93 protein-coding genes, 16 tRNA genes, 5 rRNA genes and 1 riboswitch (2 of these 115 cut by a window edge) are annotated in these 115,343 nt (G+C 39.3%); of the genes, 79 read left to right on the forward strand and 35 right to left on the reverse strand.

Going from position 1 to position 115,343, the window contains the following annotated elements:
• Both O7776_RS00605 and rrf (O7776_RS00610) read left to right on the forward strand, forming a co-directional pair.
• Window positions 1-1,721: ribosomal RNA gene (locus O7776_RS00605) — 23S ribosomal RNA — on the forward strand; it begins 1,207 nt to the left of the window's first position.
• A 64-nt stretch (window positions 1,722-1,785) separates the two neighbouring features.
• Window positions 1,786-1,901 (forward strand): 5S ribosomal RNA (gene rrf, locus O7776_RS00610).
• A 54-nt stretch (window positions 1,902-1,955) separates the two neighbouring features.
• On the opposite strand, the gene O7776_RS00615 is transcribed toward rrf (O7776_RS00610), so the two are convergent.
• Entirely contained in the window at window positions 1,956-2,627 is a 672-nt protein-coding gene (locus tag O7776_RS00615; protein WP_274308749.1) for a LytTR family DNA-binding domain-containing protein, read from the reverse strand.
• 216 nt (window positions 2,628-2,843) lie between these two features.
• Between O7776_RS00615 and aceA the strand changes: the two genes are divergently transcribed.
• Complete coding sequence (aceA, locus tag O7776_RS00620) at window positions 2,844-4,127, forward strand: isocitrate lyase (RefSeq protein ID WP_274308750.1); 1,284 nt, start codon at window positions 2,844-2,846, stop codon at window positions 4,125-4,127.
• Between the two features lie 397 nt (window positions 4,128-4,524).
• Here the strand turns inward: aceA and O7776_RS00625 are convergent, their stop codons facing one another.
• Window positions 4,525-6,444 carry an SEL1-like repeat protein gene (locus O7776_RS00625; protein WP_274308751.1) on the reverse strand — a complete coding sequence of 640 codons (1,920 nt, stop codon included), beginning with the start codon at window positions 6,442-6,444 and terminating at the stop codon, window positions 4,525-4,527.
• 183 nt (window positions 6,445-6,627) lie between these two features.
• Here O7776_RS00625 and O7776_RS00630 point away from each other — a divergent pair, with 183 nt between their 5' ends.
• The 6 genes from O7776_RS00630 (at window position 6,628) to O7776_RS00655 (ending at window position 11,245) form a co-directional block, all read left to right on the forward strand.
• On the forward strand, window positions 6,628-7,365 hold the full coding sequence (locus tag O7776_RS00630; RefSeq protein ID WP_274308752.1) for a glycosyltransferase family 2 protein: 738 nt from the start codon (window positions 6,628-6,630) through the stop codon (window positions 7,363-7,365).
• A 43-nt stretch (window positions 7,366-7,408) separates the two neighbouring features.
• On the forward strand, window positions 7,409-7,786 hold the full coding sequence (locus tag O7776_RS00635; RefSeq protein WP_274308753.1) for a YkvA family protein: 378 nt from the start codon (window positions 7,409-7,411) through the stop codon (window positions 7,784-7,786).
• A 173-nt stretch (window positions 7,787-7,959) separates the two neighbouring features.
• Window positions 7,960-8,949 (forward strand): ABC transporter substrate-binding protein, encoded by a 990-nt coding sequence (locus tag O7776_RS00640; protein ID WP_274308754.1) that lies wholly within the window; start codon window positions 7,960-7,962, stop codon window positions 8,947-8,949.
• A gap of 16 nt (window positions 8,950-8,965) precedes the next feature.
• A complete protein-coding gene (locus tag O7776_RS00645) occupies window positions 8,966-9,958 on the forward strand; it encodes a FecCD family ABC transporter permease (protein WP_274308755.1) in 993 nt (330 codons plus the stop codon).
• Window positions 9,958-10,740, forward strand: a complete 783-nt coding sequence (locus O7776_RS00650) for an ABC transporter ATP-binding protein (protein WP_274308756.1) — start codon at window positions 9,958-9,960, stop codon at window positions 10,738-10,740. Before O7776_RS00645 ends, O7776_RS00650 begins: the two co-directional genes overlap by 1 nt.
• A 10-nt stretch (window positions 10,741-10,750) precedes the next feature.
• The gene (locus O7776_RS00655) at window positions 10,751-11,245 is read left to right on the forward strand and encodes a HugZ family pyridoxamine 5'-phosphate oxidase (RefSeq protein ID WP_274308757.1); all 495 of its coding nucleotides are present in this window, start codon (window positions 10,751-10,753) and stop codon (window positions 11,243-11,245) included.
• Window positions 11,246-11,295: 50 nt separating this feature from the next.
• Here the strand turns inward: O7776_RS00655 and O7776_RS00660 are convergent, their stop codons facing one another.
• The 4 genes from O7776_RS00660 to O7776_RS00675 form a co-directional block, all read right to left on the reverse strand.
• Window positions 11,296-12,240, reverse strand: coding sequence for an N-acetylglucosamine kinase (locus O7776_RS00660; protein ID WP_274308758.1), 945 nt, complete (start codon window positions 12,238-12,240; stop codon window positions 11,296-11,298).
• The gene (gene argH, locus O7776_RS00665) at window positions 12,233-13,756 is read right to left on the reverse strand and encodes an argininosuccinate lyase (protein WP_274308759.1); all 1,524 of its coding nucleotides are present in this window, start codon (window positions 13,754-13,756) and stop codon (window positions 12,233-12,235) included. The genes O7776_RS00660 and argH overlap by 8 nt, the downstream gene beginning before the upstream one ends.
• Before the next feature lie 127 nt (window positions 13,757-13,883).
• On the reverse strand, window positions 13,884-14,774 hold the full coding sequence (locus O7776_RS00670; protein WP_274308760.1) for an EamA family transporter: 891 nt from the start codon (window positions 14,772-14,774) through the stop codon (window positions 13,884-13,886).
• Between the two features lie 20 nt (window positions 14,775-14,794).
• Window positions 14,795-15,355 (reverse strand): GNAT family N-acetyltransferase, encoded by a 561-nt coding sequence (locus O7776_RS00675; protein ID WP_274308761.1) that lies wholly within the window; start codon window positions 15,353-15,355, stop codon window positions 14,795-14,797.
• A gap of 146 nt (window positions 15,356-15,501) precedes the next feature.
• Here O7776_RS00675 and O7776_RS00680 point away from each other — a divergent pair, with 146 nt between their 5' ends.
• The 6 genes from O7776_RS00680 (at window position 15,502) to O7776_RS00705 (ending at window position 20,552) form a co-directional block, all read left to right on the forward strand.
• Window positions 15,502-16,452: a carbohydrate kinase family protein gene (locus tag O7776_RS00680; protein ID WP_274308762.1), complete on the forward strand. Its 951-nt coding sequence runs from the start codon at window positions 15,502-15,504 to the stop codon at window positions 16,450-16,452.
• Between the two features lie 237 nt (window positions 16,453-16,689).
• Entirely contained in the window at window positions 16,690-17,802 is a 1,113-nt protein-coding gene (locus O7776_RS00685; RefSeq protein ID WP_274308763.1) for a helix-turn-helix domain-containing protein, read from the forward strand.
• 3 nt (window positions 17,803-17,805) lie between these two features.
• Window positions 17,806-18,006: a PLD nuclease N-terminal domain-containing protein gene (locus O7776_RS00690; protein ID WP_274308764.1), complete on the forward strand. Its 201-nt coding sequence runs from the start codon at window positions 17,806-17,808 to the stop codon at window positions 18,004-18,006.
• Entirely contained in the window at window positions 18,003-18,905 is a 903-nt protein-coding gene (locus O7776_RS00695; RefSeq protein WP_274308765.1) for an ABC transporter ATP-binding protein, read from the forward strand. The genes O7776_RS00690 and O7776_RS00695 overlap by 4 nt, the downstream gene beginning before the upstream one ends.
• Window positions 18,892-19,674 carry an ABC transporter permease gene (locus O7776_RS00700; protein WP_274308766.1) on the forward strand — a complete coding sequence of 261 codons (783 nt, stop codon included), beginning with the start codon at window positions 18,892-18,894 and terminating at the stop codon, window positions 19,672-19,674. The genes O7776_RS00695 and O7776_RS00700 overlap by 14 nt, the downstream gene beginning before the upstream one ends.
• A 170-nt stretch (window positions 19,675-19,844) precedes the next feature.
• Entirely contained in the window at window positions 19,845-20,552 is a 708-nt protein-coding gene (locus tag O7776_RS00705; RefSeq protein WP_274308767.1) for a CBS domain-containing protein, read from the forward strand.
• Here O7776_RS00705 and O7776_RS00710 read toward each other — a convergent pair.
• Complete coding sequence (locus O7776_RS00710; RefSeq protein ID WP_274308768.1) at window positions 20,536-21,237, reverse strand: DUF421 domain-containing protein; 702 nt, start codon at window positions 21,235-21,237, stop codon at window positions 20,536-20,538. The two genes, O7776_RS00705 and O7776_RS00710, sit on opposite strands and share 17 nt — an antisense overlap.
• A gap of 81 nt (window positions 21,238-21,318) precedes the next feature.
• Here O7776_RS00710 and O7776_RS00715 point away from each other — a divergent pair, with 81 nt between their 5' ends.
• Window positions 21,319-22,518, forward strand: coding sequence for an MFS transporter (locus tag O7776_RS00715; protein ID WP_274308769.1), 1,200 nt, complete (start codon window positions 21,319-21,321; stop codon window positions 22,516-22,518).
• Between the two features lie 269 nt (window positions 22,519-22,787).
• Here the strand turns inward: O7776_RS00715 and O7776_RS00720 are convergent, their stop codons facing one another.
• On the reverse strand, window positions 22,788-23,471 hold the full coding sequence (locus O7776_RS00720; protein WP_241370943.1) for an adenine nucleotide alpha hydrolase family protein: 684 nt from the start codon (window positions 23,469-23,471) through the stop codon (window positions 22,788-22,790).
• 340 nt (window positions 23,472-23,811) lie between these two features.
• Here O7776_RS00720 and O7776_RS00725 point away from each other — a divergent pair, with 340 nt between their 5' ends.
• The 14 genes from O7776_RS00725 (at window position 23,812) to O7776_RS00790 (ending at window position 36,548) form a co-directional block, all read left to right on the forward strand.
• Complete coding sequence (locus O7776_RS00725; RefSeq protein WP_274308770.1) at window positions 23,812-26,220, forward strand: Na+/H+ antiporter subunit A; 2,409 nt, start codon at window positions 23,812-23,814, stop codon at window positions 26,218-26,220.
• Window positions 26,210-26,632, forward strand: coding sequence for a Na(+)/H(+) antiporter subunit B (locus tag O7776_RS00730; protein WP_241370945.1), 423 nt, complete (start codon window positions 26,210-26,212; stop codon window positions 26,630-26,632). The genes O7776_RS00725 and O7776_RS00730 overlap by 11 nt, the downstream gene beginning before the upstream one ends.
• 1 nt (window position 26,633) lies before the next feature.
• The gene (locus tag O7776_RS00735) at window positions 26,634-26,972 is read left to right on the forward strand and encodes a Na(+)/H(+) antiporter subunit C (RefSeq protein WP_274308771.1); all 339 of its coding nucleotides are present in this window, start codon (window positions 26,634-26,636) and stop codon (window positions 26,970-26,972) included.
• Complete coding sequence (locus O7776_RS00740; RefSeq protein ID WP_274308772.1) at window positions 26,965-28,449, forward strand: Na+/H+ antiporter subunit D; 1,485 nt, start codon at window positions 26,965-26,967, stop codon at window positions 28,447-28,449. The genes O7776_RS00735 and O7776_RS00740 overlap by 8 nt, the downstream gene beginning before the upstream one ends.
• A gap of 14 nt (window positions 28,450-28,463) precedes the next feature.
• Window positions 28,464-28,946, forward strand: a complete 483-nt coding sequence (locus O7776_RS00745; protein ID WP_241370948.1) for a Na+/H+ antiporter subunit E — start codon at window positions 28,464-28,466, stop codon at window positions 28,944-28,946.
• Complete coding sequence (locus O7776_RS00750) at window positions 28,943-29,227, forward strand: Na(+)/H(+) antiporter subunit F1 (RefSeq protein WP_274308773.1); 285 nt, start codon at window positions 28,943-28,945, stop codon at window positions 29,225-29,227. Before O7776_RS00745 ends, O7776_RS00750 begins: the two co-directional genes overlap by 4 nt.
• On the forward strand, window positions 29,205-29,597 hold the full coding sequence (locus O7776_RS00755; protein WP_274308774.1) for a Na+/H+ antiporter subunit G: 393 nt from the start codon (window positions 29,205-29,207) through the stop codon (window positions 29,595-29,597). The genes O7776_RS00750 and O7776_RS00755 overlap by 23 nt, the downstream gene beginning before the upstream one ends.
• An 806-nt stretch (window positions 29,598-30,403) precedes the next feature.
• Window positions 30,404-30,775, forward strand: a complete 372-nt coding sequence (locus tag O7776_RS00760; RefSeq protein ID WP_274308775.1) for a GntR family transcriptional regulator — start codon at window positions 30,404-30,406, stop codon at window positions 30,773-30,775.
• Between the two features lie 3 nt (window positions 30,776-30,778).
• On the forward strand, window positions 30,779-31,666 hold the full coding sequence (locus O7776_RS00765; RefSeq protein WP_274308776.1) for an ATP-binding cassette domain-containing protein: 888 nt from the start codon (window positions 30,779-30,781) through the stop codon (window positions 31,664-31,666).
• Entirely contained in the window at window positions 31,632-32,345 is a 714-nt protein-coding gene (locus tag O7776_RS00770; protein WP_274308778.1) for a hypothetical protein, read from the forward strand. Before O7776_RS00765 ends, O7776_RS00770 begins: the two co-directional genes overlap by 35 nt.
• Window positions 32,342-33,019: a hypothetical protein gene (locus tag O7776_RS00775; RefSeq protein WP_274308779.1), complete on the forward strand. Its 678-nt coding sequence runs from the start codon at window positions 32,342-32,344 to the stop codon at window positions 33,017-33,019. Before O7776_RS00770 ends, O7776_RS00775 begins: the two co-directional genes overlap by 4 nt.
• Before the next feature lie 33 nt (window positions 33,020-33,052).
• Window positions 33,053-33,868, forward strand: coding sequence for a metallophosphoesterase (locus O7776_RS00780; protein ID WP_274308780.1), 816 nt, complete (start codon window positions 33,053-33,055; stop codon window positions 33,866-33,868).
• A 179-nt stretch (window positions 33,869-34,047) separates the two neighbouring features.
• A complete protein-coding gene (locus O7776_RS00785) occupies window positions 34,048-36,045 on the forward strand; it encodes a methyl-accepting chemotaxis protein (RefSeq protein WP_274308781.1) in 1,998 nt (665 codons plus the stop codon).
• A 116-nt stretch (window positions 36,046-36,161) separates the two neighbouring features.
• Window positions 36,162-36,548: a rhodanese-like domain-containing protein gene (locus O7776_RS00790; RefSeq protein WP_274308782.1), complete on the forward strand. Its 387-nt coding sequence runs from the start codon at window positions 36,162-36,164 to the stop codon at window positions 36,546-36,548.
• 219 nt (window positions 36,549-36,767) lie between these two features.
• Here O7776_RS00790 and O7776_RS00795 read toward each other — a convergent pair whose 3' ends face one another.
• Window positions 36,768-37,940 (reverse strand): alanyl-tRNA editing protein, encoded by a 1,173-nt coding sequence (locus O7776_RS00795; protein ID WP_274308783.1) that lies wholly within the window; start codon window positions 37,938-37,940, stop codon window positions 36,768-36,770.
• Between the two features lie 134 nt (window positions 37,941-38,074).
• On the opposite strand from O7776_RS00795, the gene O7776_RS00800 reads away from it, so the two are divergent.
• On the forward strand, window positions 38,075-38,383 hold the full coding sequence (locus O7776_RS00800) for a DUF6509 family protein (protein ID WP_274308784.1): 309 nt from the start codon (window positions 38,075-38,077) through the stop codon (window positions 38,381-38,383).
• Between the two features lie 390 nt (window positions 38,384-38,773).
• Here the strand turns inward: O7776_RS00800 and O7776_RS00805 are convergent, their stop codons facing one another.
• Genes O7776_RS00805 through O7776_RS00820 form a run of 4 tightly spaced genes read right to left on the reverse strand, consistent with a single transcriptional unit; the run spans window position 38,774 to window position 42,210 of the window.
• Window positions 38,774-39,661 carry a metal ABC transporter permease gene (locus tag O7776_RS00805; RefSeq protein WP_274308785.1) on the reverse strand — a complete coding sequence of 296 codons (888 nt, stop codon included), beginning with the start codon at window positions 39,659-39,661 and terminating at the stop codon, window positions 38,774-38,776.
• Window positions 39,658-40,533, reverse strand: coding sequence for a metal ABC transporter permease (locus O7776_RS00810; RefSeq protein ID WP_274308786.1), 876 nt, complete (start codon window positions 40,531-40,533; stop codon window positions 39,658-39,660). Before O7776_RS00810 ends, O7776_RS00805 begins: the two co-directional genes overlap by 4 nt.
• 12 nt (window positions 40,534-40,545) lie before the next feature.
• Window positions 40,546-41,274 (reverse strand): metal ABC transporter ATP-binding protein, encoded by a 729-nt coding sequence (locus O7776_RS00815; RefSeq protein WP_274308787.1) that lies wholly within the window; start codon window positions 41,272-41,274, stop codon window positions 40,546-40,548.
• 9 nt (window positions 41,275-41,283) lie between these two features.
• Window positions 41,284-42,210, reverse strand: coding sequence for a metal ABC transporter solute-binding protein, Zn/Mn family (locus O7776_RS00820; protein ID WP_274308788.1), 927 nt, complete (start codon window positions 42,208-42,210; stop codon window positions 41,284-41,286).
• A 273-nt stretch (window positions 42,211-42,483) separates the two neighbouring features.
• Between O7776_RS00820 and O7776_RS20295 the strand changes: the two genes are divergently transcribed.
• Complete coding sequence (locus O7776_RS20295) at window positions 42,484-42,654, forward strand: diguanylate cyclase domain-containing protein (protein ID WP_420802142.1); 171 nt, start codon at window positions 42,484-42,486, stop codon at window positions 42,652-42,654.
• Window positions 42,655-42,703: 49 nt separating this feature from the next.
• On the opposite strand, the gene O7776_RS00825 is transcribed toward O7776_RS20295, so the two are convergent.
• On the reverse strand, window positions 42,704-44,311 hold the full coding sequence (locus O7776_RS00825; protein ID WP_274310424.1) for a gamma-glutamyltransferase family protein: 1,608 nt from the start codon (window positions 44,309-44,311) through the stop codon (window positions 42,704-42,706).
• 30 nt (window positions 44,312-44,341) lie between these two features.
• Window positions 44,342-45,277 (reverse strand): Gfo/Idh/MocA family protein, encoded by a 936-nt coding sequence (locus O7776_RS00830; protein ID WP_274308790.1) that lies wholly within the window; start codon window positions 45,275-45,277, stop codon window positions 44,342-44,344.
• A 281-nt stretch (window positions 45,278-45,558) separates the two neighbouring features.
• Here O7776_RS00830 and O7776_RS00835 point away from each other — a divergent pair, with 281 nt between their 5' ends.
• From O7776_RS00835 to O7776_RS00850, 4 genes are all read left to right on the forward strand, one after another.
• Window positions 45,559-46,887: an FAD-dependent oxidoreductase gene (locus O7776_RS00835; protein WP_274308791.1), complete on the forward strand. Its 1,329-nt coding sequence runs from the start codon at window positions 45,559-45,561 to the stop codon at window positions 46,885-46,887.
• 479 nt (window positions 46,888-47,366) lie between these two features.
• Window positions 47,367-48,134, forward strand: coding sequence for an ABC transporter ATP-binding protein (locus tag O7776_RS00840; RefSeq protein WP_274308792.1), 768 nt, complete (start codon window positions 47,367-47,369; stop codon window positions 48,132-48,134).
• Window positions 48,121-49,968, forward strand: a complete 1,848-nt coding sequence (locus O7776_RS00845) for an FtsX-like permease family protein (RefSeq protein WP_274308793.1) — start codon at window positions 48,121-48,123, stop codon at window positions 49,966-49,968. The genes O7776_RS00840 and O7776_RS00845 overlap by 14 nt, the downstream gene beginning before the upstream one ends.
• A 15-nt stretch (window positions 49,969-49,983) precedes the next feature.
• Window positions 49,984-50,343: a YxeA family protein gene (locus O7776_RS00850; protein WP_274308794.1), complete on the forward strand. Its 360-nt coding sequence runs from the start codon at window positions 49,984-49,986 to the stop codon at window positions 50,341-50,343.
• Between the two features lie 169 nt (window positions 50,344-50,512).
• On the opposite strand, the gene O7776_RS00855 is transcribed toward O7776_RS00850, so the two are convergent.
• Window positions 50,513-51,277: a class I SAM-dependent methyltransferase gene (locus tag O7776_RS00855; RefSeq protein WP_274308795.1), complete on the reverse strand. Its 765-nt coding sequence runs from the start codon at window positions 51,275-51,277 to the stop codon at window positions 50,513-50,515.
• A 378-nt stretch (window positions 51,278-51,655) separates the two neighbouring features.
• On the opposite strand from O7776_RS00855, the gene O7776_RS00860 reads away from it, so the two are divergent.
• The 8 genes from O7776_RS00860 to O7776_RS00895 all read left to right on the forward strand — a co-directional run bounded on the left by O7776_RS00860 (window position 51,656) and on the right by O7776_RS00895 (window position 57,346).
• Window positions 51,656-52,102, forward strand: a complete 447-nt coding sequence (locus O7776_RS00860) for an ATP-binding protein (protein WP_274308796.1) — start codon at window positions 51,656-51,658, stop codon at window positions 52,100-52,102.
• Window positions 52,103-52,368: 266 nt separating this feature from the next.
• Window positions 52,369-53,145, forward strand: coding sequence for an isocitrate lyase/PEP mutase family protein (locus O7776_RS00865; RefSeq protein ID WP_274308797.1), 777 nt, complete (start codon window positions 52,369-52,371; stop codon window positions 53,143-53,145).
• Between the two features lie 21 nt (window positions 53,146-53,166).
• The gene (locus tag O7776_RS00870) at window positions 53,167-53,724 is read left to right on the forward strand and encodes a bifunctional transcriptional activator/DNA repair enzyme AdaA (protein WP_274308798.1); all 558 of its coding nucleotides are present in this window, start codon (window positions 53,167-53,169) and stop codon (window positions 53,722-53,724) included.
• A complete protein-coding gene (locus tag O7776_RS00875) occupies window positions 53,725-54,642 on the forward strand; it encodes a DNA-3-methyladenine glycosylase family protein (protein ID WP_274308799.1) in 918 nt (305 codons plus the stop codon). It abuts the gene before it with no gap.
• Window positions 54,626-55,114 carry a methylated-DNA--[protein]-cysteine S-methyltransferase gene (locus O7776_RS00880; protein ID WP_274308800.1) on the forward strand — a complete coding sequence of 163 codons (489 nt, stop codon included), beginning with the start codon at window positions 54,626-54,628 and terminating at the stop codon, window positions 55,112-55,114. The genes O7776_RS00875 and O7776_RS00880 overlap by 17 nt, the downstream gene beginning before the upstream one ends.
• Window positions 55,115-55,270: 156 nt before the next feature.
• A riboswitch (PreQ1 riboswitch) is annotated at window positions 55,271-55,317 on the forward strand.
• A 124-nt stretch (window positions 55,318-55,441) separates the two neighbouring features.
• A complete protein-coding gene (gene queF / locus O7776_RS00885; RefSeq protein ID WP_099425661.1) occupies window positions 55,442-55,942 on the forward strand; it encodes a preQ(1) synthase in 501 nt (166 codons plus the stop codon).
• A gap of 144 nt (window positions 55,943-56,086) precedes the next feature.
• Entirely contained in the window at window positions 56,087-56,758 is a 672-nt protein-coding gene (gene queC, locus O7776_RS00890; RefSeq protein ID WP_274308801.1) for a 7-cyano-7-deazaguanine synthase QueC, read from the forward strand.
• Between the two features lie 48 nt (window positions 56,759-56,806).
• Entirely contained in the window at window positions 56,807-57,346 is a 540-nt protein-coding gene (locus O7776_RS00895) for a VUT family protein (RefSeq protein WP_274308802.1), read from the forward strand.
• Window positions 57,347-57,659: 313 nt separating this feature from the next.
• Here the strand turns inward: O7776_RS00895 and O7776_RS00900 are convergent, their stop codons facing one another.
• Window positions 57,660-59,045, reverse strand: coding sequence for a YcdB/YcdC domain-containing protein (locus O7776_RS00900; protein WP_274308803.1), 1,386 nt, complete (start codon window positions 59,043-59,045; stop codon window positions 57,660-57,662).
• A 250-nt stretch (window positions 59,046-59,295) separates the two neighbouring features.
• Between O7776_RS00900 and O7776_RS00905 the strand changes: the two genes are divergently transcribed.
• Entirely contained in the window at window positions 59,296-59,946 is a 651-nt protein-coding gene (locus O7776_RS00905; RefSeq protein ID WP_274308804.1) for an SIMPL domain-containing protein, read from the forward strand.
• 188 nt (window positions 59,947-60,134) lie between these two features.
• Window positions 60,135-60,329 carry a hypothetical protein gene (locus O7776_RS00910; protein WP_274308805.1) on the forward strand — a complete coding sequence of 65 codons (195 nt, stop codon included), beginning with the start codon at window positions 60,135-60,137 and terminating at the stop codon, window positions 60,327-60,329.
• A gap of 119 nt (window positions 60,330-60,448) precedes the next feature.
• On the opposite strand, the gene O7776_RS00915 is transcribed toward O7776_RS00910, so the two are convergent.
• Entirely contained in the window at window positions 60,449-61,834 is a 1,386-nt protein-coding gene (locus O7776_RS00915; protein ID WP_274308806.1) for a sensor histidine kinase, read from the reverse strand.
• A gap of 21 nt (window positions 61,835-61,855) precedes the next feature.
• Window positions 61,856-62,557 carry a response regulator transcription factor gene (locus O7776_RS00920; RefSeq protein ID WP_274308807.1) on the reverse strand — a complete coding sequence of 234 codons (702 nt, stop codon included), beginning with the start codon at window positions 62,555-62,557 and terminating at the stop codon, window positions 61,856-61,858.
• Window positions 62,558-62,785: 228 nt separating this feature from the next.
• On the opposite strand from O7776_RS00920, the gene O7776_RS00925 reads away from it, so the two are divergent.
• The 3 genes from O7776_RS00925 to O7776_RS00935 all read left to right on the forward strand — a co-directional run bounded on the left by O7776_RS00925 (window position 62,786) and on the right by O7776_RS00935 (window position 66,412).
• Window positions 62,786-64,123, forward strand: coding sequence for an acetamidase/formamidase family protein (locus O7776_RS00925; RefSeq protein ID WP_274310425.1), 1,338 nt, complete (start codon window positions 62,786-62,788; stop codon window positions 64,121-64,123).
• Window positions 64,124-64,188: 65 nt separating this feature from the next.
• The gene (locus O7776_RS00930) at window positions 64,189-64,707 is read left to right on the forward strand and encodes a hypothetical protein (RefSeq protein ID WP_274308808.1); all 519 of its coding nucleotides are present in this window, start codon (window positions 64,189-64,191) and stop codon (window positions 64,705-64,707) included.
• A gap of 256 nt (window positions 64,708-64,963) precedes the next feature.
• The gene (locus tag O7776_RS00935; protein ID WP_274308809.1) at window positions 64,964-66,412 is read left to right on the forward strand and encodes a Fe-S-cluster redox enzyme; all 1,449 of its coding nucleotides are present in this window, start codon (window positions 64,964-64,966) and stop codon (window positions 66,410-66,412) included.
• A 369-nt stretch (window positions 66,413-66,781) separates the two neighbouring features.
• Here O7776_RS00935 and O7776_RS00940 read toward each other — a convergent pair whose 3' ends face one another.
• Complete coding sequence (locus O7776_RS00940) at window positions 66,782-67,966, reverse strand: CaiB/BaiF CoA transferase family protein (RefSeq protein WP_274308810.1); 1,185 nt, start codon at window positions 67,964-67,966, stop codon at window positions 66,782-66,784.
• Window positions 67,967-68,250: 284 nt separating this feature from the next.
• Window positions 68,251-69,429 carry a CAP-associated domain-containing protein gene (locus O7776_RS00945; RefSeq protein WP_274308811.1) on the reverse strand — a complete coding sequence of 393 codons (1,179 nt, stop codon included), beginning with the start codon at window positions 69,427-69,429 and terminating at the stop codon, window positions 68,251-68,253.
• A 600-nt stretch (window positions 69,430-70,029) separates the two neighbouring features.
• Here O7776_RS00945 and O7776_RS00950 point away from each other — a divergent pair.
• Both O7776_RS00950 and O7776_RS00955 read left to right on the forward strand, forming a co-directional pair.
• Entirely contained in the window at window positions 70,030-74,394 is a 4,365-nt protein-coding gene (locus O7776_RS00950) for an S-layer homology domain-containing protein (protein WP_274308812.1), read from the forward strand.
• A gap of 679 nt (window positions 74,395-75,073) precedes the next feature.
• Complete coding sequence (locus O7776_RS00955) at window positions 75,074-75,271, forward strand: WYL domain-containing protein (RefSeq protein WP_274308813.1); 198 nt, start codon at window positions 75,074-75,076, stop codon at window positions 75,269-75,271.
• A 67-nt stretch (window positions 75,272-75,338) separates the two neighbouring features.
• Here the strand turns inward: O7776_RS00955 and O7776_RS00960 are convergent, their stop codons facing one another.
• Window positions 75,339-76,508, reverse strand: a complete 1,170-nt coding sequence (locus tag O7776_RS00960) for an endonuclease Q family protein (RefSeq protein WP_274308814.1) — start codon at window positions 76,506-76,508, stop codon at window positions 75,339-75,341.
• 172 nt (window positions 76,509-76,680) lie between these two features.
• On the opposite strand from O7776_RS00960, the gene O7776_RS00965 reads away from it, so the two are divergent.
• Complete coding sequence (locus O7776_RS00965; protein WP_274308815.1) at window positions 76,681-77,406, forward strand: 3-ketoacyl-ACP reductase; 726 nt, start codon at window positions 76,681-76,683, stop codon at window positions 77,404-77,406.
• Between the two features lie 161 nt (window positions 77,407-77,567).
• Here O7776_RS00965 and O7776_RS00970 read toward each other — a convergent pair whose 3' ends face one another.
• Entirely contained in the window at window positions 77,568-78,818 is a 1,251-nt protein-coding gene (locus O7776_RS00970; protein WP_274308816.1) for a glutathionylspermidine synthase family protein, read from the reverse strand.
• A gap of 12 nt (window positions 78,819-78,830) precedes the next feature.
• Entirely contained in the window at window positions 78,831-79,430 is a 600-nt protein-coding gene (locus tag O7776_RS00975) for a hypothetical protein (RefSeq protein WP_274308817.1), read from the reverse strand.
• 415 nt (window positions 79,431-79,845) lie between these two features.
• On the opposite strand from O7776_RS00975, the gene O7776_RS00980 reads away from it, so the two are divergent.
• Together O7776_RS00980 and O7776_RS00985 are read left to right on the forward strand one after the other, a co-directional pair.
• A complete protein-coding gene (locus tag O7776_RS00980) occupies window positions 79,846-80,538 on the forward strand; it encodes a response regulator transcription factor (RefSeq protein ID WP_274308818.1) in 693 nt (230 codons plus the stop codon).
• Window positions 80,525-82,576, forward strand: coding sequence for a HAMP domain-containing sensor histidine kinase (locus O7776_RS00985; RefSeq protein WP_274308819.1), 2,052 nt, complete (start codon window positions 80,525-80,527; stop codon window positions 82,574-82,576). The genes O7776_RS00980 and O7776_RS00985 overlap by 14 nt, the downstream gene beginning before the upstream one ends.
• A gap of 125 nt (window positions 82,577-82,701) precedes the next feature.
• Here the strand turns inward: O7776_RS00985 and O7776_RS00990 are convergent, their stop codons facing one another.
• Window positions 82,702-84,891, reverse strand: coding sequence for a YhgE/Pip domain-containing protein (locus O7776_RS00990; protein WP_274308820.1), 2,190 nt, complete (start codon window positions 84,889-84,891; stop codon window positions 82,702-82,704).
• 257 nt (window positions 84,892-85,148) lie between these two features.
• On the opposite strand from O7776_RS00990, the gene dacB reads away from it, so the two are divergent.
• Window positions 85,149-86,543, forward strand: a complete 1,395-nt coding sequence (gene dacB, locus O7776_RS00995) for a D-alanyl-D-alanine carboxypeptidase/D-alanyl-D-alanine endopeptidase (protein ID WP_274308821.1) — start codon at window positions 85,149-85,151, stop codon at window positions 86,541-86,543.
• Window positions 86,544-86,610: 67 nt separating this feature from the next.
• Window positions 86,611-87,750 carry a DUF418 domain-containing protein gene (locus O7776_RS01000; protein WP_274308822.1) on the forward strand — a complete coding sequence of 380 codons (1,140 nt, stop codon included), beginning with the start codon at window positions 86,611-86,613 and terminating at the stop codon, window positions 87,748-87,750.
• Window positions 87,751-87,922: 172 nt separating this feature from the next.
• Here O7776_RS01000 and O7776_RS01005 read toward each other — a convergent pair whose 3' ends face one another.
• Window positions 87,923-88,234 (reverse strand): monooxygenase, encoded by a 312-nt coding sequence (locus O7776_RS01005; protein ID WP_274308823.1) that lies wholly within the window; start codon window positions 88,232-88,234, stop codon window positions 87,923-87,925.
• Between the two features lie 17 nt (window positions 88,235-88,251).
• Window positions 88,252-89,196: a DsbA family protein gene (locus tag O7776_RS01010; RefSeq protein WP_274308824.1), complete on the reverse strand. Its 945-nt coding sequence runs from the start codon at window positions 89,194-89,196 to the stop codon at window positions 88,252-88,254.
• A gap of 153 nt (window positions 89,197-89,349) precedes the next feature.
• Here O7776_RS01010 and O7776_RS01015 point away from each other — a divergent pair, with 153 nt between their 5' ends.
• Window positions 89,350-89,913 (forward strand): TetR/AcrR family transcriptional regulator, encoded by a 564-nt coding sequence (locus O7776_RS01015; RefSeq protein WP_274308825.1) that lies wholly within the window; start codon window positions 89,350-89,352, stop codon window positions 89,911-89,913.
• Window positions 89,914-90,148: 235 nt separating this feature from the next.
• Here O7776_RS01015 and O7776_RS01020 read toward each other — a convergent pair whose 3' ends face one another.
• The 3 genes from O7776_RS01020 to O7776_RS01030 are packed head-to-tail and all read right to left on the reverse strand — an operon-like array spanning window position 90,149 to window position 92,654.
• Window positions 90,149-90,940, reverse strand: coding sequence for an ABC transporter permease (locus tag O7776_RS01020; RefSeq protein ID WP_274308826.1), 792 nt, complete (start codon window positions 90,938-90,940; stop codon window positions 90,149-90,151).
• The gene (locus tag O7776_RS01025; protein WP_274308827.1) at window positions 90,930-91,673 is read right to left on the reverse strand and encodes an ABC transporter ATP-binding protein; all 744 of its coding nucleotides are present in this window, start codon (window positions 91,671-91,673) and stop codon (window positions 90,930-90,932) included. The genes O7776_RS01020 and O7776_RS01025 overlap by 11 nt, the downstream gene beginning before the upstream one ends.
• A complete protein-coding gene (locus O7776_RS01030) occupies window positions 91,674-92,654 on the reverse strand; it encodes an ABC transporter substrate-binding protein (protein WP_274308829.1) in 981 nt (326 codons plus the stop codon).
• 144 nt (window positions 92,655-92,798) lie between these two features.
• Between O7776_RS01030 and O7776_RS01035 the strand changes: the two genes are divergently transcribed.
• The gene (locus O7776_RS01035; protein WP_274308830.1) at window positions 92,799-93,413 is read left to right on the forward strand and encodes an NUDIX hydrolase; all 615 of its coding nucleotides are present in this window, start codon (window positions 92,799-92,801) and stop codon (window positions 93,411-93,413) included.
• 61 nt (window positions 93,414-93,474) lie between these two features.
• Here O7776_RS01035 and O7776_RS01040 read toward each other — a convergent pair whose 3' ends face one another.
• The 3 genes from O7776_RS01040 to O7776_RS01050 form a co-directional block, all read right to left on the reverse strand.
• Window positions 93,475-95,469, reverse strand: a complete 1,995-nt coding sequence (locus tag O7776_RS01040) for a methyl-accepting chemotaxis protein (RefSeq protein ID WP_274308831.1) — start codon at window positions 95,467-95,469, stop codon at window positions 93,475-93,477.
• A gap of 504 nt (window positions 95,470-95,973) precedes the next feature.
• The gene (locus tag O7776_RS01045) at window positions 95,974-97,668 is read right to left on the reverse strand and encodes a methyl-accepting chemotaxis protein (protein ID WP_274308832.1); all 1,695 of its coding nucleotides are present in this window, start codon (window positions 97,666-97,668) and stop codon (window positions 95,974-95,976) included.
• Window positions 97,669-98,246: 578 nt separating this feature from the next.
• Window positions 98,247-99,740 carry a carboxypeptidase M32 gene (locus O7776_RS01050; protein ID WP_420802143.1) on the reverse strand — a complete coding sequence of 498 codons (1,494 nt, stop codon included), beginning with the start codon at window positions 99,738-99,740 and terminating at the stop codon, window positions 98,247-98,249.
• Window positions 99,741-100,116: 376 nt separating this feature from the next.
• On the opposite strand from O7776_RS01050, the gene O7776_RS01055 reads away from it, so the two are divergent.
• From O7776_RS01055 to O7776_RS01145, 19 genes are all read left to right on the forward strand, one after another.
• A 16S ribosomal RNA gene (locus O7776_RS01055) occupies window positions 100,117-101,667 on the forward strand.
• 97 nt (window positions 101,668-101,764) lie between these two features.
• A tRNA-Ile gene (locus tag O7776_RS01060) sits at window positions 101,765-101,841 on the forward strand.
• 37 nt (window positions 101,842-101,878) lie between these two features.
• Window positions 101,879-101,954, forward strand: a tRNA-Ala gene (locus O7776_RS01065).
• 122 nt (window positions 101,955-102,076) lie between these two features.
• Window positions 102,077-105,004, forward strand: a 23S ribosomal RNA gene (locus tag O7776_RS01070).
• 61 nt (window positions 105,005-105,065) lie between these two features.
• Window positions 105,066-105,181, forward strand: a 5S ribosomal RNA gene (rrf, locus tag O7776_RS01075).
• The 16S, 23S and 5S rRNA genes sit together here with 16 tRNA genes alongside, the layout of an rRNA operon.
• 9 nt (window positions 105,182-105,190) lie before the next feature.
• A tRNA-Val gene (locus O7776_RS01080) sits at window positions 105,191-105,266 on the forward strand.
• A 10-nt stretch (window positions 105,267-105,276) separates the two neighbouring features.
• A tRNA-Thr gene (locus O7776_RS01085) sits at window positions 105,277-105,352 on the forward strand.
• A 7-nt stretch (window positions 105,353-105,359) separates the two neighbouring features.
• Window positions 105,360-105,435 (forward strand) — tRNA-Lys (locus O7776_RS01090).
• Window positions 105,436-105,483: 48 nt separating this feature from the next.
• Window positions 105,484-105,558, forward strand: a tRNA-Gly gene (locus O7776_RS01095).
• A gap of 4 nt (window positions 105,559-105,562) precedes the next feature.
• Window positions 105,563-105,651: transfer RNA gene (locus O7776_RS01100), tRNA-Leu, on the forward strand.
• Between the two features lie 24 nt (window positions 105,652-105,675).
• A tRNA-Arg gene (locus tag O7776_RS01105) sits at window positions 105,676-105,752 on the forward strand.
• 23 nt (window positions 105,753-105,775) lie between these two features.
• A tRNA-Pro gene (locus tag O7776_RS01110) sits at window positions 105,776-105,852 on the forward strand.
• Between the two features lie 7 nt (window positions 105,853-105,859).
• Window positions 105,860-105,935: transfer RNA gene (locus O7776_RS01115), tRNA-Ala, on the forward strand.
• 19 nt (window positions 105,936-105,954) lie between these two features.
• A tRNA-Ser gene (locus tag O7776_RS01120) sits at window positions 105,955-106,047 on the forward strand.
• A 31-nt stretch (window positions 106,048-106,078) separates the two neighbouring features.
• A tRNA-Asp gene (locus O7776_RS01125) sits at window positions 106,079-106,154 on the forward strand.
• Between the two features lie 9 nt (window positions 106,155-106,163).
• Window positions 106,164-106,239: transfer RNA gene (locus O7776_RS01130), tRNA-Phe, on the forward strand.
• 6 nt (window positions 106,240-106,245) lie between these two features.
• Window positions 106,246-106,322 (forward strand) — tRNA-Ile (locus O7776_RS01135).
• A gap of 9 nt (window positions 106,323-106,331) precedes the next feature.
• Window positions 106,332-106,407: transfer RNA gene (locus tag O7776_RS01140), tRNA-Asn, on the forward strand.
• Between the two features lie 2 nt (window positions 106,408-106,409).
• A tRNA-Glu gene (locus O7776_RS01145) sits at window positions 106,410-106,481 on the forward strand.
• A gap of 52 nt (window positions 106,482-106,533) precedes the next feature.
• On the opposite strand, the gene O7776_RS01150 is transcribed toward O7776_RS01145, so the two are convergent.
• Complete coding sequence (locus O7776_RS01150; protein ID WP_274308834.1) at window positions 106,534-107,607, reverse strand: S-layer homology domain-containing protein; 1,074 nt, start codon at window positions 107,605-107,607, stop codon at window positions 106,534-106,536.
• A gap of 221 nt (window positions 107,608-107,828) precedes the next feature.
• On the opposite strand from O7776_RS01150, the gene O7776_RS01155 reads away from it, so the two are divergent.
• Window positions 107,829-112,502, forward strand: coding sequence for an S-layer homology domain-containing protein (locus tag O7776_RS01155; RefSeq protein WP_274308835.1), 4,674 nt, complete (start codon window positions 107,829-107,831; stop codon window positions 112,500-112,502).
• 272 nt (window positions 112,503-112,774) lie between these two features.
• The gene (locus O7776_RS01160) at window positions 112,775-113,704 is read left to right on the forward strand and encodes an AEC family transporter (protein WP_241367285.1); all 930 of its coding nucleotides are present in this window, start codon (window positions 112,775-112,777) and stop codon (window positions 113,702-113,704) included.
• Window positions 113,705-113,920: 216 nt separating this feature from the next.
• On the opposite strand, the gene O7776_RS01165 is transcribed toward O7776_RS01160, so the two are convergent.
• Window positions 113,921-115,343, reverse strand: the 3' portion of a protein-coding gene (locus O7776_RS01165; protein WP_274308836.1) for a catalase. Its footprint extends 68 nt past the window's final position; 1,423 of the gene's 1,491 nt are visible here — the last part of the coding sequence; its start codon lies beyond the right edge, outside the window; the stop codon is at window positions 113,921-113,923.

Genomic DNA, 115,343 nt, shown 5'->3' on the forward strand with positions numbered 1-115,343 from the left:
GATGCATACCGTTGGTATGCGTGGTAGGAGAGCGTTCTAAGGGCGTTGAAGTCAGACCGGAAGGACTGGTGGAGCGCTTAGAAGTGAGAATGCCGGTATGAGTAGCGAAACATGGGTGAGAATCCCATGCACCGTATGACTAAGGTTTCCTGAGGAAGGCTCGTCCGCTCAGGGTTAGTCGGGACCTAAGCCGAGGCCGATAGGCGTAGGCGATGGATAACAGGTTGATATTCCTGTACTACCTCCCCACCGTTTGAGAAATGGGGGGACGCAGTAGGGTAGGGTAAGCAGAGCGTTGGTTGTCTCTGTTCAAGCAGTAAGGTGTGTGCGTAGGCAAATCCGCGTACTTTAACATTGAGCTGTGATGACGACTCCGTATGGAGGAAGTTCCTGATCTCACACTGCCAAGAAAAGCCTCTATCGAGGTGGGAGGTACCCGTACCGCAAACCGACACAGGTAGTCGAGGAGAGAATCCTAAGGTGTGCGAGAGAACTCTCGTTAAGGAACTCGGCAAAATGACCCCGTAACTTCGGGAGAAGGGGTGCTCTGGTAGGGTGTATAGCCCGAGAGAGCCGCAGTGAATAGGCCCAGGCGACTGTTTAGCAAAAACACAGGTCTCTGCAAAACCGTAAGGTGACGTATAGGGGCTGACGCCTGCCCGGTGCTGGAAGGTTAAGAGGAGTGGTTAGCGCAAGCGAAGCTGCGAATTGAAGCCCCAGTAAACGGCGGCCGTAACTATAACGGTCCTAAGGTAGCGAAATTCCTTGTCGGGTAAGTTCCGACCCGCACGAAAGGCGTAACGATCTGGGCACTGTCTCAACGAGAGACTCGGTGAAATTATAGTACCTGTGAAGATGCAGGTTACCCGCGACAGGACGGAAAGACCCCGTGGAGCTTTACTGTAGCTTGATATTGAATTTTGGTACAACTTGTACAGGATAGGTAGGAGCCAGAGATCTCGGAGCGCCAGCTTCGAAGGAGGCGTCGGTGGGATACTACCCTGGTTGTATTGAACTTCTAACCCATGCCCCTTAGCGGGGTAGGAGACAGTGTCAGGCGGACAGTTTGACTGGGGCGGTCGCCTCCTAAAAGGTAACGGAGGCGCCCAAAGGTTCCCTCAGAATGGTTGGAAATCATTCGTAGAGTGTAAAGGCATAAGGGAGCTTGACTGCGAGACCTACAAGTCGAGCAGGGTCGAAAGACGGGCTTAGTGATCCGGTGGTTCCGCATGGAAGGGCCATCGCTCAACGGATAAAAGCTACCCCGGGGATAACAGGCTTATCTCCCCCAAGAGTCCACATCGACGGGGAGGTTTGGCACCTCGATGTCGGCTCATCGCATCCTGGGGCTGTAGTCGGTCCCAAGGGTTGGGCTGTTCGCCCATTAAAGCGGTACGCGAGCTGGGTTCAGAACGTCGTGAGACAGTTCGGTCCCTATCCGTCGTGGGCGTAGGAAATTTGAGAGGAGCTGTCCTTAGTACGAGAGGACCGGGATGGACACACCGCTGGTGTACCAGTTGTCTTGCCAAAGGCATCGCTGGGTAGCTATGTGTGGACGGGATAAGTGCTGAAAGCATCTAAGCATGAAGCCCCCTCAAGATGAGATTTCCCATTACGCAAGTAAGTAAGACCCCTGAAAGACGATCAGGTAGATAGGTTCGAGGTGGAAGTGTGGCGACACATGTAGCTGACGAATACTAATCGGTCGAGGACTTAACCACATGTTTATGAATATCAATGAAACGTTTATCCAGTTTTGAAAGAACAATCTTTCAATTGAATAAGTGAAGTGATGATGGCAAAGAGGTCACACCTGTTCCCATACCGAACACAGAAGTTAAGCTCTTTAGCGTCGATGGTAGTTGGGGGTTTCCCCCTGTGAGAGTAGAACGTCGCTTCGCACGAATGAAAACCACTGAGAAATCAGTGGTTTTTTTGTGGCTAAATTTGTAGTATTAAAACTTTAAAATACCTCGTAACTCATTAATATAAGATTGACTAATAGGTAACTCAGTACCATCTTTTAGATGAACAATAAAGTTTGAAGTTAAATCGCGTGTGATTTTCTTTATAAAGAAAATATTAATAATATAAGAACGATGGATACGAACAAAAGTGCTTGGAAGCCTTGTTTGTAGCTCTTTTAAAGTGACGGCAGTTTTATATTGCTGCTTATTTGAATAAAACCATGTACGTTTTTGGAGGCTTTCAATATAAGAAATTTGCTCAATTGGTACAGGGATCCAATCTTCGTGTTGTTTCCCTGTTAAAAATTGATATAGATTAGGTGCTTCAATTTTAAAGAGTGGAGGCAACACGACAACAAGTGCACCAAGTTGGCTATCTATTGTGATAGGATAGCCAATTGCATAGTATGGCGTATCGAATAAGCTAGTATCCATAACTGCATCAATTTTTTTCTTTTCATGTAGTACTTTAAAGGCAATGCTGTTTTCTGGTACAGGTGAACCAATTGATAATGAAAAGTTATGGTGACCTGAACGGAAGTAAATGAATGTATAATTCACTGCAATTGCGATTGAGGCATCACTTGGAATCCAATCTTCTAAAATAACTTTATACTGTTCTAAAACACTCTTCTCCACATCAACTTTGTTTAAATTCAAATTAATTCAACCCCTTCTGTATTATCCAACTTTTAGAAATTCATCCTTCAAATACAACATCCTATCTTTAAATTAACCTATTTTGTCAGAAAATAATGAAAAATTAAATTTTCTGTTATATATTATGTTACACGAGGAACGTCTGTTATGGAACAGTAAGTTTATTGTTTTTTTAGCAGAATTTTTATACACAAATGGGGAAGGTGGAAATTTCATATGACAACTCGTCAAGAAAGAATCGAAGCTTTACAAAAGGATTGGGCAGAAAACGCTCGTTGGAAAGGTATTGAGCGTGGTTACTCAGCTGAAGAGGTTGTGAAATTACAAGGATCGTTCATTCAAGAGCAAACGTTAGCAAAACGTGGTGCTGCACGTCTTTGGAACTCATTACACGAACAGCCATTTATCAACGCTTTAGGTGCTTTAACTGGTAATCAAGCAGTTCAACAAGTAAAAGCAGGTTTACAAGCAATCTACTTATCGGGGTGGCAAGTAGCAGCTGATGCAAACCTTTCTGGTCAAATGTATCCAGACCAATCTTTATACCCAGCAAACTCTGTGCCAGCAGTAGTGAAGCGTATTAACCAAGCGCTACAACGTGCTGATCAAATCGATCATTCAGAAGGTCGTGAAGATGGTTTTGACTGGTTCGCGCCGATCGTAGCTGATGCTGAAGCAGGCTTCGGTGGTCCGTTAAACGTATTCGAATTAGTAAAAGGTATGATTGAGGCTGGCGCTTCAGGCGTACATTTAGAAGATCAATTAGCTTCTGAGAAAAAATGCGGTCACTTAGGTGGTAAAGTATTGCTTCCTACACAAAATGCAGTACGTAACCTGATTGCTGCACGTTTAGCTGCTGACGTAATGGGTGTAGATACAGTGTTAATCGCACGTACGGATGCAGATGCTGCAGATATGGTAACTTCTGATATCGATCCACGTGATGCAGAATTCATCACTGGTGAACGTACTCCAGAAGGTTTCTACCGTACAAATGCAGGCATTAAGCAAGCAATCGCTCGTGGTTTAGCTTATGCGCCATATGCAGATTTAATTTGGTGTGAGACGTCTCACCCATCGTTAGAAGAAGCTCGTGAGTTTGCAACGGCAATCCACGCTGAATTCCCAGGAAAAATGTTAGCGTACAACTGCTCGCCTTCATTTAACTGGAAAGCTAAGTTATCAGATGAAGAAATCGCTGAGTACCAACGCGAATTAGGAAAGTTAGGATACAAGTTCCAATTCATTACGCTTGCTGGTTTCCACAGCTTAAACTACTCAATGTTCGAGCTTGCGCATGACTATAAAGACAATGGTATGGCTGCATACTCTAAATTACAACAAGCTGAATTTGCCGCAGAGTCTAAAGGTTACACTGCAACTCGTCACCAACGTGAAGTGGGTACAGGTTACTTTGACGAAGTATCACAAACAATTTCAGGTGGTACATCTTCAACAACTGCAATGTCTGGATCTACTGAGGCTGAGCAATTCGTATAAAATTTGCAAGGTTATATCAACGTTTCATAAACAGGGTATTGCAAAATAATAATTTTAATGTGTGAAAGTTTATTTTTGGGGCACTGTTGGGGAATAGTAGCCTAGTAAATCTTTGTTATGCCGAAGCAGAGATTGAAGAAAAGTTTACTGTGTAGCACATAAAAATTTTACTTTTATGGATACAAACTTCGAACATCTCTCAACTATAATATCAAAGTCGAATTGGAACGCGGCTTTGATATGGGATTGCCTCCCATTATATAAATGTTAAACTTAGGGGTATTTAATAAATGAAAATATGTCTTTCTAGTCAGGATGGGGCTAGGAAGGCATTTTTTTATTTGGGTAGTAGGGTGTTTAGCGGGAAGGGCCATTTTAAAAGGACCTTCCCTTTTGGTTATAAATTTTGTTCAATGGCTTCTTTTAACCATCTTGTTGCTTCGGTATAATCTTGTGCGACACCGAGCCCTTTTTTATAGAGCATGCCGAGTTGGAATTTTGCTTTGATATGCCCTTGTTGTGCAGCGCGTCGATACCACTTGGCTGCTTCTTGGTAGTCTTGAGCAGTCCCTTCACCGTTTGCATACATTTGAGCCAGTTGGAATTGAGCTTTTCCTAGCTCTTTCTTAGCTGCAAGAGTAATCCATTTAAAGGCCTCGTTAAAATCTCGTTTTGTGCCAAGTCCTTTATCGAAAATGTTACCGAGTTGATATTGTGCATTAACATGCCCCTGCTCTGCGGCTAAACGATAGCAATGACGGGCTTCATCGTAATTAACTTGTATGCCAAGCCCTTTTTCATATAAAAGGCCCAGCTGATATTCGGCCTCTGCATCATTTTGAGTTGTAGCCGCACGGAACCATTTAAAGGCTTCTTGGTAATTTGGAAAGCTTTGTTCATCGCCTAGAGCAAGAAACCCAAGCTGTAGCTGAGCTTGTACATGATTTTGTATGGCCGCACGTTTTAACCACTTAACACCAGTTTCATCATAGCCTGTTTCAATATAGAGCATGCCTAAATCAAAATTTGCGCTAACATGTTCATTGGCAGCTGCTTTTAAAAACCATTCAATCGCTTGAGCGTTTGCTACTTTCGTATGTTGCTGTTTATAAATAAGCCCGAGTGAATATTGTGCGTTTGTATGTCCATGATTGGCCGCAAGAGTGAGCCATTTGATAGCTTCTTCTTCATTTTGAGCAATACCTTGTCCTGCTTTATAGAGAAGGGAAAGCTGGAATTGCGCGCTTGTATGATGTTGCATTGCTGCTGATAAAAACCAGTAAGCCGCTTCTTCAAAAGATTGTGTGACACCTTGTCCTTTTGAATGCAAGTAGCCAAGGTTGTATTGAGCACTTGCATCACCAGCCTTCGCCGCCTGTAAAAATAATTCCGCAGATTTTGCGTAATTTTGAGTAACCCCTTGTCCATTGTGGTATAAAAAGCCAAGGTTGTTTAGCGCGCTCGTATTGCCTTGAGCAATTGCGAGTTCATACCACTTTGCCGCTTCTTTAAAGTTTAGGGGGACGCCTTTCCCTTGATTGTATAATGAGCCAAGGTTGTATTGAGCGTCTGGATTGCCAGCGGTAGCTGCTAATAGATACAGTTCCGCCGCTTTTTGCTCATCCTGCTCGACACCATTGCCAAGTTGATACAACACGCCTAATGCATATTGAGCGTTTGAATCCTGTTGATCAGCCGCCAGCGTATACCATTTTGCTGCCTCTATATAATTCCGCTTAACCCCCTTGCCGTGATTATACAAAACACCGAGATTGTATTGGGCACTGTTATTCCCTTTTTGAGCGGCGATTAAAAACCATTTAGCGGCATCCTCGTAATTGTGTGTTACCAAATCAAGCGTTTCATAATCGCTAGTTGTTGGGAGGTTTTCTACATCTAACAGAGCGGCTTTCGTTAATTTTTCGCCTTTTGATAAGTTTTGGATATACCAATCCGTTACATCAATTAAATAATCGAGCACCATTTGGGCTACTTTTGTATTAATTAATTCATTGGTGTTCGTTATGGTCATTTTTTGAATTAAATTCATCAACAAATACATACGACGTGGTTTTATTTTTTCAGTAAAGCTTTTGTTATTCAAGAGTGTACGTAATTCGTTTTTTGTACCATCCTTTTTCATATCTTTGGCATATAAATCGCGAACGATAATGCTTAAGGCGATATTAGCTTTCTTTAAAGACAGGCTTGGCTTTGAGATTGTATAGCGTGCAGAGCCTTGAAGAGCGTCAGTTAATGGACGATGTGTTGCTGGAATCCTATTGCAAAGTGTTGTGAGCAAGTCGCGATCTACCATAAACGTAGTCACTCCTTCCGATATTCGTTAAGTATCCTTTTTATCGGAAAGTTCTGAAGAAAGTGGAGTATTTCTGATGGGGGGACATTCTGAACGAATAGCTAGAGTAAAGTTGGACATTGTAATTTGCTAAAATAGTCGATAGAATTTAGTAAATATTTCTATTTCAAAGGAGCATGCAAAATGGAGCAAACAATTGTGTTAATTCCTGCGTTGAACCCATTACCAACCATTGTACACTTTGTAGAAAAATTAAAAACGCTTGCAATCGAAAAGATTATTATCATTAATGATGGTAGTGATGTGAAATATAATGAAATTTTTAAGCAATTGCTCAAGCAAGATTGTATTGTCTTAACGCATGAGCGAAACATTGGAAAAGGTCAGGCATTAAAAACAGGTATGAACTATATCGTGAAATCAACCTTGCACGCAAAAGGGGTCGTAACTGTTGGGGCGCATGGTCAGCACTCTATTTTAGATGTTGAACAAATTTTAGCAAGTACAAAAATTTTTTCAGACGGTATCGTATTAGGTATTCGTGATTTTAAAGGTTCGGATTATCCAATTATTAGTAAAATACACAACCGTGCGAGTTCAATGCTTTTTGAGCTATTTTTTCATAAGCGTTTATTAGATACACAGACTGGCTTACGCTATATTCCAAGAGAACATTTGTCTTGGCTATTAAAAGTGAGTGGCGAGTCTTTTCGCTATGATACGAATATGCTTGTTGAGGCCATTAAGCGAAAAGTCCCTTTATACGAAGTGCCAATTGGTCATGCCAAACTGCGGAAAAATTCTATTATTTACTACGATGAAGTAACGAATCATGCCCAAGTTTTACAGCAAATGTGGAATAATTTTTTCCATAAGGGCAATTCAGCGAATGAAACTTTCTCAAAGCGAAAACGTAAATAAAATGTATCTTTAATTTGCGAAGATGCTTGAAGGAGGAAGGGTTATGGAACAGGATTACAATTTTGATAAAATGATTGCAGGTCAGGAGAAACATTATTCTGATAAAAAGTTTTTAAATAAATTTAAATTTTTTGGTGGGGGCTTAGGACAAAAAGCGATGCTGGCAGCTGCTACATTGTATGTCACACTGCGTAGCCCAGAAATGCCAAAGATGAATAAAATGATTGTGCTTGCTGCGTTAGGTTATTTTATTTTACCGTTTGATTTAGTAGCAGATTTTTTACCACTTGCTGGTTTAACAGATGATGCATTTGTCATTTTAACGGCATTAGGGAAAGTATATTTATCCATAACTGATGAGATGAAGCTTGAGGCAAAGCAACTCGTTGAAACGAAATTTACTAAAAATCATCAAGAATAATGTTTGTATAAGCTTAGTCATTTACTAGGCTTATTTTTTTTTCTATTGATCAAATACTTTTACTTACAACAGAAAAAATATAATTTTAATTCTCAATTAACTATTGATATTCTCATTTATAGTTGGTAATATATGAAATTGAAAATCATTATCAATTAAGGAGGTTAAATTATATGAAAAAATTAGTAGGATTCGGTGCGTTATTTTTATCTGTTGCTTTATTTGGTTGTTCAGATGAGGAAGCACAAAAGCAACAACCGATTGAAGCTAATGCTCAGTCTGAAGGAACAACAACGGAGCCAGAAAAACAAGAGCAAGGCTTTAATGATGGCGTTGATGAAGCATCTTTCCAAGAAACATTAGCAACATTCCCTGAAACAGTCCCAGCAAATATTGTAACGACATCTGTTCCGATTACAGAAATGTTGCATTTATTAGATATTGAACCCGTTGGCGTCCCAACATCAACGAACCCAATCCCAGCTGATTACGATTCGATTGCACGTATTGGTTCACCAATGGCACCAGATTTAGAAGTGATTTCGAGTTTACAAACGGATTTAATTATTGGTTCAGAAGCGTTGAAGGATTCATTGGATAAAGCGTTAGAAGGCTTGAACCTACAAGCATCGTACTTACGAACAGATTCGTATGATGACTTAAAGTTAAGCTTTAAAGTGTTAGGAACTTACTTCGGTAAAGAAGATTTAATGAATGAAAAAATGCAAAATATCGTTGCCAAAGAAGAAGAATTAAAGACAAAAGCAGAGGGTAAGGAATTGCCATCTGTCATGCTTGTTATTGGTACAGCTGATTCATTTATGGTGATGAATGAGAAATCGTATTTAGGAAGTTTAGTTGAAAACTTAGGTGCAGAAAATATTGCGCAAACGGTATTAAAAGCAGAATCTACTTACTCAGCGATGAATTTAGAGGATGTTGTTGTTGCGGATCCAGATATGATTTTTGTTTTAGCATCAGGGGATCACGGGGCAAACAAAGATAAATTTAAGCAAGAAATTGAGCAAAATAGTGCCTGGACACAATTATCTGCGTACAAAAATGATGAAATCCATATGTTAGATTATAGTACGTTTGGTGTAACGTCGATTGCCAATGTCGAAACAGCGTTAACGACAATTTCAGAGTATTTCTTTAAGTAGTGTAGGGGAAGTAACAATGATTTCAACAAAGAGAAATAAAATGATTGTAAGCATCGCATTCGTTTTCGCGATAGTTGCAGGGGTTGTAGCCATTGGTATCGGCAGTGTGAAAATTGCCGTACCGGATATTTTAACAACACTTTTTAATGGACGAAATGTAGATGGTGTTTTTACAACAATTGTATGGGATATTCGGTTACCACGTGTACTATTAGCATTAATTATTGGTGCAAATATTGCTATTTCAGGTGCATTACTGCAAGGTGTAATGGGGAATCCGTTAGCAGATCCGGGACTTACTGGCGTTACGAGTGGCGCGGCTGCCTTTGTATTATTTATTATTTTGGTGAATCCAGAATGGACACATCTTATTCCGATTGCGGCTTTTATTGGTGGATTATTAGCAGCAGGGGTTGTATATGCACTCGCATGGCGTAAAACGGGCATTACTCCGATTACGATTATTTTATCGGGTGTGGCGGTGAACGCACTATGTGGTGGGATAATCGGCTTTTTATCAATTTTATATAGTGACCGATTACCCTCAGCGGTTCAGTGGATGAATGGAAGCTTGGCTGCAAAGGGACATTCGGCATTAAATATGATTTACATTTATGCAATTATCGGGTGGGTCTTATCGATTTTTACTATTCGAAAGGCAAACATTATTCGTCTTGGCGACCAGGTGGCAGTTAATTTAGGTGAAAATGTAACACGTATTCGCATTGTGCTATCGATTTTAGCTGTATTTTTAGCGGCCATTTCAGTAGCGGCAATTGGAATGGTTGGCTTTGTTGGTTTAATTGTTCCACATATGGCGCGTATGCTAGTAGGCTCGGATTATAAATACATGCTGCCGATGAGCATGGCATTAGGGGCCATTGTCCTATTAATTGCTGATACAGGGGGGCGTACATTATTTGCGCCACTCGATATTCCTGCGGGTATTTTAATGGCGGTTATAGGGGCTCCGTACTTTTTATACTTAATGAGAAAGAGGGCGTTTTAATGCTGAAAATTGAACAGTTAGCAGTTCGTTATGAGCAAAGGGAAGTTGTCCATAATTTTTCATTTGATGTAAAAAAGGGCGAAGTAGTTTCCATTATCGGTCCGAATGGTTCGGGTAAATCCACGATTTTAAAGGCGATTGCGCGAATGCAGCCTTATCATCAAGGGACGATTTGGTTAGAAAACCAAAATATGAAGCAGTTGAAGTCGAAGGATATTGCAAAAAAGCTTTGTATTTTAAGTCAAAAAAACCAAGCTCCGAGTGATATTACTGTACGCAATTTAGTAAGCTATGGTCGTTATCCCCATAAAAAGTGGTTTGAACGTTTGGACGAGTATGATTACGAAATTATCGATTGGGCTTTAGAAAAAACGCATTTACTTCATTATCGTGATCAATCGATTGCTGCTTTATCTGGTGGAGAATCACAACGTGCGTGGATTGCGATGGCTCTTGCGCAAAAACCAGAGATTTTATTATTAGATGAGCCTACAACCTATTTAGATATTGCCCACCAGCACGAAGTATTAGAATTAGTGCGAGAATTGAATCGTGATACAGGGTTAACGGTTGTCATGGTGCTTCATGATTTAAATCAGGCATCAAGCTATAGCGATAAAATTATTGTTGTGCAAGAGGGGCATCGTGCTGAAATTGGGACGTCACAAGAAGTCATTACAGAACAAATGATTCGTTCTATTTATAAAATGGAGGCTGAAATTCAGCAAGTAAATTGGGACCCAGCGCCACGCATTCAATTAAAAAATACGGTAAAAAGTTAGGAGAATTCGAATGCAAAAACCGATTGATATCGAAGAAATTCGTGTAAATTATAAAACGTTTAAAGAAAATAAAAAAAGTCTAATGCTTAGCTTGATAGACGAAGAAGGAAATCCTTTTAGTAGTACTGCTGCCTTTGTACAATTAGATGGAAAATTCTATATATACATTAGTAAAATTGCCGAGCATTATGCGTTATTAGAACGTGCACAATTCGCTGATGTATTATTTGTAGCAGATGAAAGTGTAACACAAAATCACTTTGCAACTGAGCGTGCGCGTTGGCAATGTAAACCAACTCTTTTAGGTAATGAAGGTCATGAAGAAATATTTGAGAAATTTAATGAAGTACACAATGCTAATATGATGAAATTATTGCGTACATTAGACTTTAGCCTATTTGAATTAGCTCCCATTAATGGACGTTATGTAGTGGGATTTGGTAAGGCATTTGATATCGATGTAGCGGAAGATTCATTAACGCATGTTGTCATTGATAAAAAATAAGGGTAAAGGCTTGTTTGCGCATGGCAATGATGTGTAAACAAGCCTTTATTTTAGTTGAATTGAATATGCTCGAAAGCATGTAAACCACGCTGAAAGATGGCTTCTAGCGGCTTATCTGCACAAAGCTCGATCTTCATTGCAGGATAGATTTGCTGAATGGTTTGTGTGACAGCTTCTAAGATAAACGGATTATGTTTTAGTACGCCTCCATTAAAAAATAATGTATGAGCTTCGTTTTGATAGCCGACATTTTTTAACGAAGTGATGATAAGTTGTATAAGCTCCTGAACAGCATCCTGTGCAATTTTTTGTGCAACGGTATCCTGTTGCTCAACGGCCTTCTGTAAAAATGAACCAAAATGAGCTAATCGGCTGTTCGTATAGTCCGATGAATAAATGTAATTATACAATTCATCTGTTGAATTCACTTGATGACCTTGTAAAATGAGTTTTGTTAATGCTGTCGTCTCGTTGCGTCCATCTGCGGCACGGAAGATTGCTTTGGCAATTTGTTTACCAATCCAATAGCCACTCCCTTCATCGCCAATCCGATGTCCCCAGCCTCCTGTACGGCTCATTTTATCATCAATTAGGCTGTAACAAATAGCACCTGTTCCCGAAATTAAAAGACTTACATTATTTTTTCCAAGCCCTTTAGTTGTTGCCTCAGCATCATTTTCTAAAATGATATGACCAAATGTAAATGGGCTACGCGCAATACTTTGCTGAATAATGTCCCCAACGATTTTTTCATCTTGTAGGGTATCCACTCCAGCAATAGCAAATACTGCGACATCAATATGCAGGCTTGGCAAATGCGCGGCGGCACTTCGTAAAAGTCCTGTAAAGACATGCTGTACATGTTCTATGCCAACTGCTTGATAATTCGAGCTTGTGGATGTGGCACTAAAAAGCTCTCGTCCATCTGTTGTACGAATGGTCATTACCGTATTTGTTGCACCACCATCTACTGCAAGTATGTAATGATTAGTCATGCTGCACCCACTCCTTTAAAATTTGATCAAGTTGTTCTTCGGCTCGGATAATATTTCCTGTTTTCTCACGCAACCAGTTTTCAAGATTAACGGTGGCATCCGTTGCCTGGACTAATGATTCACGCATCGTAGCCGGCGCAGGTCCACCTTTTAATGTACGAATATGAACGAAATATTCCGGCTGGAGAGTCTGATAAAAGGCGATTTCGTTAATTTGTAATGATTTTCCTGTTACTTGGAGGCATTTTTCATTTGCTAATTGCCATGTTAATGAGCTCAGTGATTCCTTATGATGTGCAAGTAATTCACGCACACAAAGACTGACGATTTTATGCGATTGGCGGAAAGAAATATTTTCCGAGCGTACGAGTGTATCGGCAAGCTCAGTGACATTGGCAAAGCTATTTTGTGCACGGCGTAGCAGGCTTTCTTTGTTAACATCCATTGTGACAATCAAGCTACCAAATAGTTTATAAATGCCGACTAATTTATCGATAGCACGCCATAAGTAAGGCTGCATGTCGTCCTCTGTATCGACAATATCTCCAAATGGCGTGTTATGTACCATTTGTAAAACGGTTGCGGCATCTCCGACGACAGAGGATAACAATGAGCGTGTATGTTCGATGGAAACAGGATTGCGTTTTTGCGGCATAATGGAACTGATCTGTACATACGGACTCGCGAGCTTAAAGGCATTGAATTCTTGCGTAGCCCATAGTAGAAAATCTTGTGAGGTGCGCCCTAAATTAAGTGCTGCTAGTTGGACAACACTTGCTGCTTCAGCAATATAGTCTGCACCTGCCACGGCATCCCATGCGTTTTCAATTAAATCGTCAAAAGCAAGAAGCTGTTGCATCCGTTCCCGACTAATTGGGAAACCTGTTGTTGTTAATGCCGCAGCCCCCATACTACTGCGATTAATTGTTTCATATGCAGATTGCATGCGTTGATAATCCCGTGTTAATTGATCAATTACTGCCTTTAAATAATGTGCAAATGTCGTTGGCTGGGCTTGCTGTGTATGCGTGTAGCCAATCATAATCGTTTCAACATGTTCTTCGGCAAAAGCAATGAGCGCACTACGTAAATTGAGTAGCTCTTGCATTAACGTAAGCAGTTTTTTACGCAGTGTCATGCGGTAAATGGCGATCCCCATATCATTCCTGCTACGCCCAATGTGTAAATTTCCAGAAATATCACCACCGAGCTCGATTAATTTATTTTCAATACGGAAAAATAAGTCCTCGAATTGCGGGTTATAATCATGGGTTTTATAATAGTCCAAATCTAATTGATGAATTGCTTGCCCGATTTGCCGAGCTTGCTGTGAGGTTACTAAATTTTGCTCTTCAAGCATTTTTAAATGGGCAATATGAATTTGGATCATCGAATTTAAAAAGTGTTTGCGCGCTTCGTCATAAGCCGGTTGTAACACCATTTGACGATAGCTATTGGAAGGAAAATGAACGCCCTCTTTTTCATTTACTTGATTGCGAAAATCTTGAAAAAACATTTGTTAATGGCCTCCAATCAAAGCATAAATCTTCTTGCCTTACCCTTTAATTTTACAATTGTTAGAATATTATATCAATTTGAAATAAAAAGAGCGAGCAGATGTAAAATCCGCTCGCTTTCTGTTTTTAAATGGTATGTTTTTTTGCAGCAAAATATGAAGGCAATGTCATGCCGATCAGCACGAGTAATATTCCGCTGATCTGCACAATCGTTAAACTTTCCTTTAAGACGATTACAGATACAATAATCGCTACGGGTAGCTCCATTGCACTTAAAATCGATACAAGACCACCGCCCACTTTTGGTGCAGCAATGGAAAATAATAAAATCGGGAAAATAATCCCGAATAATCCGAGTGCTAAGCCAAACTTCCAAAGCCCAGCTGATAATTGTCCATTCCATAATATTTCAGGTGATAAAATTAACAAAATGATGACAAGTGAAATAATGGATAATATAAAGGTGCGCCCAATTGTTGTAACGCCTTCAACAGGGCGAGAATTGACTTGTAAAAAGGCAGCAAAACTAAAGGCAGCAACTAATCCGAGGACCCAACCTTGCCAAGCGATTTGCGATAGGTCCACATCTAAAATACCAGCCGCTAAAATCGTACCTGCAAATAAGAAGGCGAGGGAAATGAGTTCAATACGACTTGGAAAACGCTTTTTAATCATGCAGTCCATGAAAAGCCCAATCCACGTAAATTGGAATAGCATGACAACTGCCAGTGAAGCTGGTAAATAATTCAAGCTTTGTCCATATACAGTTCCAGTAATAGCTGTAAGGGAACCCGCTAATAATAGGGTAAAAGCACCGGATTTTGATACTTTTGGTAATGTACGTTGGGTCGTAACAAAAAGTATAAGTGCTAAAAAGAAGCCAAATAAATACTGGCTTGTAACCGCTTCAGCTGATGTAAATCCGTGCTGCATGGCCACTTTGACAATGGTTGATAAAATCCCATAGCTACTAGAGGCAATAATAATTAATAATGGATAAATCCAACTTTGTTTCATTCGTGTTTCTTCCTATTCTATTAGAGCGACTTCACCATATGATGAAACGGTTCATTAATAATTGTCCACGGCTCAGTCACTACAAAGCCCATGCGTTTGTAAAGACGGCGTGCATCAAGTTTTTCTAGTTCTACATTTAACGATAATTTTTGATAGCCAAGTTCTTTCGCATGTTGTTCGGCAAAATGTAGCAATTTTGTACCGATACCTTGTCCACGGGCATTCTGTGCCACGCAAATTGTATCAATATAATATTCATCTGGGTGTGCTTCCACATCTAATGTAACATGAATATTTTTTTCAGCAAGCTGTTGTTCTAATTGACGATCGAGATCAACGCCCTGCTGTCCGTTATACAAAACGACGATTCCTAAAATATCGGTATCTTTTACGGCTACAAATGTATTTATATAGCTATGGCGATTCGTTGTTTCTACAACAAATTGTTCTAGGGAATTAATAACTTTCGATAACTCCTGCTCACCAGTTAAATTATTTGCAATGTCTCCAATAGCGTCATAAATTAAAGGAGCAACCATTTTTGCGTCCTGTGGTGTTGCTTGTCGAATAGAAATTGTCATATAAATCCTCTCCTTAAAGAACAAAGTATAACAGAAATGTGACATATACGCGAAAAGAGTTACTGTCAGAATAGTTTAAAGTTTTATGGATATATCATATTTGTGGTAAATTAAAAAGAACTACAATGTCGGAGGTTAGACAACTCATGAGTCAGATAGACAAAGAATTCGTTCTCATTTATGGAGACGCGTTCGTTGATTATATTGCAAATGACCAAACAAATACGTCATTTACGAAGTTTTTAGGTGGCGCAACCATTAATGTTGCGGCGGGAATTAGTCGAATTGGTGCCCCTTCTGCATTAATTACGATTACAGGTGATGACGAAACTTCAGAATTTTGTCGTCAAGAGATTGTTAAAGAAGGCGTGAATATGGATTATGCGGTATTTGACCCCGCAAAACGTGTCTGTGGTGTGTATGTACATTTAACAGAAAATTGCGAGCGCGAATTTAAAGATTATGTCGATGAGACACCGAATTTACAAGTAACACCAGAGCAATTACAAGAAGAAGCATTCAAACGAGCTTCGGTATTTAATATTTGCTCAGGGACAATGTTTGAAGCCACTGCGCTAAAAACAACGCGCGCAGCAGTAGATATGGCGAAGGAAAAAGGGACCATTATCGCGATTGATGCTAATATCCGACCATTACGATGGGAGTCTGAAGAAATTTGCCGCGAAACAATTGGTGCATTTTTTGACGATGCAGATATTTTAAAGCTGACAGATGAAGAACTATTCTTCTTAACAGAAACAACTACAATCGATGAAGGTTTAGCGAAGTTGGACGAGCTATTAGTGCCGATTATTTTAATTACAGTTGGTGGCGATGGTGCGTATGCTGTATTAAACGGAGAAATTATTCATGTCCCGGTAGAGCGTATCGTACCAGTGGATACAACAGGCGCTGGTGATGCCTTTATGGCGGGTATTTTACGTTACGTCCACTTCTATGGATTACCAACCATCAAAGAGGATTTAGTGAAATGTGTGGCGTTTGGAAATAAATTAGGTGCCCTTGCTGCAACAAAGGCAGGCGCATTAACTGCGTTGCCGAGCTATGAAGAAATTAAGCATTTAATTGAACAATAAAATGTTAAGGAAGCCCAAATGATAAATGGGCTTCCTTTTTTTTATCATTTCTTTCATACTAAATCGTTTGGTCACGAATTTACGCAGTCCAATGCAATCCAAAAGACGCTATAAAGTACAATAGTGCGCGCATATAAAAATGTAACCATTAGTTGACGAAAGCTTTAAAACGTAACGTATATTCGCTATAAATTTGGCGGGATTATTTTTATAATAAAGATAAAGAGGTGAAGGATGATGAGCAATTTTCGATTTGCGGCAATATTTATGCAAAAACGTAAGCAGCTTAATGTAACGCAAGAAGATATCGCCCGTTATGTCGGAATTTCAAGGGCAGCCGTTTCAAAGTGGGAAAAGGGGCAAAGTTATCCGGATATTTCGTTACTGCCTAAGCTTGCGGCGTATTTTAATGTGACGATTGATGATTTATTGGGCTACGAGCCACAAATGAATGAGCAACGTATTATGAAAACGTATGCGGATTTGGCAGCGAAGTTTACCAAGTTACCGTATGAAGAAGTAGATATGCAAATTGAGGAACTGGTGGAAGAATATTATTCATGTTTTCCATTTCTATTAAAAATGGCGCAGCTGTATGTGAATTACTTCAATTTAGCGCAAAATAAAGAAGAGGCAACGGAAAAAATTCAAAACCTTTGTATTCGTGTGAAAGAATTTAGCGGCGATTATAAGCTTGTAAATGAAGCAACGATAATTGAAGCATTAAGCTATATTTTACAAGGAGAGCCGCAAAAAGTATTGGCATTGCTTGGTGAGGATGCGAAAGTGCAACTCGGCGCGGAACAGCTTATAGCAACTGCACAAACGATGCTTGGGCAAACCGAAAAAGCAAAGGAAATTTATCAAGTTAATCAGTATCAGTACTTACTAGGCATGCTCTGTAATGCTAGTGAAATGTTGATGCTTGAAATGCCTAACACCGCTTATTTTGAACAAATTGTAACGCGTGTGGAAGTGATACTGGACACGTTTCAGATTGAAAAATTAAATGTTAATACGGCACTTGTCTTTTATTTGCGTGCGGCAAGTGGCTTTGCAATGCAAAATCGCACAGAGGAGTCGCTACGCTGTATAGAGCGTTATGTTAAAATCTGTATTCATATGGATTTTCCTATTCGTATAACGGGTGATGCGTACTTTTATTTGCTAGAAGATTGGGTGAAGCGTGAAGTAAATTTAAACGCCCAATCACCACGTGATGATGAATCCATTAAAAAATCATTGTATGAAAGTGTTGCAGAAAACCCGATGTTTGAGAGCCTAAAGGAGCATGCACAGTTTATAAGTTTAGTGAAAAATTTACAAAATCATTTGCGTATAGGAGGTTAGAAAATGGAGGAGTTAGTGAACATTCCTTGGGGGTTAATTGCACCACTATTAGTTTTACAATTCATTTTGGCCATTGTAGCCATTATTGATATTGTCCGTATTCATGATACGCGCGGACCGAAATGGATGTGGATATTAATTTCACTGTTCGTCAATACACTTGGACCAATTGCATATTTTATCGTTGGACGTAAAAGCCAATGATGACGATAGACGTACAAAATTTATCGAAGCAATTTGGCCCGAAAAAGGTTGTAGATAATGTATCGTTTACGTTAACCCCAAATAAGGCAACGGCACTCATTGGTCCAAATGGTGCCGGTAAAACGACAACGCTTTCGATGCTCGCAGGGTTACTTAAGCCAACAAGCGGTAAAATTTTTATGCCAGGTGTAATGGATGTACGTACAGCTATCGGTTTTTTGCCACAGTATCCACAGTTTTATTCTTGGTTAACAGCACTTGAATACATGGAAATGTTTGCAAATTTAAGTGGCGTTGATAAGCGTTCAGTAAAGGAAAAGTGCAAAAAAATGCTGTCGTTTGTTGGCTTGGAGGATGCCATGCACAAAAAGACGGTTACTTTTTCAGGTGGGATGAAGCAGCGTTTAGGGATTGCACAGGCACTCATTCATGAGCCAAAGTTATTACTGCTTGATGAACCTGTGTCGGCGCTTGATCCAGTAGGCCGTCGTGAAGTCATGAATTTATTAAAAGAGGTGCAGCAGCAAACGACGATTTTATATTCGACGCATATTTTAAATGATGCGGAGGAAATGACTGATCAGCTACTATTTTTACGTGAGGGGCGCTTAGTAGAACAAGGCTCGTTAGTTGAAGTGAAGGCAAAGTTTGAACAGCCACGCTTTAAGGTGACGTTTGCAAATGAGCAGCAGGCACTGCAATTTGCACAGCTATCCACGCTCCCTACAACTAGTGAAGGTTGCTATGCCTATGTTGAAATTATCGATGCCCAACCAACAATGCAAGAGCTTCTGCAGCGTTTAGCAAATTCGACATTTGAAATAGTGAAAGTGGAGCGTCAAACGGCAAGCTTGGAGGAAATCTTTATGAAGGTGGCGGGTGAACATGCAACAATTTAGCACGTTCTTGTTAAAAGAATGGCGTGATAGCTGGCGTAGCTTCAAGCTGATATGGATTCCGCTTGTCTTTTTACTGTTAGGGGTAAGTGACCCACTAATAAATTATTTCTTGGATGATATTTTGCAAGCAGTTGGCAATATGCCTGAAGGATTTGAAATGATACTCCCAGAACTTAGGCCAGTAGATTTATTGGCGGCTTCTACCGGGCAATTTCAGTCAATTGGAATAATCATTTTGATTGCGGCGTATATTGGAACGTTTAGCCGTGAGCGACAAAATGGTACGGCGACATTATTATATGTACGACCGATTTCGTTTAGCGCACTGTTTTTTAGTAAATGGATTGTCGCAAGTATTATTGCGGTAGTGAGTGCTATTGCTGGCTATACGGGGAGTATGTATTACACGGTACTACTATACGGTACAGTTGACTGGGGTAAGTTTTTTGCAATGGTTGGTACGTATTGTGTGTGGTTATTATTGGTTATGGCACTTATCGTTGCAATGAGTGCTGCGTTTCAAACAGCCGTGGCGGCAACGATTACGATAGTATTAGTACCATTGGGCTTATTCATGGATTCGTTAATCGGTAGCTTTTGGAAAGTGTCACCATGGAAGCTCTCGAATTACGGAATGGCATTATTGACCGATAGCGTGCTCATGAAAAACTATTGGTGGACGTTTGGACTTGTAATGGTATTGATGTTAGTAGCGATTATATTTGGTATAGCAATGAGTAAGCGCAATAGTGGCAACGTGAGATTGTAAGTTGTAGGAGCGAAGGCTGTACCCAATTTTTATTTGAAATAAATTAAAAAGTACAATTTTCTTCTTGGAGGAAAATTGTACTTTTTCTTATGGCATATTTTTAAACATTAACTTTTCTCAAAATTAGGAATATAATATCTTTTAGGTGTATTTTACCAGGATGGGTTATTGTGAAAAATTCGGACCGTTTTTTAACGGCATTTAATCGCATTGACCACACAATGCGTGACATTGTTGATGCAAAGGGTTTTATGGCCTTTTATAGGTTAATTGACCAAGCGAAAAACAAGAGCCCACTTGTACGTAAATATGAGGACGACCTGCGTTCATTTGCCGATTTACGCAATGCAATTGTGCATAACCGTACATCGATGGAATATGTAATTGCAGAGCCACATACCGAAATTGTTGAAAAAATTGAGCATATTGATGAAGCAATCGCTAAACCAAAGCTCGTTGGACAACTGTATCGTAAGCGCGTGTATACACTTCAAACGACGGATTCCTTACAACATGCATTAAAGGTAATTCGTAAGAAAAAGTATACACAATTCCCCGTTTATGATGAACGCAAGCGGTTTCAAGGGCTTGTGACAACGGTTGGAATTACAAACTGGCTCGCCACGACCATAACAGGGGCAAAATTGCAGGTACCAAATCACATGCCAATAGTAAAAGACATTTTACAACATGAAAAAAACAAAAAAAATTATCAATTTATTAGTCGCTTTCTGACGATTTATGAGGCAGAGGAAATTTTTAAACTTGGTGTCGAGCGTGGACGTCGTTTTGAAGCATTACTCATCACCGAGCATGGGCGTCCACACCAAAAACTGATTGGTATTGTAACACCAATCGATATTATGAAGGTGGACTAGCGTTTTTCAGGCTAATGTAGAACGAGCCATTTTCTAAAATTTGTACATAATATATTGCTTCAACATCATGCAAGTTTTTCTTTGATAACTTTTTCAAGAGCCATTCTTCCGTTAATTGTAGCTTGTCTAAGTTTTCATAAATAACTTGACCATCGGAAACAAGTTCAGTTGGTAAATATTGTGGAGCTGGAGCGGATACATGTACGTCTTCTTTTGTAGCGGTACGAGCAAGTGGCTTCTTCATGACGCTTAAATTTCCATTGGTTTCAAAAACAGCGTGCAGTACTTCGTCGAAAGAAAAAATACTTTGTTCACGTAATAGCATTGCTAGTTCATCGGTATGAAGGCGCGCTTTTTTGAGATGATCATTTAAGATGATGCCATTTTGAATGACAATCATCGGTTTGTCATCAAATAATACACGGGCCTTTTTGGATTTTAATGATACGAAACTCACCGATATGGTTAACACTGTCCACCAGATGAGTGCAACAAGACCGTCTAAAAAAGGTGTTTCTACTTGTGCAGATATTTCAGCGGCAATCGAGCCGAATGTTATACCAGTAACATAATGGAAGAACGTAAGTTGGCTTAATTGTTTTTTTCCAATAATGCGTGCGAGTAGGAGTATTGCAAAAAACGCAAAACTTGAACGAATTAGCATTTCCCATAAATTTAATTCCATTGACATCACTCCTTATAATCGGTAGCATGGACAAAAAATAATGGAATTATGCGATTTATCAAAGAGAAAGAATGTGAAAATATGTCGACAACAACCGTGAAACAATCGAATCCAATCTATCCAATTATGGTCGCAATTGGCGTTTGTCACTTAATTAATGATACGATGCAAGCTGTTATTCCTGCGATGTTTCCGTTACTTGAGCGTGATTTAGGGCTAACGTTCACACAGCTTGGGATGATTTCGTTTGTGTTAAATATGTTTGCAAGTTTACTACAGCCTGCAGTTGGGTTTATGACAGATAAACGCCCATTTCCGTATGCATTACCACTTGGGATGGTGAGCTCGTTTATTGGGTTGTCTTTACTCGTTTTATCTACGCAATATTGGATGATTTTAGTGTCGGTATTATTTTTAGGGCTTGGCTCAGCGGTGTTTCACCCAGAAGGCTCACGTGTATCATTTATGGCAGCAGGGAATAAGCGTGGTTTAGCACAGTCTATTTATCAAGTGGGGGGCAATTCAGGACAAGCGCTCGCTCCATTACTAAGTGCATTTGTTATTTTACCCTTTGGTATGAAGGGTGCAGCGATGGTATTAGTACTAACATCGATAGGGATTTTTTTATTAACGAAAATTTCCGCTTGGTATAAGCGCCAACTAGAGGCAGAAAAATTGTCGAAAGTCAAAAGAGTGCTTGTTTCATCACTCCCTCCATTAACAAAAAAACAAGTGGGCTTTGCGCTTGTTGTGCTGTTATTTATTATTTTTGCGCGTTCATTTTATGTTACGAATATGACGAGTTTCTATGTATTTTATTTAATTGATCAGTATGGGATATCGGTAGAACGAGGTCAGTTATTTATTTTCATTTTTATGGCGCTAGGTGTTGTTGGAACGTTTTTTGGAGGACCATTGTCGGATAAATATGGACGTAAAAATATTATTTTATTATCGGTAATTGTGCCGATTCCATTTTGTTTAGCATTACCGTTTGTTCCGCTTTATGTTGCCTTAGTATTGCTCATTATTATTGGAATGCTTATTATGATTAGCTTTACTGTGACAGTTGTTTATGCGCAGGAGCTTGTCCCATCCAAGATTGGAACGATGGCTGGATTAACCGTTGGTGTGGCGTTTGGTATGGGGGCGATTGGCTCAGTTGTCATTGGAATAGTCATGGATATGATGGGTATTCGCTTTACGATGATCGCCGTGTCGTTTTTAACATTACTATTGTTTGTGGCATTTTTATTACCAAAGGATAATGCATCAACTTAACTTGATTCAGAGGGGGTTCAAACTGGCTGAATAGATGAACTTAGATTAAGAGCGCCGCGTCGTGCGCAAAACCTAAGTGACCATCACATATTGGTCAATGTCCCCGGCGGAAAAGGGAGGTTGAAAGATAATAATATCAACCACCCTTTTTTATTAATCAACCTAACATTGAGTAAATTTACTAACAAAAAATGGATTGATTTCAGTGTTCTTTTTTTGAGTGTATTTGAAAAAAAGCTGTTCCAATAATGTGGAAACAGCTTTCACTACTATTCTTTTGATAGAAAACATTCTTTTGGGATAATATCAATATGATTTACAAATCCCTCTGTAATATCTACCTCATGAAGTTTTCCGTTATAGTTAAATTTAAATATCCCATTATCAAAATCAGTGCCAATCTCTTTAAAGAAAATCCCTTCAAGCGATACAAATTTTGGGCAAGTGAACGCTACTTTATACTGCTGGTTTTCTTCGACCAAGTAAGCACGCACACCTTTTTCGTAAATGTCGATCAACTCGTCTTCAGATGGGCGCTTTACTGAAACGATGTGGAAGTCTACGAATGGGATTTCTTTTAATAATACATTTAAGAAGGAACCTTTCGTAATTTCCTCCCAACGACTTTGAGCACTTTGCCCAACGATAATTTGTGTAATATTGAAGTCAATAGCCATTTCTGTAATAACTTTGTGAATAGGGCGTTTTTCATTGTCTTTAATAATGATTTTTTCAATTTCTAATTCTTCAGCTAATTGTTTCCACTGCTCAATATAGCCAGATTTTTCAGCATCAAATGCGTCAAGTGGCTTTGAATCAACCGTTAAAACATATAATGGGCAATCGAGTAAAGTAGCAAGCTTGTGTCCACGGCGAATTAATCGTTCACCATTTTGACCGTAATACACACAAACTAAAATACTTTCATCCATTCGGCCTTTTACATATTTCATTTTAGTTCGCACCTCGTTTTCTTATTCTATAATACTGTATTAAAATGTACTTTTTTGAGAATTTAAGTATAAAAGAGTTAATAATGATGCTATTACAGTGCATTGGATACATGATTATTGTATACTAAAACTGTAATGTTTCCTGTTGTTTAGTGATTTTTACATAATAATTTATAATTGGATATATTAATTAGTGATGTCCACACTAGTTGAGTGGGACAGTTTCACTATATGCCACATTATTATGAAGTGAGTTAAATGGTTAGTCAAGTGTCATCGTCTTGCTGATATTACTATACATAGCATACATTGACTTTTAATATGTAGGAGGTTTTTGCTTTTGAGTGTTGCATTGTCGATTTTACTACCGTTCATTGCTGCGGCCTTTATTCCGTTTTTATACAGGCGAGTTAACAAGGTTCATTTAGGATGGTTTGTTTTAGTCGTGCCTGTCGTATTATTTTCGTATTTAGCTACTTTTATCCCTCGAATTGCCCGTGGCGAAACCTTTATAAACACGTTCGAGTGGATCCCCTCTTATGATATTAACATTACCACCTATTTAGACGGTTTGAGCATGATCTTTGGTTTGCTTATTACCGGAGTAGGTAGTCTAGTAATCCTTTATTCTATTTTCTACCTTTCATCAAAAGAATCTTTGCATCACTTTTATTGCTACCTGCTGCTGTTTATGGGGGCAATGTTAGGTGTTGTATTTTCCGACAACTTAATGGTCCTTTATGCGTTTTGGGAGTTAACAAGCGTTTCGTCATTCCTATTAATCGCCTTTTGGCATCACCGTAAAGCATCACGTGCTGGTGCGCGTAAAGCGATGACAATCACCGTTTCGGGTGGTGTGGCGATGTTAGCTGGTTTTTTAATGCTGTATGTGGCTTCAGGGACATTTAGCATACGAGAAATTTTAGCGAATTTAGATGCTGTGCAAGCAAGCTCCTACTTTGTGCCAGCAATGTGCTTAGTATTACTAGGTGCATTTACGAAATCAGCACAATTTCCGTTTCATATTTGGTTACCGGATGCGATGGAAGCACCAACACCAGTATCGGCTTATCTTCACTCGGCAACGATGGTTAAAGCAGGTATTTATCTGGTAGCACGTACGACACCTATTTTTGGTGGACATGAGGTATGGTTTTGGTCGGTTAGTGCTGTCGGATTAGTGACCTTGTTCTGGGGTTCATTTAATGCGGTAAAGCAGTTTGACTTAAAAGCGTTACTTGCATATTCAACAATTAGTCAGCTTGGCTTGATTATGAGTTTGTTTGGGCTAGGTTCGGCGGCGCTATCGTTGGGCTATTCTCCAGACACGGTTATTTATACGCAAGCAACATTTGCGGCGTTGTTTCATTTAATTAACCACTCAACCTTTAAAGGTGCGCTATTTATGATGGTTGGTATTGTCGACCATGAAGTTGGTACGCGTGATATCCGTCGTTTAGGTGGTTTAATGTCATTGATGCCGTTGACTTTTACGATTGCGGTTATAGGAAGTTTCTCAATGGCTGGGTTACCGCCTTTTAACGGTTTTTTAAGTAAGGAAATGTTCTTTGCAGCTACGTTAAAAATTACGCAGCTTGATATTTTCTCGCTCGATGCGGTTGGGTTAATATTCCCGATTGTGGCATGGGTTGCGAGTATTTTTACGTTTATTTACTGTGTCATTATTGTAAATCGTACATTCTTTGGAAAGTTACAGCCTGATCGTTTAGAAAAGCCACCACATGAAGCTCCGATAGGCATGTTAATTTCACCGTATATTTTAATCGCACTTGTTATTGGTATTTTTATTTTCCCGAATGTGTTGGGGCATTATATTTTAAGTCCTGCGATGGCGAGTGTTTATCCGTCTTTCCCATCAGTGGATGAGTTGACACCACATATTGCAGCATGGCATGGCTATATTAATACGGAACTCATTATGACATTTGGAGTTGTAGTCGTTGGTATTTTCCTATATAGAACACTGAAAAAATGGCGTCCGATGTATCAGCTAATTCCGCAAAAGTATACGCTAAATGGGATTTACGAGCGTGTGATCGGCTCGAGTGAGCAGTATTCTGGTGCGTTAACGAAGTTTTATATGAACGGTAAATTAACGTATTATTTCATCTATATTTACGTGTTTTTTGTAGCGATTTTAGCGGGTTATATGATGTATGCGGATTTGTTTAGTTGGAATCCGAGCAATGATTCGGTTATTGAGCCTTATGAACTCCTATTAGTGTTTGTCATGATTGCAGCAGCAGTTGCGATTATCTTCGCGAAGCAGCGTATTACGGCGGTACTGTTAAACGGGGTACTTGGTTATTCGGTGGCGTTTTTCTTTGTGGTGTTCCGGGCTCCTGATTTAGCATTAACACAGCTCGTTGTAGAATCCGTAACAACAGCGTTATTCTTACTTTCGTTTAAGTTTTTACCTAAATTGCAGCCAGAAAGTGGATCGAAAGCATGGGAGTTTACGAAGGTTACAATTTCGATTGTAGTTGGTGCAACGGTGACGTTAATTGGTTTAGCTGTCATGAATTATGACAAATTTGAACCGATTTCTGCGTACTTTGAAGACTCGTACAACTTAGCGGGAGGAAAAAATATCGTCAATACGATTTTAGGTGATTTCCGGGCATTTGATACGATGTTGGAAGTAGTCGTGTTATTTATTGCAGGGCTGGGCGTCTATACACTCATTAAGCTAAAGGCGAAAAAGGAGGGTAAAGACGTTGAAGATTAATGATGTAATTTTAAAAACCGTCGTTCGTGGTGTTGTATTCATTGTTTTTACGCTTGGTATGTACCTATTTTTTGCAGGACATAATGCACCAGGTGGCGGCTTTATTGGTGGGCTTGTGCTCGGCTCTGGTATTGTCCTTTTGTATTTAACGTACGATATCGAAACGGTGCATAAAGGGATGCCTTTTGATTTTAAAAAGGTCGCTGCATTGGGTGTACTGCTTGCAACGGGTACTGCTATAGCCTCATTGTTTTTTGATGCACCATTCTTAACTCAAACAGCTGGCTATTTTGACATTCCCTTATTAGGGGAAAAGCATCTATCAACTGTAACAATTTTTGAAGCAGGTGTAGCACTGACCGTAGTGGGTACGCTTGTAACGATTATTTTAAATATAAGTGAGGATGAATAGTATGGAATCATTAATGATTGTGCTGATCGGCATACTCGTGGCAGTCGCTACTTATTTAGTCCTCTCTCGTAGTGTATTACGTGTAATTGTCGGTACAGCAATATTGTCGCATGCCGTGCATCTTTTACTGTTGACTGTAGGCGGATTAAAAAAGGGAAGCGTGCCAATACTTGGACAGGCGGCTGCACCTTTTACTGATGCTTTACCACAGGCGCTTATTTTAACTGCGATTGTGATTAGCTTTGCGGTAACTGCGTTTTTACTTGTGCTTGCGTATCGCATGTATTTAACAAATGGTAGTGATGACTTCCATAAGCTTGGAGGGTCATCTGATGAGTAATATATTAGTTTTACCATTAATTGTGCCGATTATTACGGCCGCATTGTTAGTGTTTTTAAATGATTATATTAAGCTACAGCGAATTGTGAGCTTACTTACGATGATTTTCGTTGCAGGAATATCGGTTGTTCTGCTGCAGCTTATTCAAACAGAGGGCATACTACGTCTTGATTTTAGTGGATGGCTACCACCTTTTGGTATTTTATTTGTAGGGGATTCATTTTCGGTATTGCTTGTATTAACATCAAGCATTGTTACGATACTTTGTTTAATTTATGCGTTTTCAACAATTGGTAAAGAACAAGAAAAAATGTATTTTTATCCGTTTGTTCTTTTTTTAATAGCGGGTGTTAATGGGTCGTTTTTGACAGGGGATATTTTTAATTTATTTGTGTGCTTTGAGGTAATGCTTCTTGCTTCGTATGCATTAATTGCACTTGGTGGTGAGAAGTTTCAATTACGTGAATCGTTAAAATATGTACTCATTAATGTAGTTGCATCATGGATGTTTTTAGTTGCTTTAGCTTATTTATATGGCACTGTGAAAACATTAAATATGGCACATATCGCACAGCGCGTAGCAGAGGTCGGACAAGAACCAATGCTAACGTTAGTGTCATTGATCTTTTTAATTGTCTTTGCGTTAAAGGCGGGGTTACTTTTATTTTTCTGGTTACCGGGCTCGTATAGTGTGCCACCAACAGCGGTACAGGCACTGTTTGCAGCGTTATTAACAAAGGTCGGGATTTATGCATTATTCCGTACGTTTACGTTAATGTTCCCACTACAACCCGAAATCACGCATACAATTATTGGTGTTATGGCAGGGATTACGATCATTGCTGGCTGTATGGGTGCTCTATCAGGACGTGATGTGCGTACTATCGCTTCATATAACGTCATTATTGGGGTAGGTTTTATACTGATGGCTCTTGCGATTGGCAATGAACAAGCCTTTGCTGGAGCTGTGTACTATTTAATTCATGACATAATTGCCAAAGCGTTATTATTCTTATTAATTGGGACAATGGTGATGTTAACAGGTGAAATTGTCGTAAAAAATATGAACGGGCTTATCCGAAATTATCCGTTGTTTGGATGGATATACTTTATCACAATGTGTGGGCTTATTGGGATTCCACCGTTAAGCGGCTTTGTCGGGAAAGTATTAATTGGGCAGGGTGCAGTTGAACAAGGTGCTTATGTATTATTAGCGTTAGGCTTTGGTTCGAGTATTATTGTGCTGTACTCGCTCCTTCGCATTTTCCTAGCATCGTTTTTCGGGGAAACGTCGATTAGCGAAGAAGACAAACAACCAATGCCAAAAGGTGCCTATGTTTCATTTGTGTTACTTGCTTTATGCATGATTGGACTAGGTGTCGGTGCGGAAGGGATAGCCATATATGTAAATGATGCGGCTCATACGTTGGCAAACCCATCCGTGTATATTGAGGCAATTTTAAATACGAATAAATAAAGGAGGGTGAGCGAATGTTTGGACAATTTATTCTAAATTTATTTATTGCTTCGTTGTGGTTTTTATTAAAAGACGATCCGAATGCTGATTTTACAACATTTATGTCAGGATTCTTTATTGGTACGCTGATTTTATATGCAATGCACCGATTTTTTGGTACGCAATTTTATTTGCGCCGAGTATTAAAAATTTTGAAGCTCATCCTTTTATTTATTAAAGAGTTATTATTGTCGAGCATCGAAGTGTTAAAGCAAGTGCTAGATCCACAGCTAAAAATTACACCAGGCATTTTTACATATGAAACATGTCTAGAGGGAGATTGGCAGATTACGGTTTTGGCATTGCTATTAACATTAACGCCGGGTTCTGTTGTAATGGAAGTATCCGAAGACGGCAAGACGTTTTATATTCACGCGATGGATATTGTCGAATCGAAGGAAACGGTACTACGTTCAATTGGTAAGTTTGAAACAGCTATCTGGGAGGTGACACAATGATCGATATCATTTTAAGGGTGGCATTGCTGTTATTTATGGTGGCCATTGCACTGTCATTAGTACGTGTGATTAAAGGGCCGTCATTACCAGACCGTGCGATTGCACTTGATACGATTGGTGTTAATTTAATTTCAATGATTGCGATTATTTCCATTGTGTTAAAGACGAAAGCCTTCTTAGAGGCGATTTTGATTTTAGGAATTTTAGCATTTATCGGGACGATTGCATTCTCGAAATATATTGAAAGAGGTGTCATCGTTGAGCGTAAATCAGCTGATTGAGATCATGGCGGTCCTGTTCATTTTATTAGGAGCGATTGTGAGTGTTATTAGTGCATTGGGAATGATTCGCTTACCTGATGTCTACACACGTTCACATGCGGCAACGAAAAGTGCGACGTTATCGGTATTACTTTGCTTATTTGGTGCGTTCGTTTATTTTTGGATTCATGATGGCTATGTGAGCATTCGTTTAATATTAGGGATTGTGTTTGTATTTATTACTGCACCAGTAGCGGGGCATTTAGTCTGTCGTGCGGCGTATCGTTCACGTGTACCACTTGCGGAAGGTTCAGGTGACGATGCGTTAAAGCTAGTGTTGTTTGGTGATGAAGACGTACATGTAAAATCAGAGGTCGAACAATCAAAATAATTAAAGTAAAGCGCTCCATAAGTTAGGAATATAACTTGTGGGGTGCTTTTTTGTGTCTTGAAGTGCATTGCGCATTTGTTAAATTGTCGCTTGGGGTGGTGCTTCACCCATGTGTTAATTAGCCGCTGTAGGCTGCTTTTCGCGTTGGTCAGATGTAGAAAAAATGCAAAAACGTCATAACCTGTGACAACGCATTTATGACCAACCTCTGCGTAAAGGGGCTGCGCGAAAAGTAAATACTTCTCGCGCAGTGCTTCGTTCGTGTATTAATTATCCGCTGCAGGCGGTGCTTCTGCGGTGGCCAGAATAAGGAACGAATGCTAAAAGCGTCACGTCCTGTGACAACGCATTCATGACCAACATCGTGTTGGCCTCCATCCTCGGCGCAAAGGGTTTGTCCAAAAATCACTTTCTAGATAAACCCTTTGTGGACAAATGTGAATAACTTTGTGAATAACTTTGTGAATAACTTATGTTCAGAACGCAAGAATGAGCTAAATGAGTAGGGAAAAGGGAAAATTTTTACGTTTAGACGCATAGGAAATGAAGAAAAAACTATGAGATAAAGGAAAGTTTAAATGCTTAGTAGTAATTGATTACGCTTATTTTTTTAGTTTGTGGATAACTAAAGGGGGAATTGTTGAAAAAGGGAGCTTTAACTGTGGGTAACTAATAGAAAAGTGGATAACTCTGTGGATAAAAAGAATATGTGGATATTTTTTCTTGAATAATTGACAAATACGCTTATTTTAAGTATAGTGCATTACAACACTAACGTACTGATTGACAGAGAGAGGAGGATCAATTTGGATTTCAATGTGCAAAGTACAACGCCAATTTATAAACAAATTGCAGAATGGTTGGAAAATGAAATATTAGCTGACCGTTTGCTGCCGAATGGTAAAGTGTATTCGCAATATCAGCTCGCCGAAATTTTTAATATAAATCCAGCTACAGCGGGAAAAGGTCTAACGATTTTAGTAGAAAAAGAAATTATCTATAAAAAAAGGGGACTTGGGATGTTTGTCATAGCTGACGCAAAACAACGAATTTTAGAAACACGTCGAAGTGAAACATTAACACAATTGGCGATGGAAATCGTGCAGGAAGCCAAACGTTTAGCCGTTTCAGATGAAGATTTAATTCAATTAATTAAACATATTCAAAAGGAGGGGTGACAAGTGATTTTCTGTGAACAACTGCAAAAACGTTATGGGAAAAAGGTGATTTTAGCAAATGTTTCATTTCAAATTGGCGAGCCGAAAATCATTGGACTTATCGGGCGTAATGGTGTTGGAAAATCGACTTTATTAAAGTTACTTGCAGGGCATTTAAAGCCATCTAATGGCAAGGTTGAGGTAGTTGGACAAAGAGCATTTCAAAATTTAACTGTGGCAGCCAATACGGTTTTGATTGAGGACGCCATGACGTTTCCAACGGTGCTAACGCTAAAAGAAATTTTGCATATAGCACCAAAATTTTATGCAAACTTTGCGCTCGAGTTAGCGTTGGAGCTTTTAAAATTTAGTGGAATTTCTGAGAAAAGTTATTATTACCAATTGTCAAAAGGGCAAAAGGCAGCGTTTAACCTAATTTATGGGATTGCTAGTCGCAGTGCGGTAACGCTGCTTGATGAGCCGATGAATGGCATGGATGAAACGATTCGCGATGATATGTATCGTATGATTTTAAAGGATTTTTTAGCTTATCCACGTGTAATCATTATATCGAGCCATTATTTGAACGAGATGGAGCATTTGATTGAGGATATTTTGCTACTGCATGAAGGGCAGGTTGAGCTATTCGCAACGGTGGATGAAGTGCAAAATTTAGCGGTGAAGCTTGTCGGGCAAAAGGAAAACATAGAGCCGTATTTAGCAAACTATGAAGTTTTTTTAACGCGGGATAATGGACCGGTTTTTGAGGCAATTGTGAAAAATAACGAACGACCGCTACCAGAGCAGGTGCGCATGCAAAATCTTTCGGCTAGTGATGTGTGTAAAGTGTTAACAGCAACGAAGGGAGGTTCTATTGATGACATCTATCGTAACAGTGAGCCCGGCGCGTAATATATATGAGCAGGTGAAGTGGAAGTGCCAGGTATATGTTTCGTTATTTACAACAATCATTATTGTGCAAAGTTTATTTGGATTTTTAGCAATGAATGGTGCAGGCAGTTTAGGAATGAACCGAGGATTTGTAGAATATCAGGAAAGTTATTTTAGTCTAGATTCTACCTATATTATTAGTGTGATTGTGCTCTTTATTTTAGGTTGGATGCTGGCGAATTCAAAAATGATACATCAAAATTATTCGGTTGTTAATTCTGCTACAACAGATACAATCGCTAATTTTATTTTAATTGCTTTATTAAGTGCATTTACAATGTTTGCTTCGCTCTGTGTCGTATATATTATTATGCTAATTCAAATTATGACGGAAAATTTTCAACAGTTCTATATTGAAAAAACGGTGGATATCGGCATGCTCGTTGTGTTTTATATGATGATTTCCCTGGCAAGTTCGATTGGCTATTTGCTCAAAACAATTTTTGATTATTCGAAGATTCTTTTTATAGGAATGATTGTGCTCTTAATAGTGGTAGTAAATTTAGCATCAGGCAATTTTCTTCCGATGATTTTTGGTGCAAGTATGCTCGCAATTAGTATTCGTACTATTATTTATGTGCTTGTTATTTGGTGCATCATTCTTTTAATTCAACGTCGTAAAGAGGTGAATCGTTTATGACTATGGTTCCAATATTAGTGATGTTGTTAGTTTTTATTTCTATTAGTGTGATTGTTGCCAAAAGCAATTCTTTATGGAAGCCAAAGCGGGCGCGTTTATTTATTCTTGTGTTTTCACTTGTTGGTATTGCTTCTTATTTAGGAGTTACATTTTTTGTGAAGGATACTGCTCAGGTGGCATCCGAGCAAATGTTAAAAGCTGAAATTCAAAATAATGCTAGTATGGTAGAGGCATTAGAGCTACGCAACTTTGCCGTTTTAAAAAATGTGGAGGTCAAATATAGTGAAACGCTGCATCCTACAGAACAAAAATTGGAGCTACTGCGCGATGATACGACGTATGACATCCCGGTGTATATTGAATGGAATGATTCAACTGAAGATGAAATTATCGCAACCTACTATGAAACACCGCTCTATTTAAATCGCATTAATATTTCAGATAAAATAAACCCGCCAAAGCTTGCGCTGAAGGATGGGGAACTGCTTCTATTCAATGAAGTTGCAACTGTTGAGGTCCATTCTTTTAGATCTACTTCACAAACGATGTCGTATATGCTAGATTTGCAGGAATTTTTCCGGGACGATTTGTCTGAATTGGTTGGATTGCGGATTTTACACTTGAATGTTCCAAGGCACTTTACTATCATTGATCATGATGGGTGGATTGAATAACACCTAAAATTTTCAATGAATTGAGCGAACACGTTGAAAAAGATAATCAAATTTATGATAGGAATCGCCGTTATTTATGCATTTCTCTATGTAAATAATCATTGGCTCGTTGTGACAGAGCATACGTATGAATCTGAAGAAATTCCGAAAAGCTTTGACGGTTTTCGCATTACGCAAGTGACTGATTTGCATGATGCGACATTTGGAAAAAATCAATCACGGTTAGTAGAAAGGGTACGGGCAACCAATCCGGATGCGATTTTTCTAACAGGTGATTTAGTCGATAGTCGGCGCTATGATTTAGATAATAGTTTGCAGGCGGTTGCACAGTTTGTGGACATTGCGGATGTTTATTATGTGCTTGGCAATCATGAGGTGGCGCTTAATTTGACAGATGAAATTTATGCGGCACTGATGGATTTAGGTGTGCACGTCTTACCGAATGATGCAGTAACGATTGAGCGTGGCGGGGAACGCATCGTTGCTCTTGGTATTGAGGATCCGTTAATGGGGCAAAATGTAGAGATATCGATTGAGGCAGCACGACAACATGTAGGGACCGATTCCTTTACGATGCTGTTATCCCATCGACCTGAGCAATTCGAAGCATACGTCGAAAAGGAAATGGATTTAGTATTTACAGGTCATGCACATGGCGGTCAAATTCGATTGCCGTTTATTGGCGGAATTGTGGCACCAGCGCAGGGGTTATTCCCAACCTATACAGCAGGTGTTTTTAAAGAGCAAGATACGACAATGATTATTAGCAGAGGGCTGGGCAATAGCCTTTTCCCTTTCCGTATCTTTAATTTGCCTGAAATTATCACAGTACAATTGAAGTCTAAGTAAAAAACATCACATTAGTGATGTTTTTTTGTTGGAAAATATACATAAGGAATGTTATTTACTTCCGAATAGATTTTATATATGATGAAACAAGTGTTAATAGTAGAAAAATATAGAAAGTAAATAAATAAAATGAACTATTTTGGTTAGTGGGTCTTAATTGTTAATTGGAGGGGAGTTTAATGAAAAATTGGGGGATTGGTGCAAAATTAACGACATCAATTATCGTATTACTAACATTCACATGTGCTGTTTTAGGTGTATCGAGTTATTACAATAGCTATAACTCGCTTGAGGTACAAATTCGTGACAACTTGCAATCAAAGGCAGAGGATGTCTCTAACTATATGGAAGAGTTTTTCAAGCGTACGAATATCGAAGTAGAAGGTATTGCAGAGCAAGAAGTCATCCGTAATATGGATTTTGCCGAGCAGAAAATGTATTTAAATAAGCGCTTAGCAGAAAGCGATGATTATTTAGAATTTGCGATTGTTGATGAAAAGGGTGTTGCGCATTATTTAGATGATTCGACGGCCGATTTGGCGGATCGCTCATACATAAAGGCCGCTTTTGCTGGTGAAACAGCAATGTCGGATACAATTATTAGTCGGGTAACAAATGAACCTGTTGTTATGATTGCTACACCAATTGATACAACTACTGGCGAAAAGGCATTGCTATTAGCACGTATTGATGGCTACTTTTTATCGAATATTTTACAAGATATCGTAGTCGGGGAAACAGGGTATGTATTTTTAGTAAATGCTGAAGGTACAATTCAAGCGCATCCAAATGCAGATTATGTAAAAAATCAAATGAATTTTATTGCTGAAGCCGAAGCAACTGGAACAACAACGGGCGAAGCGACTGCCATTCAAAAAATCATTTCCGTAGAAGAAGGGTTTTATGAATTTAAACATTCAGATGGCAACAATCGTTTTTTAGGTCACCATCAATTAGATAATGGATGGTCTATCGCTGTAATGGCGGAAGAAAATGAAATGTTCGTTGGCTTAAAGCAAATGCGCATTATTTTAAGTGCTTTTACATTTGGCATGTTATTTATCGGGTTTGGCTTTGCCTTTTTCGTATCGAATAGCATTAGTCGTCCAATTCGCTCGGTAGTAAAGGTAAGTGAGTTTGTAGGGCAGGGGGATTTTACACATAGACCGAACGAACGTCATTTAAAGCGTAAAGATGAGTTAGGCGTTTTGGCACATTCACTAGATCAAGTTGTAGAAAATATGCGTACGATGATTACAAAAGTGCAAACAGGCTCGTCAAATGTCAATGTAGCTTCGTGTGATTTAATGGGTGATGTTGAGAATGTGGCAGACAATGCAAAAATCATTGCGCAATCAATTGAAGAAGTAAAGCGTGGTGCAGTAAGTCAAACGCAAGTGGCAGAAGAAAGTGCAGCAACAATGGGGCAACTGGCAATCGGTATTCAACAGGTAGCGGAAGTGGCTAGCACAGTGTCGCAGCATACGGACTTTATTGAAACGAAGGTGCACGATGGCTATAGTGCGGTTCGCCATTCAATTGCACAAATGAATGCGATTCAAAAGGGCATGGAAATTGAGCTTGCGGTTATTCATAAATTGAAGCAAGAATCGTTAGAAATCGGATTAATTTCAAAAATGATTACCGATATTTCAGATCAAACGAATTTACTGGCATTAAATGCATCGATTGAAGCAGCACGTGCAGGTGAAGCTGGACTTGGCTTTGCGGTTGTAGCGGGTGAAGTGCGCAAGTTATCTGAGCAGACAGCACATTCAGCGGCACAAATTAATGTATTGATTCAAAAGGTGCAGCAATATACAGAGGAAGCGGTACACGCAGCAGAATCAGGCGAAGAAAATGTGGAACTTGGTTTACAGTCGATTAACCAGTTAGAACAGCGCTTTAGTGAAATTGTGGATGCGGTGACACATATTGCGACAGAAATTGAGGAGTTAAGTGGCTCAGCACAAGAAATGAGTTCCAACACAGAGGAAGTTTCGGCGTCAATGGAAGAAATGTCGGCTTCTGTTACATCATCAGCGGGCTATGTAACAGATGTTGCGGTATCGGCATTAGGTCAGCTTCAAACGGTCGATGAAATGACCAAACAAGCAGAGCAGTTATCGGATATGGCACGTGAATTACAAGTAGCCATACAGCAATTTAAATTATAAGTTGAGCAGCACAGGGGCTTCCTTGTGCTGTTTTTATTTGTGAATCCTGAACGCAGCATAATGGACTATAACTTAAAGAACACTATACTCGCAACATAGTAACGGGATTAGGTACAATGAAGAAAAGAGTTTTAAAGGAGTTAGTTATGGAACAATGGATTACATGGATTGCACTTGTTTTAATCATAGTCATGATTTTTCGCTTTATGCCGAAAAAAGGCGTGAAGTATATTACAACGAAGGAATTACAGCCGCTGCTTGAAAAAGATGACATCGTTTTTGTTGATGTGCGTTCTGCCAATGAATATAAAGAAGCACACATACCGAAGTTTATTAATCGACCGCTTGGCACGTATTTAGGTGATTTACCGAAGGACAAACCAATCATTGTGATTTGTCAGAGTGGGGTACGTAGTAATAAGGCGTGTAAGGAACTTGTTAGGCTTGGTTATACCGATGTGACGAATGTACGTCGTGGGATGAACGGGTTAAAGGCAGCGTGAGAAAGGGAATGTCCGAGAAGTAATTCTGGGACATTCCCTTTACGCCAAGGATGGAGGCCAACACGATGTTGGTCATGAATGCATTGTCACAGGACGTGACGCTTTTAGCATTCGTTCCTTATTCTGACCACCACAGAAGCACAGCCTACAGCGGATTAATAATACATGAGACGGAAATTGTCCAAAAAGTATTTACTTCTGGACTCTTTTTTCGTTGTTTTATAATGCTTTTTTCATCGCTTCAAGTAGTGCTTCAGCAGGAATTGCTTTTTCGCCACCACCTTGTACTAGTCCGTCACTACCGCCACCTTTGCCGTTAATAATCGGTAGCGCGGTTGCTGAAACAGTTTTCATAGAAGTCGTATTTGCTTTGCCGCGTGCTGCTACGAATTGTAGCTTGTCATCATTCGTCGAGACGAGCAGTGCAACGGCCTGGTCATTTTGCTCCGTGATGAAACGTGCGAGCTTTTGTAAATCTTGGATTGAGCGATTTTCGAATGTACGAGCTGCTATGTTTTCATTGGCGAACTCTTTTGCTTCGAATTGTAATAATGCGTCCTGTGCTTCTTTTAAGTTTTTCTCTGTTTGTTTTGCAGCTGCCGCTAATTTTCGTAATGCCTCGCTAGCTTGTTCCTCAGGTGCGCTTAATTGACGTGCAACATCGGATAATACATTTTTACGCATCGCTAATTGTTGCAAGACACGGTTCCCACAAACAAAATGCACGCGGATTTGCTGCTTCATTTTTTCAGTATTTAAAATTTTTAAGAGTCCCACTTGTCCTGTAGACGTTGGATGTGTGCCACCGCAGCCATTGTAATCGTAGTCTGGGATAATGACTAAGCGAATATCCTCATCTACTTTTACGTCTTTTCGTAAGTTATAGTTTTCCAATTCGACTTTAGTTACCCATTTTGTTTCGATTGGGCGATTTTCTAAAATAATTTCGTTGGCACGTTGCTCAGCGTCCGCTAGTTGTGAGTCCGTCACGTCGCTTACATTTAAATCGATTGTTACAAGCTCAGTCCCTAAATGGAAGCTTGTCGTTGCCATATTAAATAATTCGACAAAGGCCGCTGTTAAAATATGCTGACCTGTATGCTGCTGCATATGATCAAAACGGCGTGTCCAATTGAGTTTCGCAAAAATTTCCCCGGAAATATCCGAAACATTATCTGTTGTATAATGGCGTATTTCATCTTCTACTTTTTCGACATTAATAATTTCTATATCTTGTATCCAGCCTGTATCGTGCGGCTGCCCGCCACCAGTTGGATAAAAGGCTGTATTATCTAATACAATATAATTTCCATTTTCATCGCGATCTGTTTTTATAACGTTTGCATGAAACTCTGAAATCGTGGCGTCTTGGTAATATAATAAATCCTTCATGTTGTATCACTCCTTAAAATCTAGTTTGGCATACGAAAAACTACCTGTCACGTGCTATTTTAGCCATGTTATTTGACGCGCTCAAATTTTCGTTTATCATAAGAAGGGAGATTTCCAAAAAGGGAGCCAGTTACATGAATATTACACACTATTTAATTGATGAAATTTTAGATCCTACAAACATTATCGAGGGCAAGCGCTTTGAGTTTTTATTGGATGTAGAGGTAGATGAGGACGATGAGCTATATTCGGAAGCGGGCTTAGAAATCCGCGCAATCGTTGGGTTAATTAACGAAGATGTACGTATCATGAATTACTTCATTACCGATAAAACAAACAACGAAATTTTAGATTTCGCACTTGAAGATGATGAAGAGGCGATGATTTTAGCGTTCTGTAAGGAAGAAATATTAGCGCCACCAGCATCAGAGGACGTAGAATAAGGAAATTGGGCAGCACGGAATGTCGTGTTGTCCTTTTTTAATTTAATTCAGCAATTTTTGTACCGAAAGCGAAGCGACAGGTACAGAAGTGCCCTACTTCTATAAGTGGGGATGAGGCCAACAATACTATTTATATTCAGTGTGGGTTCAAACCCCGGCTGAATTAAGTTAAGCCCCGGCGGATGTCACAGATTTTTAGAGGAGTTTTTCAAGCGAGCTTGAAAAAAATCTGGACGCAATTACGCCGAGGCGTAATTGATTTTACATGAGATATAACTGAATATAGCGCACAAATAGAATAGGCACTTTTGCTCGCAGTGAACAAAAGTGCCAGTTATAAGTATTGAAGAACTTAACATTTAAATTATTTTCTTTTTAAAGTAGCCTTGGTTAAATGTTGGAGTTGTGTTCTTTCATATCGATTTCCGCGACTACTTTCTTATTTAAACGGCTATTTATCTTATCAATTGCAAATACCACAATAAAAATAACACCAACAATTGTTGCCATCATACCTGCTATTGAAGTATCCAACCATTTCGCACTATAATATCCGATTACCGCTGCCGTCACGCCAAAAGTGATACTCCATACAAACATTTGCTTAATGGATTTACTAATCAAATAGGCGGTAGCCGCTGGACCAATTAGCATCGCTACAACTAAAATTGCGCCAACACTATCAAATGCTGAAACAGTTGTTAATGAAATCGTCGTCATAAAGCCGTAATGTAATAGCATAACAGGCAATCCGATTGTTGCAGCATAAACAGGATCGAACGTTGATAACTTCATTTCCTTATAAAACAGTACAAGGAAAGTAATATTGATTACTAGCACTAAAAGCAACATCCATACCGCTTTGGGCATAGTAATCGACAACAATGTCCATCTATCCCAAGGAACGAACGCGATTTCCCCCATTAAAACATGCTCTACATCTAAATGAACATTCCCTGCAAATAATGTGATGAGTAGCACACCAGCCGCAAACAATGATGTAAATATAACCCCAATCGCAGCATCCTCCTGAATGCCTGAAGATTGTAGTAACTGTACTAAATAAGCTGTCAAAATCCCTGCACAAGCCGCACCCACTAACATCCAAAAACCATTTAATGTTTGCGTTATGATAAAGGCCATAACAATTCCAAACAGCACGGTATGACTAATCGCATCAGCAATCATAGACATTTTACGAAGAATTAAAAAAACACCTGCTATACCGCACGTAATGCCTACTAATATACCCGTTAAAATGACCCAAAATTCAATCATGACACATCACCCTGTTGTTGAAATTTCTTTTTCCTCAAATACTTGCTTAACTGTCCGGATTTTGGACTAAAAACATATGAAATGAAAAAAATACTAGCTGCAAATAACACAATAATTGGCCCAGTCGATAACCCTGTGCGAATGGAGCTAATGAATGTACCTGCCACACCTGCTAATCCACCACAAATGGCGCTAAATAATAGCATTGTATTTAACTTTTTTGTCCAAAGCTTTGCACTTGCCGCTGGGATGATAAGAAGTGCGGACATTAAAATAACACCTACTGCTTGAATACCTGTTACGATTGTCATGACGATAAGAGCCGTTAAACAAGCTTTTAATGCCTCAACAGGTAAACCAATTCCTTTTGCATAAACAGGGTCAAAAATCATGAGCTTCCATTCCTTGTACAGTAAAAGACTTACTAAAATAATGATCCCTGCACTTATAAAGAGCCAAGTTAAATCTGACTTTGTCATCGTCGCGGCTTTCCCGAAAATAAAGTCATTTAGCCCACTTTGATTGCCAAGTGGACTGCGATTGACAATCGTTAAAAGCACAATACCAATTCCAAAAAACACCGCTAATACGAGCCCAATTGCTGCGTCAGCCTTTAACTTCGAATACGTAACAATCCATTGGATACAGTACACAGCAAGTGCAGAGGTAATGGCAGCACCGACCATTAAAACAGGTAGTTCCTTTTGTCCTGTTATTAAAAAGGCTAAAGCGATACCAGGTAATGCAGCATGGGCTGCTGCATCACCTACTAAGCTTTGCTTTTGTAAGAAGGAAAAAGTCCCTGTAATACCTGCTGCTATACCTAGAAGCATTGTACCGATTAGTACCCACAGTAAATTTCCCGATAACATTATTTCTCCTCCTTACATCGCTTCCATTATTAATAATTTTCCGCCATAGGTTTGCTGTAGCTTTTCGGGTGTAAAGGTTTCCTCGGTTTTCCCTGCCGCTAAAATCGTTTTATTTAATAAAATTGTATAGTCAAAATACTCCGTCACGGTTTGCAAATCATGATGAACGACGAAAATACTTTTCCCTTGTGCCTTTAAATTTTTTAAAATATCGATAATTGTTTTTTCCGTTGCAGCATCTACCCCTGCGAAGGGCTCATCTAAAAAGTATACCTCTGCATTTTGGGCGAGTGCTCTTGCAAGGAAAACGCGCTGCTGTTGACCGCCAGAAAGCTGACCAATAGAGCGGTCTGCAAAATCCTGCATGCCAACACTCGATAAAGCTTCCATAGCGAGTGCTCGGTCGTGTTTTGTAGGACGTTTAAATAAGCCTCGATGGCCGTAACGACCCATTAATACAACATCAATCGCTGTTGTTGGGAAATCCCAGTCAACGGCATTGCGCTGAGGTACATAGCCAACCTGTAAGCTTTTTGGAGAAAAAGCCTTCCCTAAAATCGAGACATTTCCAACTTTGTTTGGTAGCTGATTTAATACCGCCTTTAAAAATGTTGATTTTCCAGCACCATTTGGGCCAATTATGGCTGCTAAATGTCCTGTTGGTACTGAAACACTTGCATTTTCCAACACCGTTTTTTTATCATAAGCAACCGATAAGTTTTGAACTACTAATGCATCCATCTATTTCACCTACTTTAATGAATTGACAATCGTGTCGACGTTATGTTTATACATGCCTAAATAAGTACCTTCTTCTGTTCCCTCGGCTCCCATAGCATCTGAGAACAGTTCGCCGCCAATTACTATGCTATGCCCTTTTTCCTTAGCGCCTTCAATTACTGCTTTCATCGCCTTATCGGAGACACTTGACTCTACAAATATCGCTTTAATCTTGTTCTCTACTAAATAGTCAACCATATTTTGCACATCTTTTACGCCATATTCTGAATCCGTACTTAAGCCTTGAAGACCCCGTACTTCAAACCCTTGACTTTCACCAAAGTAGTTAAAGGCATCATGGGCTGTTACTAAGATTCTTTGCGATGCTGGAATTTCTTCAATCCTATTAGATGCGTATTGTTTTAGTTCATCTAACTCGGCTAAGAAAGCTTCTTCATTTGCCTCAAAATCATCTTTATATTCAGGATATTCTTCGACTAACGTGTCGCCAATTGTATCAACAACTTCCTTCCATAAGTCGATATCAAACCAAACGTGGGGATCGTGTAATGTTGCATTATTTGGATCCGCTAATAATTGTGCTTTATCAATTTCCTCTGCTACCGCTTGCACGGTTTTTTCCTCAGACATTTGGTCGAAAATTTCTTGCATCTGTCCTTCTAAATGTAAGCCGCTGTAAAAGATCACCTCTGCTCCATCCAGCTTTGTCAAATCACTTTGTGTAGCCTTGTATAAATGTGGGTCGACGCCAGGTCCCATTAATGTTGTTACTTGTAAATGATCACCGCCAATGATTTTTAAGGCATCTCCAATTTGACTTGTAGTTGCGACGATATTTCCTTCTTTTTTTTCACTAGTTGATGATTCCTCATTTCCGCATGCTACTAATATCATAGATAATCCTAAAACACCCAAAACCCCAAAATAACGTTTCACTGTCTTTTAGACTCCTTCTCTTTCAAATAATGATTTTGAATCACATACCGTAAGCTAATCCATATTACAAAAAATAACGTCGCGATCGTCACTGATTTTGTTAGGAGCCATGCAAGTAAAAAAATAAACCAAATAATACATAACAGAATCATTAAAACTTCAACGGTCATAATATTCAGTCCTTTTCACTAACGATAATATGTTTCCTTAAGGAAAAATATATGCTGAAACGAAAGAAAATGCAACAATAAAGTTAAAAATAAACTTGTCGCATTGGAAAATTTCAAGCAGATAAACGATATATACGGTCATACAGAAGGTAAAATCTTATTAAGTAAGGTAATGAAAAAATTAATAAAGATGGGGGCTCGGAAGATTATGTTGTATGTTTCGGTAGGGGATAAGGTTGCCGTTGTATTTGAAAGGAGAAGGATACAAAGCTAAAAAAAGCCTCGGTGCATAAAGATAACATGCATCGAAGCTTTTGTTTATTTTACCAGGCTGCGATTGTGCCATCCGTACGTGGCTCTGTCCCACCGTAAAGTACGCCTGTTTTTTGATCGCGCCAAATGATTTGTCCACGTCCGAAAATACTACCATCGATTGCAACATGAATATCATGACCTTTACGCTGCAAGGCTTGGACTAAATAATTTGGGAAATGTGGTTCAACTTCAATACGTTTGTCACCCATCCATTGCCAGCGTGGCATGTCGAGCGCGGCCTGAGGATTTAGCGCGAAATCAACCGTATGCGTTACGACTTGAAAATGTCCTTGAGGCTGCATATAACCACCCATAACGCCAAATGGTCCAACGGCTTCGTTATTTTTCGTTAGGAAGCCTGGAATGATTGTATGATATGTACGTTTTCCTGGTTTTAAAAAGTTTGGATGATTTTCATCTAATGAAAAATCATAGCCACGATTTTGTAGAGATATGCCTGTTCCTGGAATCACAATACCTGAACCGAAGCCCATATAGTTACTTTGAATGAATGATACCATGTTGCCGTCCGCATCTGCGGTTGCTAAAAACACCGTACCACCTTTTGGAATATCAAATGGCTTTGGCAGAAGTGCTGTATCGGTAATTTCGGCAAAACGTTTTTCACCGTAATCCTTTGAAAGTAACGTATCAGTATCTACCGGCATTTCTGCACGCTCCGTGACGAAGGCTTTACCGTCTGTATAGGCAAGTTTGATTGCTTCAATTTGCTTGTGCAATGTATCAGTGTCCTGCCATTTTGCTTCTGCATGCTGGAAAATATTTAGCGCCATTTGTGCGACGATGCCTTGTCCGTTTGGTGGGATTTCCCATACGTCATAGCCTTTGTAATTTACACCAATTGGTTGAACCCATTCCGGCTCGTAGCTTGCTAAATCGTCTTTCGTTATAAAGCCATTATGCTGTTTCATGAATGCATCGATTTTTTCTGCAAGTTCCCCTTGATAAAAAGCCTCTCCATTTGTCGAGGCGATTTTACGTAATGTGTCAGCATGACCAGGAGAACGCCACATTTCACCAATTTCCGGCATGCGCCCATCGATTGAAAACGTGTCGAACCAAGCGTTGAATTCTTCGGTTGTGAGTGATTTTTTGTACTTTTTATAAGCGTTTTGCCAGTTTTGTCCAAGTGTCACGGAAATCGGGTAGCCGTCCTCCGCATAAGAAATCGCGGGTGCTAACACTTCTGTTAAAGGTAATTTTCCGAAGCGCTTTGATAATGCTACCCAAGCCGCTGGAGCACCTGGAACAGTTACCGGAATGACGCCATGCATCGGCATTTTGTCGATCCCGCGTGCTATTAATGCTTCTTTTGAAATTGCTTTGGCAGAAGGACCTGAAGCGTTTAATCCATAAAGCTCTTTATCGGCGTTCATCCAAACAAGTGCAAAGGCATCTCCACCAATGCCGTTTGATGTTGGTTCGACAACGGTAAGGGCTGCTGCTGTTGCAATGGCTGCATCAACCGCATTGCCACCCTTTTTTAAAATATCGAGCCCAGCCTGTGCAGCAAGTGGCTGTGATGTTGCAACCATCCCACGATTTGCAATGACCGTATTGCGTTTACTCGCAAACGGATAATGTAATAAATCCATCATAAAAACGTCCCCTTATAAAATGATTTGCTATTTTAATAACTCATCTATCCAACGTTGAACTTTTAACCCTTCTTCAAATGGTACGATAAAGGCATTTTCACCAAGCAGTGTTTTACGGCAAGCGCCTAGCATCGTTTCGGGCATTTCGGTTGCAATAATTTCTACTTCTGCTTCATAGGCTTTTGCTGTGAATATTTGTGACCAGTTACGCAATGTGACCGTTTTATTTGTACCGAAAACTTTATAGTCGATGCGTTCTTCTTGGCCAATGCCTGCAAGTCCATTTATGACCATTGGAATACCGCTCGTTGTTTTCGCTAATGCGGATACGCCCGTTTCGCAAAGCGCTTCATTTTGTGGATATGTCGTTTCATGTGCAGTAATGTCGATATCGCCAAATAAATGATACGTTAGCTGTAAGTAGTGTGGGAAAATTTCGCGTATGAAGCCACCTTGCTCACGTGAAGCAATCCACGGGTTTTGCTGCCATTTGCGCGGCCATTCTGGGAAATATGTATGTAGTTCAATGCGCATAATATCGCCCATATCACTTGCTAATTCTTTTTTGAATTGGTGCACCGCTGCTCCGTACATCAGCGGGAAGTGCATCGCTGTTTTGACATTCGATTGTTGTGCGACTTGTACCATGACTTCACCGTCCGAGGCATCATGGGCAAGTGGCTTTTCTGATAAAATATGAAGCCCGTGCTTAGCGATTTCTTGTGCTAATGAGGCATGGCTAACGGGTGGTGTGCCGATATACACCCAGTCAGGTCTTAAGTTGAGTAGTGCTTGTAAATCATTTGTTGTGTTGACATTGTATTTTTCCTGTATTTCCTTCGTACGTTGTTCATTCGTATCAAAAATAGCGGCGATTTCGTAATGTTCGTTGTTTAACGCTTGGTTAATAATCCTTTCGCCGACAACACCTGTGCCGATAATACCGATTGTTGTTTTTGTCATAGTGGTATTGCTCCTTTATTAGAGTATTCTGATAGTTAGTGTAGCATATTTTTCGGATTTCGGAATATAGTGGAGGGAGATTTTAGAAGTTTTGGAGCGAATAAAAACAGTGTAAAAAATAAATGCATGTCACATTAAGCATCGTTCATGTGAAATGATTGAAAATATGTTTTACTAATGGTAAGTTAACTCACTTATATAACTAATGAACTTGAATAAATTATACAAAAGATAAAAAAAATTTTCTGAAATGGGATTAGACTTAGAAGGAGTGGTGCACGGTGAAGGTAGTAATTATCGGAGGAGATGCGGCAGGAATGAGCGCGGCAATGGAAATTGTGCGCAATAATAAGGCTGCACAAATTTTAGTGTTAGAAAAGGGCGATGTCTATTCATACGGGCAATGTGGTTTGCCGTATGTCATTAACGGAAAAGTGCCACATACAGATGATTTAATCGCACGAGATGTTGAAGAGTTCCGTGCAAAATACGGAATTGATGCACGGATTTTTCATGAAGTTACGAATATTGATACGAAGTTAAAAAAGGTGAGTGGCATTGATGTGAATAGCCGTGAACCATTTGAATTTTTATACGATAAATTGTTAATTGCAACAGGGGCCTCACCAACAATTCCTCGGCTGGAAAATGCAGACTTACAGGGCATTCATACAGTGAAAACCATTCCACAAATGGAGGCATTAATGCGTGCATTACCTAGTGTGAAGCATGTGACAATTATTGGTGCGGGTTATATTGGCTTGGAAGTAGCAGAAACGGTTCGTGAGCGCGGGTTAGAGGTGCGTTTAATACATCGTGGGAAGCGTTTGATGTCAGCTTTAGATCCAAAGCTAGCGCAAATGGTGTTAGAGGAAGCACGGAAACATGGCATTGACGTATTACTAAATGAAACGACACTAGGTTTTAAAGGGGCAACGCATGTCGAAGGGGTACGCACGGCATCAGGTATTTATGAGACCGATTTAGTCATTGTCGCAACGGGGGTACGTCCAAATACGCAGTTTGCGAATGGCTTTGCGAAACTCGAAAACGGGGCATTAATTGTTAATGAACATATGGAAACATCTATTGAACATGTCTATGCAGCAGGCGATTGTGCAACCCATTATCACCGTATTAAGCGTCAGATGGATTACTTACCGCTAGGCTCTACAGCGAATAAGCAAGGACGTATTGCCGGTTTAAATATTGCTGGCTACATGCAAAAATATCAAGGCATTGTGGGCACATCGATTTTAAAATTTTTCAATTTGCAAATTGGAATGACGGGATTAACTAATGCAGATGCCGATCAACTGCATGTACTTGTAGAAGCGTATGAAATGGAAGTAAACGATATCGCAAGCTATTATCCGAATGTACGTCCGATGAAACTGCGCATGCTTGTAGAGCAGCAAAGTCGTCAGTTACTAGGCATGCAAGCGGTTGGGGAAAATGGGGTCGATAAGCGTATCGATGTATTTGCAACAGCGCTTTATAACGAAATGACATTTGAGGATTTACTACATTTGGACTTAGCATACGCACCACCATTTAGCGGTGTGTGGGATGCAATTATGCAAATGCCGAAGCGATACGGTAAAAAATAATAAAAACGAAAGAAGGCACGAGCTACTATTGGGAGGATAGCTCGTGCCTTCTTCTTTTTTTCGTTTAGGCTAGGTGTGTGCTAGCCTACCTTATGAATGAGGTGGTAGTCAAATGGTTCAAAGCATAATGAATATTGTTGAGTTTTTACATGCTAGCAGCTAGGTATCCTGCAACGGTGGAATCATGCAAAAAGTCTAAATACTCTTTTGAACTTACATACACTATAACGCAAAAACAGCACAAAAATGCCATTTTAATAGAACTGTAAATGATATGTAAAGTATAAAAAATGGTATAAAACCCATTGTATCAATGTTTATGGGCGATTACAGGAAATTGCCCTTGTCATTTTATGAATATTGTATGACAAATATATGACGTATGTGACGAACGATTTAAGATTTTCGTAAGGTTGGACGCAGTTTGCTGTAAGGTTTGCGCGGTATAGTAAAAGCAACAACAAAACGAGGTGTTTGACATGACGACAATCTTACAAGTAAACAATGTGTCAAAGGTGTACGGCAAAGGCCAAGCTACTTTTGAAGCGCTGAAAAATATTACATTTGATATTGAACAAGGGGAATTCGTGGGGGTAATGGGTCCTTCAGGTGCTGGGAAATCTACATTACTAAACGTTTTAGCGACTATTGACTCCGCTTCTAGTGGCGACATTGTAATCGACAACGCCAATATTGCGAAAATGAAGGAAGAAAAGCTCGCCGATTTTCGCCGCGATCATTTAGGCTTCATCTTCCAAGACTATAACTTGCTCGATTCTTTGACAGTGCGTGAAAATATCGTGCTACCGCTGGCGATTGCCAAAGTAAAGCCAGCACAAATTAAAGAGCGCGTTGAAACGATTGCCGCACAGTTTGGGATTAAAGGCTTACTCGATAAATATCCATATCAAATTTCAGGTGGGCAAAAGCAGCGTACAGCAGCCTCACGCGCACTTGTTACAGCACCGAAAATGATTTTTGCTGATGAACCAACTGGGGCACTCGATTCAAAATCGGCTACAGATCTACTCGAAAGCATGAGTAAATTAAATGCACAGCAAAACGCAACGATTATGATGGTTACACATGATGCGTATGCCGCAAGCTTTTGTCAACGCATTTTGCTTATTAAAGATGGTGAGTTATCGAAGGAGCTATTTCGCGGTACGAAATCAAGGAAGCAGTTTTTCCAATTTATATTAGAAGAATTAGCAGCAACGGATGGTGATATGCATGACATTATTTGATTTGGCATTAAAAAACATTCGCCGCAATATGAAAAGCTACTCACTTTATCTTGGCTCGATGGTCTTTAGTATTTGTATTTACTTCACATTTGTCACGTTGAAATTTAGCGACGATTTTGCTGACGGCGGTTCGATGATTAGTACGCTTATGAATGTGTCTTCGGTAATGCTTATTATTTTTGTTGCAATTTTTATTGCCTATTCGAATTCATTTTTTATGAAAAAGCGTAAAAAAGAAGTCGGCCTGTATTCATTACTGGGTGTTCGCAAAAAGCAAATTGGTTTTTTATTGTTTTTCGAAAATATGGTGATTGGGATGTTTTCATTAATTGTCGGTATTTTGCTAGGGTTCTTTGCTTCGAAGGGCATTTTAGCAATATTAATTCAGTTAATGAATTTAGATATTGTTTCAAGTTTTACATTTTCGGGTGAGGCAGTTCGTCAGACGATGTTGCTATTTATGATCATCTTCTTCCTCACATCATTGCAGGGTTACTTTGTTATTTATCAATTTAAGTTAATTGACTTGTTCCATGCAGAAAAAAAGGGTGAGGCGCTGCCAAAAGCGAAGGCGATTGCTGCTATTTTAGGGGTGGCGATGATTGGCGCAGGCTATTATTTAGCCTCTGTCGATATGTCGACTTCGCAGGCTTGGAAAATGCTTGGAATTATTACGACACCGCTGATTATCGTTCTACTCGTTGTGTTTGGGACATACTTATTATTCCATAGCGTAACGGTATTCATATTATCGAAAATGAAAAAAAATAGCCACTTTGCATGGCGCGGCTTAAATTTAATGACTGTATCGCAAATGCTGTATCGTATTCGTGGAAATGCGAAAACGTTAACATTAATTGCGATTTTGAGTGCGACGACCATAACAGCGGGTGGAGCAGTATTTGGTCTTTATTACAACATTGGAAAAGAAGCACAAAAATATGCTCCAAATACGTTTATGTGGCAGGGTAATTCTGTAAATATACAATCGGACGCAATAATATACAACGAAAATATAGAGGTTAAAAACAGCGATTTAAACATATACAATGACGTGTATAACTATGCGTTTATTAAATTATCTCAGTATAATAAAATGGCTTCTTTGCAAGGGAAGGAAGCGTTGACGTTGTTGGGAAATGATGCGTTTATTATGGATAGCTTTTACGATGCGCGTTTTTCTGATGATTACACAGGGAAGACCATGCAAGTAGGCGAACAAACATTTACGATTGAAAGCTTTTCAGATGAGTCGATGTTTAATACGCCATCACTATTTGTCGTAGCGGTTGTAACTGACGATGCATACGAAGCCATTCAAGGTGAGGCAGTTTCGTATCAAATGGTTGAAATGAAGGATGAAAAAAATCAGTTAGCAGTATCTGAAAAAATCCGCGAGCAAATCGGGGAGAGTGAAACCTTCTCAAGCCATCCTGCAATCTATCAATCAATGGTGCAATCCTATGGGGCGCTACTGTTTGCTGGGAGCTTTTTGGGCTTAGTATTTCTTATGGCAATGGGGAGCGTTATTTACTTCAAAATGATTACCGATGCCGAGGAGGATCGAGGCAAATACGAGGTGTTATTTAAAATTGGCGTGAACTCAAAAGAGATGAAAAAAACAATCCGCGCTCAAGTTGGCTTGATTTTTGGGATTCCGCTTATTTTAGGCATTTTACACAGTGTGTTTGCGTTAAAGGCTTTCTCAACATTGTTTAATATGAATATCGTGACACCTGTGCTCATTTGGATTGTTGTTTATTCTGCAATTTACGGTTTGTATTATATATTAACAGTTTCTTATTTCAATAAAGTGATTCGTCAAAAATTATAATGGAGGAAAAGATAGATGAAAAAGCTATTTATTGCTTTTGGTTTCGTAGTGGCTTTGTTAGTAGCTGGCTTAGTTGTGTTAGCGACAATGGATTTTAACCGTTTAGGGAAAGACCATGTGTACGTGCAAATTACAGAAGATGGCGTAGAAGATCGTTCTGTCGCAACGGATGGGACGGTTTATATGAGCTATTCGTATGAGCAAGTTGCGTACGATGAGGACGGGAAAGAAGTTTTGGTGAAATTTTCGGCGAGCAAAAATTTACGTCATGAAGCATACTTAATGTTATATACAAAAGATGGAAATGAAGTAACGTCTTACGATGAAGTGCAGTACGATGTGCTACCAGCGAAAGTAAAAGCACAATTCAAATAATATTTTTACATTTAATGAAAAATTAAAAGTCATAAAAGGGTGCTGCTCTTTTATGACTTTTTGCTATTTTTGACTTAGAAAGTATAAATTTTTCAAGGAAACCCACAAAAGAAAAGCTATCATTTTAAGCTGTTTTGTTTAATAATCCATTTAAAAAATGCAATGCCATTTATAAAAGGTGGCGAGTATTACGTTTTGTAGCTTTTATTATAAATGTGGCTGGAACAATAGATGCTCTTTGAGTTGAATACCATTTTGAAGGATTTTCTGTAATGGTAGTCGGTAATACAACATCATCGATTACCTTCTCAATGATAAAGCCAGCTTCTATAAGCGTATTAATATATGTACTTAATTTTCGATGGTATATGACAACATTGTTGTGCCACGCTTCATTGTACTCGGGGCCTTCTATATTGTATGATTTTTTTAAAGTGAATGCTGAATTTTCATAGGCTAATCGATCGTGAATAGGGTGCTCCCAACTAAATATGAATGTGCCACCAGGTTTTAAATAACTATGGATATTAGATAATGTCTTTTGTAAATCAACAGTCCATCCTAATGCATAAATGGAATACACTATATCAAAGTATTCAGGTGGTAATCCTGGATTCTCCTCCATAGGTGATTCGAACAAGGTTACTTTACTTTCTTGAGAACGTAGTAACTTTTCAGCTGTTTCAATTTGTTTTGTTGAAAGGTCTAACCCCCACAATTCTTGTGCGCCTTCATTCCCCATATACTGCAATGAATGTCCACTCCCACACCCAATATCTAAAATCTTTTTACCTGCAATAGTTCCGAATAAATTAAGTTGTTCTTCACTTAAAGAAAATGGCCCATATTCCGGAAGAGCTGTTCTGCCATAAAAACGTTCTGCGGATTTTTCCCAGCCTTCCTTATTTATACTCAAAATTTCAGTCAAGTTCATTATAATCTCACAACCCTTTAGTTGGATTAACGTAGCCCAGTTTGAACTGCATTGCAAATTACTTCGACGGATATACTTATTTGTCCTTCAAGATGTATCTAATTGAAATGTTGATATAGAATTAGATAACTAGTAAAACAAATGTAGGCGTAGGTTTTGAAAAAGTTGGGAATTGCATGTGTTGAAAAATTTATAATGAAGCCAACGTGCAATTTCAAAAAGCTTTATAAACAGCCATGACGAAACAAACATATAAATATAATAAGAGGTAGTTCCTACAAGTGTATTTGTAATAAGGGACTGCCTTTTTTTTATAAGCATTGGTTAACGTATTTACAAGGTATATAGATCGATTTTGCTGGAAAGGAGGATATTCTTATGAAGAATAAAAGAGAAATCATGGAGATCATTCAGCAATTGGATCATCATATTGCAGATGATTTTGAGGCACAGGACCTAGACTTTAAGCAATGGAATTTTAGTGCTGTGGAGGAAAACGTCAATAAAATGATTAAATACGCTGTTTGTATGGCAAATGGCGGCGGTGGCAGCGTTGTTTTCGGCGTGGCCGACAAAATTCAGGGAATAGACAATGTTTTAATAGGGATTCCATTTGATGTAGACATAGAAGAATTACAAAAAAAGATATTTGAAAATACGGATCCACACATAACCCCTTCATTTGATGAAATATTTTATAAAGATTATTCAATCCGGCTCTTGGTCATGAACGTTTTGCCGGAAACACCGCCTTATAAAACAACGAATGGTACAGCAACCATTAGGCAAGGAAAAGAGTGTCTGCCGTACGTGGAGACGAATTGAAAATTTAATTCCTTTTGAAATTTCGAATATAAATAATTAAATTGTAATTTGTCTTATTGAGTAATATACGTAATAAAACCGCACTTACACTAGCAACGGAGAGCCGTACCATAAGTAAATGCGATTTTTATAATAGAGCCTAGAAGTGGAGCAAATATTGCTTCACTTTTTTTCTTATAGGCAGACCATAAAAGCAAGAATGAGGACGAAATTAAGGTAGATTACTTGTTAAAATGGCTCCAGCAAAGTATTTGGAGGGAGAAAAGATGAATAAGATTCAGGAATTCAATGAGCTACATTTTTCAGAGGATCTATTATTTTTAGGAAACGCGTGGGATTTGTTTTCTGCCTTAACGCTTGAAAAAGCAGGATTCAAAGCTATTGGTACTACAAGTTGGGGAATTGCTAACTCTCTAGGGTATAAAGATGGAGAATTAATTGATTTTGATAGACACTTAGGAATAATAAAAACAATAGCAGAGAACGTTAAAATTCCAGTTTCCGCTGATATTGAGGCTGGATACAGCGAAGACACTGAGACAATTATAGATAATGTTTTAAGGACGGCAGATGTAGGAGTAGCGGGTATCAATATTGAAGATTCATTGAAAAAATCAAATGGTTTAAGAGAGATTTCACACCATTGTAATCTTCTAGAGAAAATAAGAACAGCGTTAGACCAGAATGGTTATAAAGATTTTTATATTAATGCCAGAACAGATACTTATTTTCAAAGGCAAAATCCTTTGATGGAAACAATAGAACGAGCAAAAGCGTATGTTGAGAGTGGTGCTAGTGGGATTTTTGTTCCCGGCTTAAAAGGGGATGGTGAGATTAAAGAAATTACCACGAATATAAGTGCACCCCTAAATATATTATCTTTACCTGGACTAACAAGTTGTAATAAGCTCAAAGAATTAGGTGTAGGAAGATTCAGTTTTGGAAATGCCCTATCCGATAATATATTTGCTTATTTAGATAAGAAAGTTGGCCAATTATTGAGATATAAAGATACTTCCCTTCTTTATGAAAACGAGCACTAATGTGAATGGAGAGTGGTTTACATGACGACTAATGTTAATCTTTCATTTGAAGAGATGTGGGAGAAAATCATCGCGTGTGATAAAAAATATGATGGGCTATTTTTTACTGCAGTTAAAACAACTAAAATATACTGTCGCCCATCCTGCAGATCAAGAAAACCTAAAAAAATGAATGTTGAGTTTTACCATGACATGAATGAAGTTGAAAAAGCTGGTTATCGTCCTTGTAAGAGATGTCAGCCAGAAGTTGAGCACTCTCCGCATATTGAGCTTGTCAGAAATATTATAACTTTTCTAGTGAATCATTATAAGAAAAATTTGGTATTAAAAGATATAGCGGATCATGTAGGTGTTAGTCCTTTTTATTTGGAGCGCTTATTTAAACAGGAAACATCTGAGACTCCACGTACTTATTTAGAAAAAATTCGTATCGACAAAGCAGCCCACCTTCTAAAATGCACAACTTTAACGAACCTTGAGATTTGCTATGAAGTAGGATTCCAGAGCACTTCTAATTTTTACAAAGTATTTCGAAACTTAAAAAATTGTTCACCCAGTAAATATCGAAAGGACTTTTGAATGAATTGGATTGATCATGAATCTTTTATAGAAATATATCCTCCAAAGGCATTTAATTTTGAGGAGTGTTTAGTTTTCCTGGGCAGATCCAGTCAGGAAATAATGCATCAGATTAAAGAGCAGTCTTTATATAAACTAATAAAAATTAATGAATCTTTGGTTTTATGTAAAATTGAATCTATCAATCATTCTATAAATGTTGAATTCCCCATGAGCCCTCCATCGATAGACTCACGCAAAAAAGTGGCAGAGTATATTTGGGAATGGTTTGATTTGGATCAAGAATTAGCGGGATTTTATCAATTGGCTGATCGAGATAAAGTCTTAAAGAAACTTGCTCATAAATATTATGGATTACGGATTATGTGTATTTCTGATTTATTTGAGGCGTTAGTATGGGCGATTATGGGACAGCAAATTAATTTAACATTTGCGTATACATTAAAGAGACGCTTCGTTGAACAGTATGGTGAAAGTTTAACTTTCGAAGGAGAAACGTTTTGGCTATTCCCATCATTTGAAAAAATAGCATCGATATATGTGGATGATTTGAGGGATCTACAATTTACGATTAGGAAGGCTGAATATATTATTGGCATTGCCGAAGCTATGTCAGAGGGGAAATTGACAAAAGAATTATTGCTTGAGAAAAAAGATAATCAGAAAGTAAAAAAATCCCTAATGATGTACAGAGGTATCGGAGCATGGACAGCAGATTATGTAATGATGAAAACCCTACACGATACATCTTCCTTTCCAGTTGCCGATGTTGGCCTTCAAAATGCCTTAAAGATTTTATTGGGTCTTGAAAGGAAACCAACAATGGAGGAAATAAGGGAATATGCAGTAGATTGGGAAGGTTGGCAGGCATATGCAACCTTTTATCTTTGGAGGTCTTTATATGAAGAAAATCCATAAATTAGATTATGAATCACCAATTGGCGTAATAGAAATAATCGGCAATAATGAGACAATCAGTTCGATTTTATTTTCTGAAAAGGAAAAAAAGGTGAACCTTTTACTTGCTGAAACTCCTCCAGTTTTAGAAGAATGCTATAACCAACTTGACGAATATTTTAAAGGTGATCGGCGTGAGTTTTCGTTTCCGTATCTATTAATAGGGACAGACTTTCAGAAAAAAGTATGGGAAGCTTTAACAGAGGTTCCCTATGCAAAAACGGGCTCCTATAAGGATATTGCTGTTTCTCTCAGGAATGAAAAAGCCATCAGAGCAGTTGGAAATGCAAATGGGAAGAACAAGTTAAGCATTGTCATTCCTTGCCACAGAGTAATCGGCTCTAACGGGAAATTAACTGGTTATGCAGGAGGTCTGTGGAGAAAAGAGTGGCTGCTTCAACATGAGAAGTCTTCTAATAAGGGACATAATTAGATGTTAAGAACTCTAAAGAACCTCATTTAGGACCATTACGGAGAACCTTATCGTAAGTAAGTTCGATTATTGTAAGTGAGTAATTCATTAATAGTGGGAATTGACATCTATCTTCATGTAGTGTATTGTCTTTTTAGATAAAATACCTGAAAATTCTCAGGAGAGGTTCATAGCTGATACCCTCTATAAAAAACTATGGATACATGACAAATACGCCATGTCCATAATTGGACATGGCTTTTTTTGATTCAATCCTGTAAGTTGTATAGAAAATGACAGCGCCTCTCCTTGAAAAGATTCGGTATTACTTTTCAAGGAGGTTTTTTTATGACTGGCCGCAAGCCCACTGAAGGATTAAATGATTTAACACTATTAGGGAATCAGAATACACAATATGCAACGGACTATGCACCAGAGGTATTAGAGTCAGTAGAAAGTCTGCATTCAAATCGTGATTATTTCGTGAAATTTAATTGTCCGGAGTTTACGAGTTTATGCCCAATTACAGGACAACCAGACTTTGCAACAATTTATATTTCATACATTCCAGAGAAAAAGCTAGTTGAAAGTAAATCATTAAAGCTTTACTTATTTAGCTTTAGAAACCATGGTGATTTTCATGAAGATTGCGTGAATATTATTATGAATGATTTAATCAAGCTACTAGATCCAAGATATATTGAGGTTTGGGGCAAATTCACGCCACGTGGAGGTATCTCGATTGATCCATGGTGCAACTATGGAAGACCAGAAACGAAATACGAAGAAATTGCAAACTACCGTTTAATGAATCATGATTTAAACCCGGAAAAAATTGATAATCGATAACAGGTATTTGCTCGGTAATGCGAGATAAATTGAATAAGTCCTTGTTGGTAAGGAAGAGGTTGTTAGCGACCCTCTTAAAAAAACTAAGATGAAAACAGCACATCTCTTAGAGTGCTGTTTTTTCGAGATTAAGGAGTTTTTTATATGATTCAGGATAAAGCACTTGTTGTATTTAGTGGGGGGCAAGACAGCACCACTTGTTTATTTTGGGCAATTGAGCGTTTTGCGCAAGTTGAGGTTGTGACCTTTGATTATGGTCAAAAGCATCGTCTTGAAATTGAATGTGCTAAAGAAATCGCAAATGAGCATGGTATCAATCACCATATTCTTAACATGTCCCTGCTGAATCAGCTTACTTCGAATGCATTGACACGTGAAGAAATAATGGTTGAAGAAGATAGTGATGGACTACCTTCGACTTTTGTACCTGGGCGTAATCTGCTTTTTCTTTCATTTGCTGGTGTTTTAGCAAGTCAAATAGGAGCAAAGCATATAGTGACAGGCGTTTGTGAAACCGATTTTAGCGGCTATCCCGATTGTCGCGACATTTTTATCAAATCATTGAATGTAACATTAAATTTATCGATGGATTGTTCCTTTGTCATTCATACACCATTAATGTGGATCAACAAAGCACAAACATGGGAGCTAGCAGATCAACTTGGCGTATTTGAGTATGTGAGAGAAAGAACACTAACTTGCTATAACGGTATAATCGCAGACGGTTGTGGTGAATGTCCGGCTTGTAAATTACGGAAAAAAGGGCTTGAGGACTTTATAAACGCTAAGAGTGAATTTTACGAAAAGAATAGTTAAATATTTCCAAGCTTTTACAGAGTTAGTGGTATTTAAAGGAGAGAAATTATGAGAGTATTATTTTATTTATTATCGATTGTTATTGCAAACGTGGTAACCGCAAGATTTGCACCGTTAGAGTTTGGAATGTTTATCGTTCCTATGGGGACACTTTTTGTTGGAGCAACCTTCATTTTTCGAGATCTTGTGCAAAATAAGCATGGTCGAGCAAAAACATATATCTTTATATTCATAGCGTTACTTTTATCTGGAGCGGTTTCATTTTCACTAGGAGATACTTTAATGATTGTTGCAGCATCTGCGATATCATTTGTCATTGCTGAATCAGCCGATACAGAAATCTATACACGCTTGAAGCTACCAATGGCTTGGAGAGTTTTCTATAGCGGTATTGTTGGCGGTCTTCTTGATTCTGTTATTTTTGTCATCGTTGGATTGAGCCCACTTGGGGCAGGATTCATACCATGGGAAGCTGTACCAGCCGCTATTGTGGGTCAAGTAATTGTGAAGACAGTCATTCAATTGCTAGGTGCTTTGATTTTAAAACAAGGATTGGCAATAAAGGAAAAGCGTCTATCTAGCGTATAAGCAAGAAGATTTGCCATTTAGGTATGACGCATTTGATTTTCCTAGTTAAAACTATTTGGTAGAGAAAAAATAGTATCTATATTAAAAATAAACCGCACTTATTTGTAACGCAGAACCATATTACAAGTAAGTGCGGTTCTATTTTTCATTCTATCAATTACGCCTCTGCGTAATTGCGTCCAGATTTTTTTCGAGTTCACTCGAAAAACTCCCCTAAAAAATCTGTGACATCCACTAGGGCTTGTGCCAACACGATGTTGGTCACTCAGGTGTTGCCGCACGACGCGGCGTCCTTAGCCTGAGTTCCTCCAAGCTAAAGTTTACTGACGATAAGTTGTCCAGTTATAGCATCTATACCGACAATCTGCTGTTTCGTTTGTGCGTGTCCTAATTTATATTGTAATACTTCATCGTTTTTATTTTCATCATACTGCCTAGACCATTGTAAAAAGGTATCGATTTCTTTTAAGGCTGGCATGACGTCTTTTAATGGTTGGATAGTTTGGGCTTCATAGGATTGAAGAAGCGCTAGGTCCATACGAGGGGACCATAAGATATCCACGAATCCCGTTGTTTTGTTTATGCCAATGTAAAAACGTTCCCCCTCTATTTGTAAGTCTGGAGCTACGTGCAGCGGGAAAGTGAAAAATGCGCGGTTTGCTTCATTGAAGGCGTTTTTTTCAATTTGTAATTGTAAATAAGGAACATATTCTTCAAAATACGTTGCAATAACTGCACAAGCAATGTCACGGCAGGCTTCAAACGAAAGATCGAGTTCGCCTGTACGCTCTTTAAACCACATGAATTCCTTTAACTTCCTCGAATGCTTATCAATCTTCGCTTTTACCGTATGCTCCATACGTTCAAGCAGGAAGTTTTCCATCGTCTTTTCTGCAGGTGCTCGCCAGTCTTTTTCTCGCCAGACAATAACAAGTGTATTTTCATCTAATTCGAATTCGCGTAGTTTTATCATAGAGTCTGATACACCGATGATTTCCTCTATCGTTGTTCGTTTTTCAAATGCGGATACTTTTGGAAAAGGAATGAACGACTCGGGCTCTTCTTGTTTGTGTTCAAAGGAAGGGTGCCCATTTTCGGCATTAAATGATTGGTAAACAATCGGACTCTCATAAATTGGGTACAGGCCGGATTGTGGAACTGAATAATAGTCACTTACTAAATACTTCATCGTGAGTGTCCAATTTGCTGTGTGCAAATGTTGCAAAATAGCTTCTTTATCGGCAAGCTGTATTGGGAATTTTGGTGGTGTTTCTGTGTAGCCATCGTAACTAAAATCAATGGTTTCACCGTACTTGGAAACGGTTATTTTTGTGTAATAGCTTGCAAGAGGGTAGCCTCCTACAACTTGTTCGTATAAAAACGTGGTTTCATCCTCGTTTTCGATGACAGTAGACAAAGTTAAATAATCCATTGCTTCTTCGTACTGTTCCATTAGAAAATTTTCTGCAAGGGCTTGCTGCTGTTGCGGTGTCACGAGTGTTCCTGTATTCGAAGGAGGTCGAGTTAAATCTAATAATTTTCCGTTTTGATCAAGTGACACTTCAATTCCTTTTGCTAAATCATCTGCCGACCACATAAATTTAGCTTGTTCGTTTGAAAAATCCTCTACAAGTAATTGATAGTCATCAGGAATTGACACAAAGTTTAAAGCTTTTTTGGCTAGTTGTTCCTGTAACATATGTACCACTTCTTTCTGCTTGATTGATGGGTTCATGAATTGTTTTAGTTAATATGAATAATTTTACCATAACGGTTATTATTATGTAGTTTTAACTTGTGCCACTGTCAGCATAAGTTATTGATTAGAAAAATAGCCGGAGATGTTGGCGAATCAACACGTTCGTTGAAAAAGTGAAAAGAAATGCGAACACCCACCTAAACAAAGCGCATAGAATATTGAAAAACAATTACACGAAAGGCGGAATCCATTGTATTCTCCACAATATCGGTTTCAACCATATCCAGACTCACGTGAGATGACCGTGACGGGGAATGGAGAAATCGTTGCGCGGCCTGATTATGTTCAAATTCAGATAGAAGTGCGTACAGAAGGGAAAGATGTCAGTCTAGCTCAGCAAGAAAATGCCTTAATCATGAACCGCGTCATTGGGTCGCTTTTAGCGTTAAATATTCCAAGAGAGGCCATCCAAACAACGGCCTATACAATTTCTCCAAACTACGATTACATTGAGGGTAGACAGGTTTTTAGGGGCTATGAGGTGCAAAATGCGATTACAGTTAAAATAACGGATATTAGTCAAGCTGGGACAGTTATTGATACAGCTATACAAAATGGGGCGAATCATGTTTCAGCTATCCAGTTTAAAATAGAAAATTCGGATGCCTATTATAAACAGGCGCTTAATTTAGCACTGGTCAATGCCATAGCAAAAGCCAAATCAATGGCTGAAACGATGCAAATACCGTTACAGCTTATACCAATTGAAATTGTGGAAGAGAGCCATAATAATATACCAGTTCCTTATAAGGTTCAAATGAGTAATCAAGACTTTATAACACCCATTGAACAGGGGACAATTCCTATTAATGCCTCTGTTCGAGTTAAATTTCGATTTTAACGAAAAGGTTACTCCTTAAATTATAGGCAAGATCACTTATTTGTGGGGAGTTATATGGATAGGCATTGTATTTTGACAAAAAATTATTGTTTTAATAATTTTTATTAACCTGGGTCAAACTTTAGTTTGAGAAGTCTTAATTAGACGATTCGTTTAATTACTTTTCAAAAAAAGAATGGAGGATGGTTATGTCAAATATGAATGCAAATCGTAATCATGCAAAAGCAAAGGGAAAACAAGGTATGAAAAAACAAGAAGTAAACCAAAAACCTAAGAAGTTCCGGTTGGAGGAGTTCGGTACAGAATTTAACTTCGATGCGGGCTCAAAGCATGCTAAAGCAAACAACAATCAACCATTGAGTGAGCGATCGGCCTGGCACTAATTTATATTTGACAACTATTCGACACAATGAAAAGAACTAAGGCATGTGCCTTAGTTCTTTTTGTGATTGGATTACAAACATTCCTCGTATGCCTGCTTTTTGTCCATTAGCACATCCCTCTAAATTCGAATCTTTACAGTAGTACCGTTACCAATTTCACTCTCAATTGAAACTTCGCCACCATGTGCGAAAATAATATCACGAGCAATAGCGGTACCAAGACCCGTTCCGCGCACATTTGTCGTATTCGAGCCGCGATAATAGCGCTCGAATACATTTTCAACATCTTCTTGTGACATGCCACGACCATTATCACGAATTTCAATCATTACGCGTCCATTTACTTCAGTGAGTTCTACAGTCACTTGTGTATCACTAGGATTATGAATAAGTGCATTCATCAAAAAGTTCGTGATGGCACGCTGCATTAAATGCACATCAACGGTTAACACCAGCTCGGATGCGGTACTTTCAAAATGGACCTGACTCATTGCAAATTGAGGGTCGTTTAGCACGTTAATCACTAGATCACGTAGTAATTTTTCGATACGTACTTCGGTTAGTTGAAGTGGCATTTTGTGCTGGCGTAGCTTCATCGTTAAATTAAAATCATCGATGAGTTCACGCATATAAACCGACTTGCGCTCAATCACTTCTGCGTATTCTTTACGTTCCACGTCACTAACATCCGCATCGTTCAATAATTCGGCATAGCCTTGAATCGATGCGAGCGGAGTTTTCATGTCATGCGAAATATTACTAATCCACTCATTACGCATTTGCTCGAGCTTTTTGCGTTCGTTTTCTTGTTTTTCGAGCTCGCTTGAAACGTCCTGTAAATTGGTAAACACCTGCTTATAAATACCAGGACGCTTCACTTTTTGTAAGTGGAAGTTGCGGTTTTTTAACTGCTGGATGCTGTCAATCATGACATAAAGCGGCTTCGTTAAAATCGAACCGAACATGAGCCCAGCAAAGAGCGCAATTATTAAATCAACAATAATGATATAAAGAACATATTTAGAAGTGACATTTATAATGGAGCTACCATTTAACGAAAAGGTATAGCGTGAAACATCAGAATTGAAAATACCGATTAAATAGCTGAAATCGTCCTTGTTACTAATATAAACGGTTGTGCCCGTATCATATTCCCGATATTTGTAATGCTGCACAATGTCAATTGGACGATAATGGCTCGGTGCTTCACTAGGTGCAAAATAAGATGTGACAACAGAGCCATTTGTATCTAAAATTTGAATCCATGCATTATGAGCTGTTAATAAAGAAAGACCAACGTCATTAACATTAGGTACATTTTGCTCGGTGGAAATATACTGTTTAAAATCACGTGTAAATACTTCATCATTGACGGAATCATTTGTTGTGGATTTGTTCGAATGCCAATATAGTAGCCCGACAAGCAACACTAAATTCACAATAATAACTATAAAAATAATTGTCATAATCGTCATTAAAAAGCGATTCGTCAGCTTCCATTTCATTGTGCGTTCCTCCGAATCTTGTTAAATCATCATTTTATAGCCAAGCCCCTTTACAGTTTTGATGGAAACAGGCTTAGAAGGATTTTGTTCGACCTTTTCACGAAGACGGCGAATATGCACCATCAGTGTATTATCCGCGCCAAAAAAGTCCTCACCCCATACGTGCTCATATAGCAGTTCTTTACTCAAAATTCGGTTTGGATTGCGCATGAAGCAAGCCATTAAACCAACCTCTTTTGCTGTTAATTCAAGCAGTACACCGTCTTTTTTTATTTCCGTTTCATCGGCATTCATTTCGAATGGTCCGCATATCGTAGAAGTACTTTCAGTGATAGTAAATGTGCTTTGAGCAAAACCGAGGCGACGTAACTGTGCCTTTACACGGAAGGCTACTTCTTTTGGACTGAATGGCTTTGTAATATAATCATCGCCACCAATTGCCAGTCCTAAAATTTTATCGACCTCATCGGATTTTGCGGATAAAAATAGCACTGGAATATGCGAGGTTTCACGGATCTTGCGGCATAGTTCGTAGCCCTCACCGTCTGGTAGCATGACATCAAGCAGTGCAATGGTTGGCGAAAACGTTTTAAATACCTGGAGCCCTTCTGCTACAGAGCCCGCTGTTTGGATTTCGGTGAAGCCTTCTTTTTTGAGCGCGGCTTTCATTAAATTTCGTAAATCCTCTTCATCGTCTACAATCAAAATGCGCGGCTGTTCCATAGAAGCACGTCCTTTCAAAAAACTAGTATTTTTATTATAAAACATTTGGGAATGTTTTACCTTTGTGACAATTCAAGTCGTAAAGCGTATGAAAAAAATTGTATAATAGAGGAAGAAACAGTTTGCCGATTATAAGTACTGTAAAATAATCGCTCGTATTTTTTGGATTTTCATATTATAGGGGGTTTTTACATGACAAATGAAATTAACACAGCAAACAACCCTGCAATGGATGTAGGAGAAACACTAACAATTATCGAGGAGTCGATTGTACAAGCGGCTGAAACGTTATTTGTAAACGAATTTACAGACGGAATTTTAAATCCGAATGTACCGATGTTAGGACCACTAAAAGACGGGGGTACGATTATCGCGAATACAGCACCAGGTTGCTGGGGACCGATGATTACACCAACAATTCGTGGCGGGCATGAGGTGACAAAGCCTGTTTACATTGAAGGCGCGGAAGTAGGCGATGCGCTTGTTATTGAAATCCAATCTATTCAGGTAACATCGATTGCGACTTCTTCAGGAACGGATGAAGCACAAAGCGACCGTTTTATTGGAGACCCATTTGTTAAAGTCAAATGCCCAGGTTGCGGGAAGCTCTATCCATCAACAATTGTACAAGGTATCGGTCAAGAAGCGGTAAAATGTGCGACATGTGGTACGGACACAACACCATTTAAAATGTCAAACGGCTACACGATGGCGCTTAGTCCTAAAGGGGATATTGGTTTAACACTTGGTAAAGAAGCGGCGCGACGTATCGCACAAAATGCAAAAGAATTTATGCGTACACCTGAAAAATCGGTTCAAAATCCTGTCACTGCTTTTGCGCCGAGCGATTTAATTGGGCTAATGGCGAGAATGCGTCCATTTGTAGGGCAACTTGGGACAACGCCATCAAAAGCAATGCCGGATTCACATAATGCCGGTGATTTCGGGACGTTTTTAATCGGCGCACCACATGAATTTACGATGACGGAAGACGAATTAGATATTCACCGTACAGACGGTCATATGGATATAAGTCGTGTACGCGCAGGGGCGGTTGTTATTTGTCCGGTAAAGGTGCCAGGTGGCGGTGTGTATGTTGGAGATATGCATGCGATGCAGGGTGACGGCGAAATCGCGGGGCACACAACGGATGTTGCTGGTATTGTGCAGCTAAAGGTAAGTGTATTGAAAAAGGTTGATTTGCAAGGACCGATTGTATTGCCTAATGGCGAGGATCTTCCATATACAGCGAAGCCATTTACAAAGGAAGAGAAGCGTATTGCGCGTAATTTAGCAGAAGAATTCGGTGTCAAAAATATTGAAGATAGCTTCCCGTTGTCGATTGTGGGATCAGGCGCAAACTTAAATAGTGCGACTGACAATGCATTAGCACGTGCAGCAAAACTCTTTGATTTACCGGTAGAAGAAGTGAGAAACCGTGCGACGATTACCGGCTCTATTGAAATTGGTCGTCATCCAGGAGTTGTGACAGCTACCATGCTAATGCCCAAGTCGCTGTTAAAGCAGGCACGTATTTATAAACCAATTAAGCGTCAATATGATTGATTGCCACGTTTTTAGTGCTCACTTTTCGGGAAAACAATCTAATAGAAATATAGAGAGGTGATACAATGCAGCCAGTAATCAGAAAAATTGAAGCACTTGTCCTCTCGATTAGCGTGCAATCGGGTGTCGGTATTATCGAAACGATAAGTGAAAAAGATGAAACGAAAAAATCGATATTAAAAATTACAGGGCAAACACCGCTTTTGACAAAAGACGGTCATCGAATTGGTGTATCAGCGATTCCGGTGAAGGGTCGCATTATTGCATTTGTTGACTCTAAAACGCCACTGCCAATGGTGTCACCGCCACAAACAACACCGCTGTTAGTCATTTTTGATCAGTATGACAAAAAGGGCGAAGTGGTCATTGGGGCGTTTGATGAAATGCTATTTAGCAAGCAATTGAAACTGAAATTACACATAAAGGATTCAACGGAAATGGTTGATTTGCAAGGGAAGCGTGTTGAAAAAGAGGGGCTAATAGGTAAAATCCTCATCGTTTTTTATAGTACGACAACACGTAGTATCCCAGCGCAAACGAATCCAACAAAAATTATTGTGACGGATGTTTTATCAACGGAATAATGCCAAGAAACTGCGTTAAATGTGAAGACGTTTAATGTAGTTTTTTAACTTGTTTCAGCAGGGGTTCAAACCCCGACTGAAAGAAATTAGTGCCCACGGCGGATGTCACAGATTCTAAAAGAAAATTTCCTAGCGGGCTCAAAAAATGGACGCAATTACGCCGAGGTGTAATTGATTTTTTTATTTCGTAGTTAATTAATGTTTGTTATATTTTTCTATAGAGTGAAAGAGGGATGTGTTAAAGGAGGAATGGCTGTTGTTGCTTCCATTTGATGAGCAGCTTTTGAAGGAGACGCAGGGACAGATTGGGGTAGAGCTAGAGAAAAGGTTGCGAGAGACATGTGATGAAACGTCGATTTGGGGTGTGACATTCGATAGTGAAAGCTTTTTATTTGAACAGGAGCGTGCGGAAAAATTCTGCTTTTTGCTACTGAAAAATTATTGGGGGAAAGTGAATTTATTTTTTTACGATTCTTTTCATGAGGCAAATTTTAACGTAGAAGTGGTCAATGAAAAAATTCAGCAATTTTTTAATGAACAAGAAAATAAGAAAGCACTATTTGCATTTATACATAAACAAGGGGAGATTCGTTTTTCGCAGCTAATTGAATTTCTTTTTGCAAAATCGATTCAAACACCCGTATCCGAAACAGGCTTAGAACGACTAATTGTTTATAAAGTGGGCGAGCGCTATTTTGTGCAGCCGCTTTACTCTGATCAGAGCGTATTTTGGGAATATATCACCGCCAAAAAAATCTATTCGCTCTATTTACAGCAATCTTTATCAGTAATAGAGCGACCATTGCAAATGATGCGTACTTTTAAATTGATGCTACAACCACAGTTTAGTAAAAATCGAGTAGCGACAATGATTCATAAGCTTGTACAGCATATCGATTATGAAAATCCTAAAAGTTATGCATTAAAGCAGCTGCATTTATTTAATATTTGCTCACATTTTTCAAGTGGGCGTCGTCATTTTAAGAAATTGCGAAAATGTGTAGCCAATGTACAATCTGAGTGGAATCAGGGGGGCTTTGCGCTCAACGATAAGGAGCAAACGTTGCTAAGTTATATGCTGTTTCAGGAGGCGATTGTACGAAATGACAATGCGACGATTATGAAACATGGGCTGCATTTAATTGAAGAGGAGCGTTTATCCAATCACGCAATCGAGCTCATAGTTGATTATGAAGATGTTTTGCAAAGTATGAGTCCACAGCCACACGCACTTGTGAAAAACTACAATGAAAATTATCTGGAGCATTTATTTTTCGTGTTGATCGACACACTTGTAAAAGAGGAGCAATGGCAGCAAGCGTTTGAGCTTGTAAATTGCTATGAGCTTGCAACATGTTCGGCCATTTTTGAGTTGTTACAGGCACAAAATCCACAGTCGATGCTGCATGTAATTGAAGCAACTGTTCAGCAAGATATTGCGGTGTTAGTCGATGGTACCGCCCAAAATATCCGTGATTCGCTTGTGACATGGCATGCGCAATATGAAGAAAAAAATAGCGAATATTATGAAATGGCCAAAATGACATCACGCCATGTGTGTAATTTATTGAAAATATTATTTTATGCTGAACAAGATCTTCTAGTAGAAAAGCTATTAGCTGTTTATAAAAAATATTTACTTTTCCCAGCACATTTTGAAAATTTACGTCAGTTTATTGAACAGCGTACGGCATTAACGGTGTAATTCGCAAAAAATTACAACTTTTCGTGTGATTTTTCTCACAGCTAAAAAGCGATTCCTTCTATTACACTTAACGTAGAAGGAGTGAGCAAAATGATTAAAGGGTTTTTATTAAGCTGTGCAGGCGTAGTATGTTCTGTATTATTAGGCATGGGAATTTATTTTAGCTTCGTATCTGTAGGATGAGTGATGAAATAAGGTGTATCAACGGGGAAATAACAAAACGTTGATACACCTTTTTCTATTGTCTGATTGGGGTGACACGTTGAGATAGTGGGATTTATCCCGAGTAAGACGCCCACTTCAAATTAGCATGTGACAGGAGAGAGCTAAGTGGGGGATGCGGAAAACCCCACCGAGCTAAGTTTCTTTTTATTTTAGAACACCTGATTTCGTCAATTCCTCAATTTGTTGTTTTGAATAGCCATACGCAGTTAAAATTTCGTCGGTATGTGCGCCCATTTTTGCGCCGACATATTGATAATTTGGCTCGACGCCTTCGATTTTTAAGGCGGTTCCGATTTGGCGCTGTGTTGTGCCGTCTAATTTTGGCACGTCGACAAGCATATTGCGTGCTTTGATTTGTGGGTGCTCACATGCTTCATCGAATGTTAGTACGGGTTCAACACAGCCATGGAAATCCGCGTTGAAAATTTCTAGCCATTGCGCAAATGTTTTGGAGCAAAAGGCATCCTTTACCGCTTCTTTAAAACGTTGTTGTGTGTAAGTCGAATCGTTGAAAGTGTTGCCGATTAGCTCTGGAATATCGAGCGCTTCACATAAGAGCTTGCGAAATTGTGGCTCCAAACTGCCAACCGAGAAATAGCGTCCATCTTTTGTACGATAGTAATCATAAAAAGTGCCGCCATTTAAGATTTCCTCTTCGGGCTGTGGTGCGCGACCGCTTCCGAAATACTGCGCTCCGTATAGTGCGTTCATCGCAAACATTGCATCCGTCATCGAAACGTCGATAAATTTACCCTTGCCCGTTTTTTCACGGTGAAGCGCGGCTGCCAAAATGCCGACTGCTGCATGCATTGTCCCCCCAGCGATGTCTGCAATTTGAATGCCCATTACGGCTGGTTTTTTATCCTTTAAGCGCGAATGATTAAGCACCCCACCAATAGACAAATAGTTGTTGTCATGACCAGGGCGAGTTGCATAGGGACCTGTTTGTCCGTAGCCCGTAATCGAGCAGTAAATAAGGCGTGGATTAAGTTCACTTAGCGTCTCATAATCAATCCCAAGGCGCTTCATCACTCCTGGACGGAAGCCTTCAATGACAATGTCGTAATCCTGCACAAGCTTTTTAATAATGTCGACTCCGGCATCTGTTTTTAAGTTAATTTGTAGTGATTTTTTTGAGCGATTCAAATGTTGGTGAATATACGACTCGCGGTCATCATCATACGGAGGCATTATGCGCATTAAATCCACGCGGCGCTCCGATTCGATATGAATCACCTCAGCCCCCAAATCTGCAAACATCATCGTCGCAAGTGGCCCCGGTAAAAGCGAGCTAAAATCTAAAATTTTTAACCCATTTAAAATTGTCATGACTCCATCCCCCTTATGCGATCAAAACAACAAACTGTAATAATACAGTGATATTATATTTTAATCAGTATTATAACAGTGGTGGCGATAAATTCCTATAAATAACCTTTTCTTATTAATAGATATGTAGTAAATAAAATATGAATATAAGAAAATAAGCCACAAAAAAATGTATTACCTTAATATAAGTATATTTTAAATTATCTGAAAATTATAGTACGAAAATGAGCAAATTTTGACGGAAATATAGAAAACTCGAGAGAATCATTCTCTCGAGCTCCATTTTATAGCGAATAAAAATTGATTGTGAAGTAGGGCTGGTTCTTGCTGTTGAAGTCTACACCGACAAAAACATGGGTGAATTCTTTTCGTAAAATATTTTCACGGTGACCAAGTGAGTTCATAAGTGCTTCGTGAGCATGAATCGCGCTGTATTGACAGTAGGCTAGGTTTTCACCCCACCAATCGAATGTTATGCCGCCTTGTTTCATACGATCTCCGCCACGCAGACCATTTAAATCGGAATGGCTGAAGTAGTTGTTGTCGGCCATGCTTGTACTATGCTTACGAGCAACTGAATTATACGTTGGTATATATGTTAATGGTTTTAACCCTTCAGCAACACGTGCTTGGTTTATTAATTCGATCATTAAGTTTTCAAAGCCGTCACGTAATTCTTGTGATTGTGTAGCAAAGAAGCCTAATTTCGACATTTCTGTAGCAGCACTTATCCAACTAACGGAACGAATTACGTTGTTTTTATGGGCATCGTAGAAAAATGTTACATATTGATTGTCGATGAAATAGGTACCGCTTGTTTCTTGCCCATATTTGGCTTTGTAATTTTGTGTGTATTTCGTGTTGTTTTTCGAAATGCTTGTTAGTGGATCGCCGTATTTTGCTTTAACCGAATCGCGTGTGTCGCCAACTTTAATCTCGAAAACTGTTTGATTGGCACGTGTTTCATAGCCGCCAACAGTAGCACCGTTTTTTGTACCAATTAAATGGAATTGTTTATAGTCAGACGAAGGCATGTTCCATTGTAAATCATATTCAGAGGCAAATGTTTTTACTGCTGAATCAGAAGCCGCTTTTTTTACGGTTGTGAATGGAATGATGATTTCTTGGTTCATCGCATTTCCATTTGTTGATTTTAGATTATTCGTTACAACAATTTTGTAGCTAGCACTATAGTTAAGCTCTGTCGCGGGTTGGACTGTTAATTCTCTTCCGAAAATCGTTGTAATGATGGCGATTCGCTTGTTGTTTGCATCTTCTAAGTAAACATTGTTGGCGATTGAATTAGCATCGATGTTTTTTTTAAACGTAAATGTCCATTTCTTATTGATTGCTATATTTGAATAGGATTTCCATTGAGTAGATTCTGTTGTATTTGTTCCTAGTAATCTTGTGCTAAAAATGATAGGAATGATGATAGACATCATGAAACTTGTTTTTTTCATACTCGACTTTTTCCCCCGTGTTCTATTGTTCACGAAGGTATTCTATAACGAAATTAAGGGTGATTTCATGCCATATGATTGAGTCTATCAGATGCATCAACCCTTGTTGATACTCTGTTTAAGTGATATGTTCTATAGAATATCCAAAAAATGAAAATGGATTTTCGTGGAAAAAATTTATATGGAAATAATATTTCGTAATGAGGGACAATTTTTTTACATAATCGATATAAATACTGCGGAAAATTTATTGGTTATTTATGTGAAATTAGATATACACAATTTCGACATTTTAAACTAGTTAATTTTACTTATTTTTTGTACGATTTATAATATATTTCCTAAAACATTATGACTTATTGGGAATATAAGGGAGTTAAGGTTAGGTGATTCCTTTTATATCGAAATTGGTTTAGGGGAAGTTTATTGGATTTAGGACGATTTGTGTTTTTCTAACCCAACTGTTAAGGGCTTGTACGAAAAGTAAAACAAATCGTTCTTTTTTATACAGTTTTGTATGTGGAGTGCCGATATAAAGAAAGGAGTATTACAAGTAGATTCAGCATAATTTTACAATTCAAAAGGGAGGTATTCTCTAGCATGGAATCGAAAAAAGCACAAAAGCTTTCTAAGGCAACCGTGGCAACCGTTTTGGCAGTAAGTGGTGTGATCGTAGCAATCCCACAGGGGGCGAGTGCTAGCAATTTTAGTGATGTCAGCCAATATTCGGATTACTATGAGCCGATTGTCGATTTAGTCAGTCGTAATATTATTAGCGGCTATCCAGATGGTACATTCAAACCAAATAAATCCATCACACGTGAAGAAGCAGCAAAAATGCTTGCACGAACGATTGATGTCAATATAACAAACCCATCCAACCCAGGCTTTAAGGATGTAAAAACAAGCGATGCCAATTATCGCTATATCGCAGCGTTAGCAGCAGAGGGAATTATTAATGGTTATCCGGACGGGAAATTCCATCCGAAAGAACCGATTACACGCGCGCAAATGTCAAAAATTTTGTCGTTAGGCTTCAAATTAGGAATTTCGACAAAGTTAAATCACGGGTTTAAGGATGTGGCGAGCACAAACCCAAATGCGTACTATATTCAAACGCTGTACGATTTAAACATTACAAAAGGGGTCTCAGCCATTAAATTTGACCCATTTAATACCGTAACACGCGCGCAAATGGCAACGTTTATTTGGCGTGCAGAAAAGGCCGACCGTGGGACACCTGTCTATGAGGTTGGCGATATTATCGGGGATCAAATATACATAAACGGTGTTGCGCATACAATAGCAAATCATTTACGCAGTATTTTAAATGCCTCGAACAAAAATATTTTAAAGGGCGCTTATATTGAAGGTGACTTTACAGGAAATAAAATCAATAACATTACGAAGCTAACGATTAATGCCAGTGGTACATCATCACGCTTACTTGCGATGGATGGCGACTATACATCCTTTGCCGGAGAGCTTGTTGTTAATGGTAGCTATTTACGCTTCAAAAACATTAACTTTACTGGGCGTGTGGAGCTTGCAGAGCCTCCGCGCCGTTCGTTAGCTGGCTTAAGCGAAGTTCGTGTAGCAGGAATTCCTAGTGTTGCAGACTTTATCGATTGGAAGCCGCCAACGAATAATAATGGTGATGATTCTTTAAACACAGATGAGGATGAGTCGTTAGTTGATAAGCCTGACCCGTCGAATCCACAAACGAAATACAAGGATCGTATGCCAAATCTAAAGAAATATGTAGATTTTGAAAGCTCGGAGTTACGTCATGTCTATGTAACAGCCAATCATGCTTTTTTAAAGTCTGATGATGATATTGACCGCTTATATGTACAGGGGGATGTGTCGAATTTTGAGCTTTATGCAGATGCAAATGCGATGTATATCGACACAGACTTCAACGTAACGATTTACGGTTCGCATGATATTAAGTATGCTTATAAAAATTCGCTAAAAAATGTGTATCTCAGATCGGATGCAACGTACGATTATTACTACGTTACAGCAAGCAATGGCTATACGAATCTTGGTGAATTTGCCTATATTACAAACGCCATTATTCCTGTAAATAAGACGGTTAATGATGTGTTCGACGATTTCGAAACAGATGAACCAAATATTGGGCATATTGAAGACGAAAACGGTAAAGAGGTTTCGCGTGACCCTGTAGGCGATAATGATGTTTCGGACAAAACACAGCCAATTATTACGCAGTTGGATGTTAAGGCTGGTGGTACAGTGGCAGATGTAACGTTAACTGCCAATGAAAATGGTACATACTACTATGTGGTAAGACCTTCAAGCGAAAAAGCACCATCGATTAATGAAATTAAAACAGGTGGCTTTAAATTCAATGGTAGTGGTCCAATTGTGATGGATGAGCAGGTGAAATTCCAAGTAACAGGCTTAGAAACGAAAACTGAATACACTATTTACGCCATCGTTATTGATGATGCCGACAATGTATCGGAGAAGAAGTCTGTCGATTTCACAACGATTGACAATAGCCCACCACGCTTTACATTACAGCCGGGTGCAAAACAGCCAGGCGGTAAGCGTTTTGAGGTGAAGTTCACAAAAATTAGCGAGCCCGGAACGATTTACTACTATGTACGAGAAAAGGGCTCATCTTCCGTAGACCCAACGATTGACGACATCATTAAAAAGCATACTGGCACAAAATTAGTCACAAAGCCAGAAGATTTGACAGAAATGATTCGAGAATTCGGTCTAGATCCAAATAAAGGCGCCATTCAGCCAAATACAACCTATGAAGTCTTTGCCGTAATGGTCGACAAAACGGATAATCGATCGAATTTGGTGGAGAAAATTGAGGTTAAGACGGAAGCACCAGACCCGGATCATCCGTATGTAGCGAAACCGGATTTAGTGTTAGATGACCGCGATAAAGGCTATTTCTATGTGGATGTTAATGAAGCTTTAGACAAGGAAACAGCAGAAAATCCAGCTAACTATTTACTATCGGGTACGGGGATTGTCAATATTACGGGACATAAGGAAATTCAGCCGGTTGAAGTAAAGCTAGAGTCAGGAGGTAAGCGAGTACGTGTTACAATTCCTGCCGTTACGTCGTTAGTACAAGGCGATACAATTCGTTTAACAATTTTAAAAGGCGTACAAGATTTAGCTGAAAATGAATTCGAAAATGCAGATACAATTCCAGTAGGTCAGGAGCCACGTAATTATGCGGAATATCATCATACGGATGCGCTTTCACCAGTGATAAATATTAAAAATATTATCACAGGTCCTGATAAATATGAGGTAGAAGTAAATACGAACAAAGCAGGTACGTATTACTATATGATTTTACCGGATAACTATGATTTCACTACAGAGGATATTACAAATCGTGATTTTGTGGATGAATTTTCAACAGATCCGAATGTTATTACAGGTAAATTCCAAACAACAACTCAAGCAGGAACTAAGGATGACTATATTGCAAGTGGTCAAAACCCAGCAACATTAGGTACATTCAAGTTTGATATTACAAAACCGGGTACCCCACCGCGCGATCCATTCCTTAGCTATAGGCTGCACATAGTGTTAAAGGATCGTTCTGGTAAATTATCAACAATTGCTAATAAATCACTAATAGATGATGCAAAACCACCGTTAGTAACGAATTATGCAATTAAAAATGTATCAGGAAACGACAAACAGATTGAATTCACGGCAAATGTCGATGAAAAGGCAAACTTCTATGTGTTACCTGTGAAAAAATACAATAAAAAAGTAGTAGATGGTGTAACAACTTATGAGTTAAATACCGCTTACTTTGATGCTTCTGGAAACTTAAAAGATCTTACCGATGCATTGAATACACCAGTTACTTCACCAGATTTGTTTACTACATTTAAAAGTGTAGGGGCAAAAGTTATTGGTGGATCTGAAGGTAAGGGGACAGTTATATTAAAACCACAGGAAAAACTACTAAATCTAGAGGCACATGAGGAATACGGCTTCTATATTGGTGCGGTTGATACAATCGGTAACTTTACGATTTTACAGCGAAGTTCTGCTCCTGAAACAGCAGAGGACGAGCCAAAAGGTCCGCAAATGAAAACAACGCTTTATATGGATGGGACGAAACCGTATATTAAATCCCCAAGTGCAAATCCATACGGTGCTCAAACTCCATATGCTATTATTCATAGAACACCAGATTCTAAGTTTGAAATTACATTTAATGAAACAATTTTACGTCAAAATGCAACGAATATAAGTGAATATAATAAATCTAAAATAAAGCTTACCAACAGTTTGGATCTATCTTCAATATTAAAAATTACAAATGAAGCCGGTACAGAAGTCACGGAGCAATATGTGTTTGATGGATACACAGTAGGTACTGAAACAACAAGTGAATCAACGTTAGTAATTAAATCAAATGTACCGACAGACGCAGACAAGTCAATTACAGTCGAGTTGAAAGATGATATAAAAAATGCATATGATTACGTTAATAAAAATACGTTTGATATTTCTAAGTTTGGTAGATATATCTATCCAACAAATGATGTAAATATTATGTCAGATGCAATATTAGGTACACCTTTAGCAGATCCAAACAACTCAAAAGAAATTATTATTACACCACAGTTAAGTGCTTCTGATGTAAAAGAAGTATACTATATTGTAGTAAATGATGGTTCAACATATGTACCGACTCAAAAAGATATCTTAAATATTGTGAGATATGGGACGCAACCAAGTGGAGCACAAGTGAACCTATATGGTAAAAAGTTAATTGAAAAACCAGCAGATACAAGTGCACAAATGACATTAGTTGCAAATGGTACAAATAATGTATTCAGACGAGGTCAAAAAGTTTATATGATTACTTTAGATAGATACGGTAATATCAACTGGGTAGTGAATGAAACTAATCGAAATCAAAAATACAGTGTAGTAAAATAAGCTTTATTTTTATAAAGGAATTTCAATTATTGCACCGGGTGCACAAACAATTATTAAGGTTTCGTTTTTGTTAAAAATACAATGCGCGTGGTATAACAGATTGAACAAAGTCGTAAGTGAGAGCCATCTTGCTTGCGGCTTTTTGTGTTTTGCTGCCAAATTTAGATGCTATATCGCGTGCACGAACAATTATGAAATGTGAGTTTTCGCTTTTATGCCCTATATCAATATAAAATATTAGAATAATTTAAAGCTTAACCTCAAGAAGTTATGGTGATGAACTATTTTTCTCCTTTTCTTGTTGCTCCATATACAAACCATCCACATTCCCTCCCAACATCCACCTCAACACCTTCTGACAATTCACCTGTGTCCCTTCTATAAATCCATTCCTTTACCGCTCAAAAAGATTAGAGTATTAAAGATTTAAAAAGATATATATTGTCGTATCAAAATTGATACGACGGTACATTAATTAAAAATTTGGAAAAATTTGTAAAGCGTGTCCCCGTTTTGTCTTTTGCATGTCATATACATGGTGAAGACATTTTTAAGGAGTAGCCAAAATGAGCTTATTGACGAATGAAAAAACCACTCATTATTTTGCGAAAATTCGCTTCGGTTATTGGATTGGAGGAGACGGTTTTGCTGCAGCAGCTTCACTATCGCTTACAGCAGCATGAATTTACCGATTTTTGAGTATTTATGGCAATTGGCGCAAGCGGTTCATTATAAAAAAATAGTACATTTTCAGTATTGTCGGGAGTTTGATGAAGTGTCGAGTGAACGCATTGTAAAGCTAGGTGGTGTTATTTTTTCTGAGTATTACTTCTATTTAGTCGCCTATCAAACAAAAAAGGTAATATCTCGTGATTAGGGCGCATGTTTCGAAAAGCGAACGTATTCTCTGGAATTTCGAGCATATCCATGTACATGCCACCAACCTATTCTACATTAATCATCCCATAAACGCCGCCACCCCCAACGGTAATTCCTAATGTTCCTTTTCTGGCTGCGTCGATTGTATTGGCCAATTTTTCAGGAATAATCTGTTGGAGCTCCTCTAAAGACGTTTTGTGAAGGATATTCATTTCTGTACCGAACGTATTTAATAATTTTTCGATTGTTTTGGGACCGATGCCCGGAATAAAATCGAGTGGCACCTGGTGAATATAAGGTGGTCTGTCAATTTCCTGCACTGCCGGATCGGATAGTTCACCTATTCGTTTTGCAACGCCTTTAAGAAAATGCTGCTTGCCACAAAATGGGCAACGAATGGGGCTTTCTTCAATGCTTTTCTCACCACAATTGGCACAGACCGTATCATGATATTTGCCGAGCAAAGGATTTAATCCATAATTGGCTAAAATCCCACGTCCCTCTTGCTGCTTTAGCGCCATTTTTAATTCTACAAAGTTCGCATCAGCTACGTTCATTTTTTGATATTCACGGGCAAGTTTTCCGAGAGAATGTGCATCTGAATTGGTGACAAAATTATATGGAAGTAATTCAGCTATGCCTTTTACCATATGTGTATCTGAGCTTAAACCGAGCTCAATCGCGTCAATTAAATCGGGATCAAACACTTCACTTAAGCTACTTTTTACGCCTTTGCCAAAAAGGCTTTTAAATGGTGTAAATACATGGGCCGGTATAAATAATCCACCAAGCTCCTGAACTTTTTGCTGCAATGTCCGCCCATCACAATAGATTCGCTGTGAACTTAAATGAATATTTTTCACGTGAGCGCTCATCCAGTTTGAAAAGATCTTCATCGTTTCGATTGTTGGCATATAGCAAAGCACATGAATCGGTCCGTGACAATTTGCATCGTAAATTTCAATTTCTGAGCCTAAAATGAGCGTCGTTTTTTTAAAGCGTACGCCTCCTTCGTCTAGTTCCGTTGCAGTTCCTGCAAGAATTAATTGCTCGAGTTCCTCGATGACTTCAGGAGAGTGACAATCGATAATACCGACTAAGTCGAGTCCTTTTTTTGAAGTAGCTGTTTCTAGAATATTATTCAGCGTTAAATTGCGACTCCCAGTAATTTTCACTGCCCGGCCCTTTTCTGTTCGACCAATATGTATATGTAAATCCGCGTAAATTTCTTTCAATAGTCGACACATCCTTTTCTATAAAGCTTATCCAAAATTAGAAAAATTATTGTTCCTTGTCTTAAGGATAGCTCGTTAACTATAGACCAAAAATAGCTAAGTCAAATCTCTGCGTAGTAACGTGGGCTGTGGTAAAATTTCAAAGAGATAGTAGATAAAGGAGTCGATTTATATGGGTCAATCATTACAAGGGAAAGTAGCGGTTGTAACAGGTGCTGCACGTGGTATTGGGAAAGCGGTAGCGGTAGCATTAGCAAAAGAGGGTGTCAATGTCGGTGTGATTGCGCGCTCTGAAGATGCTTTGCAGCAAGTAGTGAAAGAAATGGAAAGTCACGGTGTAAAAGCTGCTTATGCGACAGCGGATGTTTCAAATTTAGAGCAAGTACAAGCGGCAGCTGCAAAGTTAAAACAAGAATTAGGGTTAACGGATATTTTAATTAACAATGCCGGTGTTGGGAAATTTGAAAAGCTTGTCGATATGGATCCGGCAGACTTTAAAGAAATTGTCGATATCAATGTGATGGGAACGTTTTATGTATCACATACGATTGTGCCGCAGTTAATCGAAAAAAACGCAGGCGATGTGATTAATATTTCATCAACAAATGGCCTAAATGGCGCGGCAACATCAAGTGCCTATAGCGCATCAAAATTTGGTGTAATTGGTTTAACCGAATCACTTGCAGCAGAAGTGCGTCGCAATAATATTCGTGTAACAGCACTCGCACCAAGCACGATTGCGACAGACTTAGCAGATGCACTGAACTTAGTGCCAGCCGACAAAAAAGAGCAATACATGCACCCAGAAGATATTGCCGAATACATCGTGGCACAATTAAAATTAAACCAACGTATGTATATTAAAAACGCAACATTCATGAATACAAATCCATTTTAATATTTGCAATTACAACCTCACAAAGCATAAGCTGTGTGGGGTTGTTTTTTTGCTATATGAAAAAAGATTTTAGTCAACTATAGTTTGAAATGTAACGAGGCATTAGGCGAACAACGTTAAATAACGAAGACACCGCTACGCAATTGTAACGGTGTCTCTAGTTATACATATTTACTTCCAACCGCTAGCCAATGGGAATCCCATTCGGTAATGGCATTGCCTACACGGCACGCTAAACCACAAGCATTTCCATCTACCATAAACGAGCCAATGAGCCATTTTTTCATATGTTCGCCATCCAGTAAACGAATGGTGAGATTGGGCATTTCGACAAACTCCTGATACAAGTACAAATTATCCGTATAATGACGGTTTGGAGAAGCCATTTGCATGTCACCAAGTGCATCAAAAATTTCAACAGTGTTACCTTCACGTGAAAATACGGGCTTTTTAACGAAAGCACGACCAGCATCTAAAAATGGGGCATCACTTAAAAAGGTCGGTAACATGTAGCGCTTAATCGCCCCACGCTCGTGTTTAGTAAATAGCGTTTCATCGTTGCGGCGCTCCCAAATAAGCCAAAGTAAAATTTTTGATTGTAACAAGTAGGCTGCAGGCGCATTGATAATGGCCAGCTCTTTATCACGCACAAGGTCAAGTAGCTGTAAGCCAATACGGTCACCGTCTTCTGCAACATCATCCAGTAAAAACTCAATTGGATGGGCGGGGCGGTATAAAATATCAATGCGCTCCATATTTGCTGTATAGAGTCCACGCTGCGACCCATTATTGATAATAATAAGCTCTTTTATCGGTACATATTCCACATCAAATGGCAGCACACGTTGCATAAACTTCACCTGACAATGTTCTTCGATATCATTTACCGCTTCTTTGCCAGTAATCACTACTTTAGGCGTTGTAGTTTTATTCAGATACTGCATCGTCTGAAACAATGCCTGTGACATCCCTTTGATGAATTGTTTCGTATCATTCGGATTTTTGACGCAAAACTCCGCGCATAATTTTTCATTCATCTCAAACGTTTCCTGCACTAAAAAGGGTGTATCTCCATTAAGTTCAATACATTTAATTCGTCCATCATCCGTACAAATAAAATCAAAACGTGCGAGCACCGCCATTTGGGCTAAGTAATCAAGATGAAGATAATCCAACATTTCCTCACGTAACCCAAGTGCTAGCAGCTGCTCTTTCGTTAGCGTAGGCAGCAAGCGAGCCACTTTACAAAAAATGCCCCACAGCATATGTGAGGCGAAGCGAATTTCTTCGATTTTTTTCTCAGGTAGTACCATCACATCGTAAAGGGCGTATTCAAGATCAACAAAGTCAGCAAAAAAATGGTCTTTATAAGGTGCGTAAAACTCATCGCGTTTGCTGTAATCTGGTTTCATACGAAATCCTCCTTATGATGATGAAGAACCGCCACGAGATGCGCCACCAGAGCTAAAGCCTGATTTGCCACTACTATAATTTGTTGAGCCGTTTGATGGCTTATTGACGTTTTGGTTACTGTCGGTTGTATTTGTATTTGTAGATGGAGCTGTTGGTGAAGTTGTTGCGCCATTTGACGTACTAGAAGAGCCACGCGAGCCCGTTCCATTATAGCCGCCACCAGAAGAACCACCAGAGCTACCGCTTGTTTGTTCTTGCTTTCGTGCCTTTGATTGATAGTATGAGCTTGCGAGCATGGCACCCATTGTTGCGTACATTACGCCACCGAAAAAGTGTTGCCCGTGGTAGCTCGAATATTGGTCTTCACATGTGTACGAACCATCTTCTTGCTCGGCCCACTCTTCACATGCTTCGTAAAACTCGGAGTCTTCAATCGCTGTTAAATTTGCGTCTGTGTCATTTTCAACAGCCGTATCATCGTAGCTCATGTCTGTATGTACGATTTCTTCAGATGTTTCTTCGTTATAAGCCTGTTCTGAACTACAAGCCGTCAATTGAAGCGTCATTGCTGAGGCAGTCGATACTGCCGCAATTTTTTTCCAAGTTGTCATATAATCCTCTCCCGTGCGGTTTTGTTAAATAATTATACGGGATAGAGGTTAAGAAAGTTTCAATAAAATGTAAATCCGTTTTTGCTTCTAAAAGAAGAAATAATTATTACAGACACCCTTAGTAAGATTGGTTCGTTTAGGCAAATCGTTGCAGCGGGTGCGCAAATAATAATATTACAGAGCACCGTACCATAAATAGGTGCGGTTTTTTCCTTTTCCACACAGTGATAAGCTAATGGGATAAGGTTCCCACGGATTAATAACGCAGCGGCATAATAGATTTACACTTACCCAAGAAAAACACTAAGAAAATATTAAGAATTGATGTGTGTGTTTGTTAAGATTTAATTAGTATCATAACCTTATACGAATCCAATAGGGGTGATCAGATACGCCTAAAGAAATGGAGAAGTGAATGGAATTGAATATTTTAATTTGTGATGATGATAAAGAAATTGTAAGGGCGATTAGCATTTATTTAGAAAATGAAGGATATCAAGTGTTCAAAGCTTATAATGGGCTGGAGGCAATCGATCTGATTCGAGACCACGTGATTCACCTCATTATTATGGATATTATGATGCCGAAAATGGATGGGATTACGGCAACGATGAAAATTCGACAAGAGAATATGATTCCGTTAATTATGCTTTCTGCAAAGTCGGAGGATCATGATAAAATTCTCGGACTAAATATTGGCGCAGATGATTATATGGGTAAGCCGTTTAATCCGTTAGAACTGATGGCAAGAGTGAAATCGCAGCTCAGAAGGTATACGACATTTGGCAGTCTTGAAGTGAGTAATCATGTATTTCAATCAGGCGGGCTTACGATTGATGACGAACAGAAAGTCATTACGGTGGATAAAGAAGAGGTTCATTTAACACCGGTACAGTATAAAATTGTAAAGCTCCTCACAGCAAATGCGGGAAAAGTTTTCACAATTGAAGAGATTTATGAAAAGGTTTGGAATGAAAGGGCTGTGAATCCAGAAAATACGGTGGCAGTCCATATCCGAAAGATTCGAGAAAAAATTGAAATTAACCCGAAAGAGCCGAAGTATTTAAAAGTTGTATGGGGAGTGGGATATAAAATTGAGAAATATTAGTCATGCACTATTTACGAAAGTGGTTGTGTTTTTACTTGCCGTCGTTTGTTTAACCGGTGCAGTGAAGGCAGTTATCGACATGGAAGTAAATGAGGTTCATCTTAGTAGTATAAATCAAGATAGTTATCTTGAAAGCCGAGCATTCGCTGATGAAAGTTATGAAATTATTGCCCCTTTAGCGCAATTAATCGGAAAATATAAAAGTGAAGAACATATTTTAAGCGGGAAGACACTAACTGAAGAAGAGATAAGAGTAATCGAAGAAAATTTATATAATGATTTCCGTTATTCATACAGATATAATGACAATTTGAGTGAAGCGGAAAATACTCGTATATATCAAGAAAAATATGCAGATGACATAAATCGTAAAAAAGACGAAAGCATGAGAGAGCAGTTAAGAGAATTTTACCAGTTACTCAGCACATTAGAATCAAATAAAGGGATTATCTATTATGCGAGTAACGGTGAACAAGTATTTTCTAATAGTGGACTCAATAAGAAAGAGCAATTTGAGGATTATAATACCTATATGCTATTTGAGGATTATCAACAAAAGATTGTCCCAAATGAAGCGAAAGAAAGTGGTTACGTAGGTTACTTTACTCATGAAGTTGAAAGGCTGAATCCACAAACGGATGTCATTTATGTGGCGTTTAAAGAATCTTCCTTACAACAAAAAATACAGGAATGGGAAAAAGATAAAGGAATTGCTAAAAATTTACTTAATGAATTCATTGTATTTTTAGCAGGATTTATTTTAACTTTCATTTATTTAATTATAGTTATTGGAAGAACGTCATTTAAAGATAAAGAAATTCATTTGAATGTCATTGACAAACTTTATAATGATCTCAATATCGTGATCGCCGTTTCTTTAACAACGTGGTGGATCATCATGCTTGTGGAAGTGTTCCGTGATATGTACATGCTTCTTTCAGTACCTATTTTTAGTATCGCATTATTGATGGTTTTATCGCTCGTAAAGCATATTAAAAATCGAACATTACTTTCGCATACACTTATTTATCAACTGCTTAAAAAGGTCTTTCTTGCGGTGAAAAATGTCTTTGATAGTGGAAGTATCGGTGTGAAAACTGTGCTACTAGTTATTGGTTATCCAGTAGTAGTTGCGGCAACATTTTTCATATTCCCGCTTACGATTGGTCTTGCAGCTTGGTATGCGCTTAAAAAAGTGAAGTCGTTTAACCGCATTAAAGAGGGCGTAGAGAAAATTAAAAATGGAGATCTTCACCATCGAATTGAAGTAGATGGCAAAGGGGAGATTAGCCAACTTGCAACAAATATTAATCGTATTACGGATGGGCTAAAAAAGTCGGTAGATAGTGAAATTAAGAGCGAGCGTTTAAAAACAGAGCTCATTACGAATGTTTCGCATGATATTCGAACGCCATTAACGTCCATTATTACGTATGTCGATTTATTAAAAATCGAAACGGATCCTGAAAAAATGGCGGAATATATAGACGTGTTAGATCAAAAGTCAAAAAGGCTCCAGCATTTAACGGATGATTTATTTGAAGCGGCGAAAGCGTCAAGTGGAAGTATGCCTGTTCAAATAGAACGGATTGACATCGTATCTTTGCTAACGCAGGGAATCGGGGAAATGGATGAAAAAATTGAAGCGTCGGCATTAGATTTTAAATTAGCCTATCCAATAGAAAAGGTGTATGTGAACGCGGATGGGAAATTGCTATGGCGTGCCGTTGAAAACTTATTCTCGAATATTTTTAAATACGCACAGCCTGCCTCAAGGGTATATATCGATGTGGAGGATTTAGGGAACGAAATAGGTGTGACATTTAAAAACATTTCAGCATATGAGTTAAATATTTCAGCCGATGAGCTAATGGAGCGCTTTAAGCGAGGGGATGAATCGAGAACGAGCCAAGGAAGCGGATTAGGGTTGTCGATTGCGGAAAGCCTAATCCATATCCAGCACGGAAAATTTTTAGTTCAAGTAGATGGCGATTTATTTAAGGTAATGATTTATTTACCGAAAATTTCAAACGAATAGTATAACGAAGGGGGTGTCCGAGAAGTGATTCTGGGACACCTCCTTTGTTAATGAATAGAGAAAGTAAGTTTAATTATAAATGTTGGGAGGTAACTTCATGAAAATGTATGATGTAAGGGTTCGGCTCAATGAAATAATCCGGATTCTCGCGACTTTTTAAGCAGTAGCTTTGTTTTCCGGTTTATCTTTTCTTTAAAGAAGGTGCCGAATAGTAAAAATGCTGCACTAAAGAGCAAAAGGAAAGAAGCATCTCGTAATGCTCTCTGCCAGACGATACCGCCTACAGCTTCACGCATAATATCTACTGCATACGTAAAAGGAAGTGCAGGGTTGATTAACTGAAAAAACTCTGGTAAAAGAACGACTGGATAGGTACCGCCTGCCCCTGCAATTTGCAAGACAAGCATAATAATTGCAAACGCTTTTCCTATATCGCCAAAAACGGACACAAGCGTGTAAACAATGGACATGAAAACGAAACTAATAAGAAATCCGAACACTATAAACCAGAATGAATTTTTAACATCCACACCTAATAGAACAATGTCGCCTATTGTTACAATCAATGCTTGGAAAAGTCCAATCGCAGAGAATGTAAACAATCGACCGAAATATACCGCACGTTCGCTTACATTATTTTCATGGTTGGCATCTGTAGCAAGAAGTGAGATAAGAAGCAAACAACCTACCCATATAGCTAGAACGGTATAAAAAGGAGTCATACCTGTTCCGTAATTTGCGATAGGGAAAAGTTTGTTTTCATTCAAGACGATCGGCTCTTCAAAGAAGCTACGTTCCGCTTGTGGATCATTGCGGAGTAACTGGATTATTTCATTGAGATTTGTTTCCCCCTGAACTTTTCGTATTTTATCTGCTAGCTGTTTCACTTTGTCATATATATATGGATATTGTATCAATGCATGATCCAATGTTGATTTTCCCTCTTTAAGATGCGCGGCTGTACTATTTAGAATACGCGTGACTTCCGGTAAATTGGACTGAATATTGGACAGCATTTCTTTGGCATTTCCTAAGGTCTTTTTTGCATTGGCTACTTCGGAAAGAACAGTTGGTTCAATTGAGTTTTTGTATTCGTTTATAAAGGCATCCAGTTGGACGGTTGTATTCTGAGCTATTTTTTGTAAATCACTCAATATTTTTTGCATTTGTTGTTCTTTATCTTTTACAAGTGAATTGATTGTACGCGTATTCGTTTGCGTTTCTTGTAAAAAAACTTTCAATTTGTTCGTTTTGTCAATTGCCTGATCTAGTTTTGTTTGTTGTGCTACGTTGTTTTCTTCCAAACTCGATTCGTTCGAGCTATTGGATAATTCTTTTAACCAATCAAGGTCCTTCCTGATCGAGTCGATAGTTTGGATATTGGAGGTTATTTTGTTGTCGAGGTCCACCTTTACTCGATCCAACTCGGTAAAATCCAAATCGGCGTTTTGAACTTTTTGAAGAAATTCATTTGTACTTTTTGAAATCTTTGATACTTTATCCAAATCATTTTCAATTGTAGGGGCGAGTTCATTTAAACGACTTTGTGCTTTCGTCAAGAAATCGATTGTTTTTCCAATGTGATTCAAACCTTCAGTCGTTATTTGTTCGGCACGAGGAACCATTAAATTAGCCTGCGTGACAATTTTCTGTGCGGAAGAGGCGTCTTTTTGGACATCCGTCAGTAATTTGTGGATTGTAGGCAATTCTTGTTCCATTTTGAATACATAGTTTTCAAAGTTATGAATATCTGGTAGGTAGCTTTCTATTTCAATGCCTAAATCATTAAAGACGTTAAAAATGACGCCATTCACATTTGAGATGAATTGACTGCTAACTTCTTGAACAATAACCGTTGCTCCTTGTTCCGTTATTTTAGGCGCAATGGAGTTAATTTTTTCATTTACATAGTATTCGATATCCGCCTTTTGGGGGTTACCTGAAACGATAGAAGCTAACTTTTCGGAAAAGTTTTCTGGGATAATGATGACTGCAAAATAATCACCATATTCAACTTTTTTCATCGCATCTTTTCGAGAAGTAAAAGACCACTTCATATCTTGATTGTTTTTTAATGTATCGATTAGTTCATTTCCAACGTTTAACTGTTCCCCCCGCACGTTTGCTCCTGCATCTTCGTTTACAATCGCTACAGGAAGCTGATCAGTTTTAGCATAAGGGTCCCAAGAAGCATAAATGTTAAGCCATGCATATAAAGAAGGTAGGAAGACTAAACCTCCTATAAGAATTGCAGCCACCCAATTCCTGCTTATATTTCGAATGTCTGACTTGAAAATATTCCAACTATTTTTCATAACTCGTCCACCCTACTATTTGTATTGAAGTTGATAGGTACTTGATGATTGTAGTGTACCCCCAATAAATAATAGATATCCAAAGTAAAAGTAGGAGGATAGAAAGACTAATATATAAAATGATCAGCTATTGTTTAAAATTTCTAGTTTACAGTTAAAAGTGCTCGTAAAATCCATTTCCACCTAACACCCAAATTTATTTTTCTGCTACAATAAATTTACAGTAAATTCAAAATATTTCAAAGGGGATATGGCAAATGGGAGAAATTCAAGCAGTAGTACTCACACCACAAGCAGTAGCAGCACTTGATCAAGCGGTTGAACAAAGTTTAGGGAAAGATAGGGCAACGTTTACATTACGTGACCGCGCAACAGGGGATATTTTATACGCATATCGAGGGGAGCATTTAATGCGCCCAGCCTCGAACATGAAAATTATTTCAGGTGCAGCCGCTTTAGAGGAGTTGGGCTTAGATTATCGCTTTCAAACGGAGCTGTATATTGATGGAGAACTTGGAGATGGCATGTTAAACGGGAATCTCTATGTGAAGGGTTATGGTGATCCAACGATTAACGAAGCAACACTGCGACATTTTGCGGATATGTTATGGCAAAAAGGTATTCAATCCATCAATGAGCAACTAATCGGCGATGATAGTTATTTCACAGGGGATACATTGCCACCGGGTGTGGATGATGAAGGGGAAACACATTATTACGGTGCGCGTATTTCGCCGATTACGATGTCACCAAATGATGATTTTGATGCGAGTACAATTATAGTGACAGCAGAGTCACAGTCAGTTGGGGAGCCGCCAACATTTACCGTGATTCCACATTTAAGTGGCCATGAAATTACAAACGAAGCGACAACTGTAGAAAGTGGCGCGGAGAACACATTAGAAATCCGTCGGTTAAATGGTACCAATCATATTGTAATGACGGGTGCTATTCCACAAGGTGAAAGTGCGAAAGTATGGGTATCATTACAAAATCCAACAGTCAATACTTTGGAATTTTTCAAGGTGCTTTGTGAGCAAAAGGGCATTCAGTTCACACATGCTCAGCCAGTTACAGTTGGGAAAGTTACGGAAAGCGCGGAGCTTATTTACACACATGAATCGCGTACAGTTGCGGAGTTATTTTCGATTTTTATGAAGCTTAGCAACAATAGCATTGCCGATATTGTTGTCAAAACGCTTGGGGAATTGCAGCATGGTGTTGGTGATTATGAGTCAGGTTTACTTGTTGTGAATGACTACTTAATGCGAAAAAATATTGATTTTTCAACATGGCAATTCGTTGATGGCTCGGGACTTTCGCATGGTATTCGCCTGCATTCAAATGGCATTTCACAGCTATTATTTGAGCTGCAAAAAGAGCCGTATTTTGAGGTGTTCTTTGCATCCTTACCGGTTGGCGGGAACGAAGATCGTTTAATCGGTGGCACATTGAAAGACCGCTTTTTAGAGCCGGAATTTACGGGCAAAATATTTGCAAAAACAGGCTATATTCATGAGGTGCACTGCTTATCGGGTTACGCGACAGGTGCGAGTGGGAAAGACTATATATTTTCAATTATGCTAGAAGATTGTGAGGACGGTATACCGTTTATAGATGAGGGGTTAAAGGCTATTATAAGCGCAATATAATATTTTAATCTAATGATTTTGAAACTCTATCCTACACCTAGCCGTATACAATAAATGGAGGTGTGTGATGAAGAAACGAATGGAAGTACTAGATAGCTTACGTGGCTTTTCATTGCTTGGTATTTTAATTGCAAATATGCTGTATTTTCAATATGGCACAATAACAAAAGAGGAGATAGAGCCGACTACTTGGTGGGATCAGGCTGCCTTTTATTTCACAAAAATTGCGGTAGAGGCTTCGGTTTATCCGATTTTCGGCTTTTTATTTGGCTATGGCATTATTTTATTTGTAGGTTCACTGGAAAAGCGTGAGCTCAATGCAAGAGGACCACTTTGGCGTCGGGCGATTGGGCTTGTTGTTTTAGGAGCTTTGCATATCGCATTCGTTTGGGATGGCGATATTTTACTTACATATGGCGCGGCACTCATAATGATTATTTTATTTTTCTTAAAACGTCAGGTAAAAACATGGCTTGTTTGGTCGGGGATTTTAGCAGGGATTATGCTGCCATCGATGTTTCTTAAAGAAAATTTATTGGCGCTATTTGCGGAGGAAGCTGACAAGGCAGCCGTTATTTTTTCAAGTGGCACGTATTTAGAGGTTATGCAACATCGTATTGGTCTTGGTGATGATGAATTTGGTCTTATTTTTTGGATAGTTGGTCTAGCGATTGGCTTTATTCTCGTTGCGGTGATGGCCTTTTTCGCGGTAGGGTCCTTTATTTTACTTGGGATGGCGGCTGCAAAGGTAGATTTGTTTAACGATATTGAGCAAAAGCAGCGTCTTCTGAAACGTGTTACATGGCTTGTGCCAGTCGGATTATTATGTAAGGCATTCCTCGTTTGGGAGCATCCAGTTGGCACACTTATTTATGGCTTTGGTACGTATGCACTGGCAATCGGTTATATCGCGTTGTTTACATTACTATTTATCAAGCTAAAAGATCATAAGATCATGCATAGATTTGCAAGTGTAGGGCGTTTGTCGTTATCCAATTATTTATTGCAATCGATTATTTGTACAACGATTTTTTACGGCTATGGCTTCGGCTATTTTGGCAAGCTTGGCGTAGCACTGGGGCTCGTATTGGCGCTTATTGTTTACGGCTTGCAGCTTGTTGGCTCACGTCTATATTTACAGCGCTTTTCGATTGGCCCTGTGGAATGGCTGCTGCGCAAGTTTGTGTATTTAGGAAAAGAGAAATGATGAAAATAGAAGTTTGCCTTAATTTTAGGGCAAACTTTTACTTTTCTTAATAAATTATTTTTGACATGCCTGATGATTTAACAAGAAAACGAGTAGCAATTGAGCTACTCGCTTTCATTTTCATTTTAGATTGTAAAAAAGCTATAAATGTAAATAATAAAATTTCACAGGTTTATTTTGTATTTACCGGTCCTTTATTAATCTCGGTAAGTTTAGAGTTGATAGAAAAGATTTTTGCGTTGACGTCTTTTACGCCAAATCCAGCTAATCGTTTAGAGTGCATATCTAAATATTTTTTAGCCGTTTCTTTAGTTTCAAAAATGTAAATCCCACCGGCTTCATTTGTTTCGGGATTCTCTGTCCAAATTTTCCATGTCATTCCGTCTTCTTCGTTGATACTTTTTGCTAAATCAGTAAACGCATTTGCCATTTCATCTCCGAATGGTCCATTCATTTTAAAATCGACTTGTAATAAGTATGCCATAATTTTTCTCCTTTTGTTTATTTAGCCGTTATAAAATAGGCTTCCCCTAAAACTTCCTTCATTTGGTAACAATTAGGTGGAAGTTCTTTTTTAACAAAATTTTGAATATCTGATTTCTCGATATTATACATAACTTCAATTTCCTTAGAAAATAGAAGTTTTTCTTTTTCTAATAAACTAGCAAGAGATGGTTGAGGTTTTGGCACTAGTTCCTCCTTTTTTAAAACTTGCTTTAATGCGTCTACATAGGATTCAAGGGGACGGCCGCCAACAATTTTGATACCTTTATTTTCCTCATTGATCAGGATAATAGTAGGAAAACCTCGGGCACCTAAGCTTCTAGCTAGAGCAAAATCTTCATTTAATAACTGTTGTCCGATTGGTTGTTCAGCTTCATTTACAATAGCTTCTCCATCAAGACCAAGTTTATTTACGATTTCAATCATAACGAGTTTATCTGAAATATTTTGATTAAATGCGAAAAGGGCTTCTCTTGCACGGCGCAAATATTCATATGCTATTTCATCATTATGATTTTTTTGGATTACTTTAATTACACGAGAGGGTGGGTAGGATGATTGAACTGGATTATCAATCATTAAAGTACCATCAATTGGCATTCTAGAATATTCTCCAACTTCTCTCCAATGACCAGCAACGTCGGCTGGTTTATAAATTCCATTTGCAGGATCAATTGGTCCGTCATGCCATTTTTCCAGCAAACCACCCATCACAGTATGGAAATTAAAATAATCTCCATACTGCTCTACAAAACGACGAAGAACAGGTTCAATTGCCCAACAATGAGAACAAATAGGATCAGTTACATAATACAAATTGATTGTTTTTTTTGGATGATTAAAATCAATCATCCCCATTTCTGCTTCTTCAACTGTCCCACATACACCTGTTTCTAAGTCACAAATCATCTGATTGTTGTTCTTCAATTTCGTTTCCCTCATTCCTATTTGCTTTCTTTTCACGGACACAATGTGAAATTTGCCTTACAATTGAATCATAAGCCATAATGAACATCACCAATACCAATAGTTTTATAGATTTGTCGTTTTTACAACAGATTGATAAATATGTATAAAAAGTAGGAGGGATAATAAGTGGATCAACCAAAGACCGATCCTCGAGTTCTGCGTACGCGCAAATTAATTATGGATTCTTTCATTGAACTTTCTGGAAAAAAGGAATTTAAAAATATTACGATAAAAGATATTACGACAGAAGCCATGATTAATCGGGCAACTTTTTATTATCATTTTGAAGATATCTATGACTTACTAGAGAAGGTCTTATCAGAAGTATTGTTAGTCAATTTGAATTATGATATTTACGAGAATCATGAACTAAATGAAGAAGTTTTTGTCCATATTTTTTTAGCGATTACTAATTTTCAAGAGTCCTTATCTAATCGCTGCCATAGAGGATATGAAGATACTATTGCTCGGATTATTAGAGATCAGCTCGAAGTCGTTTTTTATAAACTGTTGTTAAAACAACATAAAAAGGAAGAGGATGGAGCCCTAAAAAATATGGCAGTCATATTAAGCTGGGGCGTATATGGAGCTTCTGTAGAGTGGCGAAGAAATAGTGATCAGATTTCGCCAGAGGAATTTATCAAATCAGCCGCCCCTTATATCATTTTTGGGATTGATTTTAACTTATAAAATAACAGCTAATTATTTTGACAATTAAAATAATCTGCCTTAACAGAGGCTTGGACAGAATTAGTTTCAGCCCGCACAAAAAATCGAAGCTAAGTCATGCAATTTCGATTTTTTGTATATTGCCTTATGAAATTAGGTTTGTCCTAGCTATCAAGCTATAACCTTTCATTTTTTGATGAGAATGGGCAATCTACGCAATAGTAAAAACCGCACTTTTCAAAAGGAAGTGCGGTTTTTATTTCCCTAAAATCTTACGCTCGGTTAGCTCCACCAATTTATACATCAATGTCGCGATGATAAGAATCATAACAAGCGCTAAAAATACGAGCGTAAAATTGAACACCTGAAACCCGGAAATAATTAAATACCCTAAACCCTTTGATGATACTAAGAACTCACCAACAATGACCCCAACCCAAGATAAGCCTACATTGACCTTCAAAGTCGAAATAATGGTCGGCATCGAAGCCGGCAACACGACATGGCGAAACGTTTCGTATTTTGATGCATGAAAAAGCTGCATGACCTTTACATAGTTTTCATTGACCTGTAAAAAGGCAGAAAAAATAACAATCGTCGAAATAATAACAGAAATTAATACCCCCATGACGATTACAGCCAGCATATTTGGACCGAAAATAACGAGAATCATAGGTCCAATAGCGACTTTCGGCATCGCATTTAACACAACTAAATACGGGTCAAGCACAGCAGCAGCTGTTTTGGATGCCCAAAGAAAAATAGCAAGCACTGTACCACAAAGGGTGCCGAGCAAAAAGCCAATAATCGTTTCAAATAAAGTAATGCCTACATGAGGTAGAAGGGTGCCATCTGATAGCTTTGTGATAAACAGACTCGCAACAGCTTGGGGACTACTAAAAATAAGTGGGTCTAGTATTCGAAACTGTGTGGCTAGTTGCCAGCATAGCAACAGCCCTACAAGTAAGCACAATTGAAGGAGCAAGATTTTTTGCTTGTGCCGGCGACGAGCGCTTTGAAATTGCTGTTGCAGTAGGTCAAGGTTCATCGCGCTCAAGCTCCTTCCAAATTTGCTGAAATATTTGTTGGAACGGTGGGGCATTACGTGCTTCAAGGGGAGATAATTGTCGTAGCGCCTCAGGTACGATAAAGCATTGGGTAATGGTGCCCGGTCGCGGACTAAAGATGAAAATTTTATCACTCATGGCAATCGCTTCACTAATATCATGCGTTACTAAAATGGTCGTCGTTTTATAATTTTGTAATGTTTTAGCGACAAAGTCTTCAAGCATTAATTTCGAACGATAATCAAGCGCTGAAAACGGTTCATCAAGCAACAGTAGTGAGGGATTGACTGCCAGTGTACGGGCAAGTGCAATACGCTGACGCATCCCGCCAGATAGTTGCGTTGGGTAGAGCTTTTTCGTGTGACTGAGTTCAAAGTTTTCCAATAGATCATCGACAATGGTAGAAGGCTGCCGTTTTAAAATCGTCAGCCCCAGTGCCACATTGTCCTCAATCGTTTTCCATGGAAATAAAAAGTCTTGCTGTAGCATATAGCCGATTTCAGGTGAATCGTGCCTAAATTGAAGTGTTCCTTCTGTAGGTGTAAGTAAGCCCGCAATAATAGAGAGTAGCGTAGACTTTCCGCAGCCACTAGGACCTAAAAATGACACGAACTCGCCTTCATGCAAAGTAAGATGAATATCGCGAAGAGCTGTCGTAACGGCTTCATCCGCAAAAAAATGATGTGATACATCGTTTACTTGTAAAAAGGTCATTTACTTCACAACCTGATCGGCAATGGAACGATTGACGAGCTTGCTATATTGTACATCGTGGTCTAACGTACCCGCCTCTGTCATTACATCGAGTAAATTTTGGAATTCATCCTCATCTATGATAGGATTTTCGGCATAGGATTTTTGAGCACGATAGCGTTCAACCACTTGCTCAATTAGTGCAAGATCTGTGTCTTCAAAGTACGGAGATATTGCTTGTGCAACGTCTTTAGCAGGTGCTTCATACACCCATTGCTGTGCTTCATATAGGGCCTTTGTAAAGTTCGTAATAAAGTCATCTGCTTTTAACGTACTTTCTTTTGTCATAAAGCCTGTATATGGAATTGCGCCAAGCTCTTCACCAAACGAAGCAACAATTTTCCCGATTCCTTGCTGTTCAAAGATGCTCGCGGTTGGCTCGAATAACTGTACGTAATCGCCCGTTCCAGAAGCAAAGGCATTGGCGATATTCGCAAAATCAATATTTTGAATCAGCGTTAAATCCTGCTGTGGATTAATGCCATTTTTCTTCAATACAAACTCCCCGGCCATTTGCGGCATTCCACCAACCCGCTGCCCTAAAAACGTGCTGCCCTTTAATGCATCCCATGAAAATTCGCTGTTTTGGTCGCGTGCTACTAAAAACGTACCATCTGTCTGCGTAAGTTGAGCGAAGTTAACAATCGGATCATTTGGGTGTTGGCCGTCCACATAAACCGATGTTTCCGCACCAATTAACGCAATATCAATGCCGTCAGATAATAATGCTGTCATAGTTTTATCGCCGCCTGGAATGGTTGTAAGCTCAATTTGAAGGCCGTGCTTTTCAAAATAATCCTTTTCAATGGCAGCATAAAGAGGTGCATAAAAAATTGAACGTGTCACTTCGCCAACCTTTACGCTTTGTAACTCTTTGTCTCCACAGCCAACTAAAACTAATAATAATAGTGCACTTAAAAAGGCAAGGCGCAGCCTAGTCATGTAGTCATCCTTTTCTTGTCGATTTTGTAAGTAGCATATGCAACAAAAGGATGTTGCGTGCGAAGGGGGAATATACATTGCACCAAATAACAAGCTTTCGTGTTACGATAAAGGCAGTAATTGTCTTAAAGTGAGGGAAAATATATGTTTTTAGAAAAATTGAAAGGACAGCTGGAGAAACCACAGCCACTGTTTTTAGGGGAGGAAACAGCCTTTCGTTCGGCGGTGCTTATTCCACTTGTCGAAAAAAATGGTGAGTGGTATGTACTATTTGAAGTGCGTGCGTTAACGATGCGTAAACAACCAGGGGATATTAGCTTTCCAGGGGGCAAAATCGATGATTCAGACGCATCACCGTTAGCTGCTGCACTGCGTGAAACACAAGAGGAGCTTGGCATTGACCCACAATCTATTCAGCTAATAGGCCATTTAAGCCCGTTTGTAACCTCGCCTGCCTTTGTTGTGTATCCATTTATTGGGGTTATTGAGGAGGCAGAGCTGAATCATTATAATCGTGACGAAGTAGAGGAGCTATTTATGGTGCCACTCAACTGGTTAATGACGCATGAACCGTATGTTCATTATGTTCCAATGGAACCAAAGCCTCCTGCAGACTTCCCATACGATAAAATTGTGAATGGGGAAAACTATCAATGGCGTGCCAACCGTATGGAAGAATGGTTTTACGAGCACGGAAATTATACAATTTGGGGCTTAACGGCAAGACTGTTGAAGCACTTTATCGAAAAAATGAAATGACAAAGGGAGTGTCCGAGAAGTAATTCTGGAACACTCCCTTTGCGCTCACTTTTTAATTCGTTTAGTTAGTTTTAAACACGCTTACCTCAGTTAATAACTCATCCACAATTGTCTCTAATGCTTCTGCTGTTGCAGAAATTTCTTCAATTGAGCATAGTTGTGCTTCTGTAGATGTGGCTACAGCTTGTAACAGGCTTTGTGAGTTGCCCGAGATGTCCTCAACAACTTGAATATCGCCAACAACAAAATCACTGTCACGAGCGATTGAATGTGCACGGTCTTGAATGTCAACAAGCTGCTCAGTAATGTTTTCGATATATTGTTTTACTTGCTGGAAGTTTGTTTCAGTTTGTGCGAACATTTCTAAACCTTTTGAAACCTCACCTAAGCTATCGTTCATCGACGCTACTGATTTTGATGATTCGCGTTGAATCGCTGTAATAATTTCTTTTACTTGAATCGAAGAATGGTTCGTTTGTTCAGCAAGTTTACGTACTTCATCGGCTACGACTGCGAATCCTTTACCATGTTCACCTGCACGTGCAGCCTCAATAGAAGCGTTAAGGGCAAGTAAATTTGTCTGATCAGCAATGGATGTAATGACGTTAACAATTTCATTGATTTCATTGGCATATGTATTGACTGTACCGATATCTGATGAAAGACGGTTAAATGTATCTTCAATATTGGCCATTTGTTGCTGGGTTGAAATCACGATATTATGACCAACTTCGGCAGCACTTACTGCATTTTGTGCACTGGATGTTACAAGTGCCGTATTATCCTCGATGGAGTGAATGTTATTCGATACTTTTCGCAAAGATTTAAAGCTCTTTGTTAATTTTTGTGTTTGCTTTTCAAAACCATCTTGCACATCGTTCATCGCTAAAGCAATTTGCTCGGAGGTTTTTCGATTTTCTGCAAGTGTGGCTGCTAATTCTTCAGAGGAAGCAGAAATGACTGAAGATTGCTCGTGAATATGCTTGATAATTGATGAAATCATGTCACTCATTTTAGTAAATGAACGACTTAAAATACCAATTTCATCGCTCTTATCGATTGTTAACGTTGTACGTAAATCACCCGAGCTCATCACAACGGCAGCTGTTGAAATTTGTTTTAACGGCTTTGTAATAGAACGAATGATAATAAGTAAGAAAATCCCTAAAATCACAAGAGCAACAATAACTACATAAAGCGTCGTTTTTAAGATTGGAGCAGTTGCTTGAATAATTTCGCTATTAAATATAGTTCCTCCAATTTTCCAACCTGTTAACTCATTTGTTGCAACGTACATTTTTTTGTCTGAACCCTCAAATACATAATCAAATGAGTTGTTTTCTGTAGTGAGCATTTCATTAGCCCAAGTTTCTTTTGATACATCTGAACCACCTTCTAAAGTAGGGTGGGCAATAATGGTTTTACTTGATGTCATTAAAAATGGATAGCCTTGTTCGCCGACTTGAATACCATTAACGATTTCAAATAGCGCATCCATTCCTAAGTTTACGGCATAAACACCGCTCCCATCTTCAAGTTGCTTCGATACAGTTACAACCCAATCGCCAGTTGAGGCAGATTGGTGAGGTGTAGCAATTACATACTGTCCAGGATTTGCCTCCGCGTTTTGATACCATGCACGTGTACGGGGGTCAAAATTAGGGTCGTTCATAAGCCCTAAGTCAGGGTATTGAATCATATCACCATTTTTTGTTCCTACAAACGACGAAACAATCCCTTCGCTTGTCTCGAAATACTGTTCCATCATTGTTAAAATAGGGTCCCATTCGCGTTCAGTGTCCCAGTCTGATTGTTTGAAAAAGCTCGAAAAGTATTCGACATCACTAATAATAGGTGACACATGTTTGTCAATGAACGCATCAACAGATGAAACACTTTGCAGTCCGCTAGAATTAATTTTTGCTTCAATTTCATTTTTTGCAGAAAAGTAGGAAGTAAAAGCAATAAGTAACGTAGGAATAAGTAATGCAATTAAAAATGCGAAGCCTAATTTAAAGTTAATTGAGACTTTAAACGCTTTTTTCTGTTTTTCCATCCAGATATTCCCTCCAGGTTCACGGTGGTTTATAGTACTTTTTATTTATATATAATTCCATTATAAGGCAATTTATTGTTCGAGATTTAAAAATTTTTGTGACAATTACATACTGATGTGAGAAAAGTTATTGATAAATGAGGTGTAGTAGACTTTCAGTAACAAAATTCTAGGATTTTCTTCAATAATCACCTATGATAGACGTAAGAAAAGTGTTTGGAGGATATTATGAAAGGGAAAAAAGGATTGTATATTGCAGTTGTGGCAGTTATCGCGATTGCATCGGTATTAGATATTGCATTTAAAGGCTTAGGCTATCAGTTATTACAAAAATTATTATAACTTGCTCCAGCTGAATCAAGTTAAAGCCCCGGTAGATGTCACAGATTTTAAGAGGGATTTTTCAAGGGGATTCGAAAAAAATCTGTTCGCAACTATGCCTAGGTGTAATGGATAAAATAACCCCTGTAATTCGTAATAAGACGAATTACAGGGGTTTTATGTTTAAGCATTAAACAGTTTAAATTGGCGAACATTAGCATTTAAGTTTTCTGCCATATGTGCTAAGGTTGCAGCGCTGCTAGAAATTTCATCCATCGAGCCTGTTACTTGTTCCACTGTAGCGGATGTTTCCTCAATACCAGCAGCAGATTGCTGTGAAACGGCTGCAATTTCATCGACTGCGTGGTTAATTGTCGCAGTATTGGCAACGACATCTTCTAATTTGCTAGACATATCGGAAATATGTAAAGACATTTCGTTAAGTGCATGCGAGATTTTTGTGAAAGTATCACCAGTCATGGCAATCTGAGATGTACCACGTTCAACCTCTTTGTAGCCAGATTCTAATGAAGTCATTACAAGGTTTGAACCAGTTAAAATACGTTCAACAATTGTCGTAATACCACCAACAGAATATGTTACTTGATCTGCTAACTTACGTACCTCATCGGCAACAACGGCGAAACCTTTTCCGTGTTCACCAGCTCGTGCCGCTTCAATTGCTGCATTCAAAGAAAGTAAATTTGTTTGATCGGCAATGGCATGAATGACCTGGACAATTTGTGAAATCTCTTGTGTTTCTTTGCCTAATTGTTCTACTTTGATGACAGCATCTTTAACGATTGTATCAATTGTCGTCATTTGTTGCGTAGAGGCGTTCATAAGACTTTGACCTTCAGAAGTTAGGGCCAAAACATTGGATGAAGCACCTTGAATTTGTTTATTGCGTTTATTAACATCGCTCATTTTCGTTGAGAAGTCACTCATTGTTGAAGCTACATCTGCGGCATTACTCGCTTGTGATTCCGTACCACTCGCAATTTCCGCAACTGTTGTCGAAACTTGTTCTGTACCAGACTTTACTTCTACTGCAGATTGCGTTAAATCCTCACTATGTGCTGCTACTTCATTTGATGTTACTTGAATATCTTTTAACATACGATTCATTGTTTTCACGACAGTGTTTGTTGCTTCTGTAAGTTGTGCAATTTCATCTTTTGTACGAACTTCAAGTAAAGGTTCACTAAAATCACCTTGCGCAATATTTTTCATGCGTGTGGTAACCGTTACGACACTTTTTGAAATCTTTGTTGCGCTAATACTTGCGATAAGAATCGATAAAATGACCGTTAGCAAACCTAAAATGACAGTAACCCATTTCGCTGTCTCATTTGAATCAATCATAGTCTGACCTGTTGAATTAATTTTTTCTGTACGATTCGTGGCTAAATCTTTAAAGCCTAAACGAATTTCAGTAGCTGTGCTATCCATTGCTACTAAATTTTTTATAGCGAGCTCCGTATCACCAGCATCATATACCGAAAAAACAGATGTTTGAATGTATGTGTTCCATTCTTCCTCCATTTTATGATATTTTTCGTATGTATCGGAGCTTGTTATTTCACGCAACTTCGCGCCTTGTTCGCTCGCTAGCTCCATGTTTTCGGTAAAAACCGTTTTGTATTCGGGTTTACCGGAAAGAACATAACCACGGACAGCTGCAATGCGTAGTGCCATTGTTTGTGCTATATCATTATCGATTGTTAATAGTTGAAGCTCCTCATTCACAATTAAGTCGGTTTGATTCGCACTAGTTGATGTGTGGATAAAATTGTAAGTGGAATAGGCCGCAACGATAATAATAACGATTGAAAATGCAAATAATATATTCATACGAATAGTTTTAAATTGGAACATGTAAAACATTCCTCCCCATTTTTTTACAAAATACTAACTGAATTACAATATCATAGTTAGTGATTAGAAAACTGTTGTTACGAAGAAGTAAGAAAAAAATAGTTTAAGGTAGTTATTTTCTTGATACATAGAGTATTAGAGGAGGGAAGCGATCATAATGAGTGCTATTTCATTTGCTTTAGAAATCTGAAGATAAAATAAGGGGATATTTTCATTAAGAAGAAATTTTTTAAGAGATTTATTAAAAATTTTAACCTAATTTTAACCTTTGTTCGGTATAACTTTAAATAGGTTATCCAAGTAGTAGGGGAAATGCTCACTACGAAGATATTCTATAGGTTTCTCCACTTTTTACCCTTTCATATTTAGGACTCTAGTGTATGAAGGGGACTTTTTTTAGATAAATTCTATTTTCCGTAAAACTCCTCCTTTTTCCGCTCTATTTTTGTAGCGGCTTTTTTTATGGTTAATAAAGAAAAAATGGTAGCAAAACGTATATCACATCCAAATAACTGACATGATGAGTTTCCTTGTATATGCACTAAAAAAGCCGCCCAAGTAATGAGCGACTTTCACGATTAAAGCTGGTATAACGCTGTATATTTTTCTTTTAAGTAATTGGCTAAATAAGAAGCGCTTAAAGCTTCGCCAGTACCTTCTAAAATAAGTTCATTTGGCTTTTTCAATGCGCCGTATTGATGTACTTTTTCGGTTAACCAATTTTTAATTGGTGCTAATTCCCCGCGACTAAGAAGCTCGTCGAAGTTAGGAATGTCTCGATCCATGGCATGTTTCCACTGCGCTGCATACATGAATCCTAAAGCATAGCTAGGGAAGTAACCAAAGCTACCACCGCTCCAGTGTGTATCCTGTAGTACCCCTTGAGCATCATTTTCAGGGCGAATACCTAAATATTCTTCGTACTTATCGTTCCAAACGCGTGGTAAATCTTCTGCTTGCAAATCCCCATTAAAAATTTCACGTTCAATTTCATAACGAATCATAATGTGTAGTGGGTACGTCAATTCATCAGCCTCAATACGGATGAATGAGGGCTCTGAGAAATTGATTGCCTTTAAAAATTCTACGACGTCAACGTGACCAAACTGCTCTGGCGAATGTTTTTGTAAAATGGAAAAGTTATGTTTCCAGAAATTTTCGTTACGTCCAATAATATTTTCATAAAATAGTGATTGCGATTCGTGTATGCCCATCGAAGCACCAGTGGAAAGCGGTAAGCCATTTAATTTAGGGTCTATATTTTGTTCATATACAGCATGCCCGCATTCGTGGATTGTTCCGAATACAGCAGAGCGGAAGTCTGATTCATCGTATTTTGTTGTAACACGAATATCGCCACTATTCAAACCAATCATAAATGGATGTACGGTTTCATCTAAACGACCAGCCTCGAAGTCATAACCGAGTTGTTCTAATAGTTCGAGTGAAGCGGCATGTTGCCCAGCTTTAGGGAAGTGTTTGAAAAGCATCGAAGTATCTGGTTTGTTTGGTGAAGCTTCAATTGCTTTTACTAATGGGATGATCGTAGCCTTTAACTCATCAAATAACTGATCTAGCACGTCTGTCGTCATATCTGGCTCGTATTTATCGAGTAATGTATTGTAGGGCGAACCATTTTTGATACCCCAATAACTAACAAATCGCTTTTGATAGTCAATAATTTCTTTTAAGTAAGGTAAGAAAATTTGGAAATCAGAAGCAGCCTTCGCTTCTTCCCAAGCGGCCTCTGATTTCGCCTGCAAAATCGTATACGCTTTAAATTCATCAGCGGGAATGTTCTTAGATTCGTCATATCTTTTTTTCACTTCTTCAAATAAGCGAAGCGTTACAAAATCTAATTCTTCTTGTTCCAGTTGCTTTAATAGGTTACTAAGTTCTTCGCTCGTTTGCAGTGCAAATAATTCAGCAGACAATGTCCCGATAACCTCAGCGCGTTGAGACAACCCTTTTTTAGGTGCCCCCGTACGCATGTCCCAATAAATTACTGATAGTGCCTCAGAGTAGTTTTGCATTTTCTTTACATAATCAATAAAAGCCTCTTTCAAAATCAATCACTCCTTTTATTTTAATTATATAGTGGAAATAGAGAATAAGTTGAGAATATTTCAAAAAAAGAATGAAATAGTTCGATTAAAATTGAGTCACTTAAAAATAATAATAAAGTTTATAAACATTTATATAAGTAGAAACTAATATCAAAAAAATAAATCAAAAAAAGTTATTAAAAACTGTTGACGGTTGTTTAAAAGGGGTGTAATATTCTAATAGTCGTCAGCAGCAAGTTGATAACAAAGCGAAATGAATGTAACATGAACCTTGAAAACTGAACAAGCAACGTTAATGAATATAGCTTCTTAAATGAAGCAAAAAAGATTTCTAACTTAATTGTTAGAATCGCTAGCAAAGCAAATGAGCTTTCAAACTACTTTTATGGAGAGTTTGATCCTGGCTCAGGACGAACGCTGGCGGCGTGCCTAATACATGCAAGTCGAGCGAATGGATTTGGAGCTTGCTCCAATGACGTTAGCGGCGGACGGGTGAGTAACACGTGGGTAACCTACCCTATAGACTGGGATAACTTCGGGAAACCGGAGCTAATACCGGATAATACTTTGAACCACATGGTTGGAAGTTGAAAGATGGTTTCGGCTATCACTATAGGATGGACCCGCGGCGCATTAGCTAGTTGGTGAGGTAACGGCTCACCAAGGCGACGATGCGTAGCCGACCTGAGAGGGTGATCGGCCACACTGGGACTGAGACACGGCCCAGACTCCTACGGGAGGCAGCAGTAGGGAATCTTCCACAATGGACGAAAGTCTGATGGAGCAACGCCGCGTGAGTGAAGAAGGATTTCGGTTCGTAAAACTCTGTTGCAAGGGAAGAACAAGTAGCGTAGTAACTGGCGCTACCTTGACGGTACCTTGTTAGAAAGCCACGGCTAACTACGTGCCAGCAGCCGCGGTAATACGTAGGTGGCAAGCGTTGTCCGGAATTATTGGGCGTAAAGCGCGCGCAGGTGGTTCCTTAAGTCTGATGTGAAAGCCCCGGCTCAACCGGGGAGGGTCATTGGAAACTGGGGAACTTGAGTGCAGAAGAGGATAGTGGAATTCCAAGTGTAGCGGTGAAATGCGTAGAGATTTGGAGGAACACCAGTGGCGAAGGCGACTATCTGGTCTGTAACTGACACTGAGGCGCGAAAGCGTGGGGAGCAAACAGGATTAGATACCCTGGTAGTCCACGCCGTAAACGATGAGTGCTAAGTGTTGGGGGTTTCCGCCCCTCAGTGCTGCAGCTAACGCATTAAGCACTCCGCCTGGGGAGTACGGTCGCAAGACTGAAACTCAAAGGAATTGACGGGGGCCCGCACAAGCGGTGGAGCATGTGGTTTAATTCGAAGCAACGCGAAGAACCTTACCAGGTCTTGACATCCCATTGACCACTGTAGAGATACAGTTTTCCCTTCGGGGACAACGGTGACAGGTGGTGCATGGTTGTCGTCAGCTCGTGTCGTGAGATGTTGGGTTAAGTCCCGCAACGAGCGCAACCCTTGTTCTTAGTTGCCATCATTTAGTTGGGCACTCTAAGGAGACTGCCGGTGATAAACCGGAGGAAGGTGGGGATGACGTCAAATCATCATGCCCCTTATGACCTGGGCTACACACGTGCTACAATGGACGGTACAAACGGTTGCCAACCCGCGAGGGGGAGCTAATCCGATAAAACCGTTCTCAGTTCGGATTGTAGGCTGCAACTCGCCTACATGAAGCCGGAATCGCTAGTAATCGCGGATCAGCATGCCGCGGTGAATACGTTCCCGGGCCTTGTACACACCGCCCGTCACACCACGAGAGTTTGTAACACCCGAAGTCGGTGAGGTAACCTTTATGGAGCCAGCCGCCGAAGGTGGGATAGATGATTGGGGTGAAGTCGTAACAAGGTAGCCGTATCGGAAGGTGCGGCTGGATCACCTCCTTTCTAAGGATTTTTCGGAAATCTTCTCTTGGAGAAGATACTCATTAACGTTTGCTGTTCAGTTTTGAAGGTTTATGAATGAATTTTATATCTTCTAAGAGGGCCTATAGCTCAGCTGGTTAGAGCGCACGCCTGATAAGCGTGAGGTCGATGGTTCGAGTCCATTTAGGCCCACCATATAAATTCTTTATATTACCTCTTATATCATAATATTGGGGCCTTAGCTCAGCTGGGAGAGCGCCTGCCTTGCACGCAGGAGGTCAGCGGTTCGATCCCGCTAGGCTCCACCAATTTTTTTGTTCTTTGAAAACTGGATAAAACGACATTGATAAGTAATAAACAAACAATAGATCAAGAAATTGATCGTGTAAGATCCTTAAAGTCTTAAATCATCTGATTTAAGTTTAACTTTGGTTAAGTTAATAAGGGCGCACGGTGGATGCCTTGGCACTAGGAGTCGATGAAGGACGGCACTAACACCGATATGCCTCGGGGAGCTGTAAGTAAGCTTTGATCCGGGGATTTCCGAATGGGGGAACCCACTATCTTTAATCGGATAGTATCTACACGTGAATACATAGCGTGATGAGGACAGACGCAGGGAACTGAAACATCTAAGTACCTGCAGGAACAGAAAGAAAATTCGATTCCCTGAGTAGCGGCGAGCGAAACGGGAAGAGCCCAAACCAAAGAGCTTGCTCTTTGGGGTTGTAGGACACTCTATACGGAGTTACAAAAGAATGATTTAGGCGAAGCGACTTGGAAAGGTCCGCAAGAGAAGGTAAAAGCCCTGTAGCCAAAAAGTCATTCTCTCCAGAGTGGATCCTGAGTACGGCGGAACACGTGAAATTCCGTCGGAATCCGGGAGGACCATCTCCCAAGGCTAAATACTACCTAGTGACCGATAGTGAACCAGTACCGTGAGGGAAAGGTGAAAAGCACCCCGGAAGGGGAGTGAAATAGAACCTGAAACCGTGTGCCTACAAGTAGTTAGAGCCCGTTAATGGGTGATAGCGTGCCTTTTGTAGAATGAACCGGCGAGTTACGATTACGTGCGAGGTTAAGTTGAGAAGACGGAGCCGCAGCGAAAGCGAGTCTGAATAGGGCGAATTAGTACGTGGTCGTAGACCCGAAACCAGGTGATCTACCCATGTCCAGGATGAAGGTGAGGTAACACTTACTGGAGGTCCGAACCCACGCACGTTGAAAAGTGCGGGGATGAGGTGTGGGTAGCGGAGAAATTCCAATCGAACTTGGAGATAGCTGGTTCTCTCCGAAATAGCTTTAGGGCTAGCCTCGTGATTGAGAATACCGGAGGTAGAGCACTGTTTGGACTAGGGGGCATCTCGCTTTACCGAATTCAGACAAACTCCGAATGCCGGATATTTATACACGGGAGTCAGACTGCGAGTGATAAGATCCGTAGTCAAAAGGGAAACAGCCCAGACCACCAGCTAAGGTCCCAAAGTAATCGTTAAGTGGAAAAGGATGTGGCGTTGCTTAGACAACCAGGATGTTGGCTTAGAAGCAGCCATCATTTAAAGAGTGCGTAATAGCTCACTGGTCGAGTGACGCTGCGCCGAAAATGTATCGGGGCTAAACGATTCACCGAAGCTGTGGATGCATACCATTGGTATGCGTGGTAGGAGAGCGTTCTAAGGGCGTTGAAGTCAGACCGGAAGGACTGGTGGAGCGCTTAGAAGTGAGAATGCCGGTATGAGTAGCGAAACATGGGTGAGAATCCCATGCACCGTATGACTAAGGTTTCCTGAGGAAGGCTCGTCCGCTCAGGGTTAGTCGGGACCTAAGCCGAGGCCGATAGGCGTAGGCGATGGATAACAGGTTGATATTCCTGTACTACCTCCCCACCGTTTGAGAAATGGGGGGACGCAGTAGGGTAGGGTAAGCAGAGCGTTGGTTGTCTCTGTTCAAGCAGTAAGGTGTGTGCGTAGGCAAATCCGCGTACTTTAACATTGAGCTGTGATGACGACTCCGTATGGAGGAAGTTCCTGATCTCACACTGCCAAGAAAAGCCTCTATCGAGGTGGGAGGTACCCGTACCGCAAACCGACACAGGTAGTCGAGGAGAGAATCCTAAGGTGTGCGAGAGAACTCTCGTTAAGGAACTCGGCAAAATGACCCCGTAACTTCGGGAGAAGGGGTGCTCTGGTAGGGTGTATAGCCCGAGAGAGCCGCAGTGAATAGGCCCAGGCGACTGTTTAGCAAAAACACAGGTCTCTGCAAAACCGTAAGGTGACGTATAGGGGCTGACGCCTGCCCGGTGCTGGAAGGTTAAGAGGAGTGGTTAGCGCAAGCGAAGCTGCGAATTGAAGCCCCAGTAAACGGCGGCCGTAACTATAACGGTCCTAAGGTAGCGAAATTCCTTGTCGGGTAAGTTCCGACCCGCACGAAAGGCGTAACGATCTGGGCACTGTCTCAACGAGAGACTCGGTGAAATTATAGTACCTGTGAAGATGCAGGTTACCCGCGACAGGACGGAAAGACCCCGTGGAGCTTTACTGTAGCTTGATATTGAATTTTGGTACAACTTGTACAGGATAGGTAGGAGCCAGAGATCTCGGAGCGCCAGCTTCGAAGGAGGCGTCGGTGGGATACTACCCTGGTTGTATTGAACTTCTAACCCATGCCCCTTAGCGGGGTAGGAGACAGTGTCAGGCGGACAGTTTGACTGGGGCGGTCGCCTCCTAAAAGGTAACGGAGGCGCCCAAAGGTTCCCTCAGAATGGTTGGAAATCATTCGTAGAGTGTAAAGGCATAAGGGAGCTTGACTGCGAGACCTACAAGTCGAGCAGGGTCGAAAGACGGGCTTAGTGATCCGGTGGTTCCGCATGGAAGGGCCATCGCTCAACGGATAAAAGCTACCCCGGGGATAACAGGCTTATCTCCCCCAAGAGTCCACATCGACGGGGAGGTTTGGCACCTCGATGTCGGCTCATCGCATCCTGGGGCTGTAGTCGGTCCCAAGGGTTGGGCTGTTCGCCCATTAAAGCGGTACGCGAGCTGGGTTCAGAACGTCGTGAGACAGTTCGGTCCCTATCCGTCGTGGGCGTAGGAAATTTGAGAGGAGCTGTCCTTAGTACGAGAGGACCGGGATGGACACACCGCTGGTGTACCAGTTGTCTTGCCAAAGGCATCGCTGGGTAGCTATGTGTGGACGGGATAAGTGCTGAAAGCATCTAAGCATGAAGCCCCCTCAAGATGAGATTTCCCATTACGCAAGTAAGTAAGACCCCTGAAAGACGATCAGGTAGATAGGTTCGAGGTGGAAGTGTGGCGACACATGTAGCTGACGAATACTAATCGGTCGAGGACTTAACCACATGTTTACGAAAATCAATGAACCGTTTATCCAGTTTTGAAAGAATAATTCTTTCAAATTAATCTAGTGATGATGGCAAAGAGGTCACACCTGTTCCCATACCGAACACAGAAGTTAAGCTCTTTAGCGCCGATGGTAGTTGGGGGTTTCCCCCTGTGAGAGTAGGACGTCGCTAGGTTATTACCCAGGAGGATTAGCTCAGCTGGGAGAGCACCTGCCTTACAAGCAGGGGGTCGGCGGTTCGAGCCCGTCATCCTCCACCATTTCTAAAATGCCGGTGTAGCTCAGTTGGTAGAGCAACTGACTTGTAATCAGTAGGTCGAGGGTTCGACTCCTTTCGCCGGCACCATTTTAGAGAGCCATTAGCTCAGTCGGTAGAGCATCTGACTTTTAATCAGAGGGTCGAAGGTTCGAGTCCTTCATGGCTCACCAGTTTTTATAATTTTACATACTGTCAGAATAAAAAATTCTAAGCATTTTGCGGAAGTAGTTCAGTGGTAGAACACCACCTTGCCAAGGTGGGGGTCGCGAGTTCGAACCTCGTCTTCCGCTCCAAAATGCCGGGGTGGCGGAACTGGCAGACGCACAGGACTTAAAATCCTGCGGTGAGTGATCACCGTGCCGGTTCGATTCCGGCCCTCGGCACCATTTTTTAAAACAAAGAAATTTTTAGCGCCCGTAGCTCAATTGGATAGAGCGTTTGACTACGGATCAAAAGGTTATGGGTTCGACTCCTGTCGGGCGCGCCATATATATTTTTAAAATGACAGATCGGAATGTAGCTCAGCTTGGTAGAGCACTTGGTTTGGGACCAAGGGGTCGTAGGTTCGAATCCTGTCATTCCGACCATTACAATGGGGCCTTAGCTCAGCTGGGAGAGCGCCTGCCTTGCACGCAGGAGGTCAGCGGTTCGATCCCGCTAGGCTCCACCATATATTTCATTTTCCCTTTGGAGGTATACCCAAGTCTGGCTGAAGGGATCGGTCTTGAAAACCGACAGGCGGGTAACACCGCGCGGGGGTTCGAATCCCTCTACCTCCTCCATTTTAATTTTATAAGTTTTAAACAATATGTTGGTCCCGTGGTGTAGCGGTTAACATGCCTGCCTGTCACGCAGGAGATCGCCGGTTCGATCCCGGTCGGGACCGCCATTTTTTTGTGGGTTTGTAGCTCAGTTGGTAGAGCATTAGATTGAAGCTCTAAGTGTCGGCGGTTCGATTCCGTCCAAACCCACCATATTATGGGCCTATAGCTCAGCTGGTTAGAGCGCACGCCTGATAAGCGTGAGGTCGATGGTTCGAGTCCATTTAGGCCCACCATAGTATGTTTCCGAAGTAGCTCAGTTGGTAGAGCATCCGGCTGTTAACCGGCAGGTCGCAGGTTCGAGTCCTGCCTTCGGAGCCATTGGCCCGTTGGTCAAGTGGTTAAGACACCGCCCTTTCACGGCGGTAACACGGGTTCGAATCCCGTACGGGTCATACACTTGAAAAAAAGCACATCGCTAAATGCGATGTGCTTTTTTATATTCATTTAGTTCGTTTCAAGCGTTAATGTACCATTGTAGTTTGTTCCTTTGTCGCGACCGGCTTCGCAATAATATTCAGTTGTCTTAATAACGTTAGTACCGATTTTTTCAAATTCAATGACACAACGCGTGCCTTCAGATGTTTTGTTTAGGCGCGCTTTTTTATCTGAAACAATTGTTGCTACGCCTTCAACTGTACCTGAGTTCCAACCATCGTATGTGTAATAAGTGACGTTGAAACTGGATTTTGAACTGTTGGTAATCGATAAAATACGTCCACGTGAATCGAGATCGTCATTTCCATATGTGTAAAAATACGTGTACTCACCGTTCCATGTTTTGTTTGGTTTGTTGTTTGCTTCTGTAGACCAATTGGAGCCTTTTCTTAGTGATTTGTCGAGTATGTTACGTGCTAAATTTGCGCGCTTATTGAGTGTGTAGTGCTCTGTATTTTCAAAGCTTTGTTCGGCTTTAGGTGAAATATAGAAAAAGCTTTTTGATTGTAGCTTGTAAAAGAAAACAACAAGCTGTGCGCGAGTTAAATGATTCGACGCACCGAAATAGCGTTGGAGATTAGTGTTTTCATACTTCGGATTTTGTCCAGAAGTAATGTAATAATCTAATAAAAATTGAATGGACGAATTGAGCGTCGTGTCACCGTTGAGCATATATGCAAGGGCTTGAGCAACAGTCCCACGAGTAACGGCTGAGCTACGGATTTGATTATCGAAGTAACCATTTAACGGAACTTGGTAAGCAGCAAGCGTATTATAAATGGCATCCGAGGCAATTTGTTTTTTTGAAAATTTCATGAGCTCCTCTTCAACAGGCTCTAAATCGAAATAACTGACGAATATTTGGGCAAACTGCTGCTCGGTGACGGCCTGATTTGGGCGGAATGTGCCGTCAGGATAGCCGTGAATTATATCAAATTCATATGCCCATTGAATGGCTTCAGAAGCGTAATGGCTCGTCGGTATATCTTTAAATAATTGTTTAGCCTCGGCGTTATTGGCTGGAAGTGCCAAGCTACCGAGGGAAATGATTGCACAAAAAATCGCAATGAAATAACATTTCACAAATGTTCCTCCTTCATGCTTGGTTTTATTTTACAGTAACATGTATCGTTTCTTCCTGCAAATAGAGATATATTAGCGCTTTGTACTAGACATTTTTTACGAAATGGCATCTATTTGCTTAGTTCGTTACCTATTTTTGTTCTAAATTATGGGATGTCTGCCGATATAAAAAGTAATGTGATTTTGTATATATTTAGAAGTGAGAAGGAGATGTGTCATACATGAACCATTCAAAAAAAATCTTAGCTGCGTTGGTTGCAGTGCCGGCCAGTGTCTTAGTGGCAGATGGGGCTTTAGCGGCTGAAGAGACGGTTAGTTTTGAGATAAATAATGCATTAACTAATGGAAATGCAATAACAGTAGAATCAGTAACAACTATTCCAGATTTAGAAAATACGATTTCAACAAATTTAACGGCATTAAAAACTTCTTTTATTTATGAATTAAATGGAAAGACGAAGGAGCAAGCCAAGGAAGAAGTAGATAAGGTTTTTCAACAATTAAAAAATAACATAGATAATGATACAGCGTTAAAGGCTTATGGGTACTTAAAAAAAGCAACGGTTCATATTACTCAAACAGGACAAGATGCAGCTGTTAAATCTACTATCTCATTTACTGCGGAATATTTTGCTGATCAGACAACGTTAAGTATATTAAATAACAGTCCTGCTTTGTTACAACAAACAGGTATTTCAGCCCAAACGAGTACGATAGGAAAAATTAAAGCTGCACACGATTTTTTAATCAAAAATAATAGTTATAATGCTACTAGTCATGGTTTGGCAGGTTTTAACTCAAAAGGGGCTTTATCATCGCATGCATATGCAATGTGGACTTACTTATTGTTAAATAAGGCGGGTATTAATGTGCAGTATGTATACGGACTTGCAGATGGAAAGTACCATTCTTGGAATATCGTAAAATTAGATGATGGCAAATGGTATCACTTGGATGTGGCAAAAGATGAAGTGGCTTCTAATGGTACGAATATTTCATATAAAAACTTCTTAACAAATAATAGTCAAACGGTTATTTTAGGGGCCCCTTCAGTAACTTCATTTGATTCTAAAGATATCTTTAAAACGATTACAAATTCAGTTCAAGTAAATGATGCAATCTATTATGTTGATGAGGAGAAGGCAGGGGAGTTATTCCATGTGGCTTTAACTAATTTAACTCCAACTTCTCTAAAGGCACATACAAATATCGGAAATTTAGTATTAGATTCAACAAATAAAGTCGTTTATTTTATTAATAATAGCTCGGGGAAGGCACTATATCAAATTGCGCCTAGCACACCAACTACGGCTACAAAAGTAGTGAATGAATCCTTAAGCAACATTCGCTATGACAGTACATTAAATAAATTAACTTTAACCAATCAAAATAAACAATCTTTTGAATATACGTTAACATCTGTAACAGATGCTGCAAAATTCGATCAGCTAGCACTAGACAAAATAAGAGAAGCTGTTAATGCGTTAACATCTCCAGTAACAGAGGCGCAAAAGGCAAAATTAGTTGAGCTGTATTATATGCTAACAGAACATCAAAAAACAAAACTTCAAACGTCGATGCCTGCCTACTATGCTGAAGTAAGTAATGCAATTAGCTCTTTAGATAGTGCAGTACAAACGGTTATAACAGCTATTGACGCGCTGGGAGATTCAAGTCAGTGGACTTCACTAGAAATTGAAAGTGTTTTAGCATTATACAATGCATTAGGAACGAAAAAATCGAGCGTTTCAAATAGCGCAATATTAGAAAATGCCAAAAATCAATTAAACATCTTTAAAGACTTAGATGCAAATTTAGGGACATTTATTGATACTTTCCCTACAGACAAAGAAAAAACAGCAACATACTATACAGAGCTAGCAAAGATTCAAGTAAAATTAGATAGTTTGGAAAGCGCATTAAAAGCAGAACTTTCTTTTATAACAATCTCTAAATTAGAAAGCATGATTTTTGAAAAACAACAGTCTATTGAAACAGTGAAAAAGCTAACAGACCAACTAGATTCGATCATCACAACGAGTAAAGATTATATTGCTGATGTTGATGTGCTTGAAGCAAAATACCTTCTGATTAAAGGAAACAACAAATTAAACGCATTGCTAACAACTACTGAACGACAAAGTATCGAAAATCATATCAATGAAGTTGTGAAAATGAGAGTAGTTATTAAAGAATTTAAGGATAATAACTACATAGCAACAATTAGCGCAATTTCTAATGAAACACCATATGACCCAGATAAATTAACGCAAGCATATATTAATAAAATAAAAGCAATTGATGCGCTCATAAAAGCAGGTATTCATGATTCACAATGGCAAGAGATTCTGAAAGGACAAACAACATTAACTAAAGCAGATGCGTTAAACAAAGTGGCAGGCTTCTTATTACGTGTGGAAAATGCTCAAGGTAGTTTAGATGCTGTAGCGTTAAAGGTAACAGAAGAAATTGAAAAATTTAATGCTTCTCTATTAACAACATTGGAGCAAATTGAAAATCGTAAACCTCAAGACTTTATTGATGCTTTCAGCGCGTTAAAAATTAAATTAGAGGGTACGGATTTTGCTGGTACGGAAGAAAATTTAGAAATTATTTTTACATTGTTAAGTGTAGAATTACTCAATACATGGGAACATCACGAATCAATTACTCAAGATATTAGTATGACAGTTACTTCTTATCAAAATAAAATTGCAAACTTAGAAAACGATCCAGCACTTACGATAGCAAAAATTGATGCATTATTAGCTGAAATTCAAGCATTGGATCCAATTTATCGGTTATATACTACAGATGTATCCAAGTTAGAAAAAAAGAAATCTGAATTAGCTGATGCAAATCTTGAACAACAAGCAACCGCATTTATACAAAAGATGCACGCTCTATTGTTAAAGAATACAAACACACCGGTTACTTATACTGAAATGAAAGTTCTTTGGGACGAATATGAGACAAATGCTGTAGCTGCCATATATAAAGAGAAGGTTGAAGCAGAAGCACGCTTTGCGGAATTCAAAACGTTATGGGAAAAATTAAAAGCGGAAGACCAACTTATCAAGGAGCTTATCCAAGAAATTGCTGGGTTATCAACTGCTTCTTCATTAGAACAATTAAAGGCAACACAGCAAAAATATGATGCATTAACTACAGAACAGCAAGCGCTCATCACCAATTATAATCAGCTAGAGGAATTACTCCAAAATCTTGTAGAACTTGAGGATCGAGACGCAGCCCAAAAAGTAATTGATATGATTGCTGGACTAACAAATGAAACATCAAAGGCGGATATTGATAAAATTCGTGTAGCCTATAATGCGTTAACAGAGACAGCAAAAGAGTTAGTTCCGGAGCGTACAGTAGACGTGCTAGTTTACTACGAATCACGCCTAAAAGAGCTGTCCGAGCAAGCCAAAAAAGAAGCAGCAGTGGTGCAAGACCGCATCGACCGCATTACAAGCAGCTACACAGAAGCTCAAATTAAAAATATTCGTATTGCGTATAATGCCTTAAGCCAACTGGCGAAGGAATACGTAACAAACTTACAAAAATTAATTGATGCCGAAAAAAACATCATTTACCAAGATACCGTTGTTAAGCAGGCCAAGCTGGATGCCAATGCATTCGACGTTTACATGAATGACATCAATCGTAATTCAACGAAGGCTGAAATTGCGAAGGCACGTGCATACTACAATAGTTTATCTTACGAGGCAAGAAAGTATGTGACAACGTACGAAAAGCTTGTACGTTTAGAGACGATGTGGACAGACCCGAAATATATTGATCTTGTGTATACGTACTACCCTGACTACATCCATGATATGAAGCCAGGCGCGATTATTATTGAGAAACCAAAATATGATTCAATTTATATTCCAGATGATTCTGAGACAAGTTCGTCATCGTCTTCATTCACAGCATCAACGGATTGGTCAACATATGAAACAATGAAATATCAAAATGGCCGTTATACAACGTCTATTACGACAACACAGGCACAAAATATTAAGGACCGTAGCAAAATATTAAAGGCTGATGAAATTGAGATCGTCATTCCAACTGCTGATTTAAAAGCGTCAACAGCAACAGTTGGTGTGACAGTGAGTGTAGCTAACAACCAGTTGAACATTCAATTTAAAGAAGGGAAGCAGGCGAAGATTTTCTCAGAATATGTAGAAATTCATGTACCGTTTAGCGTGTTAAATGGCAATGCTTCTCAAATTATCGAACGTGTGTCAGCATCGAATTCGTCAGCATCGTTTAAAATTGAGGGCACAAACTTTATTATTCGAACAAAATCAAGCGGAACATTTAAAACAGCAACAGCTTCCGTATATAGTGATCTTCCGAATAATACGCAAGGTACAGCAATGCGCGAATTAGCGAAGCGAGGCATTTTATTTGATACAAATTCACGTTTATCTCAAAGCTCTAAGCAAGTGACGAAATTTGAAGTGGCGTCAATGATGGCGATAGCGCTTGATTTATCCAGCAGCAATCACTCTAGTTACCAAGATGTCACAAATGAACAAGACTTGAGTCATGTACAGGGCTTATTAGAGGCCGGTATTATGAGTGGTTTCACTTCTTCGTACTTCAATGGTGAAGGGACTGTAACAAAGCAAGAAGCAGCGATTATGATTGCCAATATGTACCGTTACTTAAATCGAGATGTCTCAAGAGTATATAGTGGCTTCCAATCAAGCTTTAAGGATATTTCGTATTTATCGCTAGAGGCACGTCAAAGCATTGCCATTTTAGAGCTATTCGGAGTTGTGAAGGCGACGGATTCATTTGAGCCAACGAAGCAATTAACACGCGGTGAGTTTGCAGAGCTATTCTACAACGCACTCACAGCAATCGAATATTTATAAAGTGAAACTTTGCTCGGTGGGCATTTTCTTCATTCCCACTGAGCATTAGCTTTCACCAATCGGGCTTTTAGGGCCAGTTTGAACGCCCACTTAGCTGTCTACTGACTTTGAAGTGGGCGTCTTACTGGCCCTTAATGCGGGATAAAATTTACGTCTATGATCTTTATGGTCATAGACGTTTTTCACGTTAAAATGTCAAACTTCAAACGCATGGACGAAATAATACGTTATAATAAACAACTAGAGTAATTAGGCACAAAGGGAGTGCTCGGATGGATTATTTATCGATGATTTTCTTCAAAATAGTTGCACCGATTTTAATATTATTAGTTATTGGTGCGGTGTTGCAGCGGAAGTTTCAATTTAATTTAAAAGCGCTATCTCACCTCATTACGTATTGCTTCATGCCAGCCGCCGTTTTTATTAATATTTATGAAACATCAGTTGAACTGAGTGTTATTGGTCAGATTACGGCATTTATTGTACTGTTTATTGGCTCACAAATGTTACTTAGCCAGCTTTTAGTTAAGCTAATGAAGCTCGATAAAAAAGAGGGCGCGGTATTTAAAAATAGCGTCGTACTCATTAACTCCGGTAACTACGGAATTCCAGTTGCACAAATGATTTTTGCGACGCAGCCTATCGGAGTAGCGATACAGGTAATTCTCGTTATTTTTCAAAATATGACAACGTATACATATGGGTTGTACAATTTGATTTCGTCGACAAAATCGGGATTAGCCATTGTAAGGGACTTTTTGAAAATGCCCATTGTCCATGCGCTTATTCTGGGAGCATTGTTAAACTTTTTAAATGTACCGATCCCCGAAACGTTTAGCATTCCGATTCAACATATTGCAAACGGCTTTGTCGCAGTAGCATTAATTACGTTAGGGGCACAGCTATCAACGATTGAGATGCGAACGATGTTTAATAAAATGATTTTTGTTAGCTGCTTTACGCGTTTAATCATTGGTCCTGCGGCGGCACTTCTTATTATTTTTGCAATCGGGTTAGATGGTGTGGTTGCACAATCGTTATTTATAGCAAGTGCGTTCCCAACATCGCGTAATAGCTCGAGTCTTGCATTAGAATACGATATTGAATCGGCAACAGCAGCACAAACCGTGTTGTTTTCAACAATTATTAGCTGTTTAACGGTAACGGTCGTTATTTATATTTCGAATATATTATTTGTTTAAAGCGCTATTAGGTGGATTTCCACTTAGTAGTGTTTTTTTATGTTAGAAATTTTAATATAAACTTGAATTACACTATTTGAAAATGATCAATTTATTGCACTATAACGGGTGCGGTGGCGGTGCTGCTTGAGAAGTAACATGGAAAGGTACAAACGAAAAAACCGCAAGTACTATAGCATTAGTACTTGCGGTGTGTAAGCGATTATAGGTTGGATATTAAACAACGCTACTACTATCTTTGTAAGGATTTGAAAGCTCCATACCGTCTAATGATAGACCCATAGCTTTTGCTACACCTTCACCATAAGCCGGATCAGCTAAGTAGCAGTGTAAGATGTGGCGACGTTTAATGAAATCTTCAACGCCATTCATTTCAGCTGCCGTCGTTTCGAATAAACGTTGTTGCTGTTCTGGAGTTTGAAGACGGAATAATTTACCTGGTTGCTCAAAGTAGTTATCGTCATCTTGACGGTAGTCATAGATGTCAGCAGGGCCATCAAGCGCTAATGCAGGGTCTTTGTATTGTGCTTGACCTTGTAATGCACCATAGCTGTTTGGATAGTACGTAATTGCTGAACCACGGTTTCCATCGGCACGCCCTTGACCATCGCGGTGGTAAACCATAAATGGACATTTTGGTGTGTTTACTGGAATTTGGTGATGGTTAACACCTAAACGGTAACGAGTTGCATCTTGATAAGCGAATAAACGCGCTTGTAACATGCGGTCTGGTGAGAATGAAATACCAGGTACAACGTTAGACGGAGCAAATGCAGCTTGTTCAACATCAGCGAAGTAGTTTTCTGGGTTACGGTTTAATTCGAATTCACCAACTTCGATTAATGGGAACTCAGATTTGAACCAAACTTTTGTTAAATCAAATGGGTCGTCTTTGTGGTTACGTGCTTGCTCTTCTGTCATCACTTGGATGTACATTTTCCATTTCGGGAAATCGCCTTTTTCGATTGATTCGAATAAATCACGTTGAGAAGATTCGCGGTCTTTACCGATAATTTCAGCGGCTTCTGCACCTGTTAAGTTTTCGATACCTTGCTGAGAACGGAAGTGGAATTTCACATATACGCGCTCGCCTGCAGTATTAATCATTGAATATGTGTGAGAACCGAAACCGTGCATTTTGCGGTAGCCGTTTGGAATGCCACGGTCAGACATAACGATGGTCACTTGGTGTAATGCTTCAGGTAATGAAGTCCAGAAATCCCAGTTTGAGTTCCCGTTATGCATGTTCGTTTTAGGGTCACGCTTAACAACGTGGTTTAAGTCTGGGAAGTGTAATGGATCACGGAAGAAGAATACAGGTGTGTTATTACCAACCATATCCCAGTTTCCTTCTTCAGTGTAGAATTTTAGAGCAAAGCCACGGATATCACGCTCAGCGTCAGCCGCACCACGCTCACCAGCTACTGTAGAGAAGCGAGCGAACATTTCTGTTTTTTTACCAATCTCAGAGAAAATTGCCGCTTTAGAATATTTTGTAATATCATGTGTCACGGTAAAAGTACCGAATGCACCAGAACCTTTCGCGTGCATACGACGCTCTGGAATTACTTCACGGTTGAAGTTTGCTAATTTCTCAATTAAAAATACGTCTTGTAATAGAACCGGACCACGACGGCCA

This window comes from Solibacillus daqui (genome assembly GCF_028747805.1).
GTDB classification, from domain to species: domain Bacteria; phylum Bacillota; class Bacilli; order Bacillales_A; family Planococcaceae; genus Solibacillus; species Solibacillus daqui.

Bases quoted from the DNA above. Each gene is read 5' to 3' on its own strand.
- O7776_RS00710 (WP_274308768.1), bottom strand. From the start codon at position 21,237: ATGGAATTAAATTTATGGGAAATGCTAATTCGTTCAAGTTTTGCGTTT.
- O7776_RS00795 (WP_274308783.1), bottom strand. From the start codon at position 37,940: ATGAAGGATTTATTATATTACCAAGACGCCACGATTTCAGAGTTTCAT.
- O7776_RS00810 (WP_274308786.1), bottom strand. From the start codon at position 40,533: ATGTTATCGGGAAATTTACTGTGGGTACTAATCGGTACAATGCTTCTA.
- aceA (WP_274308750.1), top strand. From the start codon at position 2,844: ATGACAACTCGTCAAGAAAGAATCGAAGCTTTACAAAAGGATTGGGCA.
- O7776_RS01020 (WP_274308826.1), bottom strand. From the start codon at position 90,940: ATGAACCTTGACCTACTGCAACAGCAATTTCAAAGCGCTCGTCGCCGG.
- O7776_RS00940 (WP_274308810.1), bottom strand. From the start codon at position 67,966: ATGACAATTTTAAATGGGTTAAAAATTTTAGATTTTAGCTCGCTTTTA.
- O7776_RS00800 (WP_274308784.1), top strand. From the start codon at position 38,075: ATGAATATTACACACTATTTAATTGATGAAATTTTAGATCCTACAAAC.
- O7776_RS01160 (WP_241367285.1), top strand. From the start codon at position 112,775: ATGGATTATTTATCGATGATTTTCTTCAAAATAGTTGCACCGATTTTA.
- dacB (WP_274308821.1), top strand. From the start codon at position 85,149: ATGGGAGAAATTCAAGCAGTAGTACTCACACCACAAGCAGTAGCAGCA.
- O7776_RS00670 (WP_274308760.1), bottom strand. From the start codon at position 14,774: ATGAAACAAAGTTGGATTTATCCATTATTAATTATTATTGCCTCTAGT.
- O7776_RS00750 (WP_274308773.1), top strand. From the start codon at position 28,943: ATGATCGATATCATTTTAAGGGTGGCATTGCTGTTATTTATGGTGGCC.
- O7776_RS00770 (WP_274308778.1), top strand. From the start codon at position 31,632: ATGACATCTATCGTAACAGTGAGCCCGGCGCGTAATATATATGAGCAG.
- O7776_RS00845 (WP_274308793.1), top strand. From the start codon at position 48,121: ATGACATTATTTGATTTGGCATTAAAAAACATTCGCCGCAATATGAAA.
- O7776_RS00875 (WP_274308799.1), top strand. From the start codon at position 53,725: ATGAATTGGATTGATCATGAATCTTTTATAGAAATATATCCTCCAAAG.
- O7776_RS00965 (WP_274308815.1), top strand. From the start codon at position 76,681: ATGGGTCAATCATTACAAGGGAAAGTAGCGGTTGTAACAGGTGCTGCA.
- O7776_RS00635 (WP_274308753.1), top strand. From the start codon at position 7,409: ATGGAACAGGATTACAATTTTGATAAAATGATTGCAGGTCAGGAGAAA.
- O7776_RS00850 (WP_274308794.1), top strand. From the start codon at position 49,984: ATGAAAAAGCTATTTATTGCTTTTGGTTTCGTAGTGGCTTTGTTAGTA.
- O7776_RS00625 (WP_274308751.1), bottom strand. From the start codon at position 6,444: ATGGTAGATCGCGACTTGCTCACAACACTTTGCAATAGGATTCCAGCA.
- O7776_RS00740 (WP_274308772.1), top strand. From the start codon at position 26,965: ATGAGTAATATATTAGTTTTACCATTAATTGTGCCGATTATTACGGCC.
- O7776_RS00870 (WP_274308798.1), top strand. From the start codon at position 53,167: ATGACGACTAATGTTAATCTTTCATTTGAAGAGATGTGGGAGAAAATC.
- O7776_RS01030 (WP_274308829.1), bottom strand. From the start codon at position 92,654: ATGACTAGGCTGCGCCTTGCCTTTTTAAGTGCACTATTATTATTAGTT.
- O7776_RS01040 (WP_274308831.1), bottom strand. From the start codon at position 95,469: ATGGAAAAACAGAAAAAAGCGTTTAAAGTCTCAATTAACTTTAAATTA.
- O7776_RS00680 (WP_274308762.1), top strand. From the start codon at position 15,502: ATGAGTCAGATAGACAAAGAATTCGTTCTCATTTATGGAGACGCGTTC.
- O7776_RS00910 (WP_274308805.1), top strand. From the start codon at position 60,135: ATGTCAAATATGAATGCAAATCGTAATCATGCAAAAGCAAAGGGAAAA.
- O7776_RS00925 (WP_274310425.1), top strand. From the start codon at position 62,786: ATGGATGTAGGAGAAACACTAACAATTATCGAGGAGTCGATTGTACAA.
- O7776_RS00930 (WP_274308808.1), top strand. From the start codon at position 64,189: ATGCAGCCAGTAATCAGAAAAATTGAAGCACTTGTCCTCTCGATTAGC.
- O7776_RS00715 (WP_274308769.1), top strand. From the start codon at position 21,319: ATGTCGACAACAACCGTGAAACAATCGAATCCAATCTATCCAATTATG.
- O7776_RS00735 (WP_274308771.1), top strand. From the start codon at position 26,634: ATGGAATCATTAATGATTGTGCTGATCGGCATACTCGTGGCAGTCGCT.
- O7776_RS00975 (WP_274308817.1), bottom strand. From the start codon at position 79,430: ATGACAACTTGGAAAAAAATTGCGGCAGTATCGACTGCCTCAGCAATG.
- O7776_RS01010 (WP_274308824.1), bottom strand. From the start codon at position 89,196: ATGAGGGAAACGAAATTGAAGAACAACAATCAGATGATTTGTGACTTA.
- O7776_RS00990 (WP_274308820.1), bottom strand. From the start codon at position 84,891: ATGAAAAATAGTTGGAATATTTTCAAGTCAGACATTCGAAATATAAGC.
- O7776_RS00840 (WP_274308792.1), top strand. From the start codon at position 47,367: ATGACGACAATCTTACAAGTAAACAATGTGTCAAAGGTGTACGGCAAA.
- O7776_RS00815 (WP_274308787.1), bottom strand. From the start codon at position 41,274: ATGGATGCATTAGTAGTTCAAAACTTATCGGTTGCTTATGATAAAAAA.
- O7776_RS00655 (WP_274308757.1), top strand. From the start codon at position 10,751: ATGCAAAAACCGATTGATATCGAAGAAATTCGTGTAAATTATAAAACG.
- O7776_RS00660 (WP_274308758.1), bottom strand. From the start codon at position 12,240: ATGACTAATCATTACATACTTGCAGTAGATGGTGGTGCAACAAATACG.
- O7776_RS00650 (WP_274308756.1), top strand. From the start codon at position 9,958: ATGCTGAAAATTGAACAGTTAGCAGTTCGTTATGAGCAAAGGGAAGTT.
- O7776_RS00980 (WP_274308818.1), top strand. From the start codon at position 79,846: ATGGAATTGAATATTTTAATTTGTGATGATGATAAAGAAATTGTAAGG.
- O7776_RS00745 (WP_241370948.1), top strand. From the start codon at position 28,464: ATGTTTGGACAATTTATTCTAAATTTATTTATTGCTTCGTTGTGGTTT.
- O7776_RS00700 (WP_274308766.1), top strand. From the start codon at position 18,892: ATGCAACAATTTAGCACGTTCTTGTTAAAAGAATGGCGTGATAGCTGG.
- O7776_RS00675 (WP_274308761.1), bottom strand. From the start codon at position 15,355: ATGACAATTTCTATTCGACAAGCAACACCACAGGACGCAAAAATGGTT.
- O7776_RS01005 (WP_274308823.1), bottom strand. From the start codon at position 88,234: ATGGCATACTTATTACAAGTCGATTTTAAAATGAATGGACCATTCGGA.
- O7776_RS00695 (WP_274308765.1), top strand. From the start codon at position 18,003: ATGATGACGATAGACGTACAAAATTTATCGAAGCAATTTGGCCCGAAA.
- O7776_RS00790 (WP_274308782.1), top strand. From the start codon at position 36,162: ATGAAGAAAAGAGTTTTAAAGGAGTTAGTTATGGAACAATGGATTACA.
- O7776_RS00825 (WP_274310424.1), bottom strand. From the start codon at position 44,311: ATGGATTTATTACATTATCCGTTTGCGAGTAAACGCAATACGGTCATT.
- O7776_RS00645 (WP_274308755.1), top strand. From the start codon at position 8,966: ATGATTTCAACAAAGAGAAATAAAATGATTGTAAGCATCGCATTCGTT.
- argH (WP_274308759.1), bottom strand. From the start codon at position 13,756: ATGTTTTTTCAAGATTTTCGCAATCAAGTAAATGAAAAAGAGGGCGTT.
- O7776_RS00630 (WP_274308752.1), top strand. From the start codon at position 6,628: ATGGAGCAAACAATTGTGTTAATTCCTGCGTTGAACCCATTACCAACC.
- O7776_RS00945 (WP_274308811.1), bottom strand. From the start codon at position 69,429: ATGAAAAAAACAAGTTTCATGATGTCTATCATCATTCCTATCATTTTT.
- O7776_RS00920 (WP_274308807.1), bottom strand. From the start codon at position 62,557: ATGGAACAGCCGCGCATTTTGATTGTAGACGATGAAGAGGATTTACGA.
- O7776_RS00785 (WP_274308781.1), top strand. From the start codon at position 34,048: ATGAAAAATTGGGGGATTGGTGCAAAATTAACGACATCAATTATCGTA.
- O7776_RS01045 (WP_274308832.1), bottom strand. From the start codon at position 97,668: ATGTTCCAATTTAAAACTATTCGTATGAATATATTATTTGCATTTTCA.
- O7776_RS00900 (WP_274308803.1), bottom strand. From the start codon at position 59,045: ATGTTACAGGAACAACTAGCCAAAAAAGCTTTAAACTTTGTGTCAATT.
- O7776_RS00895 (WP_274308802.1), top strand. From the start codon at position 56,807: ATGAGAGTATTATTTTATTTATTATCGATTGTTATTGCAAACGTGGTA.
- O7776_RS00865 (WP_274308797.1), top strand. From the start codon at position 52,369: ATGAATAAGATTCAGGAATTCAATGAGCTACATTTTTCAGAGGATCTA.
- O7776_RS00805 (WP_274308785.1), bottom strand. From the start codon at position 39,661: ATGATTGAATTTTGGGTCATTTTAACGGGTATATTAGTAGGCATTACG.
- O7776_RS00915 (WP_274308806.1), bottom strand. From the start codon at position 61,834: ATGAAATGGAAGCTGACGAATCGCTTTTTAATGACGATTATGACAATT.
- O7776_RS01025 (WP_274308827.1), bottom strand. From the start codon at position 91,673: ATGACCTTTTTACAAGTAAACGATGTATCACATCATTTTTTTGCGGAT.
- O7776_RS00830 (WP_274308790.1), bottom strand. From the start codon at position 45,277: ATGACAAAAACAACAATCGGTATTATCGGCACAGGTGTTGTCGGCGAA.
- O7776_RS00855 (WP_274308795.1), bottom strand. From the start codon at position 51,277: ATGAACTTGACTGAAATTTTGAGTATAAATAAGGAAGGCTGGGAAAAA.
- O7776_RS00685 (WP_274308763.1), top strand. From the start codon at position 16,690: ATGAGCAATTTTCGATTTGCGGCAATATTTATGCAAAAACGTAAGCAG.
- O7776_RS00640 (WP_274308754.1), top strand. From the start codon at position 7,960: ATGAAAAAATTAGTAGGATTCGGTGCGTTATTTTTATCTGTTGCTTTA.
- O7776_RS00690 (WP_274308764.1), top strand. From the start codon at position 17,806: ATGGAGGAGTTAGTGAACATTCCTTGGGGGTTAATTGCACCACTATTA.
- O7776_RS01000 (WP_274308822.1), top strand. From the start codon at position 86,611: ATGAAGAAACGAATGGAAGTACTAGATAGCTTACGTGGCTTTTCATTG.
- O7776_RS00860 (WP_274308796.1), top strand. From the start codon at position 51,656: ATGAAGAATAAAAGAGAAATCATGGAGATCATTCAGCAATTGGATCAT.
- O7776_RS01155 (WP_274308835.1), top strand. From the start codon at position 107,829: ATGAACCATTCAAAAAAAATCTTAGCTGCGTTGGTTGCAGTGCCGGCC.
- O7776_RS00880 (WP_274308800.1), top strand. From the start codon at position 54,626: ATGAAGAAAATCCATAAATTAGATTATGAATCACCAATTGGCGTAATA.
- O7776_RS00720 (WP_241370943.1), bottom strand. From the start codon at position 23,471: ATGAAATATGTAAAAGGCCGAATGGATGAAAGTATTTTAGTTTGTGTG.
- O7776_RS01035 (WP_274308830.1), top strand. From the start codon at position 92,799: ATGTTTTTAGAAAAATTGAAAGGACAGCTGGAGAAACCACAGCCACTG.
- O7776_RS00955 (WP_274308813.1), top strand. From the start codon at position 75,074: ATGAATTTACCGATTTTTGAGTATTTATGGCAATTGGCGCAAGCGGTT.
- queC (WP_274308801.1), top strand. From the start codon at position 56,087: ATGATTCAGGATAAAGCACTTGTTGTATTTAGTGGGGGGCAAGACAGC.
- O7776_RS00775 (WP_274308779.1), top strand. From the start codon at position 32,342: ATGACTATGGTTCCAATATTAGTGATGTTGTTAGTTTTTATTTCTATT.
- queF (WP_099425661.1), top strand. From the start codon at position 55,442: ATGACTGGCCGCAAGCCCACTGAAGGATTAAATGATTTAACACTATTA.
- O7776_RS00970 (WP_274308816.1), bottom strand. From the start codon at position 78,818: ATGAAACCAGATTACAGCAAACGCGATGAGTTTTACGCACCTTATAAA.
- O7776_RS00950 (WP_274308812.1), top strand. From the start codon at position 70,030: ATGGAATCGAAAAAAGCACAAAAGCTTTCTAAGGCAACCGTGGCAACC.